This is a genomic window from Nocardia sp. bgisy134 (genome assembly GCF_965341865.1).
Classification (GTDB): domain Bacteria; phylum Actinomycetota; class Actinomycetes; order Mycobacteriales; family Mycobacteriaceae; genus Nocardia.
Window position 1 is genome coordinate 1 of sequence record NZ_CBDQZP010000022.1, and the last position, 113,594, is coordinate 113,594.

General features: G+C 69.7%; 107 protein-coding genes and 4 pseudogenes (1 of these 111 running past the window's edge). 46 read left to right on the forward strand and 65 right to left on the reverse strand.

Annotation, left to right across the window (positions count from 1 at the left end; all coding sequences use genetic code 11):
- The first annotated feature begins 222 nt into the window (after positions 1–222).
- The 3 genes from ACRWNM_RS30515 to ACRWNM_RS30525 are packed head-to-tail and all read left to right on the forward strand — an operon-like array spanning position 223 to position 2,755.
- Entirely contained in the window at positions 223–1,095 is an 873-nt protein-coding gene (locus tag ACRWNM_RS30515) for a MetQ/NlpA family ABC transporter substrate-binding protein (RefSeq protein ID WP_431971596.1), read from the forward strand.
- A complete protein-coding gene (locus ACRWNM_RS30520; RefSeq protein WP_431971597.1) occupies positions 1,092–2,087 on the forward strand; it encodes a methionine ABC transporter ATP-binding protein in 996 nt (331 codons plus the stop codon). Before ACRWNM_RS30515 ends, ACRWNM_RS30520 begins: the two co-directional genes overlap by 4 nt.
- A 5-nt stretch (positions 2,088–2,092) precedes the next feature.
- Positions 2,093–2,755, forward strand: coding sequence for a methionine ABC transporter permease (locus ACRWNM_RS30525; protein WP_431971598.1), 663 nt, complete (start codon positions 2,093–2,095; stop codon positions 2,753–2,755).
- 7 nt (positions 2,756–2,762) lie between these two features.
- On the opposite strand, the gene ACRWNM_RS30530 is transcribed toward ACRWNM_RS30525, so the two are convergent.
- Positions 2,763–3,263 carry a GNAT family N-acetyltransferase gene (locus ACRWNM_RS30530; protein WP_431971599.1) on the reverse strand — a complete coding sequence of 167 codons (501 nt, stop codon included), beginning with the start codon at positions 3,261–3,263 and terminating at the stop codon, positions 2,763–2,765.
- An 80-nt stretch (positions 3,264–3,343) separates the two neighbouring features.
- On the reverse strand, positions 3,344–3,787 hold the full coding sequence (locus ACRWNM_RS30535) for a DUF4189 domain-containing protein (protein ID WP_431971600.1): 444 nt from the start codon (positions 3,785–3,787) through the stop codon (positions 3,344–3,346).
- A gap of 167 nt (positions 3,788–3,954) precedes the next feature.
- Between ACRWNM_RS30535 and ACRWNM_RS30540 the strand changes: the two genes are divergently transcribed.
- The gene (locus tag ACRWNM_RS30540; protein WP_431971601.1) at positions 3,955–8,187 is read left to right on the forward strand and encodes a TIR domain-containing protein; all 4,233 of its coding nucleotides are present in this window, start codon (positions 3,955–3,957) and stop codon (positions 8,185–8,187) included.
- A gap of 187 nt (positions 8,188–8,374) precedes the next feature.
- Here the strand turns inward: ACRWNM_RS30540 and ACRWNM_RS30545 are convergent, their stop codons facing one another.
- Positions 8,375–8,992: a TetR/AcrR family transcriptional regulator gene (locus ACRWNM_RS30545; RefSeq protein ID WP_431971602.1), complete on the reverse strand. Its 618-nt coding sequence runs from the start codon at positions 8,990–8,992 to the stop codon at positions 8,375–8,377.
- On the opposite strand from ACRWNM_RS30545, the gene ACRWNM_RS30550 reads away from it, so the two are divergent.
- Positions 8,976–9,851, forward strand: a complete 876-nt coding sequence (locus ACRWNM_RS30550) for an SDR family oxidoreductase (protein ID WP_431971603.1) — start codon at positions 8,976–8,978, stop codon at positions 9,849–9,851. The two genes, ACRWNM_RS30545 and ACRWNM_RS30550, sit on opposite strands and share 17 nt — an antisense overlap.
- 40 nt (positions 9,852–9,891) lie before the next feature.
- Here ACRWNM_RS30550 and ACRWNM_RS30555 read toward each other — a convergent pair whose 3' ends face one another.
- From ACRWNM_RS30555 to ACRWNM_RS30595, 9 genes are all read right to left on the reverse strand, one after another.
- Positions 9,892–10,311 (reverse strand): DUF4189 domain-containing protein, encoded by a 420-nt coding sequence (locus tag ACRWNM_RS30555; protein ID WP_431971604.1) that lies wholly within the window; start codon positions 10,309–10,311, stop codon positions 9,892–9,894.
- A gap of 236 nt (positions 10,312–10,547) precedes the next feature.
- Entirely contained in the window at positions 10,548–10,973 is a 426-nt protein-coding gene (locus ACRWNM_RS30560; protein ID WP_431971605.1) for a DUF4189 domain-containing protein, read from the reverse strand.
- A 176-nt stretch (positions 10,974–11,149) separates the two neighbouring features.
- Positions 11,150–11,521, reverse strand: a complete 372-nt coding sequence (locus ACRWNM_RS30565; protein WP_431971606.1) for a metal-sulfur cluster assembly factor — start codon at positions 11,519–11,521, stop codon at positions 11,150–11,152.
- Positions 11,514–12,011 carry a Fe-S cluster assembly sulfur transfer protein SufU gene (gene sufU / locus ACRWNM_RS30570; protein WP_431971607.1) on the reverse strand — a complete coding sequence of 166 codons (498 nt, stop codon included), beginning with the start codon at positions 12,009–12,011 and terminating at the stop codon, positions 11,514–11,516. Before sufU ends, ACRWNM_RS30565 begins: the two co-directional genes overlap by 8 nt.
- Before the next feature lie 3 nt (positions 12,012–12,014).
- Positions 12,015–13,268, reverse strand: coding sequence for a cysteine desulfurase (locus ACRWNM_RS30575; RefSeq protein WP_431971608.1), 1,254 nt, complete (start codon positions 13,266–13,268; stop codon positions 12,015–12,017).
- A gap of 1 nt (position 13,269) precedes the next feature.
- On the reverse strand, positions 13,270–14,046 hold the full coding sequence (gene sufC, locus ACRWNM_RS30580) for a Fe-S cluster assembly ATPase SufC (RefSeq protein ID WP_431971609.1): 777 nt from the start codon (positions 14,044–14,046) through the stop codon (positions 13,270–13,272).
- 36 nt (positions 14,047–14,082) lie between these two features.
- The gene (gene sufD, locus ACRWNM_RS30585) at positions 14,083–15,261 is read right to left on the reverse strand and encodes a Fe-S cluster assembly protein SufD (protein ID WP_431971610.1); all 1,179 of its coding nucleotides are present in this window, start codon (positions 15,259–15,261) and stop codon (positions 14,083–14,085) included.
- Positions 15,261–16,697 carry a Fe-S cluster assembly protein SufB gene (gene sufB / locus ACRWNM_RS30590; protein ID WP_431971611.1) on the reverse strand — a complete coding sequence of 479 codons (1,437 nt, stop codon included), beginning with the start codon at positions 16,695–16,697 and terminating at the stop codon, positions 15,261–15,263. Before sufB ends, sufD begins: the two co-directional genes overlap by 1 nt.
- On the reverse strand, positions 16,694–17,506 hold the full coding sequence (locus tag ACRWNM_RS30595) for a helix-turn-helix transcriptional regulator (RefSeq protein WP_431971612.1): 813 nt from the start codon (positions 17,504–17,506) through the stop codon (positions 16,694–16,696). The genes sufB and ACRWNM_RS30595 overlap by 4 nt, the downstream gene beginning before the upstream one ends.
- A gap of 472 nt (positions 17,507–17,978) precedes the next feature.
- On the opposite strand from ACRWNM_RS30595, the gene mptB reads away from it, so the two are divergent.
- The 4 genes from mptB (at position 17,979) to ACRWNM_RS30615 (ending at position 22,424) form a co-directional block, all read left to right on the forward strand.
- The gene (mptB, locus tag ACRWNM_RS30600; RefSeq protein WP_431971613.1) at positions 17,979–19,661 is read left to right on the forward strand and encodes a polyprenol phosphomannose-dependent alpha 1,6 mannosyltransferase MptB; all 1,683 of its coding nucleotides are present in this window, start codon (positions 17,979–17,981) and stop codon (positions 19,659–19,661) included.
- Positions 19,658–20,590, forward strand: a complete 933-nt coding sequence (locus tag ACRWNM_RS30605) for an ABC transporter ATP-binding protein (RefSeq protein WP_431971614.1) — start codon at positions 19,658–19,660, stop codon at positions 20,588–20,590. The genes mptB and ACRWNM_RS30605 overlap by 4 nt, the downstream gene beginning before the upstream one ends.
- On the forward strand, positions 20,587–21,378 hold the full coding sequence (locus ACRWNM_RS30610) for an ABC transporter permease (RefSeq protein WP_431971615.1): 792 nt from the start codon (positions 20,587–20,589) through the stop codon (positions 21,376–21,378). Before ACRWNM_RS30605 ends, ACRWNM_RS30610 begins: the two co-directional genes overlap by 4 nt.
- Positions 21,379–21,449: 71 nt before the next feature.
- Positions 21,450–22,424, forward strand: coding sequence for a COX15/CtaA family protein (locus ACRWNM_RS30615; protein WP_431971616.1), 975 nt, complete (start codon positions 21,450–21,452; stop codon positions 22,422–22,424).
- A 25-nt stretch (positions 22,425–22,449) separates the two neighbouring features.
- Here the strand turns inward: ACRWNM_RS30615 and ACRWNM_RS30620 are convergent, their stop codons facing one another.
- Positions 22,450–23,199 carry a hypothetical protein gene (locus tag ACRWNM_RS30620; RefSeq protein WP_431971617.1) on the reverse strand — a complete coding sequence of 250 codons (750 nt, stop codon included), beginning with the start codon at positions 23,197–23,199 and terminating at the stop codon, positions 22,450–22,452.
- A gap of 199 nt (positions 23,200–23,398) precedes the next feature.
- On the opposite strand from ACRWNM_RS30620, the gene ACRWNM_RS30625 reads away from it, so the two are divergent.
- The gene (locus ACRWNM_RS30625) at positions 23,399–24,286 is read left to right on the forward strand and encodes a universal stress protein (RefSeq protein WP_431971618.1); all 888 of its coding nucleotides are present in this window, start codon (positions 23,399–23,401) and stop codon (positions 24,284–24,286) included.
- Between the two features lie 19 nt (positions 24,287–24,305).
- On the opposite strand, the gene ACRWNM_RS30630 is transcribed toward ACRWNM_RS30625, so the two are convergent.
- Positions 24,306–24,659 carry a hypothetical protein gene (locus ACRWNM_RS30630; protein WP_431971619.1) on the reverse strand — a complete coding sequence of 118 codons (354 nt, stop codon included), beginning with the start codon at positions 24,657–24,659 and terminating at the stop codon, positions 24,306–24,308.
- Positions 24,660–24,721: 62 nt separating this feature from the next.
- Here ACRWNM_RS30630 and ACRWNM_RS30635 point away from each other — a divergent pair, with 62 nt between their 5' ends.
- Positions 24,722–25,687 (forward strand): quinone oxidoreductase family protein, encoded by a 966-nt coding sequence (locus ACRWNM_RS30635; RefSeq protein ID WP_431971620.1) that lies wholly within the window; start codon positions 24,722–24,724, stop codon positions 25,685–25,687.
- Between the two features lie 120 nt (positions 25,688–25,807).
- On the opposite strand, the gene ACRWNM_RS30640 is transcribed toward ACRWNM_RS30635, so the two are convergent.
- Complete coding sequence (locus ACRWNM_RS30640) at positions 25,808–26,410, reverse strand: TetR/AcrR family transcriptional regulator (RefSeq protein WP_431971621.1); 603 nt, start codon at positions 26,408–26,410, stop codon at positions 25,808–25,810.
- An 83-nt stretch (positions 26,411–26,493) separates the two neighbouring features.
- On the opposite strand from ACRWNM_RS30640, the gene ACRWNM_RS30645 reads away from it, so the two are divergent.
- Complete coding sequence (locus ACRWNM_RS30645; RefSeq protein WP_431971622.1) at positions 26,494–27,918, forward strand: FAD-dependent monooxygenase; 1,425 nt, start codon at positions 26,494–26,496, stop codon at positions 27,916–27,918.
- A 66-nt stretch (positions 27,919–27,984) separates the two neighbouring features.
- Here the strand turns inward: ACRWNM_RS30645 and ACRWNM_RS30650 are convergent, their stop codons facing one another.
- Entirely contained in the window at positions 27,985–28,977 is a 993-nt protein-coding gene (locus ACRWNM_RS30650; RefSeq protein WP_067835303.1) for a heme o synthase, read from the reverse strand.
- A 398-nt stretch (positions 28,978–29,375) separates the two neighbouring features.
- Between ACRWNM_RS30650 and tkt the strand changes: the two genes are divergently transcribed.
- The 7 genes from tkt to ACRWNM_RS30685 all read left to right on the forward strand — a co-directional run bounded on the left by tkt (position 29,376) and on the right by ACRWNM_RS30685 (position 39,006).
- A complete protein-coding gene (gene tkt, locus ACRWNM_RS30655; RefSeq protein WP_431971623.1) occupies positions 29,376–31,517 on the forward strand; it encodes a transketolase in 2,142 nt (713 codons plus the stop codon).
- Between the two features lie 6 nt (positions 31,518–31,523).
- Positions 31,524–32,660: a transaldolase gene (tal, locus tag ACRWNM_RS30660; RefSeq protein ID WP_431971624.1), complete on the forward strand. Its 1,137-nt coding sequence runs from the start codon at positions 31,524–31,526 to the stop codon at positions 32,658–32,660.
- 4 nt (positions 32,661–32,664) lie between these two features.
- On the forward strand, positions 32,665–34,233 hold the full coding sequence (gene zwf / locus ACRWNM_RS30665) for a glucose-6-phosphate dehydrogenase (protein WP_431971625.1): 1,569 nt from the start codon (positions 32,665–32,667) through the stop codon (positions 34,231–34,233).
- Entirely contained in the window at positions 34,230–35,138 is a 909-nt protein-coding gene (opcA, locus tag ACRWNM_RS30670; protein ID WP_431971626.1) for a glucose-6-phosphate dehydrogenase assembly protein OpcA, read from the forward strand. The genes zwf and opcA overlap by 4 nt, the downstream gene beginning before the upstream one ends.
- Complete coding sequence (gene pgl, locus ACRWNM_RS30675; protein WP_431971627.1) at positions 35,131–35,916, forward strand: 6-phosphogluconolactonase; 786 nt, start codon at positions 35,131–35,133, stop codon at positions 35,914–35,916. Before opcA ends, pgl begins: the two co-directional genes overlap by 8 nt.
- A 271-nt stretch (positions 35,917–36,187) precedes the next feature.
- Positions 36,188–38,437, forward strand: a complete 2,250-nt coding sequence (locus ACRWNM_RS30680; protein ID WP_431971628.1) for a thiamine pyrophosphate-dependent enzyme — start codon at positions 36,188–36,190, stop codon at positions 38,435–38,437.
- Positions 38,438–38,526: 89 nt separating this feature from the next.
- Positions 38,527–39,006 (forward strand): SRPBCC domain-containing protein, encoded by a 480-nt coding sequence (locus ACRWNM_RS30685; protein ID WP_431971629.1) that lies wholly within the window; start codon positions 38,527–38,529, stop codon positions 39,004–39,006.
- A gap of 44 nt (positions 39,007–39,050) precedes the next feature.
- Here the strand turns inward: ACRWNM_RS30685 and ACRWNM_RS30690 are convergent, their stop codons facing one another.
- Positions 39,051–39,605, reverse strand: a complete 555-nt coding sequence (locus tag ACRWNM_RS30690; RefSeq protein ID WP_431971630.1) for a hypothetical protein — start codon at positions 39,603–39,605, stop codon at positions 39,051–39,053.
- A gap of 202 nt (positions 39,606–39,807) precedes the next feature.
- On the opposite strand from ACRWNM_RS30690, the gene ACRWNM_RS30695 reads away from it, so the two are divergent.
- On the forward strand, positions 39,808–40,614 hold the full coding sequence (locus ACRWNM_RS30695) for a DUF4239 domain-containing protein (protein ID WP_431971631.1): 807 nt from the start codon (positions 39,808–39,810) through the stop codon (positions 40,612–40,614).
- 97 nt (positions 40,615–40,711) lie between these two features.
- Positions 40,712–41,530, forward strand: a complete 819-nt coding sequence (locus ACRWNM_RS30700; protein WP_431971632.1) for a hypothetical protein — start codon at positions 40,712–40,714, stop codon at positions 41,528–41,530.
- Positions 41,531–41,540: 10 nt separating this feature from the next.
- On the opposite strand, the gene ACRWNM_RS30705 is transcribed toward ACRWNM_RS30700, so the two are convergent.
- Positions 41,541–42,488 carry an alpha/beta fold hydrolase gene (locus tag ACRWNM_RS30705; protein ID WP_431971717.1) on the reverse strand — a complete coding sequence of 316 codons (948 nt, stop codon included), beginning with the start codon at positions 42,486–42,488 and terminating at the stop codon, positions 41,541–41,543.
- Between the two features lie 96 nt (positions 42,489–42,584).
- On the opposite strand from ACRWNM_RS30705, the gene ACRWNM_RS30710 reads away from it, so the two are divergent.
- Positions 42,585–43,433: an SDR family NAD(P)-dependent oxidoreductase gene (locus tag ACRWNM_RS30710; protein ID WP_431971633.1), complete on the forward strand. Its 849-nt coding sequence runs from the start codon at positions 42,585–42,587 to the stop codon at positions 43,431–43,433.
- A 26-nt stretch (positions 43,434–43,459) separates the two neighbouring features.
- A complete protein-coding gene (locus tag ACRWNM_RS30715) occupies positions 43,460–44,629 on the forward strand; it encodes a YbfB/YjiJ family MFS transporter (RefSeq protein WP_431971634.1) in 1,170 nt (389 codons plus the stop codon).
- Here ACRWNM_RS30715 and ACRWNM_RS30720 read toward each other — a convergent pair.
- Positions 44,604–45,292: pseudogene (locus ACRWNM_RS30720) on the reverse strand (hypothetical protein). The gene ACRWNM_RS30715 and the pseudogene ACRWNM_RS30720 overlap by 26 nt on opposite strands.
- A gap of 191 nt (positions 45,293–45,483) precedes the next feature.
- Here ACRWNM_RS30720 and ACRWNM_RS30725 point away from each other — a divergent pair.
- A pseudogene (locus ACRWNM_RS30725) lies at positions 45,484–46,354 on the forward strand (ABC transporter ATP-binding protein); the annotation flags it as partial.
- Here the strand turns inward: ACRWNM_RS30725 and ACRWNM_RS30730 are convergent.
- The 6 genes and pseudogenes from ACRWNM_RS30730 to ACRWNM_RS30755 all read right to left on the reverse strand — a co-directional run.
- A pseudogene (locus tag ACRWNM_RS30730) lies at positions 46,351–46,605 on the reverse strand (LysR family transcriptional regulator); the annotation flags it as partial. The pseudogenes ACRWNM_RS30725 and ACRWNM_RS30730 overlap by 4 nt on opposite strands.
- A gap of 102 nt (positions 46,606–46,707) precedes the next feature.
- Positions 46,708–46,941 (reverse strand): preprotein translocase subunit SecG, encoded by a 234-nt coding sequence (gene secG, locus ACRWNM_RS30735; protein ID WP_067835097.1) that lies wholly within the window; start codon positions 46,939–46,941, stop codon positions 46,708–46,710.
- Between the two features lie 87 nt (positions 46,942–47,028).
- Positions 47,029–48,639, reverse strand: coding sequence for an MFS transporter (locus ACRWNM_RS30740; protein WP_431971635.1), 1,611 nt, complete (start codon positions 48,637–48,639; stop codon positions 47,029–47,031).
- 278 nt (positions 48,640–48,917) lie between these two features.
- Positions 48,918–49,121: an EF-hand domain-containing protein gene (locus ACRWNM_RS30745; RefSeq protein WP_431971636.1), complete on the reverse strand. Its 204-nt coding sequence runs from the start codon at positions 49,119–49,121 to the stop codon at positions 48,918–48,920.
- 170 nt (positions 49,122–49,291) lie between these two features.
- The gene (locus tag ACRWNM_RS30750) at positions 49,292–49,684 is read right to left on the reverse strand and encodes a GlcG/HbpS family heme-binding protein (RefSeq protein WP_431971637.1); all 393 of its coding nucleotides are present in this window, start codon (positions 49,682–49,684) and stop codon (positions 49,292–49,294) included.
- The gene (locus ACRWNM_RS30755; RefSeq protein WP_431971638.1) at positions 49,681–50,268 is read right to left on the reverse strand and encodes a hypothetical protein; all 588 of its coding nucleotides are present in this window, start codon (positions 50,266–50,268) and stop codon (positions 49,681–49,683) included. Before ACRWNM_RS30755 ends, ACRWNM_RS30750 begins: the two co-directional genes overlap by 4 nt.
- A 200-nt stretch (positions 50,269–50,468) precedes the next feature.
- Between ACRWNM_RS30755 and ACRWNM_RS30760 the strand changes: the two genes are divergently transcribed.
- Complete coding sequence (locus tag ACRWNM_RS30760; protein WP_431971639.1) at positions 50,469–51,263, forward strand: META domain-containing protein; 795 nt, start codon at positions 50,469–50,471, stop codon at positions 51,261–51,263.
- Positions 51,264–51,645: 382 nt separating this feature from the next.
- Here the strand turns inward: ACRWNM_RS30760 and tpiA are convergent, their stop codons facing one another.
- Genes tpiA through gap form a run of 3 tightly spaced genes read right to left on the reverse strand, consistent with a single transcriptional unit; the run spans position 51,646 to position 54,674 of the window.
- On the reverse strand, positions 51,646–52,431 hold the full coding sequence (gene tpiA, locus ACRWNM_RS30765) for a triose-phosphate isomerase (protein ID WP_431971640.1): 786 nt from the start codon (positions 52,429–52,431) through the stop codon (positions 51,646–51,648).
- 3 nt (positions 52,432–52,434) lie between these two features.
- Entirely contained in the window at positions 52,435–53,649 is a 1,215-nt protein-coding gene (locus tag ACRWNM_RS30770) for a phosphoglycerate kinase (RefSeq protein ID WP_431971641.1), read from the reverse strand.
- Positions 53,650–53,654: 5 nt separating this feature from the next.
- On the reverse strand, positions 53,655–54,674 hold the full coding sequence (gap, locus tag ACRWNM_RS30775; protein WP_431971642.1) for a type I glyceraldehyde-3-phosphate dehydrogenase: 1,020 nt from the start codon (positions 54,672–54,674) through the stop codon (positions 53,655–53,657).
- A 411-nt stretch (positions 54,675–55,085) separates the two neighbouring features.
- On the opposite strand from gap, the gene ACRWNM_RS30780 reads away from it, so the two are divergent.
- Positions 55,086–55,670, forward strand: a complete 585-nt coding sequence (locus ACRWNM_RS30780; protein ID WP_431971643.1) for a GNAT family N-acetyltransferase — start codon at positions 55,086–55,088, stop codon at positions 55,668–55,670.
- 114 nt (positions 55,671–55,784) lie between these two features.
- Here ACRWNM_RS30780 and whiA read toward each other — a convergent pair whose 3' ends face one another.
- The 5 genes from whiA to ACRWNM_RS30805 form a co-directional block, all read right to left on the reverse strand.
- A complete protein-coding gene (gene whiA, locus ACRWNM_RS30785) occupies positions 55,785–56,762 on the reverse strand; it encodes a DNA-binding protein WhiA (protein WP_357459559.1) in 978 nt (325 codons plus the stop codon).
- Entirely contained in the window at positions 56,759–57,805 is a 1,047-nt protein-coding gene (locus tag ACRWNM_RS30790) for a gluconeogenesis factor YvcK family protein (protein WP_067780407.1), read from the reverse strand. The genes whiA and ACRWNM_RS30790 overlap by 4 nt, the downstream gene beginning before the upstream one ends.
- Positions 57,802–58,743 carry an RNase adapter RapZ gene (rapZ, locus tag ACRWNM_RS30795; protein ID WP_431971644.1) on the reverse strand — a complete coding sequence of 314 codons (942 nt, stop codon included), beginning with the start codon at positions 58,741–58,743 and terminating at the stop codon, positions 57,802–57,804. The genes ACRWNM_RS30790 and rapZ overlap by 4 nt, the downstream gene beginning before the upstream one ends.
- Positions 58,744–58,901: 158 nt before the next feature.
- Positions 58,902–60,953, reverse strand: coding sequence for an excinuclease ABC subunit UvrC (uvrC, locus tag ACRWNM_RS30800; protein ID WP_431971645.1), 2,052 nt, complete (start codon positions 60,951–60,953; stop codon positions 58,902–58,904).
- A 71-nt stretch (positions 60,954–61,024) separates the two neighbouring features.
- Entirely contained in the window at positions 61,025–61,720 is a 696-nt protein-coding gene (locus ACRWNM_RS30805; RefSeq protein WP_431971646.1) for an HAD family hydrolase, read from the reverse strand.
- A gap of 192 nt (positions 61,721–61,912) precedes the next feature.
- Here ACRWNM_RS30805 and ACRWNM_RS30810 point away from each other — a divergent pair, with 192 nt between their 5' ends.
- Positions 61,913–62,593 carry a hypothetical protein gene (locus ACRWNM_RS30810; RefSeq protein WP_431971647.1) on the forward strand — a complete coding sequence of 227 codons (681 nt, stop codon included), beginning with the start codon at positions 61,913–61,915 and terminating at the stop codon, positions 62,591–62,593.
- 54 nt (positions 62,594–62,647) lie between these two features.
- A complete protein-coding gene (gene ggt, locus ACRWNM_RS30815; RefSeq protein WP_431971648.1) occupies positions 62,648–64,597 on the forward strand; it encodes a gamma-glutamyltransferase in 1,950 nt (649 codons plus the stop codon).
- Between the two features lie 131 nt (positions 64,598–64,728).
- On the opposite strand, the gene ACRWNM_RS30820 is transcribed toward ggt, so the two are convergent.
- From ACRWNM_RS30820 to ACRWNM_RS30835, 4 genes are all read right to left on the reverse strand, one after another.
- The gene (locus tag ACRWNM_RS30820) at positions 64,729–65,247 is read right to left on the reverse strand and encodes a PH domain-containing protein (protein WP_431971649.1); all 519 of its coding nucleotides are present in this window, start codon (positions 65,245–65,247) and stop codon (positions 64,729–64,731) included.
- 3 nt (positions 65,248–65,250) lie between these two features.
- Entirely contained in the window at positions 65,251–65,730 is a 480-nt protein-coding gene (ribH, locus tag ACRWNM_RS30825) for a 6,7-dimethyl-8-ribityllumazine synthase (protein WP_431971650.1), read from the reverse strand.
- Between the two features lie 31 nt (positions 65,731–65,761).
- Entirely contained in the window at positions 65,762–67,006 is a 1,245-nt protein-coding gene (locus ACRWNM_RS30830) for a bifunctional 3,4-dihydroxy-2-butanone-4-phosphate synthase/GTP cyclohydrolase II (RefSeq protein ID WP_431971651.1), read from the reverse strand.
- Positions 67,007–67,091: 85 nt separating this feature from the next.
- The gene (locus ACRWNM_RS30835) at positions 67,092–67,715 is read right to left on the reverse strand and encodes a riboflavin synthase (protein ID WP_431971652.1); all 624 of its coding nucleotides are present in this window, start codon (positions 67,713–67,715) and stop codon (positions 67,092–67,094) included.
- A 610-nt stretch (positions 67,716–68,325) separates the two neighbouring features.
- On the opposite strand from ACRWNM_RS30835, the gene ACRWNM_RS30840 reads away from it, so the two are divergent.
- Complete coding sequence (locus tag ACRWNM_RS30840) at positions 68,326–68,796, forward strand: hypothetical protein (protein ID WP_431971653.1); 471 nt, start codon at positions 68,326–68,328, stop codon at positions 68,794–68,796.
- A gap of 43 nt (positions 68,797–68,839) precedes the next feature.
- On the opposite strand, the gene rpe is transcribed toward ACRWNM_RS30840, so the two are convergent.
- Entirely contained in the window at positions 68,840–69,493 is a 654-nt protein-coding gene (gene rpe, locus ACRWNM_RS30845) for a ribulose-phosphate 3-epimerase (RefSeq protein WP_431971718.1), read from the reverse strand.
- A gap of 124 nt (positions 69,494–69,617) precedes the next feature.
- Here rpe and ACRWNM_RS30850 point away from each other — a divergent pair, with 124 nt between their 5' ends.
- Complete coding sequence (locus ACRWNM_RS30850; protein ID WP_431971654.1) at positions 69,618–70,040, forward strand: ATP-binding protein; 423 nt, start codon at positions 69,618–69,620, stop codon at positions 70,038–70,040.
- On the forward strand, positions 70,040–70,900 hold the full coding sequence (locus tag ACRWNM_RS30855; protein ID WP_431971655.1) for an RNA polymerase sigma factor SigF: 861 nt from the start codon (positions 70,040–70,042) through the stop codon (positions 70,898–70,900). The genes ACRWNM_RS30850 and ACRWNM_RS30855 overlap by 1 nt, the downstream gene beginning before the upstream one ends.
- A 4-nt stretch (positions 70,901–70,904) precedes the next feature.
- Here the strand turns inward: ACRWNM_RS30855 and ACRWNM_RS30860 are convergent, their stop codons facing one another.
- The 6 genes from ACRWNM_RS30860 to ACRWNM_RS30885 form a co-directional block, all read right to left on the reverse strand.
- Positions 70,905–71,249 carry an MmcQ/YjbR family DNA-binding protein gene (locus ACRWNM_RS30860; protein WP_431971656.1) on the reverse strand — a complete coding sequence of 115 codons (345 nt, stop codon included), beginning with the start codon at positions 71,247–71,249 and terminating at the stop codon, positions 70,905–70,907.
- A gap of 104 nt (positions 71,250–71,353) precedes the next feature.
- Positions 71,354–72,688, reverse strand: coding sequence for an RsmB/NOP family class I SAM-dependent RNA methyltransferase (locus ACRWNM_RS30865; RefSeq protein WP_431971719.1), 1,335 nt, complete (start codon positions 72,686–72,688; stop codon positions 71,354–71,356).
- 644 nt (positions 72,689–73,332) lie between these two features.
- Positions 73,333–74,256: a methionyl-tRNA formyltransferase gene (fmt, locus tag ACRWNM_RS30870; RefSeq protein ID WP_431971657.1), complete on the reverse strand. Its 924-nt coding sequence runs from the start codon at positions 74,254–74,256 to the stop codon at positions 73,333–73,335.
- Positions 74,256–74,813 (reverse strand): peptide deformylase, encoded by a 558-nt coding sequence (gene def, locus ACRWNM_RS30875; RefSeq protein ID WP_431971658.1) that lies wholly within the window; start codon positions 74,811–74,813, stop codon positions 74,256–74,258. Before def ends, fmt begins: the two co-directional genes overlap by 1 nt.
- Positions 74,814–75,064: 251 nt before the next feature.
- Positions 75,065–75,502 carry an RICIN domain-containing protein gene (locus ACRWNM_RS30880; RefSeq protein WP_431971659.1) on the reverse strand — a complete coding sequence of 146 codons (438 nt, stop codon included), beginning with the start codon at positions 75,500–75,502 and terminating at the stop codon, positions 75,065–75,067.
- Positions 75,503–75,684: 182 nt separating this feature from the next.
- Positions 75,685–76,677 (reverse strand): helix-turn-helix transcriptional regulator, encoded by a 993-nt coding sequence (locus tag ACRWNM_RS30885; RefSeq protein ID WP_431971660.1) that lies wholly within the window; start codon positions 76,675–76,677, stop codon positions 75,685–75,687.
- A 300-nt stretch (positions 76,678–76,977) separates the two neighbouring features.
- Between ACRWNM_RS30885 and ACRWNM_RS30890 the strand changes: the two genes are divergently transcribed.
- Together ACRWNM_RS30890 and ACRWNM_RS30895 are read left to right on the forward strand one after the other, a co-directional pair.
- Positions 76,978–77,943, forward strand: a complete 966-nt coding sequence (locus tag ACRWNM_RS30890; RefSeq protein WP_431971661.1) for a hypothetical protein — start codon at positions 76,978–76,980, stop codon at positions 77,941–77,943.
- 145 nt (positions 77,944–78,088) lie between these two features.
- Positions 78,089–79,468 carry an MFS transporter gene (locus ACRWNM_RS30895; protein WP_431971720.1) on the forward strand — a complete coding sequence of 460 codons (1,380 nt, stop codon included), beginning with the start codon at positions 78,089–78,091 and terminating at the stop codon, positions 79,466–79,468.
- A gap of 108 nt (positions 79,469–79,576) precedes the next feature.
- On the opposite strand, the gene ACRWNM_RS30900 is transcribed toward ACRWNM_RS30895, so the two are convergent.
- Positions 79,577–79,996: a DUF6223 family protein gene (locus ACRWNM_RS30900; protein WP_431971662.1), complete on the reverse strand. Its 420-nt coding sequence runs from the start codon at positions 79,994–79,996 to the stop codon at positions 79,577–79,579.
- 216 nt (positions 79,997–80,212) lie between these two features.
- On the opposite strand from ACRWNM_RS30900, the gene ACRWNM_RS30905 reads away from it, so the two are divergent.
- The 5 genes from ACRWNM_RS30905 to ACRWNM_RS30925 all read left to right on the forward strand — a co-directional run bounded on the left by ACRWNM_RS30905 (position 80,213) and on the right by ACRWNM_RS30925 (position 85,512).
- Positions 80,213–81,319 carry a sensor histidine kinase gene (locus ACRWNM_RS30905; protein WP_431971663.1) on the forward strand — a complete coding sequence of 369 codons (1,107 nt, stop codon included), beginning with the start codon at positions 80,213–80,215 and terminating at the stop codon, positions 81,317–81,319.
- Positions 81,316–81,978, forward strand: a complete 663-nt coding sequence (locus ACRWNM_RS30910) for a response regulator (protein WP_431971664.1) — start codon at positions 81,316–81,318, stop codon at positions 81,976–81,978. Before ACRWNM_RS30905 ends, ACRWNM_RS30910 begins: the two co-directional genes overlap by 4 nt.
- 106 nt (positions 81,979–82,084) lie before the next feature.
- Positions 82,085–82,291 carry a hypothetical protein gene (locus ACRWNM_RS30915; RefSeq protein WP_431971665.1) on the forward strand — a complete coding sequence of 69 codons (207 nt, stop codon included), beginning with the start codon at positions 82,085–82,087 and terminating at the stop codon, positions 82,289–82,291.
- A 268-nt stretch (positions 82,292–82,559) separates the two neighbouring features.
- Entirely contained in the window at positions 82,560–84,062 is a 1,503-nt protein-coding gene (locus ACRWNM_RS30920) for a sulfatase-like hydrolase/transferase (RefSeq protein WP_431971666.1), read from the forward strand.
- A gap of 226 nt (positions 84,063–84,288) precedes the next feature.
- Positions 84,289–85,512, forward strand: a complete 1,224-nt coding sequence (locus ACRWNM_RS30925; RefSeq protein WP_431971667.1) for an oxygenase MpaB family protein — start codon at positions 84,289–84,291, stop codon at positions 85,510–85,512.
- Positions 85,513–85,790: 278 nt separating this feature from the next.
- Here ACRWNM_RS30925 and ACRWNM_RS30930 read toward each other — a convergent pair whose 3' ends face one another.
- From ACRWNM_RS30930 to ACRWNM_RS30940, 3 genes are all read right to left on the reverse strand, one after another.
- A complete protein-coding gene (locus tag ACRWNM_RS30930; protein ID WP_431971721.1) occupies positions 85,791–86,777 on the reverse strand; it encodes an esterase/lipase family protein in 987 nt (328 codons plus the stop codon).
- A gap of 120 nt (positions 86,778–86,897) precedes the next feature.
- Complete coding sequence (locus ACRWNM_RS30935) at positions 86,898–87,560, reverse strand: PadR family transcriptional regulator (RefSeq protein ID WP_431971722.1); 663 nt, start codon at positions 87,558–87,560, stop codon at positions 86,898–86,900.
- Between the two features lie 156 nt (positions 87,561–87,716).
- A complete protein-coding gene (locus ACRWNM_RS30940; protein WP_431971668.1) occupies positions 87,717–88,283 on the reverse strand; it encodes a TetR/AcrR family transcriptional regulator in 567 nt (188 codons plus the stop codon).
- A 72-nt stretch (positions 88,284–88,355) separates the two neighbouring features.
- On the opposite strand from ACRWNM_RS30940, the gene ACRWNM_RS30945 reads away from it, so the two are divergent.
- A complete protein-coding gene (locus ACRWNM_RS30945; protein WP_431971669.1) occupies positions 88,356–89,201 on the forward strand; it encodes an NAD(P)H-binding protein in 846 nt (281 codons plus the stop codon).
- A 92-nt stretch (positions 89,202–89,293) separates the two neighbouring features.
- Here the strand turns inward: ACRWNM_RS30945 and ACRWNM_RS30950 are convergent, their stop codons facing one another.
- From ACRWNM_RS30950 to pyrR, 13 genes and pseudogenes are all read right to left on the reverse strand, one after another.
- On the reverse strand, positions 89,294–91,975 hold the full coding sequence (locus ACRWNM_RS30950) for a primosomal protein N' (protein WP_431971670.1): 2,682 nt from the start codon (positions 91,973–91,975) through the stop codon (positions 89,294–89,296).
- A gap of 66 nt (positions 91,976–92,041) precedes the next feature.
- On the reverse strand, positions 92,042–93,253 hold the full coding sequence (metK, locus tag ACRWNM_RS30955; protein WP_431971671.1) for a methionine adenosyltransferase: 1,212 nt from the start codon (positions 93,251–93,253) through the stop codon (positions 92,042–92,044).
- A 278-nt stretch (positions 93,254–93,531) separates the two neighbouring features.
- On the reverse strand, positions 93,532–94,761 hold the full coding sequence (coaBC, locus tag ACRWNM_RS30960; protein ID WP_431971672.1) for a bifunctional phosphopantothenoylcysteine decarboxylase/phosphopantothenate--cysteine ligase CoaBC: 1,230 nt from the start codon (positions 94,759–94,761) through the stop codon (positions 93,532–93,534).
- Positions 94,762–94,835: 74 nt separating this feature from the next.
- On the reverse strand, positions 94,836–95,111 hold the full coding sequence (rpoZ, locus tag ACRWNM_RS30965) for a DNA-directed RNA polymerase subunit omega (RefSeq protein WP_068066473.1): 276 nt from the start codon (positions 95,109–95,111) through the stop codon (positions 94,836–94,838).
- 103 nt (positions 95,112–95,214) lie between these two features.
- Positions 95,215–95,796, reverse strand: coding sequence for a guanylate kinase (gene gmk / locus ACRWNM_RS30970; RefSeq protein ID WP_431971673.1), 582 nt, complete (start codon positions 95,794–95,796; stop codon positions 95,215–95,217).
- Positions 95,797–95,804: 8 nt separating this feature from the next.
- Complete coding sequence (gene mihF, locus ACRWNM_RS30975; protein WP_040708330.1) at positions 95,805–96,125, reverse strand: integration host factor, actinobacterial type; 321 nt, start codon at positions 96,123–96,125, stop codon at positions 95,805–95,807.
- A gap of 626 nt (positions 96,126–96,751) precedes the next feature.
- Positions 96,752–97,576 carry an orotidine-5'-phosphate decarboxylase gene (gene pyrF, locus ACRWNM_RS30980; protein ID WP_431971674.1) on the reverse strand — a complete coding sequence of 275 codons (825 nt, stop codon included), beginning with the start codon at positions 97,574–97,576 and terminating at the stop codon, positions 96,752–96,754.
- Positions 97,577–97,587: 11 nt separating this feature from the next.
- Positions 97,588–100,920: a carbamoyl-phosphate synthase large subunit gene (carB, locus tag ACRWNM_RS30985; protein ID WP_431971675.1), complete on the reverse strand. Its 3,333-nt coding sequence runs from the start codon at positions 100,918–100,920 to the stop codon at positions 97,588–97,590.
- On the reverse strand, positions 100,920–102,032 hold the full coding sequence (gene carA, locus ACRWNM_RS30990) for a glutamine-hydrolyzing carbamoyl-phosphate synthase small subunit (protein ID WP_431971676.1): 1,113 nt from the start codon (positions 102,030–102,032) through the stop codon (positions 100,920–100,922). The genes carB and carA overlap by 1 nt, the downstream gene beginning before the upstream one ends.
- Positions 102,029–102,526 carry a transporter gene (locus tag ACRWNM_RS30995; protein WP_431971677.1) on the reverse strand — a complete coding sequence of 166 codons (498 nt, stop codon included), beginning with the start codon at positions 102,524–102,526 and terminating at the stop codon, positions 102,029–102,031. The genes carA and ACRWNM_RS30995 overlap by 4 nt, the downstream gene beginning before the upstream one ends.
- Positions 102,527–102,630: 104 nt before the next feature.
- A pseudogene (locus ACRWNM_RS31000) lies at positions 102,631–103,914 on the reverse strand (dihydroorotase); the annotation flags it as partial.
- A 106-nt stretch (positions 103,915–104,020) separates the two neighbouring features.
- Positions 104,021–104,980 carry an aspartate carbamoyltransferase catalytic subunit gene (locus tag ACRWNM_RS31005; protein WP_431971678.1) on the reverse strand — a complete coding sequence of 320 codons (960 nt, stop codon included), beginning with the start codon at positions 104,978–104,980 and terminating at the stop codon, positions 104,021–104,023.
- A 77-nt stretch (positions 104,981–105,057) separates the two neighbouring features.
- A complete protein-coding gene (gene pyrR, locus ACRWNM_RS31010) occupies positions 105,058–105,696 on the reverse strand; it encodes a bifunctional pyr operon transcriptional regulator/uracil phosphoribosyltransferase PyrR (protein ID WP_431971679.1) in 639 nt (212 codons plus the stop codon).
- Between the two features lie 320 nt (positions 105,697–106,016).
- Between pyrR and ACRWNM_RS31015 the strand changes: the two genes are divergently transcribed.
- A complete protein-coding gene (locus ACRWNM_RS31015) occupies positions 106,017–106,484 on the forward strand; it encodes an NUDIX hydrolase (protein WP_431971680.1) in 468 nt (155 codons plus the stop codon).
- Between the two features lie 38 nt (positions 106,485–106,522).
- On the opposite strand, the gene ACRWNM_RS31020 is transcribed toward ACRWNM_RS31015, so the two are convergent.
- A complete protein-coding gene (locus ACRWNM_RS31020; protein WP_431971681.1) occupies positions 106,523–106,657 on the reverse strand; it encodes a hypothetical protein in 135 nt (44 codons plus the stop codon).
- A gap of 62 nt (positions 106,658–106,719) precedes the next feature.
- Here ACRWNM_RS31020 and ACRWNM_RS31025 point away from each other — a divergent pair, with 62 nt between their 5' ends.
- The gene (locus ACRWNM_RS31025; protein WP_431971682.1) at positions 106,720–107,346 is read left to right on the forward strand and encodes an alpha-ketoglutarate-dependent dioxygenase AlkB; all 627 of its coding nucleotides are present in this window, start codon (positions 106,720–106,722) and stop codon (positions 107,344–107,346) included.
- 166 nt (positions 107,347–107,512) lie between these two features.
- On the forward strand, positions 107,513–108,226 hold the full coding sequence (locus tag ACRWNM_RS31030) for an HD domain-containing protein (RefSeq protein ID WP_431971683.1): 714 nt from the start codon (positions 107,513–107,515) through the stop codon (positions 108,224–108,226).
- Between the two features lie 12 nt (positions 108,227–108,238).
- Here the strand turns inward: ACRWNM_RS31030 and ACRWNM_RS31035 are convergent, their stop codons facing one another.
- Entirely contained in the window at positions 108,239–108,823 is a 585-nt protein-coding gene (locus ACRWNM_RS31035) for a TetR/AcrR family transcriptional regulator (RefSeq protein ID WP_431971684.1), read from the reverse strand.
- Positions 108,824–108,916: 93 nt separating this feature from the next.
- Between ACRWNM_RS31035 and ACRWNM_RS31040 the strand changes: the two genes are divergently transcribed.
- The 4 genes from ACRWNM_RS31040 (at position 108,917) to ACRWNM_RS31055 (ending at position 111,829) form a co-directional block, all read left to right on the forward strand.
- Entirely contained in the window at positions 108,917–109,891 is a 975-nt protein-coding gene (locus tag ACRWNM_RS31040) for a quinone oxidoreductase family protein (RefSeq protein ID WP_431971685.1), read from the forward strand.
- A 136-nt stretch (positions 109,892–110,027) separates the two neighbouring features.
- Complete coding sequence (locus tag ACRWNM_RS31045) at positions 110,028–110,312, forward strand: hypothetical protein (RefSeq protein WP_431971686.1); 285 nt, start codon at positions 110,028–110,030, stop codon at positions 110,310–110,312.
- Positions 110,309–110,617, forward strand: a complete 309-nt coding sequence (locus ACRWNM_RS31050) for a CopG family transcriptional regulator (RefSeq protein ID WP_431971687.1) — start codon at positions 110,309–110,311, stop codon at positions 110,615–110,617. The genes ACRWNM_RS31045 and ACRWNM_RS31050 overlap by 4 nt, the downstream gene beginning before the upstream one ends.
- Before the next feature lie 30 nt (positions 110,618–110,647).
- Positions 110,648–111,829 (forward strand): serpin family protein, encoded by a 1,182-nt coding sequence (locus ACRWNM_RS31055; RefSeq protein ID WP_431971688.1) that lies wholly within the window; start codon positions 110,648–110,650, stop codon positions 111,827–111,829.
- Between the two features lie 3 nt (positions 111,830–111,832).
- On the opposite strand, the gene ACRWNM_RS31060 is transcribed toward ACRWNM_RS31055, so the two are convergent.
- Together ACRWNM_RS31060 and ACRWNM_RS31065 are read right to left on the reverse strand one after the other, a co-directional pair.
- A complete protein-coding gene (locus ACRWNM_RS31060; protein ID WP_431971689.1) occupies positions 111,833–113,065 on the reverse strand; it encodes an FAD-dependent oxidoreductase in 1,233 nt (410 codons plus the stop codon).
- Positions 113,066–113,162: 97 nt separating this feature from the next.
- Positions 113,163–113,594, reverse strand: the 3' end of a protein-coding gene (locus tag ACRWNM_RS31065; protein ID WP_431971690.1) for a TIR domain-containing protein. The gene runs 5,298 nt beyond the window's last position; 432 of the gene's 5,730 nt are visible here — the last part of the coding sequence; its start codon lies beyond the right edge, outside the window; the stop codon is at positions 113,163–113,165.

Here is a 113,594-nt window from a genome sequence, read left to right on the forward strand (position 1 = left end):
CCCCCCCTTCCTTCCCCCACCGCACGAGACCGCACACGGCGCAGCATTCACCTTGCAGGCAAACTAGACGATCGTCCAATTCTCCGCGAGGGTTCCGCTCACCACTATCGAAATTCTTGTCGCCGCGCCGGGCGCACCGCTTGGATTGCCGGGTTCAGAAAAAGGCGGGACGGTGCGAACGCGCGGTCCCGCCCCCTCGCGACGAGCATTTCGGGAGCACGAGTGAAATTCCATCGGGTACTGGCGATCCCGGTCCTGGTAGCAACCGCGGCCCTCACCCTGACGGCGTGCGGCACCGACGAGGCGTCCTCCGGCAAGGTGGTCCGCATCGGCACCACCGACCGGGACCAGGTCTGGGACGTCTTCGAGCGCAAGGCGAAGGACCAGGGCATCACCCTGCGGATCACCAACTTCTCCGATTACCAGCAGCCGAATCTCGCGCTCGCGCAACGCCAGATCGATGTCAACCTGTTCCAGCACCTGCAGTTCCTCGGCCAGTACAACGTGTCCAACAACGACACGCTGACCCCGATCGGCTCCACCTACATCGTGCCGCTCGGCCTGTACTCGAAGAAGCACAGATCACTGGCCGACATCCCGCAGGGCGGCCAGATCGCCATTCCGAACGACCCGACCAATCAGGCGCGGGCGCTGTTCGTGCTCCAGGCGGCCGGGCTGCTGAAACTGTCCGGCGACAGCCGCCAGCCCTCCCCCGCCGACATCGACAAGGCCGCCTCGAAGGTCACCGTGACACCGGTCGATGCGGCACAGACGGCGCTGTCGCTGGCCTCGACGGACGGCTCGATCATCAACAACACCTTCCTGGAGCGCTCCGGCATCGACCCGAATTCGGCGCTGTACAAGGACGATCCGAAGAATCCGGCGGCCGAGCCGTACATCAACGTGATCGTCACCAGGGCCGAGGACAAGGACAACCCGCTCTACAAGCAGATCGTCGACGTCTGGAAGGATCCGGAAGTGCAGGCGGCGCACGCGGCGTCGACCAAGAACACCGCGGTGGCGGTGACGCGCGGCGCGCCCGAGTTGGAGCAGATCCTGCAGCGGGTGCAGCAGACCATCCGCGACGGCAAGTGAGCGCGGTCGAATTCCGCGGGGTCACCAAGGTTTTCGGCAAGGGCGCCGACAGCCAGGTCGCGCTCGACGGTATCGACCTGCGCATCGAGCGCGGCGAGATCTTCGGTGTGATCGGCTATTCCGGCGCGGGCAAGAGCACGCTGGTGCGCCTGATCAACGCGCTGGAGAAGCCGACAAGCGGCACCATTCTGGTCTCGGGTACGCCGATCACCGGCGTGCCCGAGTCCCGGGTGCGGCAGATCAGGCGCGATATCGGCATGGTGTTCCAGCAGTTCAACCTGTTCCGGTCGCGGACCGTCGCGGGCAATGTGGAGTACCCGTTGAAGGTCGCGGGCAGGCCGCGCGCCGAGCGCAAGGCGCGGGTGGCCGAACTGCTCGAGTTCGTCGGCCTGTCGGAGAAGGCGCGCAGCTACCCCGATCAGCTCTCCGGCGGCCAGAAGCAGCGGGTCGGCATCGCGCGGGCGCTGGCGACCTCGCCCGCGCTGCTGCTCGCCGACGAGGCCACTTCGGCGCTTGACCCGGAGACCACCGGCGAGGTGCTGCGGCTGTTGCGGAAGATCAATCGTGAACTCGGCGTCACCATCGTGGTGATCACGCACGAGATGGACGTCATCCGCGCGGTGGCCGACCGGGTCGCCGTGCTCGCGGACGGCCGGATCGTCGAGCTGGCCGAGACCTTCGACGTCTTCGCGACGCCGCAGGCGGCGCCGACCAAGTCGTTCGTCGGCACCGTGCTGCACAACCGGCCCGATCCCGGCGAATTGGCCACGCTGCGGGAACGCCACGGCGGCACCCTGGTGACCGTCGACGTCGACGACGACCGCGGCCTCGGCGACGCGCTGGCGCTCGCCGCGCACGCCGACGTGCGATTCGAGGTGGTGTACGGCGGGGTCGGCACCTTGCAGGACAAGACCTTCGGCAGCGTCACGCTGGCCCTGCACGGGCCGGACGACGCGGTGGCGAAGGTGATCGACGAACTGGAGCGGCGGTAACGACGGTGCACACGGATTGGGAGAAACTGCGTCCGGTGCTGTCCGAGGCGATCGGCACCACCATCTATCTCGTGTCGATCACCTTCCTGATCGGCGGGCTGATCGGGCTGTTCCTCGGCACCGCCCTGTACACCACACGCAAGGGCGGCCTGCTCGCCAACGCGCCGGTCAACGTGCTGCTCAACGTGCTGGTGAACGTGGTGCGGCCGATCCCGTTCATCATCCTGCTCGCGGCACTGGGACCGGTGACGCTGGAGGTGGTCGGCACGACGATCGGCACCGAGGCGGCCGCCTTCGTGATGATCGTGGCGGCCTCGTTCGGCATCGCCCGCATCGTGGAACAGAACCTCGTCACCGTCGATCCCGGCGTGATCGAGGCGGCGCGAGCGGTGGGCGCGGGACCGCTGCGCATCATTCTGACGCTGCTCATCCCCGAGGCGCTTGGCCCGCTGGTGCTCGGCTACACCTTCGTGGTGATCGCCATCGTCGACATGTCCGCGATGGCCGGCATCGTCGGCGGCGGCGGGCTCGGCGATTTCGCCCTGGTGTACGGGTACCAGCGCTTCGACTGGCAGGTCACCCTGGTCGCCACGCTGATCATCATCGCGGGGGTGCAGGGCATCCAGTTCCTCGGCAACTGGCTGGCGCGCAAGGCGTTGCGTCGATAGCCGCCGCTCAGAGGGCCTGGATGTACCAGTCGAGCGGGCCCTCGCCGGGTTCGTCGCTGCTGCGCAGGTAGTGGAACCTGGCCCGGCGGGCGACGCCCACCGCATCGGCGTTCACAGGATCGATCCGGAGCACCACTTCCTCGGCCAGACCCGTACGGGCCAGGTACCGGCACCCGAGGACGACCGCCTTGGTGGCGAAGCCATGGCCGCGCCACATCGGATAGATGCCGTAGGTCAGGTCGGCCCGCCCCGCGGCCAGAAAGGGCCGACCGATCTGGATATCCAGGGTGCCGACGAGGGTGTCGTTCCTGGTTATCGCGAACGTGCGCTGCGGCCCCTGCGCCGCCCAGTTCGCCGCGCACTCCTCGAAGTACGCGGTCACGCTCTCCAGCGAGCCGCGGCCTCCGTCGAGCCAGCGCACCAGCTCACGGTCCTCACCGGCCAGATGCGCCTCCGCATCGGACACCTCGATCGGCCGCAGCGTGATCACACCGTCGGAAAGCTGCACGCCTCCATGATTGTCAACAAGATCACGATCCGGCAACCGACATCCCGAGGATTCGCACAACAAACCGGGTCGGGCCGACCTCAGCCGACGTTCGAGGTGCAGGCCGAGAGCACGGTGCTCGCCGGGCGCGGCGAGGCGCTGCCGAGATCGGGGAACGGCGGGGCGCTGAGGCCGAGCACCTGGATCGCGGCCCGCTCCGCCCCGCCCTTGGTGGTGTCCCACGCCCAGCCGACGCGTCCGTCGGCGCCCTGCGCCACGGCGCCGCATGCGTTGCGGAAGTGGACGACGACCTGGCAGTCCCGCGCGCCGCACTCGTCGATCGCTTCGGCGTCGGCCGCCCCGAGGCTTGCGTAGTTCACCGCGTAGGACACCGCGCCGGTGCTGCGCGAAATGGCCATGGCGCCGTAGAGATCCCCGAGCCGGGTCTCCCACGGCTCCGCCTGCTCGGCCAGCGCCGGGCCCGCACCGGCCACCACCGCGCCCGCGGCGATCGCGCCCACGAAAAGACTGCGCGACAAAGACATTGGAATTCCTCCCCGCAAAAAGACTATCGACGATAGATCATCGTCCACGGCATCGGAAATGTCCAAACCCTCTGCGCAGACGCCGTCCTCCTGTGAAACCCGACCGCGCAAGAATCGAGTAGTCCAATACTCGCGACCCTGTCGCCACGCGGCAGCAGTATCGGCGCATGTACCGCGTGTTCCTGAGCCACTCCAGGCGGGACAACGCAGCCGCGCAGGCCCTCCTCCGGTGGCTGACCGACAATGAGCCCAGCCTGAAAGGCCAGATCTTCCTGGACATCGACCCCGACACCGGGTTTGCGCCGGGAGTGCGCTGGAAGTCCGAACTGACTCGCGCGGTGGATCGTTGCGAGGCGGTCCTGTGCCTCGTCTCCCGGCACTGGGAGAATTCGCACGAGTGCCTGGCCGAAGCCCGGCTCGCGGAATCTCTCAACAAGCGCGTCTTCTGCGCCCGCATCGATCCGGCGGCGCAGGGCGAGCGAGTGCGCGAGTGGCAGATCTGCGATCTGTTCCCCGACGGTGACGGCGAGGTCACCACGGTCTTGTCCGATGCGGGTGAACCGGTGCACTTCGCCACCGACGGGTTGGCGCGGCTCCTGCGCGGGTTGCACGACGCGGGAATCGGCGCCGAGTACTTTCCCTGGCCGCCGGACGACGACACCCAACGCGCGCCGTACCGCGGATGGCAATCGATGGAAGATGTCGACGCCGCGGTGTTCTTCGGACGAGACCCCCAGATCCTGCGCGGCCTGGACACGTTGCGCGGGATGCGCGCCGCGGGTGTGGAAGGGCTGTTCGTGATCCTCGGCCCCTCCGGTGTCGGCAAGTCGTCGTTCTTACGCGCAGGTCTGCTGCCCCGGCTACGCCGGGACCCCACGAACTTCCTGGTGTGTGAGATCGTGCGCCCCGAGCGCGCCGCGTTGACCGGTGATCAGGGCCTGGCCGAAGCCATTTACCGGCTGCGGGCGCAAGCAGGCCCGGGCGGCCCGGCGCTCGGCGATGTCAAGGCCGCCTGCCACGACACCGACACCGCCCGGCTCGCCACGTGGTTACGCGAGGCCCAGCTGGCGGCGGCAGGCGACGCGGGCGTGCCGACCGTGGTGTTGCCGATCGACCAGGGTGAGGAGTTGTTCTCCGCCGACGCAGGCCCCGAGGCCGCCACATTCCTGGCGCTGCTGGGCGCTCTGCTGCAGACCGGAGCGCTCGATGATCTGCCGCTGATCGCGGCGATGAGCATCCGGGCCGACCGCTACGAGTCGCTGCAGAACGCACCGGAGCTGCTCGCGGTGCACACCCGGGAGTTCGGCGACCTGAAGCCGATGCCGGTCACCGAATACAAGGACGTGATCACTGGACCCGCCGCCCGCGCCACCGCGGCGGGGTTGCGGCTGAGCCTGGACGCCGCGCTGGTGGCCCGGCTGCTGGACGACACCACCGGGGGTGCGGACAGCCTGCCGCTGCTGGCATTGATGCTGTCGCGGCTGTACCTCGACTACGGCAGCGCCGGGCGGCTCACCCTGGCCAACTATGAGGCCATAGGCGGCATGCGACGCATCGTCGAAGCCGAGATCGACACGTTGCTGGCCGCGAATCCCGACCGGCGCGCCCAGCAGCTCGATACGCTGCGCGGTGCGTTCATCCCCTGGCTCGCCACGATCGATCAGGACACCGACGCACCCTCACGCCGCGTCGCGCGCTGGGACGAGCTGCCACCGGACAGCCACGAGCTGATCGATGCGATGGTCACCCGCCGGCTGCTCGTCAAGGACGAGCGCGGGGGTGAGACGGTGGTCGAAGTTGCGTTGGAAAGCCTGCTGCGGCAATGGGACTCGCTGGCGTCGTGGCTGTCCGAGCATGCCCAGGATCTGAAGGCCGCCGACAGCCTCGACCGCGCGGCCGCCGATTGGGAACTCAATCGACGCAGCCAGGAATGGCTGTTCGAAGGCGTGCGCCTGGCTACGGCCGAGCAACTGGCCGGCTCCACCATGTTCCGCGACCGAGTACGACACGCCGCCGACTTCCTCGCGGCATCACGCGAGCATGAGGACGCCCGCGCCGACGCCGAGCGACAACGCCGTGAGGCCGAGCTGCGGAACGCGCAGCAGCGCCGTGAAGAGGCGGAAGCCTATGCGGCGGCCCTGCGCCACCGCGCGAGGGTCCTCGTCGCCGTGCTCGCCGGGACGCTGGCGGTGGCGCTCGTGGCGGTGATCGCGCTCGTGGTGGCAGTGCACGCCAGCAAGGAGGCCGACGCCAAACGCCACGAAGCAGAAGCCCGCAGCCGCGACGCGTTGAGTGGGCGGCTGACCTCACAGGTGCAGGCCATGCTCAGCGGTGGCCGACCGGGAACCGAACTGGAAGTTGTCGTCAAAGCTCTTGCGGCGCATCGCTTGTCGGAAAGGGAGGGGATCGGGGCGCTGCTGAGCGTGCTGGACGAGAAACCGCGAGTCGACATGGTAATGGACGTGGCCGGCGCACAGGTCAGCGCTGATGGTCGGCGGATTGCCGCCCGCACCGCGTCTAGCATTCAGTTGTGGGACACCGAGACCGGCGAACCGATCGGGGACCCGTTCACAGACCCGCAGTTCTTCGCCATATTCGCCATGAGTCCTGATGGACGGTATCTCGCAATGGGAAGCGAAGATTTCGCGATCCGTATCTGGGACTCGGACAGCCGTCAGTTCGTCGGCCAGCCGATGATAGGCAGCGAAAAATACGTCGACGAGGCCGCCGTCAGCGCCGACGGACGACGGGTCGCCGCCATCGACGGCAATGACAATCTGCGGCTGTGGGATGTGCAGACCAGCCAGCAGATCGCGAGCCCACTGAGAGGACACACTGGGGACGTGAACGCGCTGGCATTCAGCCGGGACGGGCGCCGCCTGGCCTCCGCCGGAGATGACCAGACCGTCCGACTGTGGGACGCCGACAATGCAGCGCCACAGGGTGAACCGCTGCGCGGCGAAGATGTGGGCCTTTTGAGCAGTGTGGCGTTCAGCCCGGACGGCCACATCGTCGCCGCCGGCGGATATGGCGCCTTGTCGTACGACAAGGCGCCGCTATTGATCTGGAATGCCGACACCGGCGCCCCCATCGGAAGACCTGCCACCGGAACCTTCAAGGCTATTTGGTCGGTGGCATTCAGCTCTGACGGAACACGAATTGCCACCGGAGGCACGGAACACTCGGTCCGCCTATGGGATGCGCGCACCGGTGATTCGATCGGTGATCCGATCACCCTTCAGATGTCGGTCTGGGACATTGCGTTCACCCCTGGAGACGACCGCATTGTTTCCGGTTCCCCCGACACCGTCCAGGTATTGCGGACCGCCCCCGGTTCCGGACTGAGTGCCGAGATGGCGGGCAGCAAGGCGGCGGAAGGCCACGGGACCTACTGGCTCGTGAACACGAAGGGCGGACCGCGACTCGTCGTGTTCAACGACAACACGATGCGATGGCTGGACATCGACACCGGTCGACAGATCGGTGCGGCCATGGTCTCCGAGGCGCTTCGAGACGTGAGCAAGATCGACTTCAGCGCCGATGACCGCTGGCTGGCAGTGCTGTCACGCGACAACGAACTCCGCGTCCTCGACGCCTCGAACGGGCAGCCTTACGGCGAAGTGATCAAGACATACGACGAGGTGGACAGTGTGGCATTGAGCCCCGACGGACAGACACTCGCGATAGGGAGCGACGACAACACCGCTCGACTCTGGGACTGGAGACACAGCAGGCCAATCGGCGAGCCGATGGGAGGTCACAAGTACTTCGTTGGGAGGGTTGCCTTCAGCGAGGACGGCCGACGCCTCTATTCCCAAAGTTTCGATTCGGTCAGGATCTGGGACACCGCGACACAGCAGTTGCTCGGCGAGGTGCGCTCCCCCGCAGCCGTCACCAGCATGGCGATCAGTCCCGATGGCCGGCGCCTCGCGATCGCCGACTACAACTACATCCAGGAGTTCGATGCCCGAGACGCCAAACCTGTCGGGTCGCAGATCCCAGGCCGCGGTCTTGCCCCTGAAGCTCTCAGTTACAACAGCGACGGTCGTTACCTCGTCTCGATCGCACCGGACAAGACCGTGCGGTTCTGGGATGTCGCCTCGCGGACTCAGATCGGCGACGCGGTCGACGCCACGGCGACCGGCGAGGGCACCGAGATCGAATTCAGTCCCGATCAGCGCCGCGTCTTCGTCACGGCGAACGCCGACTACTTGCCCGTTCCCGGCGGGTTGTCCTGGGTCGGCGGCGGGGTCTGGGAGCTGCCCGCTCCCGCCGTCTGGAAGGAAGAGCTGTGCAAGAAGCTCGTAGCGAATCCGACCCAGAGGCAGTGGGAGGAGTGGGTCTCCCCCAATCCCGACGTTGCCTACACGGAGCTGTGTCCAGGCAAGCCCGGGGGCTGACGTCACGATCCTGCTCGACAGCCGCGGCGTCGTGCTCGGGCCGGTTCATGGCGTCGCCTCGTCGCCCATGAGGCGGGCCGAATCGGACACAGTCCCGTGCCACGGCACGCGCTGATAGCGTTCCGGTTCGGCAACGACTTCCTGACAGCAGGGTTGCCAGGAGAACCATGGCGCCGGAAATCCACGCTCATGCGTCGTGCCCGGCTCCGCCCCGCCACGGCAAAGCGTTCACGACCAGATCGGCGACGGTACGCAAACTTTCCCGGTCGGTACCGTCACGAGCCTGTTGGGCCATGCCCTGGATCACCACACCGATCATCTCGGCCAGCACTCGCGCGTCCGCGTTCTCGGCGAGTTCGCCACGCGCGATACCGGATTCGATTCTCGCCCGTAGCGCTTCCAGGCTGGTGACGCGTTCCTCGCGGAGCCCATTGCTGACCGTCACCGAACCGCAATTGACCGCACCGCTGATGATCAGACAACCCGCCGGATAGCCCGGGACGGTGTACGCGTCGGCGGCTTCACGCAGCATGCGGGCGAGCCCGGCGCGCAAGGTCGGCTCCTCACGTAAGGCTTGTGCCAGGAATCCGCGGTGCTCCCGCGAATAGAACCGCACCGCTTCGCCGAAGAGTTGCTCTTTGCTCCCGAAGGCCGCGTACAGGCTGGCCGCGCCAATGCCCATGGCTTCGGTCAGATCGGCGAGGGTGGTCGGTTCGTAGCCGTGTTCCCAGAACAACTCCATCGCGCGCCGCAGAGCGAGGTCGCGATCGAACTCGCGTGGTCGCCCGGTGCGCTTCGAAGCCATCGCCCAATTATATAGCAAACATTCCAGAAGTCGCGTAGCGTCACTTCTGGAATGTCCGATACAGAAGATTGGGTGGGAAACGATGAAACCTCTGGACACCAAGATCGCACTCGTCACCGGCGCCAGCCGAGGCATCGGCAAGGCCGTCGCACAACGACTCGCCCGTGACGGCGCCACCGTCGCTGTGCACTACGGAACCAACGAAGCCGCCGCCCTCGAGACCGTCGCGACGATCGAGGCCGAGGGCGGCATCGCCTTTCCGCTCGGTGTCGAACTCGGCGTTCCCGGTGACGCCGAGGCGCTCTGGGATGCCTTCGACGCCACCGGACTCGGCGCGGTGGACATCATCGTCAACAACGCGGGAACGGTCGTCTACAGCACCATCGAAGGCGTCAGTGAGAAGGATTTCGACGCCGTCTTCGCGGTCAACGCCAAAGCGCCGTTCTTCGTCATCCAGCAGGGACTGCGCCGACTTCGCGACGGCGGACGGATCATCAACATCTCGTCGGCCGCGGCGCGGGTGGCCACACCGCTGACGATCGCCTACTCCATGACCAAGGCCGCCCTCAACGGCCTGAGCCGCACGCTGGCGCTCGAACTCGGAAACCGGGGAATCACAGTCAATTCCGTCGAGCCCGGCATCGTCGAAACCGACATCGCCGCCTGGTTGGCCGACGATCGGATGCACGCACAGGCCGCCGCCTGGTCGGCGTTCCACCGTGTCGGCCAACCACATGACATCGCCGACGTCGTCGCCTTCCTCGCCTCGCACGACGCCCGATGGGTGACCGGACAGTACATCGATGCCACCGGCGGCCTGGCGCTCGGACCGACCGTCGACGTCGGATCCCTGCGGTAGGGGACGGCTCGAGCCCGCGGCGGACGCGCCAGAAGTCAGGTCAGGCGATGTTCTTCGTGCACGCCGACACGGCGACCTGCGCCGCGCGCGGCGACGCGCTGCCGAGATCCGGGAAGGGCGGAGCGCTCTCGCCGAGGGAGGCGATCGCGATCCGTTCGGCTTCCTCGCGGGAGCCCGCGGCAGCCCAGCCGAAGCGCCCGTCGGCGCCGCGCGCGATGGCGCCGCAGCCGTCGACGATGTTCAGCACCAGATCGCAGTCGTAGACACCGCACTCGCGGATGGCGGCCGCGTCGGCCTGCACGCGGCTGGTGTGGTCCATCGCGGCCACCACTTTGCCGGTGCTCGGCGAGAGCGCGAGGGTGCCGTAGAGCTTGGGCGCCGCGTCGGCCGCACCGGCGGCGACGATCCCGAGGGCGGCAGTGGAGGACACGGCGACGGCCAGGGCCGACTTGCGCAGCACGGACAACAGAATCTCTCCGTTTCAGAAGCGTTGACGGAGAGATCCTTGCCGAGCGTCCCTGAATTGTCCAGATATTCCGCGGTTTTCGGTCGGCGGGACCGCGCAGTTCAGAAATGCGTCGGCTCCGCGCACGATATTCGCGAAGCGAAATCCCCGATCTGCGAACGCACACCGATCGAAAAACGCGAGCGGGCCCGGCCCCCATGGGGATCCGGGCCCGCAATCTCACCGACGAATCAGCGTGCGTTCGACGTGCAGACGACCTCGACGATCCGCGCACCGCTCAGGTTGGCGGAGCCGACGTTGGCGAGCTGCGCCGTCGGGGTGATCTCCGCGAGCCGCTGGTAGGCGGCACGCTCGGCCTCCGCCCGGTTGGGACCGGACGCCGCGGCAACCCCTTCGTTGCTCTCCACCAGCGCGCCGCAGCCGTTCGCCCACGAGGCGAGCACCTCGCAGTCGGCTGCGCCGCAGTTGGCGATCGCCGCGGCCTTTGCTTCGTCGAAGCCCGCCTCATTGGCGCTCACCCCGTACGTCCACGAGCCACCGCTCACCGCGATCGCCCCGTACAAGCCCGACGCGTTCGCCGACCCGGCACCCAGAACCGACCCCACCGCAAGGCCGGTCAACGCGACGGCGAAGCCGACCCTACCCATGAATTTCATAGAAGATCTTTCTCTTGAAACGGCTCCGTTATCGGAGTCGCACAATCATCGCCGATGCCGTCGAATTCGTCCAAAACGCAAGTCGGACAATGGACGGGCGGGCATACGGGTCGGGCCCGGATCACGCGGATCCGGGCCCGATATCGAACGGCAGCCAGCGAAAGGCGCAGGTATTCCTACACCGTGAAGCCGAGGGCGCGCAGCTGCTCGCGGCCGTCCTCGGTGATCTTGTCCGGACCCCACGGCGGCATCCAGACCCAGGTGATCTCGAGGTCGTCGACCAAGCCGCTGCGGACGAGGGCGTTGCGGGACTGGTCCTCGATGACGTCGGTGAGCGGGCAGGCCGCGGAGGTCAGCGTCATGTCCAGCTTGGCGATCTCGTTCTCGACCTTGATGCCGTAGACCAGGCCGAGGTCGACGACGTTGATGCCGAGTTCGGGGTCGACGACGTCGCGCATCGCCTCCTCGATGTCCTCGAGATGCTTGATCTGCTCGGCCGAGAGCTCGACCTGCTCGACTGTTTCCGTCGCAGGTGTCGACTCACTCATGACGTTCCCCATTCTTCGGCAGGGCGCTGCCCATCGCGCGCTTGGTCTCTTCCGCGGAGGTTATCCGGACCACGGCGTCCTTGAACGCCATCCAGCCCAGCAGTGCGCATTTGACCCGCGCCGGGTACTTCGACACGCCGGCCAGCGCGATGCCGTCGCCGATCATGTCCTCGTCGCCCTCGACGGTGCCGCGGCTGGAGATCATCTCGTTGTAGGCGTCGACGACCTTCAGCGCCTGCTGCACGGGCAACCCGATCACCTGGTCGGTGAGGATCGACGTGGCGGCCTGGCTGATCGAACAGCCCTGACCGTCGTAGGAGACGTCGGCGACGTCGCCGTTGCCGTTCAGCTGGACGCGCAAGGTCACCTCGTCACCGCAGGTCGGGTTCACGTGGTGCACTTCGGCGCCGTACGGCTCCCGCAGCCCGCGGTGATGCGGGTGCTTGTAGTGGTCCAGGATCACTTCCTGGTACATCTGCTCCATGCGCATGATCTATGCAACCCCGAAGAAGCTCTGAGCCTTCCGCACCGCGGCGATCAGCGCGTCCACCTCGTCGAGGGTGTTGTAGACCGCGAACGAGGCCCGCGCGGTGGCGGGAACGCCCATCCGCCGCATCAGCGGCCAGGCGCAGTGGTGCCCGACGCGAATCGCGACGCCTTCGTCGTCCAGGATCTGTCCGACATCGTGGGCGTGGATGCCGTCGACCACGAAGGACACCGCGCCACCGCGTTCCACGTTCTCGGTCGGGCCGACGATACGCACGCCGTCGATCGCGCCGAGGCCCTCCAACGTGGCGCCGACCAGCATGTGCTCGTGGGCGGCGACGGCGTCCATGCCGATCTCTTCGAGATACCGCACCGCGGCGCCCAATCCGACCACCTGCGAGGTCATCGGTACGCCCGCTTCGAACCGCTGCGGCGGCGGGGCGTAGGTGGTCACCTCCATGGTGACCGTCTCGATCATCGAGCCGCCGGTGATGAACGGCGGGGTCTCCTCGAGCAGCGCGCGACGGCCGTAGAGCACTCCGACGCCGGACGGTCCGAGCATCTTGTGCCCGGAGAACGCGGCGAAATCGACACCGAGCTCGCGGAAGTTCACCGGCATGTGCGGCACCGACTGGCAGGCGTCGAGCACCACGAGCGCGCCGACTTCCTTGGCGCGGCGGACCATTTCGGCCACGTTCGCGACCGCGCCCGTGACGTTCGACTGGTGCGTGAACGCGACGACCTTGGTGGCGGGCGACAATTCGAGCGAATCGAGATCGATCCGGCCGTCGTCGGTGATGCCATACCACTTCAGCGTCGCACCGGTGCGCCGCGCGAGTTCCTGCCACGGAACGAGATTCGCGTGGTGCTCCAGTTCGGTGATGACGATCTCGTCGCCGGGTCCGACGTGGTACGGGAACCGGTCGTCGCCGAACGCGTAGGTCACCAGGTTCAGCGACTCGGTCGCGTTCTTGGTGAACACGATCTCGTCGGCGTCGACACCGACGAACCGGCCGATGTCGGCCCTGGCGCCCTCGTAGGCGTCGGTCGCTTCCTCGGCCAGCTGGTGCGCGCCGCGGTGCACCGCCGAATTGCTCTCGGTCAGGAACCGCCGTTCCGCATCGAGCACCGCGAGCGGCCGCTGCGAGGTCGCGCCGGAGTCCAGGTACACCAACGGTTTCCCGTCCCGAACCGTGCGGCTCAGGATCGGGAAGTCGGCCCGGATGCGGGCGACGTCGAGGGTGCGGACCGTAGCGGTCATGTCAGGCTCCAGCGGTCGCGGTCTGAGTAAAACGAACGTAGCCGTTGGCGTCGAGTTCCTCGGCCAGCTCGGGGCCGCCCTCGGCGACGATGCGGCCGCCGACGAAGACGTGCACGAACTGCGGCTGGATGTAGCGCAGGATGCGGGTGTAGTGCGTGATCAGCAGCACGCCGCCGTCCTCGCGCTCCCTGTAGCGGTTGACGCCCTCGGAGACGATGCGCAGCGCGTCGACGTCCAGGCCGGAGTCGGTCTCGTCCAGGATGGCGATCTTCGGCTTGAGCAGGCCCAGCTGCAGGATCTCGTGGCGCTTCTTCTCACCGCCGGAGAAGCCCTCGTTCACGCTGCGGTCGGCGAAGGCGGCGTCGATCTCGAGCTCGTTCATCGACTCCTTCACCTCCTTGACCCAGGTGCGCAGCTTGGGGGCCTCGCCGCGGACCGCGGTGGCGGCGGTGCGCAGGAAGTTCGACATCGAGACGCCGGGCACCTCGACCGGGTACTGCATGGCCAGGAACAGGCCGGCACGCGCGCGCTCGTCGACCGACATCTCGAGCACGTCCTCGCCGTCGAGGGTGATCGAGCCGGAGGTCACCGTGTACTTCGGGTGGCCCGCGATCGCGTAGGACAGGGTCGACTTGCCGGAGCCGTTGGGGCCCATGATCGCGTGCGTCTCGCCCGACTTCACGGTCAGGTTCACGCCCTTGAGGATCTTGATGGGCTCGCCGGTCTCGTCCGGGTTGGCGACCTCGACGTGCAGGTCCTTGATTTCCAGGGTGGTCATGGAGTTCCTTTGCGGGGTAAGTAAGTGTTTCGGTGATCAGGCGCCGATCGCGGCGAGCTCGGCCTCGATGGCCGTCTCGAGCCGCTCCCGGACCTCGGGGACCGCGATCTTCTGGATGATCTCGTGGAAGAAGCCGCGCACCACCAGACGGCGGGCGGCGTCCTCGGGGATGCCGCGGGCGCGCAGGTAGAACAGCTGCTCGTCGTCGAAACGGCCGGTGGCCGAGGCGTGCCCGGCGCCGAGGATCTCGCCGGTCTCGATCTCGAGGTTCGGCACCGAGTCGGCGCGGGCGCCGTCGGTGAGCACCAGGTTGCGGTTCACCTCGAAGGTGTCGGTGCCCTCGGCGGCCGCGCGGATCAGCACGTCGCCGATCCAGACCGTGCGGGCATCGCCCTTCGGCGAATGCGGGTCGCCTTGCAGGGCGCCCTTGTACAGCACGTTCGACTTGCAGTGCGGCACAGCGTGATCGACGAGCAGGCGCTGCTCGAAGTGCTGGCCCGCGTCGGCGAAGTAGAGGCCGAGCAGTTCGGCGTCGCCGCCGGGGCCTGCGTACTTCACGGTGCCGGTGAGCCGCACCAGGTCGCCGCCGAGGGTGACCGAGGTGTGCCGCAGGGTGGCGTCGCGACCCAGCTTCGCGTGGTGCGCCGTGGCGTGCACGGCGTCGTCGGCCCAGTCCTGAATCGCGACTACGATCAGCTTGGCGCTGTCGCCGAGCACGAATTCCACATTCTCCGCGTAGGTTCCGCTGCCGCGCTGGTCGATGACGACGGTGGCGACGGCGAAGTTCCCGAGCCGGATCTGCAGGTGGCCGTAGGCGGTCTTGCCCTCACCCGGACCGGTGATGGTGACGGTGATCGGCTCGGCCACTTCGGTTTCCGCGCCGACCGACACGACGGTGGCCTGGTCGAAACCGGAGTACGCCTGCGCCGCGACGCGATCCGAAGGGATGCCCGCCTCGCCGAGGCGGGCGTCGGCACGCTCGACGGTTTCCACGGTGACGCCTTCGACCGGCGCGACCTCGACCTGCGTCCGGCCGTCACGCGTGGCGGTTCCGTCGTGCAGGCCGCGCAGGCGGCGCAGCGGGGTGAACCGCCACGCCTCGTCCTTGGCGTGCGGAACTTCGAACGCGTTCACGTCGAACGAAGTGAAGACCTCGCCCTTGTTGATCGCGGGAGTACGAGCCTCAGCGGCTACGGCAACGTTCTCGACGGCCATCAGCCGACGGCTCCTTCCATCTGCAGTTCGATCAGGCGATTGAGCTCGAGGGCGTACTCCATCGGGAGTTCCTTGGCGATCGGCTCGACGAAGCCGCGCACCACCATCGCCATCGCCTCGTCCTCGGTGAGGCCGCGGCTCATCAGGTAGAACAACTGGTCCTCGGAGACCTTGGAGACGGTCGCCTCGTGGCCCATGGTGACGTCGTCCTCGCGGATGTCGACGTACGGGTAGGTGTCCGAGCGGCTGATCGTGTCGACCAGCAGCGCATCGCACTTCACCGTCGACTTCGAGCCGTGCGCGCCCTTGTTGACCTGCACGAGGCCGCGGTAGGACGCGCGACCACCGCCGCGCGCCACCGACTTCGACACGATGGTCGAGGAGGTGTGCGGCGCCAGGTGCAGCATCTTCGCGCCGGTGTCCTGGTGCTGGCCCTCGCCCGCGAAGGCAACCGAGAGGACCTCGCCCTTGGCGTACTCGCCGGTCATCCAGACCGCCGGGTACTTCATGGTGACCTTGGAACCGATGTTGCCGTCGATCCACTCCATGGTCGCGCCCGCCTCGGCCTTGGCCCGCTTGGTGACCAGGTTGTAGACGTTGTTCGACCAGTTCTGGATGGTGGTGTAGCGGCAGCGGCCGCCCTTCTTCACGATGATCTCGACCACCGCGGAGTGCAGCGAGTCGGACTTGTAGATCGGCGCGGTGCAGCCTTCGACGTAGTGCACGTAGGCGCCCTCGTCGACGATGATCAGGGTCCGCTCGAATTGGCCCATGTTCTCGGTGTTGATGCGGAAGTAGGCCTGCAGCGGGATGTCGACGTGCACGCCCGGCGGCACGTAGATGAACGAGCCGCCCGACCACACCGCGGTGTTCAGCGCGGAGAACTTGTTGTCGCCCGCGGGGATCACCGAGCCGAAGTACTCCTGGAAGATCTCCGGGTGCTCGCGCAGGCCGGTGTCGGTGTCCAGGAAGATCACGCCCTGGGCCTCCAGGTCCTCGCGGATCTGGTGGTAGACGACCTCGGACTCGTACTGCGCGGCGACGCCGGCGACCAGCCGCTGCTTCTCCGCCTCGGGGATGCCCAGCTTGTCGTAGGTGTTCTTGATGTCCTCGGGCAGGTCTTCCCAGCTCTCGGCCTGCTTCTCGGTCGAGCGCACGAAGTACTTGATGTTGTCGAAATCAATACCGTCGAGGTTGGAGCCCCAGTTCGGCATCGGCTTGCGGTCGAAGATGCGCAGCGCCTTCAGCCGCTGCTCGAGCATCCACGGCTCCTCGTTCTTCTTGGCCGAGATGTCGCGGACGACAGCCTCGGACAGACCTCGTTGCGCGCTGGCGCCGGCCTCATCCGAATCGGCCCAGCCGTAACCGTAATTGCCCAGCGAGGCGATGGTCTCTTCCTGGGTGAGCGGTTGCACCTGGTCGGTGGTCGTCGTCATTCGGCACTCCTTCCGGAGTCGTTCGTTCGTACCGTCGCGGGCTGTGCGGCGGCTTGGGGTGCGGCTTTCGAAGTGGTAATCGGCAGTGCGAGCAGCGGCACGTGCGTGGTGCACGCGCAATCGCCGTTGGCGATCGTCGCGAGCCGCTGGACATGGGTGCCCAGCAGATCGCGGAACGCCTCGAGTTCGGCCGCGCACAGCTGGGGGAATTCCTCGGCGACGTGCGCGACCGGGCAGTGATGCTGGCAGATCTGCACGCCCGTGCCCACCTTGCGGGTGGTCGCGGCGAACCCGGCGTCGTTGAACGCCTCGGCGATCTCCTCGGCCTTGGCCTCGGTGGTCTCCGGGGTGTGCTCCCCGACGGGTTCGATCCCGGCCACGATAGTGCGTGCCCGTTTGCGCGCGAAGTCGGTGATCGCCTGGTCGCCGCCGATCTCACCGAGCTGGCGGATCGCCGCGCCCGCGAGGTCGTCGTATGCGTGCCCGAGCTTGCCGCGACCGGTCGCGGTCAGCTGATATTGCTTGGCCGGACGGCCGCGCCCCTTCTGCTGCCACGGCGCGGATCGGCTGGCTCTCGCCTGCCCGGAATCGATGAGCGCGTCCAAGTGGCGGCGCACCCCGGCCGGGGCGAGCCCCAGCTTGTTGCCGATCGCCGTCGCGGTGATCGGCCCCTCCTCCAGCAGCAGCTGGACGATCGCGGCGCGGGTGTGATGTCCCTCGGCGCCGACCGTGACGACGGCAGCGGACGACGCGGCGCCGGCCTTGCGACCGGTCCTCTCGTCTTTCTTCCGCAAACCCACGGTTTTCACAACATCAGTGTGGCGGAATTCGTTCCCGAAATCTAATAAGGGTGCCCTGAGTAGAACGGGGGTTGACCTGCGCCAGCGGGGCGACGGGCAGCCCTCCTTCCCGTGAGCGACAAGGCCCGCGATTCAGCAAACCGGACACCGTCTCTCCGCCTTCACAGGGCTTGCGCGGCCCCAACCTGGCGCTTTCCGCTTCGACCCGCGTCTGCGTCCGTCCCGTCCGGTGGCGGCTACATCGCGCTCTCGCGCCCCCGCCACAACCCTTCGATGCGAGGTCCGGTTCCGTTGCGACATTGGCCACACCCACTCCGGACGCCCGGGAAATACGCACAGGCATCTTTCGTAAATGCCCGCGGACGGGTCGCGCGCGATGCTCGATCCCACGGTCGCTCGGTGCGGCGCGAGACCGACGCCCGGTCCTGCGCGCGGACTGTTGACGGACTTGCGCCCGGCAACGCCCATTAGGCTGCGTCTCGTGGTGGTACTGGAGGGCGCGCGGCGCAAGGCAGTGGCATTCGGGCGCCGGGCACTCGGACTCGACGTGCCCGCGGCCGATCACACCATCGCGGTGTTGCACCGGGACGAGTCCGAGGTGCCCGAACTCGACCGCAGAGAACTGGTTCAGCTCGACCGGATCCGGCTCATGGGCGCGACCGGCACGGTGCTGATGGCGATCAGCGCGCTCGGCATCGGCGCGCAGCCGGTGCAGCAGAACCCGACATCCGGCATGCGCGTGCTCGGCATCTTCGCCAGGGCGCACACCGGGTCGCTGGCCATGTGCATGATCGGCGCCGTAGTGGTGGTGCTCGCGTGGCTGCTGCTCGGCCGTTTCGCGGTGGGCGGCATCGGCGGCTCCCCCCTCCACCGGCTGACTCGCTCGCAGCTCGACCGCACCCTGTTGCTGTGGATCATCCCGCTCAGCGTCGCACCGCCGCTGTTCAGCAACGACGTGTACTCCTATCTGGCGCAGAGCGAGATCGCCGCGCGCGGCATCGACCCGTACGAGGAGGGCCCGGTCGCGGGCCTCGGGATCGACAACGTCCTGACCAACAACGTCCCGACCATCTGGCGTGACACCCCGGCCCCCTACGGCCCTCTGTTCCTGTGGATCGGCCGCGGCATCGCCGAATTGACCGGGGACAACATCATTCTCGGCGTCTGGGTGCACCGGGTGCTCGCGCTGGCGGGCGTGGCCTTGATCGTCTGGGCGCTGCCGCGCCTTTCCGTCCGCTGCGGCGTCGCCGGGGTGAGCGCGCTGTGGCTCGGCGCGGCGAATCCGCTGGTGCTGTTCCACCTGGTGGGCGGCGTGCACAACGACGCGCTGATGATCGGTCTGATGCTGGCGGGACTCGAGTTCGCGTTGCGCGCGATCGAGGACACCCACCCGTTCGACGGACGGGCCTACGCGCTGCTGATCGCGGGCGCCTTGATCATCGCGCTGTCCTCCACGATCAAGATCACCTCGATCATCGCGATGGGTTTTGTGTGGATGGCGCTCGCACGGCGCTGGGGTGGCGGCTGGCGGGCCGTGGTGACCGCGGCGGCGATGCTCGGCGCGATAGCGCTCGGCACGACGTTGGTGATCAGCTCGGCCAGCGGGCTCGGCTTCGGGTGGATACACACGCTCAACACCGCCAGCGCCGTGCGCAGCTGGATGTCCCTGCCCACCGCGCTCGGCATCATCACCGGTTTCGGCGGCGTATTACTCGGACTGGGCGACCACACCACCGCCCTGCTCAGTATCACCCGCCCGATCGCCGCCACGGTCGCCGCGTTCGTCACGGTGCGCATGCTCGTCGCGACCGGCACCGGACGCCTGCATCCGGTCGGCGCGCTCGGCGTCGCACTCGGCGCCATCGTGCTGCTGTTCCCGGTGGTGCAGCCGTGGTATCTGCTGTGGGCCATCGTGCCGCTCGCGGCGTGGGCGACCCGGCCTGTGTTCCGCGTGCCCGCGGTGGCGTTCTCCGCCGTCGTGAGCGTGCTGCAGATGCCGCGCGGCGCCGATCTCGAAGTGTTCCAGATCGTCGGCGCCGCTATCGCCACCGTCATCGTCGGCGTGCTGTTCATCGTCATCACTCGCAACGCCCTGCCGTGGCGCGCTCAGGCGGGGGTGTCGGCTCCGTCACAGCAGCCGACGTCTTACGGTGTCTCTTCGTGACCGCTGCCTCCGGACCCGCCGTTAGTGTCGACGGCGTCGTCAAGCGTTATGGCGAGACCACCGCGGTCGACGGCCTCACCTTCGATGTCGAACGGGCCCAGGTGCTCGCGCTGCTCGGGCCCAACGGCGCGGGGAAGACGACGACCGTCGAGATGTGCGAGGGCTTCGTGCGCCCGGACGCGGGCGGCGTGCGCGTGCTCGGACTCGATCCGATCGCCGATTCCGACCGGCTGCGCCCCCGCATCGGCGTCATGTTGCAGGGCGGCGGCTCCTATCCCGGCGCGCGAGCGGGCGAAATGCTCGATCTGGTCGCGGCGTATTCGGCCGATCCGCTCGACCCGCAGTGGCTGCTGCGGACGCTCGGGCTGCAGGACAATCGCCGCACCCCGTATCGGCGGCTCTCCGGCGGCCAGCAGCAGCGCTTGGCGCTGGCCTGCGCGCTGGTCGGGCGGCCGGAGATCGTCTTCCTCGACGAACCCACCGCGGGTCTGGACGCGCAGGCCCGGCTGATCGTGTGGGAGCTGATCGACGCGCTGCGCCGCGACGGCGTCACCGTCGTGCTCACCACGCACATGATGGACGAGGCCGAGCAGCTGGCCGATCAGCTCGTCATCATCGATCACGGACGGATCGTCGCCTCCGGCACGCCCGCCGAGGTCACCGCGCACGGCGCCGCCGGGCAGCTGCGCTTCACCGCGCCGCCCAAGCTGGACCTGAAGCTGTTGAAATCCGCGCTCCCCGAGGGTTTCTCGCCGCGGGAGACGGCACCGGGCTCGTATCTGGTGGAGGGCGAGATCGACCCGCAGGTGCTGGCCACCGTGACCGCGTGGTGCGCGCGGCTGAACGTGCTGGCCACCGACATCCGGATCGACCAGCGCCGCCTCGAGGACGTCTTCCTGGAACTGACCGGACGGGATCTACGCGGATGAACCAGCCCGACCTGACCGCCAACCGCTTCGCGCCGGGCACCTTCGCTCCCGATCCGCGCCCGACCACCCGCGCGGCCATGCTCGCCGCGCAGACCAGGCTCGAGCTGATCCTGCTGCTGCGCAACGGCGAACAGCTGCTGCTCACCATGTTCATCCCGATCACGCTGCTGGTCGGGCTGACGCTGCTGCCGTTCGGCGGTCTCGGCGAGGACCGGGTGGACAAGATCGTGCCCGGCGTGATGATGGTGGCGGTCATGTCCACCGCCTTCACCGGGCAGGCCATCGCCGTCGGTTTCGACCGGCGCTACGGCGCGCTCAAACGCCTCGGTGCCACCCCGCTGCCGCGCTGGGGCATCATCGCGGGCAAGAGCGCGGCGGTGCTGATCGTCGTGGTGCTCCAGGCGATCCTGTTGGGCGCCATCGGTTTCGCGCTCGGCTGGCGGCCGGAGGTCGCCGGTCTGCTGCTCGGCGCGGTGGTGATCGCGCTCGGCACCGCGACGTTCGCCGCGATGGGCCTGCTGCTCGGCGGCACGCTGAAAGCGGAGATCGTGCTGGCGCTGGCGAACATCCTCTGGTTCGTCATGCTCGGCATCGCGAGCGTCGTGTTCGCCGCCGACGACCTGCACGTCGCGGTGAACGTGCTCGCCCGCCTCGTGCCCTCCGGCGCGCTCGCGGTCACCCTGGAGCACGCGCTGCGCAGCAGCGTCGACTGGTTCGGCCTTGCGGTGCTCGCGGTGTGGGGCGTGGTGTCGGGGTGCCTGGCGGCGCGCTGGTTCCGTTTCGAGTGAGCATCGGTACAAACGACGGTATGTAGTAGACCGGGTGCGGCGCCCCGATCGCCGGTCGCTACCATCGTTGCGTGCTGTATCGCGCATTCTTGCGACTCGTCGACAAGCTCCCGCTCCCCTCGCTGCGGGTGCAGCGGCTGATCGCTCTCGCGGTCGTGCTCACCCAGGCGGGTATCGCGGTGACCGGATCGATCGTCCGGGTCACCGCCTCCGGTCTCGGCTGCCCGACCTGGCCGCAGTGCTTCCCCGGCAGCTTCACCCCGATCGGCGTGTCCGAGGTGGCGGTGCTGCACCAGGCCGTCGAGTTCGGCAACCGGATGCTGACCTTCGTGGTCTCCCTGTTCGCCGGACTGATCGTGCTCGCGGTGACGCGGGCGCGACGCAGGAACGACGTGCTGCTCTACGCCTGGTTGATGCCGGGCGGCACCGTGCTCCAGGCGGTCATCGGCGGCATCACCGTCCGCACCGGGCTGCTCTGGTGGACCGTGGCGGTGCACCTGCTCGCCTCGATGCTGATGGTGTGGCTGGCCACCGTGCTCTACGCCAAGATCTGCGAGCCGGACGACGGCGTCGAGACCGTCCAAGCGCCCGCGCCGCTGCGCTGGCTGACGGCGTTGAGCGGCGTCGCGCTGGCCGGCGTCCTGGTCGCGGGCACCCTGGTCACCGCCGCGGGACCGCACGCGGGCGACAAGAGCATCGAACGACCGGTCGCGCGGTTGCAGGTCGAGATCGTCACGCTGGTGCACCTGCATTCCCAGCTGCTGGTGGGTTACCTGGCGCTGCTGATCGGCCTCGGCTTCGGGCTCTACGCCGTCGGCATCTCCCGCGCGGTGCGCACCCGCCTGTTCGTCTTGCTCGGCGTCGTGGGCGCGCAGGCGCTGGTGGGCGTCGTCCAGTACTTCACCGACGTGCCCGGCGCGCTGGTCGCCACCCACGTGGGCGGCGCCGCCGCGTGCACCGCGGCGACGGCCGCCCTGTGGGCCGGGTTGCGCACCCGCGAACCGATCCCCGCCGTCGCGCCCGATCCGGCGGTGCAGTCCGCCTGAGCACCCGCGCGGGAGCCGGGGCGGGTCAGACCACGGACGGCCGCGTCAGGCTCGACCAGAGCGGATCTCCCTGGGCGGCAAGCCGATTCGCGATCTCGGCGCGCGCGTCGGTGACGCCGCCGGTGCCGGAGACGCAGAACGCGGTCTCGGCGACGGTGAGCACCTTGATGTTGACCATGCGGATCTCCGACAGCGGACCGGCGACGACGTTCGGGAAGCCTTCGCCGGTCAGGCCGAGCAGCACGGTGACCAGCCCGTCGCCGTCGACGTAGGTACCTGCGGCCTCCGGGGGAAAGTCCAATCCGGGGAGCGAGATCGACAGCGTCCCATAATGTTCCAGATTCCGGGTGAAACGGAATCCGTGCTGTGATGCCGTCCGCGCGACGGCCGCCACCACCTGCCCGAGCCACGAACCCATGACATCGGCGAACGACGCGTCCGCCGAGATCCCGGTGGCGGCCGCGTAGACCTCGACCTCGATGCCGTTGGTCGGCTCCGCATCGGACCAGGTGGTGGGGAACGACAGGCCGAGGCTGGTCACCACCAGCCCGTACTGTCTGCGCACCACCCGGTAGCTGGGGTGATCGATGCTGGGCGGCTCGGGCTCGTTGATGCCCATGTTCGCCCAGATCTCGGTCGGAAGGAATCTCGATTGATAGCGCGGGGCCGACACTTCCTGATCGAGTCGCCCCCACGCGCTCCAGACATCGTCGTGCAGCGCCCACATCTGGGCCTCGTACCGCTCACTGATGTCCAGTTCGTCCATTTCACTCACGACGCGACGCTACCCACGCCGCGGGATCAGGGGCAAAACCGCGCCGCGTGGCTCGGCGGGCGATCCGGCGGCGGCTGCCACGATAAAAGGGAAGAGTGGAGACACAGGGTTGAGCCAACGACCACCGAGGAAAGACACAGCGTCCGAGAAAGACCGTCCGAGAAAAGACACAGCGCCGAGACCACCGGAGGGCAGCGAGATGACCAGGTTCGCCAATCAGCAGTCCATTGTCGTCGGCGTGGACGGCAGCCCCGCCGCGCTGGCCGCCGCGCGCTGGGCGGGCGCGGTCGCCGCGCGCGAGGGCGTGCGGCTGGTCGTCCTCAGCATCGTGCCGACCATCGACTATCGGATCACGGCCGCGATCGTCGCCGACGCGGACATCCTGCCGACGCTGCGGTTCGTGGCGAAGAAGCACGCGGGCGAGGCGGTCGACGCGGTGCGTGCCGACCAGCCCGAGCTGGAGATCACCCAGACGGTGGTGGAGGGCGTGCCGGGCGACGAACTCGTCGAGGCGAGCGAGACCGCGCTGCGGCTGGTGGTGGCCGCCACCGCCGACGACCGGATCACCACCCTGCTGATCGGTTCCACGGCGCTGCGGGTCGCGAACAAAGCGCACTGCCCCGTGGTGGTATGGCGTGGTGACGTCGGTAACCCGCTGCCCGACGAACGCCCGGTCCTGGTCGGCGTCGACGGCAGTCCCGGCAGCGATGCCGCGGTCGGCCGGGCCTTCGAATTGGCCGCGCTGCTCGACGTCGGCGTCATCGCCCTGCACGCGTGGAACGATCCCGACCTGCTGCAGTGGACGCCGGTGCCCGATGCCTGGGAGACCTTGGCCCAGGAGGAGCACGAGTTGTTGAGCGAGCGGCTCGCGGGATGGTCGAGCCAATACCCGGATATTCGAGTCGAGAAGATGGTGCTGCAGAGCCCGGCGGCCCGCGCGCTACTCGAACACGGGGCGGACGCCCAGGTGATCGTCACGGGAAGCCAGGGCCGCAACCGGCTCACCGGCCTGCTCCTCGGTTCGACGAGTCAGAACCTGCTGCACCACGCGCCGTGCCCGGTGCTGGTGGTCCGCGCCAAGTCCTGAGACCGGCCGGGCCTCCGCATCACTTCTCGTTGCGCGCCTTCGGGAAACGGGTCTGCTTCGCCACCCAGCCCGCCATCTGCGCCCAGTGGCCCTTGCGCGGAGTGACGACGGAGGTGAGCTCACGATCCCACTCGTCGGCCTCGGTCAGGCCGTCGATCACCTCGACGAGGCGCTTGGCCGTGGGCAGGTCGTCGACCACGCGGTCGCCGAGGATGCCGTCCTCGCCGACCAGGGTGACGCGCACGCCGATGCGGCCGATCGGCTGCAGGACGGCCGTGGCCGAACCGCCGTGATCGGCGAGGAATCCCTTCACCGAGTCCACGAGGGAGCTCGACAGCTTCACGGGGGCCGGGGCGGCGGTCTCAACGGTCATGCACGCGAGTTTACCGACCGGTAGGACGTGGTCCAGACCCGGCGGGTGTAGAACTGAATGCCATGCGCGCCATTCAGGTTTCCGAACACGGTGGTCCCGAGGTACTGCGGTACACGGAGGTCGAGGAGCCGAGCATCGGGCCGGGTCAGTTGCTGGTGACGACCGAGGCGATCGGCGTCAATTACATCGACACCTACATCCGCACCGGGACGTACCCGCAGCCGGTGCCGTACGTGCCGGGCGCGGAGGGCACCGGCGTGGTCTCCGCGGTCGGCGCGGACGTCACCGAGTTCACGGTGGGCGACCGGGTCGCGTGGGCGGCCGCGCCGGGCAGCTACGCCGAGAAAGTCGCGGTCCCCGCGGCGGTCGCGATTCCGGTGCCCGCGGGCGTCGAACCGCCGGTCGCCGCCTCGGCGCTGCTCCAGGGCATGACGGCGCACTACCTGCTCGAGTCGATCTACCGGCCGGAACCGGGCGAGACGGTGCTGGTGCACGCGGGCGCGGGCGGTGTCGGCCTGATCCTGACCCAGCTCGCCGCCGCGCGCGGCGTGCGCGTCATCACGACGGTGTCCTCCGACGAGAAGGAGGCGCTCTCCCGCGAGGCGGGCGCGGCCGAGGTGCTTCGCTACGGCGACGACCTCGCCGACCACGTCCGCAAGCTGACCGACGGCGTCGGCGTCGCGGCGGTCTACGACGGCGTCGGCAAGTCCACCTTCGACGCGAGCCTCGCCTCGTTGCGCGTGCGCGGCACGCTGGCCCTGTTCGGCGCGGCGAGCGGCCCGGTCCCGCCCTTCGACCCGCAGCGCCTCAACGCGGGCGGTTCGCTGTTCCTGACCCGCCCTTCGCTGGTCCACTACACCCGCGACCGCGCCGAATTGCTCTGGCGCGCGGGCGATATCCTCGCCGCGCTCGCGAACGGGACGCTGCGCATCCGCGTCGGGGCCACCTACCCGCTCGCGGAAGCCGAACGGGCGCACCGTGATCTGGAGGGGCGCAAGACCACCGGTTCGATCGTTCTGCTGCCCTGAGTCGTCCCGGGGCGGGGTGTCCCTCCGGAGCCGCGTCGTTCGTTCGCGGCAGCACCCCGCTTCCGGACCACGTTGTGTCCGGGATGTTTTCGGTCCGCGGCGCGCCCGGAGGCGCACCGTTCAGTAGTCGCGGCCGGTGAGCCCGCGGTAGACGAAGCGGGTCAGCCCGTCCACGGCCTGACCGTCGTCCAAGTCGACGGTGCCGTCCTCGACGGCGGCGAGCAGCGCCTGGGTGAGCAGGAACATCATCGCGAGACTGGCGTCGGGCGTGCTCGGCAACCGCAGGCCCGCCGCGGCGAAACCCTCCACGTGGTCGGCGATGTCGGCGCGCTGCTCCCGCGCGAATTGCCCCATGCGACGGGCGAATTCGGCGTTGACCAGGGCTGCTTGATCGACCGATCGCAGCACCGCGACGTGCTCGCGCGCGAATTGCCAGTAGCCCGCGATGTGGTACCTGACCGCGTCGGGATCGCTGAAATCCGGCTCGTGGCCTTCCCCTTCGGCGCGCACGTCACCCGCGTCGGCCATATCGCGCAACAGCGCCGTGAGCAGGTCTTCTTTGCTCGCGAAGTGGTTGTAGAAGGAGCCGGCCGCGCGTCCGGCCGCCGCGGTGATGTCGGTGATCTTGGTGTTCAGATAGCCGCGTTCGGCGAAGACACGCAGTGCGGCCTCCTTCAGCGCCTGCTCCGTCTCGACCGACTTCTCCTTGCGGTTCGTCGCCACCCGCGCCACCTCCTTGACAGCACAACGTATCAACCCCATACTGAATCCGAATTCAGTGAATATCGATTCAGTATGGAGACATCGTGCAGGTACTCATCGCAGGCGCCGGACCCACCGGCCTCACCCTCGCCATCGATCTGGCCCGGCGGGGCGTGCGGGTGCGCCTCGTGGACCAGGCCCCCGAGTTCTTCGCCGGGTCACGCGGCGACGGAATCCAGCCGCGCGCGCTCGAGGTGTTCGACGACCTCGGCGTGCTCGACGCGGTGCTGGCGGCGGGCGCGCCCACACCGGTGATGCGCGCCTACCTGGGTGGCGAGTTCGTCGGCGAGCGCCGGATGGCCGAGCCGGTCGCGCCGACGCCCGCGGTCCCCTACCCCAACCTGTGGACGCTCGGGCAGTCGCGGACCGAGGCGATCCTGCGCGACCGATTGGCCGAATTCGGGGTGCGGGTGGAGACCGGCACCGCACTGGTGTCGTTCGAGCAGGACGACTCCGGCGTCACCGTGGTCCTCGACCGCGACGGCGTACGGGAGACCGTCCTGGCCGCGTACCTGGTCGGCGCCGACGGCGGGCGCAGCACCGTGCGCAAGACGCTGGGCATCCCATTCGAGGGCAGCACCGACGAGTCGCTGCGCATGCTGCTCGGCGACGTGCGCGCCGACGCGCTGGACCACACGTACGGCTATTGGTTCGCCGCCGCGGCCGACCGTCCGATGGAGGGCATCGCCCTCTCGCCGCTGCCGGGCGGCAAGCACTTCCAGGTCGCCGCGCCGCTGACCGAGGACGCGGAGGCGGGCCTCGACCTGTTGCAGGACTACGTCGACCGGCACAGCGGCCGGACCGACGTCGTCCTCACCGACCTGGCCTGGGTCACCGTCTGGCGGCCGAACATCCGGCTGGCCCGCACCTTCCGCGCGGGCCGGGTGTTCCTCGCAGGCGACGCCGCGCACGCGCACCCGCCCACCGGCGGCCAGGGCATGAACACCGGCATCCAGGACGCCTACAACCTCGGCTGGAAGCTGGCGAAGGCACTGGATGGCGACGAATCCCTGCTCGACAGCTACGAATCCGAACGGCGGGCGGTGGCGGCCCGCGTGCTCGGTCTCAGCACCGAACTGCTGGACAAGCTGGTGGAGGGCGACGAGGACGCCATGGCGCGCGGCGAGGACACCCGCCAGCTGGACATCAGCTACCGCGCGCCCGGCGATCACCGGACCATGGCGGTCGGCGACCGCGCGCCCGACGCGCCGGTGAAGGACGCCGACGGACACGCGGTCCGGCTGTTCGACCTGTTCCGCGGACCGCACGCGACACTGCTCTGCTTCGGCGAGACCGGTCAGCTGCCCAGCGAACCGGGCGCGCGCAGCATCGCCGTGCTCCGGCCGGGCGCGACGACCACCGAACCGCACGTGGTGGACATCGACGGGCACGCCTTCACCGCCTACGCCGCCGCCGAGGGCGAGCGCGTCCTCGTTCGCCCGGACGGATACCTCGGCCGCCGCTCTTGATCACCGCCCGAACGACGAAGGCCGACGCACACGCGGTGCGTCGGCCTTCGCGAATCCGGGGGCGGGTCAGCCGAAGAAGCTCCCGACGGTGTCCCAGCCGAGGACCGAGTCGACCGCCAGACCGCAGAACACCACGGCCAGGTAGTTGTTCGACTGCAGGAACAGCCGCAGCGGCTTCACCGATTCGCCGCGGCGCACGCCCGCGTACAGCTGGTGGGCCATCAGCAGGAACCAGGCGCCCGCCACGAGGGCCACCGCGGCGTAGAGCACGCCGGTGGCGGGTACCAGGGCCAGCGTCGTGAGCACGGTGAGCCAGGTGTAGACGACGATCTGCTTGGTCACCGTGCGCTCGGTGGCGACGACCGGCAGCATCGGCACACCCGCCGCGCGGTAGTCCTCCTTGTAGCGCATGGCCAGCGCCCAGGTGTGCGGCGGCGTCCAGAAGAAGATGACGCCGAACAGCGCGACCGCGGGCCAGCCGATGCCGCCGGTCACCGCCGACCAGCCCACCAGCGCGGGCATGCAGCCCGCCGCGCCGCCCCACACCACGTTCTGCGAGGTGCGCCGCTTGAGGCCGAGGGTGTAGACGAAGACGTAGAACAGGATGGTCGCGACGACGAGCACGCCGCTGAGCAGGTTCGCCTGCCACCACAGCCACGCGAAGGACCCGATGCCGAGCGCGACGCCGAACACGAACGCGTTGCGGGTCGGCACCGCCTCCCGCGCCAGCGGGCGCTTGGCGGTGCGCTTCATGACCTTGTCGATATCCGCGTCGGCCACGCAGTTGAGCGTGTTGGCGCTCGCCGCGCCCATCCAGCCACCGAACAGGGTGGCCAGGATCAGCGGCATGTCCACGTCGCTGCCGCGATCGGCGAGCAGCATGGTCGGGATGGTGGCGACGAGCAGCAGCTCGATGACGCGCGGCTTGGTCAGCGCGATATAGGCGAGCACCCGTCGCATCAGCCGGGACGGCAGGCCGGGACCAGTGAAACGGTCGGCAAGCACCGTCGCGGAGGAGCCGTGTGCGCCATTGCCACCCGGCTGTTGCCCAATCCGCACTGTCTCTCCTCGCACGCTGTGCATCGCATCCGGCAATGAAACGAGCAGCTCGCTCATTCCGCTGTCACGGAGGCGCGAGAGCCGGATGTCCGTCCGCCTCGACGCCCTGACAGCCGAATGCGGCGCGGCTACTACTACAGAGGATGGTAGACCCCCGCCGACATCGGCCCGCCGCGAGCCCCGCCCAGCGCGAGCCCGCCGGGCGCCGTTCGGGGGCTCGCGCCACGCCGCGGACTTCATCCGGTAGGACGCATTGGGCGGGTTCCCGGCATGCCGCTCAGCGGGCACATCTAGGGTGGTTGGGTACACACCCGGTATGCATGCCGCCGCTGCCGTGCGTTCACACCACCGCCAGCAACACCGCCGTCGACGAGACCAATGTCAGGAGAACCTCGGTCGTGTCAGTCACAGACGACATCCGCGCCCTCACTCAGCCGAACTACCCGGACGACTGGACGGATCTGGACACCAAGGCCGTCGACACCGTCCGTGTCCTAGCCGCCGACGCGGTGCAGAACGCGGGCAACGGTCATCCGGGCACCGCCATGAGCTTGGCGCCCCTTGCCTACACCCTCTACCAGCGCGTGCTGCGCCACGACCCGAGCGACCCCAGCTGGGTCGGCCGGGACCGTTTCGTGCTGTCGTGCGGTCACTCCAGCCTCACCCAGTACATCCAGCTCTATCTGACCGGGTTCGGTCTGGAACTGGACGACCTGAAGCACCTGCGCAAGTGGGGTTCGCTCACCCCGGGCCACCCGGAGTTCCGGCACACCGACGGCGTCGAGATCACCACCGGCCCGCTGGGCCAGGGTCTGGCCTCCGCGGTCGGCATGGCGATGGCGGCGCGCCGCGAGCGCGGCCTGTTCGACCCGGCCGCCGCACCGGGCGCGAGCCCCTTCGACCACTTCGTCTACGTGGTGGCGTCCGACGGTGACCTCGAGGAAGGCGTCACCTCCGAGGCGTCCTCGCTCGCGGGCACCCAGCAGCTGGGCAACCTGGTCGTGTTCTACGACGACAACCAGATCTCGATCGAGGACGACACCACCATCGCCTTCACCGAGGACGTCGCGGCACGCTACGAGGCCTACGGCTGGCACGTGCAGACCGTGCAGGGCGGCGAGGACGTCGTCGCGATCGAGGCCGCCGTCGAGGCCGCCAAGGCCGAGACCGGCAAGCCCTCGATCATCGTGCTGCGCACCGTGATCGGCTACCCGGCCCCGAACAAGATGAACACCGGTGCCTCGCACGGCGCGGCGCTCGGCGCCGACGAGGTGGCCGCCACCAAGAAGATCCTCGGCTTCGACCCCGAGCAGAGCTTCCAGGTCGACGACGCCGTCATCGCGCACACCCGCAAGGCCGTCGAGCGCGGCAAGGCGGCGCACGCGGCCTGGCAGCAGGAGTTCGACGCGTGGGCCGCGGCCAACCCGGAGAACAAGGCGCTGTTCGACCGGCTCGCCGAGCGCAGGCTGCCGGAGGGCTGGACCGCCGCCCTGCCGGTGCACGAGCCCGACCCCAAGGGCATGGCCACCCGCAAGGCGTCCGGCAAGGTGCTCGCCGCGCTGACCGACGTGCTGCCCGAGCTGTGGGGCGGTTCGGCCGACCTCGCCGAATCCAACAACACCACGATGCCCGGCCAGCCCAGCTTCGGCCCCGAGTCGATCTCGACCGGCATGTGGAAGGCCGACCCGTACGGCCGCACCCTGCACTTCGGTGTGCGCGAGCACGCCATGGGCTCGATCCTCAACGGCATCGCGCTGCACGGCCCGACCCGCCCGTACGGCGGCACCTTCCTGGTGTTCAGCGATTACATGCGCCCCGCGGTCCGCCTGGCCGCGCTGATGCGGGTGCCCGCGATCTACGTGTGGACGCACGACTCCATCGGTCTCGGCGAGGACGGCCCGACCCACCAGCCGATCGAGCACCTGGCCGCGCTGCGCGCGATCCCGGGCCTGAACGTGGTCCGTCCTGGTGACGCCAACGAGACCACCTACGCCTGGCGCACCATCCTGGAGCGTGAATCGGCCGAGAACGCCTCGCACTTCTCGGTCTCCGAGATGCCGCACCAGGACGGCCCGTCCGCGCTGGCCCTGACCCGCCAGGACCTGCCGATCCAGGAGGGCACCAGCTACGAGGGCGTCGCCAAGGGCGGCTACGTCCTGGCCGAGGCGTCCACCGGCACCCCGCAGGTGATCCTGATCGCCACGGGTTCGGAGCTGCAGCTCGCCGTGGCCGCGCGCACTACGCTGGAGGCGCAGGGCGTCGGCACCCGCGTGGTGTCGATGCCGTGTGTGGAGTGGTTCGACGCGCAGGACAAGGCATATCGGGACGAGGTGCTTCCGCCCGCGATCCGCGCGCGCGTCGTCGTCGAGGCCGGTATCGCGATGCCGTGGCACCGGTTCGCCGGTGACGCGGGCGAGATCGTGTCCATCGAGCACTTCGGCGCCTCGGCCGATTACAAGACCCTGTTCCGCGAGTTCGGCATCACCGAAGACGCGGTCGTTGCCGCCGCGCAGCGCACGCTGGACAACGTGAAGGGATAACACCTCATGACACAGAACGAAAACCTCGCCGCGCTCTCCGCGGCGGGCGTCTCGGTGTGGCTCGACGATCTGTCGCGGGACCGGATCCAGTCCGGCAACCTGGCCGAGCTGGTCGCCACCCGCAGCGTCGTCGGCGTCACCACCAACCCGACCATCTTCCAGGGCGCGCTCAGCCAGGGGCACTCCTACGACGCGCAGGTGAAAGCGCTTGCCGCGCAAGGCGCCGACGCCGACGCGGCCATCCGCACCATCACCACCGACGACGTGCGCTCGGCCTGCGACGTGCTGGCCGGGGTGTACGAGTCCTCCGGCGGCGTGGACGGCCGGGTCTCCATCGAGGTCGACCCGCGCCTGGCCTTCGACGCCGAGAAGACCGTCGCGCAGGCCATCGACCTGTGGAAGACGGTGGACCGCCCCAACCTGTTCATCAAGATCCCCGCGACCGAGGCGGGCCTGCCCGCCATCACCGCGGTGATCGCCGAGGGCATCAGCGTGAACGTCACCCTGATCTTCTCGGTGGCGCGCTACCGCTCGGTGATGGGCGCCTACCTGGACGGTCTGCGCAAGGCCAAGGGCGCGGGCTACGACCTGGCCAAGATCCATTCCGTCGCTTCGTTCTTCGTATCCCGGGTGGACACCGAGATCGACAAGCGGCTGGAGGCGATCGGCTCCGAAGCGGCGCTCGCGCTGCGCGGCAAGGCCGGTGTGGCCAACGCCCGCCTGGCGTACGCGGAGTACCAGGACGTGTTCGACGGTGGCAAGCACACCTCCACCTATGCGCACCTGGGCTCGAGCGGCGCGAACCGGCAGCGGCCGCTGTGGGCGTCGACCGGCGTGAAGAACCCGGACTACTCCGACACCCTCTACGTCACCGAGCTGGTCGCCCCGAACACCGTGAACACGCTGCCGGAGAAGACGCTCGAGGCGGTCGCCGACCACGGCGAGATCCGCGGCGACACCATCCGCGGCACCGCGGCGGAGGCCAAGGAGGTCTTCGACCAGCTCGCCGCCGTGGGCATCGATCTGGCCGACGTGTTCGACGTGCTGGAGCGCGAGGGCGTCGACAAGTTCGAGAAGTCCTGGGAGGAGCTGCTTTCCGCCACCGCCGAGGAGTTGGGCGCAGCGTCGACCGGAAGCAACTGATTCCATGGCAGGCTCGGCTTCGAAAACGTCGACTGTCTGGAAGAACCCACTCCGCGACGAGCGGGACAAGCGGGTGCCGCGGATCGCGGGACCCTGCAGCATGGTGATCTTCGGCGTCACCGGAGATCTGTCTCGCAAGAAACTGATGCCCGCCATCTACGACCTGGCGAACCGGGGGCTGCTGCCCCCGGGTTTCGCGCTGGTCGGTTTCGCGCGGCGCGATTACGCGGACGAGGACTTCGCGCAGGTCGTGCTCGACGCGGTGAAGGCGCACGCCCGCACGCCCTTCCGCCAGGAGGTCTGGGACCACCTGGCCGAGGGGATCCGGTTCGTGAAGGGCACCTTCGACGACGACACCGCCTTCGCCAGGCTCGCCGACACGCTCGGCAGGCTGGACAAGGAGCGCGGCACCGGCGGCAATCACGCCTTCTACCTGTCGATTCCGCCGAACATGTTCCCGGTGGTGCTCGACCAGCTGTCCGAGCACAAGCTGGCCCAGCCGTCCGGCCCCGACATCGCCGGGCGCAAGCCGTGGCGGCGGGTGGTGATCGAGAAGCCGTTCGGGCACGACCTGGACAGCGCGGTCGAGCTCAACGCGCTGGTCAACCGGGTGTTCCCGGAAGAGACGGTGTTCCGCATCGATCACTATCTCGGCAAGGAGACGGTGCAGAACATCCTGGCGCTGCGCTTCGCCAACCAGCTGTTCGATCCGATCTGGAACGCCAACTACGTCGACCACGTCCAGATCACCATGGCCGAGGACATCGGCCTCGGCGGGCGCGCGGGCTACTACGACGGTATCGGCGCGGCCCGCGACGTCATCCAGAACCACCTGCTGCAACTGCTCGCGCTCACCGCCATGGAGGAGCCGATCAGCTTCGAGCCCAAGCAATTGCAGGCCGAGAAGATCAAGGTGCTCTCGGCCACCAAGCTGGTGGAACCGCTGGACGAGACCACCGCGCGCGGGCAGTACGCGGAGGGCTGGCAGGGCGGCGAGCACGTCGTCGGCCTGCTCGACGAGGAGGGCTTCGACCCGCAGTCGAAGACCGAGACCTACGCGGCCATCACCCTCGAGGTCGACACCCGGCGCTGGGCGGGCGTGCCGTTCTACCTGCGCACCGGAAAACGCTTGGGCCGCAGGGTGACCGAGATCGCGGTGGTCTTCAAACGGGCGCCGCACCTTCCCTTCGACCAGACCATGACCGAGGAGCTCGGTCAGAACGCGCTGGTGATCCGGGTGCAGCCGGACGAGGGCATCACCATGCGCTTCGGCTCGAAGGTGCCGGGGTCGGGCATGGAAGTGCGCGACGTCAATATGGATTTCAGTTACGGCGAAGCGTTCACCGAGTCCTCCCCCGAGGCCTACGAACGTCTGATCCTCGACGTGCTGCTCGGGGTGCCGTCGCTGTTCCCGGTGAACGCGGAGGTCGAATTGTCCTGGCGCATCCTGGATCCCGTGCTCGAACACTGGGCGGCGGACGGCAGACCCGATCCGTATCCCGCGGGCACGTGGGGGCCGGCCTCGGCCGACGAGATGCTGGAGCGCACCGGCCGGGAATGGCGGCGCCCATGATCATCGACATGCCCGACACCACCACCGGCGCGGTCACCAAGCGCCTGGTCCAGCTGCGCGAGAGCAACGGCGTCATCACCATGGGGCGGGTGCTCACCCTCGTGGTGTGCACGCTGGACAGCTCCGAGGCCGAGGACGCGATCGACGCGGCCAACGACGCCAGCCGCGAACATCCCTGCCGCGTGGTGGTTCTCGCGCGCGGCGACCGCGAGGCCGAGACCAAGCTCGACGCCCAGATCCGGGTCGGCGGCGACGCGGGCGCGGCCGAGGTGATCGTGTTGCGCCTGCAGGGCGAGCTGGTGAGCCACGAGAGCAGCGTGGTCATTCCGTTCCTGCTGCCCGACACCCCGGTGGTGGCGTGGTGGCCGCGCGGCGCGCCGGAATTCCCCTCCAAGGATTCGGTGGGACGGCTGGCGACCCGGCGCATCACCGACGCCACCTTCGCGGCGGACCCGCAGGCGACGATCAAGAAGCGCCATGCCTCCTACGCGTCCGGCGACACCGACCTGGCATGGAGCCGGATCACCTACTGGCGGGCGCTGCTGGCCGCCTCGCTGGACGAGCCGCCCTTCGAACCGGTCGACTCGGTGACCGTGTCGGGCCTGCGCGACGAGCCCGCGCTGGACATGCTCGCCGGGTGGCTGGCCGCCCGGCTGGGCTGCCCGGTGCGCAGGCGCTCGGGCGCGCTGCGGGTGGAGGTGCACCGGCCGTCGGTGACCATGGCCATCGAACGCCCGCAGACCGGGCGCACCGCGACGCTCACCAGCACCGGCGATCCCGATCAGCGAATCGCATTGGCGCGGAGGGAAACTCGCGACTGCCTCGCCGAGGAACTGCGTCGGCTCGACGCCGACGAGATCTATCACGAAGCCCTCGCCGGAATCGAGAAGGTGACCTATGAGTGAGCCCACCGCTCAGCAGTACGCCGGTCGGGAGCGCGCCGACAGCGATCTCCCCGCCGACACCGTCGAGGTGCACCCCGACGCGGGCGTGCTCGTCGCCGCGGCGGCCGCCCGCTTCGTGCAGGTGGTGGTGGCGGCGCAGGCCGAGCGCGGCACCGCCTCGGTGGTGCTGACCGGCGGCGGCACCGGCATCGCGCTGCTCGAGGAGGTGCGCAAGGCGCCCGGCGACATCGACTGGTCGCGGCTCGACATCTTCTGGGGCGACGAGCGTTTCGTCCCGGCGGGCGATCCCGAGCGCAACGAGCTGCAGGCCAGGCAGGCGCTGCTCGACCACGTGCCGGTCGACCACGCCAGGGTGCACCCGGTGGCGACCTCCGACGGCGAATATCCCGACCCGGTCGAGGCCGCGGCCGAGTATTCGACGGCGGTGCACGCCCACCTCGCCGAGCACGGCGCGTTCGACCTGCACCTGCTCGGCATGGGCGGCGAGGGCCACGTCAACTCGCTGTTCCCGGACACCGACGCGGTGCGCGAGGAGCACGAACTCGTTGTCACCGTGACGAATTCCCCCAAGCCGCCGCCGGTCCGCGTCACGCTGACGCTGCCCGCGGTGCGTCGCTCGCGCCACGTCATGCTGATCGTCGCCGGAGCGGGCAAGGCGGAGGCCGTCGCCGCGGCCATCGGCGGGGCCGAACCGGTCGACATCCCCGCGGCGGGCGCGGCGGGATCGGAGTCCACCACGTGGTTGCTGGATCGCGAAGCCGCCAGCGCTTTGCGCTGAACGCGTTCCGGCGCACAACGCTGCGTAGTTTCCAGCGCACGACGCTGCGTAGTTTCCAGCGCACGACGCTGCGTAGTTTCCAGCACACGGCGCTGAGTAGGCTCGAGTGCACAACGCCGGGCACTACCTAGCGCACGGCGTTGAGCGCTCTCGATACGGGAGGTCGCATGCCGCACCTGGTCGTCGATAGTTTCGCCGGTGGCTCGTCGGGTCACCGGCGGGATGACGCGGCCCGTGCCGGTCGGCCGAGTTCCTGTCGCGCGGACCGGCGATGAGCGGCATGTCGCCGGAATCCGGCGCGAATCCGGGACAGGCGCTGGACGAGCGTTTTCGCGCCGAGATCGGCACACTGGCGACGCGACCGGCCCGCGACGATGACGTCGCCCCCGGCATCTCCCGCGCCACCCTGCTCGAGGTGTTCGACGCGCAGGCCACCAGCAGGCAGCTCGATCTGGCGGCGCGCGGGCTCGGCGTGGCCAAGCGCGGGTACTACAGCATCGGGTCGTCCGGTCACGAGGGGAATGTTGCGCTCTCGATCGCGATGCGGGCCACCGATCCCGCACTGCTGCACTATCGTTCGGGGGCCTTCTTCGTGCACCGGGCGCGGCGGGTGCGGGGGCTCGATCCGATCCGTGACATCCTGCTCGGCGTGGTCGCCGCGGCGGTCGACCCGATCTCCGGCGGCAGGCACAAGGTCTTCGGCAGCAAACCGGCGCACGTCATCCCGCAGACCTCCACCATCGCCTCGCATCTACCGCGAGCGGTCGGCCTGGCGTTCGCGATCGAGCGCGCGGCGCGGCTCGGCATCACACCGGCGTGGCCGCGGGATTCGGTGGTGCTGTGTACTTTCGGCGACGCCTCGGCCAACCACTCGACGGCGGCGGGCGCCGTCAATGCCGCCGTGCACACCGCGCACCAGGGCATTTCGGTGCCGATCCTGTTCGTCTGCGAGGACAACGGCATCGGCATCAGCGTGCCCACCCCGCCGGACTGGATCGAACACGCCTACGGAACCCGGCCCGGGCTGGCGTATTTCACCGCCGACGGCTGCGATCCGATCGACGCGCTGACCGTCTCCGAACGCGCCGTGCGCTGGGTGCGCGAGCACCGCGCGCCCGCGTTCCTGCGGTTGCGCACGGTGCGGCTGCTCGGGCACGCGGGGTCGGACATGGAAACCGCGTACCGCAGGCCCGCCGATATCGCGGCCGATCTGGAGCGTGACCCGGTCGTCGCGACGGCCCGGCTGCTCGTCGAGCATGGGCTGGCGAGTCCCGACGAGGTCGTCGGGCTCTACGACGAGATCGGCCACCGGGTCTCGGCCATGGCCGAATTGGTCTGGCGGGAACCGAAATTGACGTCCGTCGCGGCCGTCACGGCGCCGCTGGCGCCCGCGCGTCCCGACGCCGTGCGCGCCGACGTGCTGCGGGACACGACGCCCGCACCGGCCGCGACGCACCGGCTGGGGGTGCGGCTCACCGGTTCGGACCGTCGACGGCCGGCGCAGGCGGGCGAGCCCGGGATGACCATCGCGCAGGCGATCAACCACACCTTGGCGGCCCTGCTCGAACGCGACCCCGACGTGCTGGTGTTCGGCGAAGACGTGGGACGCAAGGGCGGCGTGTACGGCGTCACCAAGGGATTGCAGAAGCGCTTCGGCGCGCGCCGCGTCTTCGACACGCTGCTCGACGAACAGAGCGTGCTCGGCACCGCGCTCGGTGCGGGGCTCGCCGGTTTCGTCCCGATTCCGGAGATCCAGTACCTCGCCTACCTGCACAACGCCGCCGACCAGGTGCGTGGCGAGGCCGCCACCCTCCAGTTCTTCTCGCACGGCCGCTACCGCAATCCGATGGTGGTGCGGATCGCGGGCCTGGCCTATCAGAAGGGGTTCGGCGGGCACTTCCACAACGACAATTCCGTTGCGGCGCTGCGTGATATCCCCGGGCTGGTGATCGCGGTCCCGGCCCGCGCCGACGACGCGGCCGCGCTGCTGCGCACCTGCGTCTCGGCGGCGCGGGTGGACGGACGGGTCTGCGTCTTCCTCGAGCCGATCGCGCTGTATCACACCAAGGACCTGCACCCGGGCGACAGCGCCTGGCTCGCGCCAGGTGCCGCAGGGGAGCACGTGGAGATCGGCCGGGCCCGCGTCTACGGCGACGGCGACGACCTCACGATCGTCAGCTTCGCCAACGGCGTCCCCATGAGCCTGCGGGTGGCGGAGCGGCTCGCGGCTCGCGGCGTCCGCACCCGGGTGCTCGACCTGCGCTGGCTGAGCCCGCTGCCGGTCGATGATCTGCTGACGCATGCCCGCGCCACCGGGCGGGTGCTGATCGCCGACGAAACCCGGCACAGCGGCGGCGTTTCCGAATCGGTGTGCGCGGCGCTGGTCGACGCCGGTTTCACGGGCCGGGTCGCGCGGATCACCAGCGCGGACAGCTTCGTTCCGCTCGGGCCCGCCGCGGATTCGGTGCTGCTGGACGAGACCGGCATCGAGAAGGCCGCCGCGGAACTGCTCACCGATTAGCGTGCGATCCGCGTGTTCGCGGTTCGACGGGCGGTCCCGGGAAATACCCTGGAGAAAGCAATGGTGACCAGCGGCGAAAGGGCAGGGCGATGACCACGATGTCCATCCTGGGCGAGGTGCGACCCGAGCACGATGCGAAGACGGGCGACGATCGCGTGCTGCTGCACTATCTGCGGTCCTACCGTCAGCCGGTGCTGGACGTCTGGTCGGCGTGCACGTCCCGCAGCCAGCTGGAACGCTGGCTCGGCGCCGTGTCGGGCGGCAGCGGCAACTTCACGATCGAGCCGGCGGACGGCCCGGTGCCCGGCCCGATCGCGGTCCGCGTCGATCACTGCGTCGCGCCGCACGAACTCGTCGTCCACGTCGACGGCTGCCTCCTCGAGCTGCGGCTCACCCAGGTCGGCGTCGTCACCAACCTCGAGCTCGTCCGCCGCCACCTCTCTCACACCGACGCGAGCGCCGTCGGCCCGCGCTGGCAGTACCTGCTGGACCGGCTCACCGCCTACCTCGAATTCCGCCAGCTGCCGCGCTGGGCGGACTACCCGGAGCTGGCGGCGGAGTACCGCTGAGCCACGGACGACGGCCGCGCGGGGGTGCGTCGGCGCGCGGCCTGCTAGAAGACCCAGTACCGGAACCAGACGCCGTCGTAAGGACGGAACTTGTACTCGTACTCACCCTGCGATTCCGGCGCGCCGTTGGGCATGTACGCGTAGCCGCTCAGGCTGAGCAGACCTCGCGTCTCGAACAGACAACCGCCTCGGTACTGCTCGACTTTGGTGATCGTGTACACGCCGTAGCGGGCATCGGCATCGGACACCACGCAGTCGGCGGCAGCCCGTTCGAGGCTGCCCTTCGACAACCGCCACCCCAGATCTTCGGGCAGACCCGTCCAGACCAGCCCCACCGCGCAGACCACCAGCAGCGGCGCAACCAAGCTCAACCTGCCGTTGCCATAGGCGATCAACCCGACCAGTCCGCAGATCAGCCAGGACACTCCGGCCGAGAACAACGCCAGGAGCAAGATCAGGGTGAGGTCTTCGTAGCCTTCCACAGCGTTCTGAAAGATCAATCCGAGGCAACAGAGACCCGAGAGTCCCGCTGTGCCCAGCACCCAGGCGATCCACCACCGCGGCGCCCCACGCCGCCAGTCGACTCCCCCGATTCTCATGCGGTCACACTACCGGTCGCCTGGCGCGGCGGCGTCCAGCGAGCACGCCGATACCGCGCGACTCACCGAATGCGCGACACGCCAAGGGATCTCATCCACCCCTGACGCCGCCTCGAATACCTGACGATCGCTGCTGTCCGCGATCACGTGTCGCGCCGAGGTGTCACCTCGGCGGCTCAGTCGTGTGGAAGGCGGTGCCGATATGGCCTTGGAGTTCCTCGTTCCGGTCGCCGCGGCGGTCTCGGCGCTGACGGTCTTCGTGGTGGGTGATCGCCTACGCCCCCAGTCGTGGCGGCAGACGAGCGACGAGGCGTCGGGCACCCTGGTTCTCGACCTCATCAAGACGTTCTTCACGGCGGTCGTCGCCTTCGTGGTGGTGATCTGCTGGCAGCAGTACCAGAGCGCGCACAATCACACGGTCGCGGAATCGAAAGCGCTGGTGGACACTTACGCCGCCGCGCAGGAGTTGCCCGACCCCGATCGACAGCTCGTCCAGAGTTCGGTGCGCGGGTACACCGACCAGGTCGTCACCGGGGAGTGGGCGGTGATGGACACCGAGCACAGGCTCAGTCCGCTCACCCAGGACACCTTCGACACGCTGCGCGCCGACGTCGCAGCCTTGCCCTCGGGCGACGCGGCCGCCGACACGCTGGCCGGACTCGACCGGGTCGCGCAGGCCAGGCACGACCGGGCCATGGACACCGGCGGCGGGGTGCCCGGATTCCTCTATCTTGCACTGTGTTTCGGCACCATCCTGCTGCTGCTCAGTCCCGTGCTCTCCGGCCTGCGGGTGACCAGGCGCAGCGTCGCGATGACCGTGCTGCTCGGCGTGGTGGTGGGCGCGGCGGTGCTCGCCATCCACAACCTGGACCGTCCGTTCTCCGGCGGGAACCGCGTCCCGAGGGACGCCTACGAGTACGCGCTGTCACGTTTCGAGCAGATCGGCGAACGCACGCCGAATCCCGCACCCGCCACCGCGATCGGCGTCGGCGATGTTCCGCACCGGTAGACACGGCCGCAGCGGGGACGGATCGGGCGAACTCCGATCGGGCGCATGGGGCACGAAAACCCTGTGTGCGACAGTCGGTCTCGCCGCACTCCCCCTGATGGCAGCCTCGCTGGCCTATTCGCCACTCGCCGCCGCCCAACCGGCTCCGCCCCTCCTTCCGCCGAGCCTCGTCAGCGGAAGCGCGGGTGCACAGCCGATCGACACCGGAAGTGTCTCCGCGGCAATCCCTTTGGACCTCACGCCGCGTTACGCACCGATTCTCCCTGCCTCGACCGGCAGCTACACCCCGGTGCACGAGCCCGAGACCGTCCCGGTCGCTCCCGCCGACACCGAACTCGCCCTCGCACCGGCCACACCGGCCGAAGCCCTCGGCCTCGATGTCGGCAGCGTCCGCGCCGCCTGCACCGGAAGCGCCGCGGCGGGCAGCGCCGCGCTCGCTCTCGGCTCCGCGCTCGGTAGCGGCGGCGGCAGCGGCCCCGTGAGTCCCGGCCTCGTCGGCTTCGGCTCCAGCGGGTCCGCGCTCGGCAGCTCGACCGGCAGCGGCCTGGTCGGCCCCGGTTCCAGCGGTTCGGCGCTCGGTAGCGCCGCGGGAAGCGCTTTCGGCAGCGGCGCACTGTTCACGTGTCTCTTGCTGTTGCCGATGACCCCGCCGACGCCGGGTATTCCGCTCCGCCTCGATCCGCCGACTCCCGTTCCGATCCCGCAGGCCGCGCCCGAACCTGTTCCGGCGCAAGCACCGGAACCCCAAGCTCTGCCCGCGCGCCCACCGCAAGCGGCCGACCCGCAGCCCGTCGAACCCACCGCCGACGCTCTCCCCTGGAACCTCCTGGAGATCGTCACGGTCCTGGTGATCACGGTGCTCACGGCCGTCCGCACCAGGGTCGTCGCCGGTCGTGTCCCGCCGATGCCGCGATGACCGGGCGCTGTCAGGCCGGGAGGTCGGCCGTCGCGGGCGCCAGGTCGGCGAGATGCGCCGTGATCAGCGCGTTCACCTCGTCGCTTCGTTCGAGCTGGACGAGGTGCCCGGCGTCCGAAACCTTCGTCACCGCACGAAGATCCGACACGTACGCGCGCAGCGTCCCCAACGGATCGCGGCCGCTGAAACCCTCCATATCCGGGTCGCGCTCGCCGTAGAGGAAGTAGGTGGGCACGGTCACCCGCGCGTCGGCGTAGTCGGCCGTGAGGCTCCAGTTCCGGTCCAGATTGCGGTACCAATTGAGGCCGCCGGTGAAACCCGTGCGCTCGAAATCGGCTGCCAGGGTGTCGAATTCGTCCTCGGAGAGCCATCGCCACGGCAGCGCGGGCGCCTCGGGGAGCACGTCGAGATAGCCGGTGCCCTCGGCGGGGAACCGCCACGTGTCGAGGTAGTGGTAGTCGGCGCTGAGCGAGTAGTAGACGCGGGCGAGGAATTCGCGCGGACGGGCCCCGAGTTCGGCGTCGGCGACGCCGGGCCGCTGAAAATAGTCCAGGTGCAGGAAATGGCGCGCGGCCGCTTTCGCCCACAGCTCCGAGGGCGCCCGCGGCGGGCGCGGCGCGTACGGATTGTTCAGCACGATCAGGCCCGCGACGCGCTCGGGCGCGCGCAGCGCCAGTTCCCACACCAGGGCGGCGCCGAAATCCAGCCCGACGAACACCGCGCGCTCGGCGCCGATGTCGTCGAGCAGGCCGAGCAGATCACCGGCCACCGCCTCGTTCGTGTAGTGCGCCGGGTCGTCGGGAGCCTCGGTCCGGCCGTACCCGCGCAGGTCGGGCGCGAGGGCGCGATATCCGGCGGCGGCGACCGCGGCCAGCTGTCGATGCCAGACGAACCCGGTGTGCGGGAAACCGTGACAGAACACCACGGGATGGCCGCTACCCTGTTCGGTGACGTGCATCCGGGTACCGTTGGTGGTCACGAACCGATGCGTCGGCTCCACTCTCGCCTCCAAACTTAGAACCTGTTCTATGTTTCACGGTAATGTCCGGGAGTCGTGAGCGGAATACCTCGAGAACTCCACGGCCGGGTCGCGGTCGTCACCGGCGCGAGCCGCGGCATCGGCAAGGGCATCGCGTTGGAACTGGGCGCGGCGGGCGCGACGGTGTACATCACCGGCCGGTCGGCGACGCCGGGCCGACTACCCGGCACGGTCCACGACACCGCGGCCGAGATCGACGCGCTCGGCGGGCGCGGCATCCCCTTTGTCTGCGATCACCGCGACGACGACGCCGTGCAGCGGCTGTTCGAGCGGGTGCGCGCCGAGCAGGGTCGTCTCGACGTGCTGGTGAACAACGTCTACAACTCCCCCGCCGCCGCGCGCTGGCTCGGCAAACCGTTCTGGGAGGTGCCGCCGACCGCCTGGGACGAGACCTTCGACGTGGGCGTCCGATCCCACTACGCGGCAAGCTTCTTCGCGGCGCCGCTGCTCATCGGCTCCGGCGGGCTCGTCGTCAACATCTCGTCGCCGGGGTCGCGACGGTACATGCACAACGCGGTCTACGGCGTCGCCAAGACGGCGCTGGACCGGCTCACCGCGGACATGGCGCACGACCTGGCCGACACCGAGGTCACCGTGGTCTCGCTCTGGCCGGGCATCGTGGATACCGAACTGCTGCAACTGGTCCCCGCCGACGCCGACGGACGGCGCCTGGTCACGCTGCCCGGCGAGGGCACCTTCGACCTCGCCGTCGCCGAGACGCCGCGTTTCCCCGGGCGCGCCGTCGTGGCGCTGGCCGCCGATCCCCGCCGACGCGCCCGCACCGGACGGGCCTGGCGGGTGGCCGACCTCGCCGACGAGTACGGCTTCACCGATGTCGACGGCCGGGTGCCGCGCAACGACTGATTCGCGGCGCGGTACCGTCGGGTCACGTGATCAGTACCGCCGTCGCCGCCCCGTCCGCCACCCTGCGCCCCGCGCTGGCCGCCGCATCGGGTTTGGCCGCCGCGATGGGCGTGGGGCGCTTCGTCTACACGCCGCTGCTGCCGGTCATGGTCGACGCCCACCGCATCACCGCGAGCGACGGAGCGGTCATCGCGACCGCCAACTACGCGGGTTATCTGCTCGGCGCGGTGCTGCTGGCGCGCAAGCCGAAAGGCAACAATCCGCGATCCTTCCGGGTCGCCGCCGTGGCCCTGGTCGCGAGCGAGGCGTTGATGGCGCTGCCCGCGCCGACGGCGCTCGCCGCCGCGTTGCGGCTGATCGCGGGAATCGCCAGCGCCGTGGTGTTCGTCGGCTGCGCGAGCGCGATGGCCAGGCACGACGGCTCCGGCCGGGCCGCCGGAATCGCTTTCGGCGGTGTGGGTTTCGGTATCGCGCTGACCGGCATGCTGGTGCTCGCGGTGCGGCCGGTGCTGTCCTGGCAGGGCATGTGGCTCGGGGCAGCCGCGCTCACCGCGATCCTGCTCGCGCCCGCACTGCGCCTCGACATCCATCCCGGCGGGTCCGCCGGACACGCCGCCTCCCCGCCGAGCCGCGCCTGGCGGGCGCTGCTCGCGGCGTATTTCCTGGAGGGCCTCGGTTACATCGTCATCGGCACCTTCCTCGTGGCGGCGGTGAGCGATCAGCGCGGCGCGGCGCTCGGGTCCTCGGCCTGGATCGTCGTCGGTGCGGCCGCGGCGCCGGCCACGGTGCTGTGGGCGGCGGCCGCGCGCCGCGTGACGCCCGCCGTCGCGCTGCCGATCGCGCTACTCGCTCAAAGCGTTTCGGCGTTGCTGCCCGCGGTGACGGGCGCGAGCTGGGCGATGGTGGTGTCGGCGGCGCTGTTCGGCGCCACCTTCATGGGCATCGTCATGCTCGCCATGCGTGTGGGCGGTGAGCTGTCCGGGGCCGACGCCGCCGCACCGCTCACCGCCGTCTACGGGGCGGGCCAGATGCTCGGCCCGCTCGTCGTCGCGCCGGTGCTCGGCGACGGCTATCCCGCGGCGTTCGGCATCGCCACCGCCGTCCTCGGCCTGGCGGTCGTCACGGCGCTGGTCGTGACGCGCGAGCGAGCGCGCGACACGGCCGCCGAGGTCACTTCTTCGGGAACGGAGTGTTGATCGTCGTGAAGTACTGGGCCGCGGCCAAGACGGCGACGGGCGCGGTCACCAGCAGCTGACCCGCGACGGTGCCGAGGGCGCCGATGGCGACGATGCCGCCGAGACAGCCCACCCCCGCGGCGGGAATGAACGGACCGAACAGCCCGACGATGGTCGCCGACGCCACGGTCGCGCCGACGACGCCGCCGAGGACACAGCCGACCGCCGCGCCGCCCAATCCGCCGACCAGCGTCCCGATGGTGGCCCCCATCGAGATGGTGGACGTCATCCGGCTCCAGGCCGCCTGCTCCCGCTCGTATTCCGACTTCCACGGCGCCTGCTCCTCGAAGGGCAGGGCGACCGGCCGGTAGGCGGCGTGCGCGAGATCGAATCGCGGCGTCAGCGTGGCCGAGCGCCCGGCGATCTCCGCGGCGATGGGGAACACGAAATCGTCGACGCGGAAAGCCAATCGGTGCCCGCGAGCACCGTGCCGTCCGTGGCGCGGATCTCGAACACGCCGTCGTCGACCACCATCGAGCCCGCGTCGACGGTGACCACGGCCGATGTCTCGGTGGCGGTAGCGGAGAATCCGACCGCATCGGATTCCGGTGCGGCCCCGGCGGGCGCGGCGCCGAAGGCGAGCGCGGCCGCCAGTAGCGCGCAAGTCACGAGTGTGCTTCTCATGGGTGTCTCCTCTGGTCGTCGGGTCGGCGCCCGGCGCGCCGACGTCGGCGAGAAGACCGTGCCGTCACGGCGCGTCCGAGCGGCGGTCGACAGCGGGACGTGATTCGCGCGATCGGCTTCTCCTATCGCCCGCTGCCATGCCCCCGCTCCGCCCGACACTCGACAGGTCTCGGTGCGAGAGGAGGACCCGGATGGCCCGGCTACAGATCGACGCGGTGTCGAAACGTTTCGGCGCGACCGACGCGGTGCGCGAGGTGTCGCTGGACATCGCCGATGGCGAGTTCATGGTGCTGCTCGGGCCGAGCGGCTGCGGCAAGTCGACGCTGCTACGCCTGATCGCCGGTCTGGAGACGCCGACCTCCGGACGCGTCCTGCTCGACGGCCGCGACATCACCGGCGCGGCCCCGCAGCAGCGGGACCTTGCCATGGTCTTCCAGAGTTACGCGCTGTATCCGCATCTCACGGTCGAACGCAATATCGCGTTCCCGCTCCGGGCCAGGCGGCTGTCCCGCGCCCTGATCGCCGAGCAGGTGGCGGAGGTGGCCGCGGCGCTCGAGCTGACTCCGCTGCTGCGCCGCCGCCCGGCCGCGCTGTCGGGCGGCCAGCGGCAGCGAGTCGCCTTGGCGCGCGCCATGGTTCGCGATCCGGGGGCCGTTCCTCATGGACGAGCCGCTGTCGAATCTGGACGCGAAACTGCGCAGCGCCACCAGGGCGGAGCTCATCGCCCTGCACCGCAGGCTCGGTGCGACGTTCCTGTACGTCACGCACGACCAGGTAGAGGCGATGACGATGGCCACCCGCATCGCGCTGTTCGAGGACGGCGCACTGGCGCAGGTCGGGCCGCCCGAGGAGCTCTACGACCGGCCACGGTCGACCTTCGTCGCGGGCTTCCTCGGCGCACCGCCCATGAACCTGCTGTCCGCCACCGTCACCGAGCGCGACGGTCGACTGCGTGTGGTCGCGGAGGGACTCGACGCCGCGCTCGGCATCGCGGGCGCCCACGGTGATCTGGCGGTCACCGTGGGCGTCCGTCCCGAGCGGTTGCGCGTGGTCACCCGCGCCGGGGCGCTGACCTCGGCGGCGCGATCCACCTGCGCCACGATCAGCCGGGCCTGTCCCTCGAACTCGCGGCCCGCCGACGTCAGCTTCACCTCGTGCGAATTCCGCGCGACGAGCCGCACGCCGAGGGACTTCTCCAGCTTCTGCAGCTGCGCGCTGAGGCTCGGCTGGGTCAGGTGCAGCCGCTGCGCGGCGCGACCGAAGTGCAGTTCCTCGGCTAGCACCAGGAACGACACCAGATGCCGGAGTTCCATACCGACTCCTTCCCGTGCTCGTCACGCTAACCGTGTCGAGTAACGGGAAGTGAATCGCGCGCCAACGTTCGCGGCAGGCCCGGTGTCCGGGCCGTTGCCCGCTCAGGCGAACTTGATCTCCAGGCCGATGCCGAGGATGGCGATGACCCAGATGAGGCCGGTGAAGATGGTGACGCGGTCGAGGTTCTTCTCGACGACCGTGGAGCCGGACAGGCTCGATTGCACGCCGCCGCCGAACAGGCTGGACAGGCCTCCACCCTTGGCGCGGTGCAGCAGCACCAGCAGCACCAGCAGCACGCTGGTGATGATCAGGAGGATATCCAGGAACATCCGCATGGCGATCAGTCTATGGGGTGGGTTCATCCCGCGCCTAATGGGGCTCGGCGGCGCTGCCCCGGCTCTGGCTCGGCCGGGGGCCGCGCGCTACCTGCGGTCGACTCCGACCAAGTGGGTGATCTGTTCCTCGCCCGCGCCGAACTCCGCCACCGCGTGCTCGCGGAGTTGGTCCTGCGCGGTCAGACGGACCTGGTGCTGATGCATGTGCTCGGCCCAGGAGCGCACCACGAACGCCTCGACATAGCGGTCGACCACGCCGACGTCGCGGTACAACCGCCATTCCATCGCGCCGGTGCGCTGGCGCGAGCGCCCAACGAACGCCATCGCCTCGAGGAATTCCTCGACCCGGTCCTCCGGCACGTCGTAGGACCGCAGCACCAGCACGGGGCCGTCGGCGGGCTGCGGTTCCACCACCAGCTGCGGCTCCGGCCAGAACGCCGAGGGCGTGTGATCGAGTTCCTCGGCGTTGTGCCGGATGGGCAACCACACGCTGCTCACCGCACTGCCCGCCAACAGCGCCGCGGCGATGAGCAGCGCGGCGACCGAGTCGAGCGCACCGGCCACCAGACCCCAGAACAGCGAGCCGATCGCCTGCCCGCCCATGAAGACCAGCATGTAGACCGAGAGCCCGCGGGCACGCACCCAGGCGGGCAGCAGCAGCTGCATGGTGGAGTTCATCGTGGACATGGCCAGCAGCCAGGCCAGACCCGCGGCCACCAGCAGCACCAGCACCACCGCCACGGTGTGCAGCAGCGCCGCGCCCGCCGACGCCACGCCGAACAGCACCGCGGCCGTGGTCAGCCGCTGCGTCGGCGTCAACAGCGCGCGGATCCGCGATAGACCCGCCGCGCCGAGCACGGCGCCGAGGCCGAGCGCGCCGAGCATCAGGCCGTAGCCGGAGGACGACAGGCCGAGTGAGTCCCGCGCGATCACCGGAAGCAGCGCCCACAGCGCGCTCGCGGGCGCGATGAACAGGATCGATCGCAGCAGCACCCGGCGGATCGCGGGCGCGGCCCGGATGAACCGGGTGCCCGCCTGTAACGCGGCCAGCGGTCGCTCGGTGGGCAGCTGCCGATCGGTGACCGGCCTGCGCCAGACGGCCAGCACCGCGACGATCCCGGCGAAGGACAGCGCGTTGAGCGCGAAGACCAGCGTCGGCCCCGACAGCGAGACCAGCACGCCCGCCACCGCGGGCCCCACCGCGCGGCCGATGTTGATGTTCATGCTGCCCAGCGCCGCCACGGACGGAATCTGTTCGCGCGGAACCAGTTCCGGCTGGATCGCCTGCCACGCGGGCGCGGTGAGCGCCTGTCCGCAGCCCAAGAGGAACAGCAGGGTGAGCAGGACCTCGGGGGTGGTCTGCCCGGTCGCGGTGGAGATCGCGAGCAGCGTCGCGAGCAACGCCATCGCGGACTGGGCGCCGAGCAGCAGGCGACGACGGTCCACCAGGTCGGCGATCACCCCGGACGGAATGGCCAACAGCATGACCGGCAGCGTGATCGCCGTCTGCACCAACGACACCAGCGTCGCCGCGTTCGGCTCGTCGACGAGGATCCACTGCGCGCCGACCGTCTGCATCCAGGTGCCGAGGTTGGACACCAATTGCGCGATCCACAGCGCCCGATAGATCGGCGACCGCAGCGGCGCCCAGGTGGAGAGCGGGGTCGTCGCGTCGGCGGTGGTCACTCCGCCGAGCATATCGCCGCGAGCACCGGCACCGTTCCGCACATCCGTCGGGCTGCCATTCAAGGCTGCTCCTGCGTGACCGGACAGCACCGCCCAGTCACCGCCGCCAGCGCGGTCAGGTTTCGCCGACACCACCATCCGCGTCGAGAACCTGTAGCCCTACCGCACAGCGCAGCCCCGGACTGTGCGGGTCCGGGGCTGCGGGGCCTCGAGCTGGTGCGCGATCGACAGCGGCACGGCCAGCACCGCCTCGTGATGATTGCCGAGACGGCTGGCGGTGCGACGCGGAACTAGCGGCCTGCCAGGTAGGACTGCTCGAATTCCTCGAAGCTGATCTGGTCGTCCTTGTTCTTGTCGAGCAACCCGAAGTACCTGGAGCCTGCGGCGTCGCTGACCGGACGAGTGCGATCGAGGTATTCCTTCAGTTCGGCGACGGAAATGTAGCCGTCATCATCGAGATCGATCTCGGCGAATACCTGGGTGGCGTCGGCCATGGCAACTCTCCCTTCGTAGCTGTCCGAATCGGTATCCCATCTTCTGGTCGAACTACGAGCGTCGAGCCCGTCGAATATACCGCCGCGCCCGACGTCCGCGGACCGCTTCCAGCGGCGCCCGCGACAGCGAGGTCTACGCCGATTCGGGGTGCCGTGAAGCGGAAGTGCACTCAGCCTGCGGCCGTCGACGCGATCTTGTGATCGACGATCGGGGTCGTTGCGCCGGATACTCCGAGCGCACCGATCACGACCCCGCCCGCTCGTATCAGCACACCTCCACCGTGCGGCACGATCGGATCGCCAGAGGAGACGGCGCCGGGCAACAGATGACCCGGGTCGCTCAGCGAGGCCATCTGAATGGTGTCGAAGCCGAGCACGATCGCGGCGGCAGCCTTGTGTTGGGCGGAGTCGATGGTCGGCAGCGCGGCGCCAGGCATGCGTGCGAACGCGATCAACCTGCCGTCGCCGTCGACCACCGCGATCGTGACGGTTTCCCCGCGGTCGGTCGCGGCGCGGCGGGCGGCGGCAACCACGGAGTCGGCCTGGTCGAGCGAGATCGTCATGGTGTCCAGCATGACGTACTTCGGAGTGCGGGGTCGGCGGCGATCCGGGCAGCGGCATCGGCTCCGGGCGGGTAGTGGCGGACGCCGACCAGCCATTCGCGGCGCAGCTCCGGCAGCACGATCTGGGTGGCGTCCCATTCGTCGACCGGGACGCCGCGCCAATCCATCGCCGCCTCCTCGGGCCCGAACGCCGGACCTTCGGATCGTCCCGCCGCCGCGAGCATGGCCATCGTCTCCCCCAGGTAGTCGTTCCAGCGGGCGTAGGACGTCGCGAGCGCGGCCGAGGGCGGCACGGTCAACCGCAGCAGGCACACGCCGTGCGCCCATTGATCGTCGCCGAGCAACAGGTCCGCGGTCATCCGCACCCGCCTGCGGCGCAGCGCCCGCCCCGGCCAGCACCACACCGGCGGATCGTCGCCGCAGGCGATGCCGCTGCGCTCCATCTGCGCCACCATGGCGCGGTAGGCGGGCCGCCAGTTCACGACCACCCGATCCCACGACGCCCGGTAGCGGCCCCGGCTCCGCAGCGCCGCAACCACTTCCGGCGCTTGCAACGTCCACACTCGCACCCGCGCCCTCCCCACGATTCACGATGATCATCCGAGCTCGATTCGTCCCCGACATCTTGCCTGGTCCGCCGCAAAGGTCGAAGCCGATGTCGGCAGTGGCCGAGTGGCGTGCGCGCTCGTCGTCGGCACTGTCCCCGAACGTTTCTCGTCCCGGGTCCGACCGGCGCAGGCTGGGATCCCGCGGCGCGAGCCCCGATCTCGGTAGCATCGCGCCCATGGCGTCCTCACTCCTGCGATTCGTCCCGGTGCTGTTGCTCGCCTTCGGCGTCGCCGCCTGCTCCGGCGGAGACGACACCGAGCCGAGCGAGCCCGTGGCGACGCCGATGGGACGCACGTTCTTGTCGACGCAGGTGCGGGGAGAGCCGATTCCCGGTGGCGGCCCGCTCTCGTTGCGGTTCGCGGACGGCAAGGTCACCGCGTCCGCGGGATGCAACACGATCTCGGGGGCGGTGACGCTCGACGACCACGTGCTGCGAGCCGAGGAACTGGCGAGCACGCTGATCGGTTGTCCCGGCGAGCTGGCCGACGCGGATCGCTGGGTGGACACGCTGCTGAATTCCGCGCCCACCTGGAAGCTCGACGGCGACACCCTGACCTTGCAGAACAACGAGCAGACCGTCACGCTGCTGGACAAGAAGGTCGCGCGACCGGACAAGCCGTTGCGCGGCACCACGTGGGTGGTGAACGGGCTGATCACCCCGGACGCGCAGATCCGGTCCCAGGCCATCGACGACGCGAAGCCGACGCTGGTGATCGCCGAGGACGGCGCCGTCTCCGGATCGGCGGGCTGCAACCGGCTGACCGGCACGGCCACCATCGAGCCGGGGCAGGGCGGCCAGAAGGTCACCTTCCGGCTGGGCGCCACCAAGATGATGTGCCCGCCGGAGGTGATGGAGGTCGAGACCGTGGTGCTGCGCGCACTCGACGGGACGACCACCGCCACCATCGACGCCGACATCCTGACCCTGCGCAACCAGAACGGGCACGGTCTCACCCTGACGGCGCAGTAGCGATCACGTCCGCCTGAGGGGCGCCCGGCTCGCGTCGTCCACTCGTGGCGGTTGCCGGTCGGTGGACAGCCGAGGGTTCCTGGAGCGCACGGAAATCCTTGTCAGCCTTGAAGATCGAGCCTGCCCAGCATCACGCACGAAACGCGCCACCGGCCGCCGCACGGTTGTCGCCGAGAACGAAGCAGCGCCACGCAAAGCACAGCGCAACACCGCGCTGTCGAAACACAGCGCCGCCCGAACGAAAAGCCCCGGTATCGCACACGCGATACCGGGCCCTTCGATCGAGCGTCAGGGCGACACCCTCACTATCCGAAGGCAGCGCCCTCGATATCTCAGGGCGAAGCCCTCTGGATCACCTCGAGGGCGAAGCCGTCTGGATCACTCAGGGCAGCGGGCCGCCCGCGGCGATCGCGGAGAGGGTGGCGAACTCGTCGCCCTTCAGCGACGCGCCGCCGACCAACGCACCGTCGATGTCCGGCTGAGCGACCAGCTCGCCGACATTCTTGGCGTTGACCGAACCGCCGTAGAGCACCCGCACGTCCATGGCGACCTCGGGCGAGGCCAGCTCGCCCAGCTCGGCGCGGATGGCGCCGCACACCTCCTGCGCGTCGGCGGGGGTGGCGACCTTGCCGGTGCCGATGGCCCACACCGGTTCGTAGGCGATGACGACCTTCGAGATCTCCTCGGTGGTCAGGCCCTTCAGCGAACCACGCAGCTGCTCGAGGTTGTACTCGACGTGCGTGCCCGCCTCGCGGACGTTCAGCCCCTCGCCGATGCAGACGATCGGCGTGATGCCGTGCTCGAGCGCCTGCTTGGCCTTGGCCAGCACGGTGGCGTCGTCCTCGTTGTGGTACTGCCTGCGCTCCGAGTGCCCGACCACCGCGAAGGTGCAGCCGAGCTTGGCCAGCATGCTGCCGCTGATCTCACCGGTGTAGGCGCCCGCGTCGTACACGGAGACGTCCTGCGCACCGTAGGTGATCAGCAGCTTGTCGCCCTCCACGAGAGTCTGCACGCTGCGGAGGTCGGTGAACGGCGGGATGACCGCGACGTCGACCTTGGCGAAGTACTTCTCCGGCAGCGCGAAGGCGATCTTCTGCACCAGGGCGATGGCCTCGAGGTGATTGAGGTTCATCTTCCAGTTGCCCGCGATGAGCGGTTTGCGTGCCATGGATCAGCCCTCCAGAACGCTGATGCCGGGGAGTTCCTTGCCCTCCAAGTACTCCAGCGACGCGCCGCCGCCGGTGGAGATGTGCGAGAAACCGTCCTCGGGCAGTCCGAGCGCGCGCACGGCCGCGGCCGAGTCGCCGCCGCCGACCACGGTGAACGCGCCCTTACCGGTGGCGGTGACGATGGCCTCGGCGACCCCGCGGGTGCCCGCGGCGAAGTTGTCGAACTCGAACACGCCCATCGGGCCGTTCCAGAACACCGTCTTCGCCTCGGTGAGCAGCGCCGCGAACCGGGCGACCGACTCCGGGCCCACGTCCAGACCCATCCAGCCTTCGGGAATCTCGTTGGCGGGCACGACCTTCGAATCGGCGTCGGCCGCGAACTTGTCCGCCACCACGATGTCGCGCGGCAGGTGGATGACGTCGCCGAAGCGCTCGAGCAGGCCCTTGCAGGTCTCGATCATCTCTTCCTGCAGCAGCGAGGAGCCCACCGGAAGGCCTTGTGCGGCAAGGAAGGTGAAGCACATGCCGCCGCCGATCACCAGGGTGTCGACCTTGGGAGCCAGCGCCTCGATGACCGCCAGCTTGTCGGAGACCTTCGAGCCGCCGAGCACGACCGCGTACGGCCGCGCGGGGTTCTGGGTCAGCTTGGCCAGCACGTCGACCTCGGCCGCGACCAGCGTGCCCGCGTAGTGCGGGAGCAGCTCGGCCACGTCGTAGACCGAGGCCTGCTTGCGGTGCACGACGCCGAAGCCGTCGGAGACGAACGCGCCGTCCTCGCCGACCAGCTCGACGAGGGCGGCAGCGAGCTTGCCGCGCTCGGCCTCGTCCTTGCTGGTCTCGCGGGGGTCGAAGCGCACGTTCTCCAGCAGCAGCACGTCGCCGTCGGTGAGGCCCTCCGAGCGCGAGAGCGCGTCGTAGCCCACCACGTCACCGGCCAGCTGGACGTTGCGGCCGAGCAGCTCGGCCAGCTTCGCGGCGACCGGAGCCAGCGAGAACTTCGCGTCCGGCTCGCCCTTCGGACGACCGAGGTGCGCGGTGACGACCACCTTGGCGCCGGCCTGGACCAGCGCCTCGATCGTCGGGACCGAGGCGATGATGCGGCCGGGGTCGGTGATCTGACCGTTGTCGTCGAGGGGGACGTTCAGGTCGGAGCGCACCAGCACGCCCCGACCCTCGACACCCTCGTTCAGGAGATCCTGGAGCGTCTTGACAGTCATGCGGCTCAGAGGCTCTTGCCGACGAGGCCGATGAGGTCGGCGAGGCGGTTGGAGTAGCCCCACTCGTTGTCGTACCAGGACACGACCTTCACCTGATCGTCGATGACCTTGGTCAGCGGCGCGTCGTAGATCGACGAGTGCGGGTCGGTGACGATGTCGCTGGACACGATCGGGTCGGTGTTGTACTTGAGGATGCCCTTCAGCGGGCCCTCGGCGGCGGCCTGGTACGCGGCGTTGATCTCGTCGATGGTGGCCGACTTGCTCAGGGTCGCGGTCAGGTCGGTGACCGAGCCGGTCGGGACCGGCACGCGCAGCGCGTAGCCGTCCAGCTTGCCCTGCAGCTCGGGCAGCACCAGGCCGATGGCCTTGGCGGCGCCGGTGCCGGTGGGCACGATGTTCAGCGCGGCGGCGCGGGCGCGGCGCAGGTCGGAGTGCGGGCCGTCCTGCAGGTTCTGGTCCTGGGTGTAGGCGTGGATCGTGGTCATCAGGCCACGCTCGATGCCGAACTCGTCGTTGAGGACCTTGGCCAGCGGACCGAGGCAGTTGGTGGTGCAGGACGCGTTGGAGATGATGTTCTGGCTGCCGTCGTACTGGCTGTCGTTGACACCCATGACCACCGTCAGGTCCTCGCCCTTGGCCGGGGCGGAGATGATGACCTTCTTGGCGCCCGCCGCCAGGTGGCCCTTGGCCTTGGTGGCGTCGGTGAAGATGCCGGTGGACTCGACGACGACGTCGACGCCCAGGTCGCCCCAGGGCAGGGCCGCCGGGCCTTCCTTGATGGCCAGGGCCTTGATCCGCTGGTCGCCGACCACGATGGTGTCTTCGCCGTCCAGCGAGACATCCTGCGGCAGACGGCCGAGGATCGAGTCGTACTTCAGCAGCGTGGCCAGGGTCGCGTTGTCGGTGAGGTCGTTGACCGCGACGATCTCGATATCGGTGGTGCCGAGCGCCTTCTGCGCCTCCACCGCCCGGAAGAAGTTACGTCCGATACGGCCGAAGCCGTTGATGCCTACCCGGACAGTCACGTTATCGCTCCTCAGCTTTCAAGCGGATTCATTCCGATGCCTCACTCACACTAATGCCCGGCCGTCACCTCTCCGACACGCACCTCGCATGGTGAGCACCGCCGGAGAGCCGTGACCGGTCGCGATCCGGCGGCGGCGCGCCACGTCGCGGCCAGTGCGGACGCCCGTCCGTGCCGCCCGCGTGGCGACCGGGACGGTGACAATCCCCCTCGACAGAATTCCGCGTGTCGCGGAAGCCTAGCGCCCCAACGCCTTTCGCTGTCACGTCGCCCGAACACGCGCCTACGACGCCCGCACGGGGACGCGGCGCGGCGCAGCCCGGCTGAGACGGCCGAATATTCGACGGCGAATATCGCGCGGCACGGCAGTATGGACACAGTGCGTACCGAACAGTCGTCCCAGCCCGCTTCCGTGACCGTGCGACCAGCGGCTCTCTCCGACATTCCCCGCGCCGCCCTGACCCTGAGCCGGGCCTTCACCGACTATGCGTGGACTCGCCACACCATCGACGCCCACGACCACGACCAGCGGATTCGCGGCATGCAGGAACTTTTCCTGACCCACGTCGGTCTGCCGCACGGTCATGTCTGGGTCGCCGACGAGGGCGCGGCCATCGCCGTCTGGACCACCCCCGACACCGACGCGGGCCCGGTCTTCGCCGAACTCGCGCCGCGGTTCGCCGAGCTGGCCGGTGACCGCGCCGCGGCGTACGCGGCGGCGGAGGCCGCGCTCGCACCGCACCGCCCGGTCGAACCCGTCTGGTTCCTCGGCACCGTCGGCGTCGACCCGGACAGTCAGGGACGCGGGCTCGGCAGCGCCGTGATCCGGCCGGGGCTGGCGGCCGCCGAGCGCGCGGGTGTGCCCGCCTTCCTGGAGACCTCCGAGAAACGCAACGTCGGCTTCTACGAGCGGCTCGGCTTTCGCGTCACCGCGACGGTGGAGATCCCGGACGGCGGTCCCGTCACGTGGGCCATGCTTCGCGATCCCGGCGCGTGAACTCCGTGCAGACGAGACGCCCCCTCGGATAGCGGCGAACCTCGAGGCCCCGTACGCGACACACCCCGAGCGCCGGATATCGGCCCTCGGGGCGTGCGGGTGACTCGAGCGCTGTCAGGCCTCGTCGAGAAGCTCAGCGGTCACAGCGGATTCGGTGTCGGGCACGCCGAGTTCCTTGGCGCGCCGGTCCGCCATCGAGAGCAGGCGCCGAATCCGGCCCGCCACAGCGTCTTTCGTCATCGGCGGGTCGGCGAGCTGACCGAGCTCCTCCAGGGACGCCTGGCGGTGCTGGACGCGCAGCTTGCCCGCCGCGGCCAAGTGATCGGGCACCTCGTCGCCGAGGATGTCCAGCGCACGCTCGACCCTGGCGGCCGCGGCGACCGCGGCGCGCGCCGAGCGGCGCAGGTTCGCGTCGTCGAAGTTGGCCAGCCGGTTGGCGGTGGCGCGCACCTCGCGGCGCATCCGGCGCTCCTCCCAGGTGAGCCGGGTGTCCTGGGCGCCCATCCTGGTCAGCAGCGCGCCGATGGCCTCGCCGTCGCGCACCACGACGCGGTCGGTGCCGCGCACCTCGCGCGCCTTGGCCGTGATGCCCAGCCTGCGGGCCGCGCCGACCAGCGCGAGCGCCGCCTCCGGGCCGGGGCAGCTGACCTCGAGCGCCGAAGAGCGACCCGGTTCGGTGAGCGAGCCGTGCGCGAGAAACGCTCCGCGCCAAGCGGCTTCGGCGTCGGCGATGCTGCCGCCGACCACCTGGGCAGGCAGTCCGCGCACCGGGCGGCCGCGCACGTCGAGCAGACCGGTCTGCCTGGCCAGCGCCTCGCCCTCCTTCGACACTCGCACGACGTAGCGGGAGGTCTTGCGCAGACCGCCCGCACCGAGCACGTGCACATCGGAGCCGTAGCCGTACAGTTCGAAGATCTCCCGGCGTAGCCGTCGAGCGATGGAACCCATGTCCACCTCGGCCTCGACGATCACCCGACCCCCGACGATGTGCAGGCCACCCGCGAAACGCAACAGGGCGGAGAGCTCCGCCTTGCGGGAACTGACCTGCGACACCGTGAGCCTGCTCAGCTCGTCTTTCACTTCGGCTGTCATCGCCACGAGACGCGCTCCTTTCCACCCAACCCGGACCGCACATCCGCGCCCATGTGCCGTCCTTCGACTCGAAGTCCTGCCATTTGCGGCCGAGGTTGCCGGATCAGCTGATCCAGTGCGGCGGCAAGCTTTCCGGGGTGATGCCGGTCCGTTCCCGCTTCGGCGACATCGGAGAAGGTTACTCGCGCCCGCAACTGTTCGGCAGCCCTGGCCACATGTTCGCGTTCCCGGCCCTCCGGGACCGAGCCGGAATCGACCAAGACCTCGTCGACCACGAATTCCGGTGCGTGCTGGGACAATACATGCAGATGACGCTCGGCGGAGAAACCGGCCGTCTCCCCTGGCTCCGCGGCGAGGTTGAGCACCAGCACCTTTCTGGCTCTGGTGTAGACCAGCGCGTCGCGCAGCTCGGGAACGAGGACGTGCGGAATCACGCTGGTGAACCACGAGCCGGGCCCGAGCACCACCACGTCGGCGTGTTCGATGGCCGAGGTCGCCTCCGGGCTCGCGGGCGGATCGGACGGGATCAGCCGCACGCGCCGCACCTTGCCCGGCGTCGTGGCGACCGCCACCTGGCCGCGGATACAGCGGCTGACCCGAGGGTCCGCTTCCAGCCCCGAGACATCGGCCTCGATGTCGAGCGCGATCGGCGACATCGGGAGCACCCGGCCGCTGGCGCGCAACATCTTGGCCACCTCGTCCAGCGCGGCCACGGGATCGCCGAGCACCTCGGTGAGCCCCGCCAGAATGAGATTGCCGACCGAATGACCCGCGAGCGCGCCGGTGCCGCCGAAACGATGCTGGACGGTTTGCGTCCACACTCCTTCGGGGTCCGCGGCCAATGCGGCCAGGGCCATGCGCAGATCCCCCGGCGGCAGCACCCCCAGCTCCGCGCGCAGCCTGCCGGAGGACCCGCCGTCGTCTGCGACGGTAACCACCGCGCAGATCTTCCTGGTCAGCCGCCGCACCGCCGTCAGGGTGGCGTACAGGCCGTGGCCGCCACCGAGCGCGACGATGGCGGGATTCGATTCCCACCCGGTCATTCGCGCCCCAGATCCCGGTGCACGACCCGCACGACGTCGGCCGAGCCGTCCGACTCCGATCCGATGAGTTCGCACAGCGCCTCGGCGATCGCCACGCTGCGGTGCTTGCCCCCCGTGCAGCCCACTGCCACCGTCATGTATCGCTTCCCCTCTTGGCGGTAACCGTTCGTCGTCAGGTCGACGAGGTGGCGGCAGGTGTGCAGGTAGTCGGTCGCCCCGGGGCGCGACAGCACGTACTCGCTGACCACCGTCTCCTGTCCCGTGTGTTCCCGCAGTTCCGGTATCCAATGTGGATTGGGTAGAAAACGCACATCCAACACCATGTCGGCGTCCAACGGAACCCCGTACTTGAAGCCGAAGGACTGCACGGTCAGCTGCAAGGCGGCGGGCGCGCCGCCGCCGTAGGCCTCCTCCAGCTTGCGGTGTAACTGGTGAATGGACAACTCGGTGGTGTCGATCACGAGGTCGGCGGCCGTCTTCACGGCGGAGAGCCGCACCCGTTCGGCGGCGATGCCGGCGGACAGCGTGCCGTCGGCGCTCTCGCTCTGCAGCGGGTGCCGCCTGCGGGCGAATCCGAAGCGGCGGATCAGCACGTCGTCGGAGGCCTCGAGGAACAACACCCTGGTCCGCACGCCGAGCGCGCGCAGCTGTTCGGTGACCACCGAGAGGTCACCGGTGAAGAATCTGCTGCGCACGTCCATGACCAGCGCGAGCCGCCGGATCGGCGGTTCCGCGGAGGCGCCGAGCTCGACGAGCCTGCCGATCAGCTCGGGCGGCAGGTTGTCGGCGACGTACCAGCCCAGATCCTCCAGCACGCGCGCGGCCGTGCCGCGGCCCGCGCCGGACAGGCCGGTCACGATGACCACTTCGACCTGCTGCCGCAGCTGATTGCCCGCACGCGGACTGCCCGCACTGTTGTTCGATTCGACGCGTGTCATGTCCTACCGGAATCCGTGTCTAGGTGCCTCTCGATCATCCCGCACCGGATTCGGTACCGGGCATGCGCGCTCACCCTCCGTGATGAGGACGGCTTACGAACATGAACGGTACCGAGGATATATGCAGGTCGGACCGGAGCTGGAGATTTTGCGGTCCCTCACTCGTCCCGCAGCGCCGCGAGCACGGCTTTCGCCGTCGCCACGCCGATGCCGGGTACCTCGGTGATCTGCTCGACTGTCGCCTCCTTCAACTTGGCCACCGAACCGAAATGCGTGACCAGCGCGGTCCGGCGCGTCGCGCCGAGTCCGCGCACCGAATCCAGCGCGGAGGCGGTCATTCGCCGCGAGCGTTTGCTGCGGTGGAAGGTGATGGCGAAGCGGTGCGCCTCGTCGCGGACCCGTTGCAGCAAGAACAGCGCCTCGCTGTTGCGCGGCATGATCACCGGGTCGGGCTCGCCGGGCACCCAGACCTCCTCCAGGCGCTTGGCCAGGCCGATCACGGCGACGTCGGTGATGCCGAGTTCGTCCAGCACCTCGGCGGCGGCCGCGACCTGGGGTGCGCCACCGTCGACCACGTACAGGTTCGGCGGGTAGGCGAACTTGCGCGGACGGCCGGTGCGCGGGTCGATGCCGGGGCGCGAGGTGAGCTCGAGTTCGGCGGCGTCGTCGTCCGGCTCGGCGGCCGGGCCCGCGTCGACGAGCGGCGAGGCGACGCCGTCGTCGAGTTCCTCGCGCTCGATCTCGTCGCGTTCCTTGCGCAGCCGGTAGAACCGCCGCCTGGTCACCTCGGCGATGCTTCCGACGTCGTCGGAGCGCCCGTCGCCCGCGGCCTCCTTGATCGCGTAGTGCCGGTACTCGGACTTGCGCGGCAGGCCGTCCTCGAACACCACCAGCGAGGCCACCACGTCGGTGCCCTGCACGTGGCTGATGTCCACGCACTCGATGCGCAACGGCGCGCTGTCCAGCTCGAGCGCGTCCTGGATGTCCTGCAGGGCCGCGGACCGGGAGGTGAGGTCGCCCGCGCGCTTGAGCTTGTGCTGGGCGAGCGCCTCCGCGGCGTTGCGCTGCACGGTCTCGGCGAGTGCCTTCTTGTCGCCGCGCTGCGGGACGCGCAGCTGCACCGCCGAACCACGCAGCCTGCTCAGCCACTCCTGGATCTGCTCGTGGTCGGCGGGCAGCTCGGGCACGAGCACTTCGCGCGGGACGACGGTGGCGGGCTGCTCGTCCGGGCTCTCGTCGGCGTTGGCGACCTGCTCGCCGTAGAACTGGGTGAGGAACTGTTCGACCAACGCGGCCAGCTCACCGCCGGACGCCGCGGTGTCCACGGCGTCGCCGGACTTGTCGACCACCCAGCCGCGCTGACCGCGCACCCGGCCGTCGCGGACATGGAAGATCTGCACCGCCGCCTCCAATTCGTCGGTAGCGAAGGCGATCACGTCGGCGTCGGTGCCGGTGCCGAGCACCACGGCCTGCTTCTCCAGCGCGCGGCGCAGCGCCTGCACGTCGTCGCGCAGCCGGGCCGCGGTCTCGAAGTCCAGGTCCTCGGCGGCGGCGTGCATGCGCCGCTCCAGATCGCGCACCATCCGGTCGGTGCGCCCGGCGAGGAAGTCGCAGAAATCGTCCACGATCCGGCGGTGCTCGTCGGCGGTGACCCTGCCGACGCACGGCGCGGAACACTTGTCGATATAGCCGAGCAGGCAGGGACGCCCGATCTGGTTGTGCCGCTTGAAGACTCCGTTCGAGCAGGTGCGCGCGGGGAACACCCGCAGCAGCAGGTCGAGCGTCTCGCGAATGGCCCAGGCGTGCGCGTACGGGCCGAAATACCGCACGCCCTTCTTGCGCGCGCCGCGGTAGACGAACAGGCGCGGGTATTCCTCGTTCAAGGTCACGGCCAGCACCGGGTAGGACTTGTCGTCCCGGTAGCGCACGTTGAACCGCGGATCGAATTCCTTGATCCAGTTGTATTCCAGCTGCAGCGCCTCCACCTCGGTGGAGACGACCGTCCACTCCACGCCGGCGGCGGTGGTGACCATCTGCTTGGTGCGCGGGTGCAGCGAGGCCACGTCGGCGAAATAGGAATTCAGCCTGCTGCGCAGGCTCTTGGCCTTGCCGACGTAGATGACCCGCTGCTGTGCGTCCCGGAATTTGTAGACGCCGGGTTCGACGGGGATCGTACCGGGGGCCGGCCGGTACCTCGCTGGATCTGCCACTCGACCAGCCTATAGGCGGGGTCGGACACGGTTTCCGGGCAACCCGCGCCGTCCTGGCTCGGCGCGGCGACCTACCTCGGGACGGCCAGCCCGTGCGCGCGCAATGCGTCGACGAGCGCGTCGGGTCGCTGCGCGGTGGGCAGCGGGTCGACGAGGGCGAAGCGCGAGCCGAGCGCCGTCGCGCCGCCGTCGGCGTGGGCGCTGTCGCCGACCATCAGCGCCCGCGCCGGATCGACGCCGAGCTCGTTCAACGCCGCGAGGAAGATCCCCGGCTCGGGCTTGATCACGCCCACCTCGAAGGAGAGCGCCGTCGCGCCGACGAACCGGTCCCAGCCCCGCGCACGGAACGCGGGCCGCACGTCGAATGCGATATTGCTCACCACACCGACCGGAACGCCCTGTGCGGCAAGGAACTCCAGCACGGCACCGGTGTCGGGATACGGCGTCCACGCCAGCGGATCGATCAGCCTGCCGTAGAGCCGTTCGGCCTGGTCCTCGGTCGGCACGCCGGAGGAGCGCAGCACCTCCAGGTACGCGTGCCGGTGCATCGCCGGATCCAGATCCCGGTTGTCCCAGGCCCGCTGGCCCTCGGCGTCGAAGGTCATGAACTGCTCGACCGGCGCCGTCATCCGCCGCAGAATCTCGGCCTTGGCCTCGACGTCGAAATCCGCGCCGTCGGCGCCGATCAGATCGTCACCCCATGACTCGTCCTCCTCCAGCCGAAAGATCGTCCCGGAGAAGTCGAAAAGCACGGCCTCGATATCCATTCGACCAGGGTACCGACGCCGCGGCGGACGTCCATCGATCCCGGCGGCGCGCGAGAGCGCAAGGGGCACCGGCGATTCGAGCGCTACCTTTGGCGCGAAACGGGTGCGCGCGGTAAATTCACGCGGCGCCGGTCAGTTCCCCGAACCGGGCCTGCCGGGCCGCTTCGTTCGATCTTCCGGGGGAAATACCGCGTGACAACTCCATCGCCCGTGCCCGGCCCTGCGCTCGATCCCGCGGGGCCCGCTCCGACGCCGCCGAAACGCGGCCGCGCGGTCGCACTCGGGTTTCTGCTCGGCATGGTCTTGTGCCTGGTCGTTGTCGGCGCGTTCTTCCTCGGCGCGCGGACGAGCGACGAGCCGGCGGGCGCGGCAGGCACGACCACCTCCACCGCGCGCACCACCACCGCACCGCCGACCACGACGACACCGGATCCGCTCGCGGGCATGGCAATCGGCGAATGCGCGGCGCTGCAATCACCGGGTGCGCCGGGCACCCCGGCCCGGCCGATCGCCCGTCCCGAGAAAGTGCCGTGCGAGTCGCTCGGGTCGGTCTACCGGCTGGTGCAGTACGGTCCCTGCACCGAACCTCGGGTGAGTGTGCAACAGACGCAACGGGATTCGACCGGCCGGTTGGTGTACCACTACTGCTTTGCCTACGACTGGCAGGCAGGCACGTGCTACGACGCCTCCGATTGGTCCGAGCCGCTCAGGGTGGACTGCGGTACGCCGGGATCGATCATGGTGACAGCGGTGTTCCACGAGATCACGCCGGTGCAGAACTGTCCGTTGGACGAGAACGGCGCGAGCGCGCGGACCTGGGACAAGCGGAATCTCACCCTCTGCATGCGCGGTTCGGACGGCGCGGGTAACTGACGCCCTCGCCCGAAAGCCGTACCGCTGTCGGTCCGGAGGGCTACAGTCCAGGCCATGACGCGCGCGCGACACAGCTGGACCGGAGCCGCCGCGGCAACGCTGCTCACGGTCGGGCTTCTCACCGGATGTTCCTCGACCGAGGAGACGACAACCGCCGAATGCACCAGCGCACCCAACGGGACGCCCGTGCTCGCGGCGCCGCCGACCGCGGCGGGCACGACCACCAAGAACCTGAGCACCAACCCCGAGATCGCCTCCGGATATCGCAGCGGGATGACGGCGGTGCGCACCGGGTCGTACGCGGTCTCCACCGCGAATCCCCTTGCGACCGAGGCGGCCTGCCGGGTGCTGCACGACGGCGGCACCGCGGCCGACGCGCTGGTCACCGCGCAGCTGGTGCTCGGCCTGGTGGAGCCGCAGGCCTCCGGCATCGGCGGCGGCGCGTTCCTGCTGTACTACGACGGGACGACCAAGACCGTCGAGGCGTACGACGGCCGCGAGGTGGCGCCCGCCGCGGCCACCGAGAACTATCTGCGCTGGATCAGCGACGCCGACCGCACCGAGCCGCAGCCGAACACGCGCGCCAGCGGCCGCTCGATCGGCGTGCCAGGGGTGCTGCGGATGCTGGAGCTCGCGCACCGCGAGCACGGTAAGACCGGGTGGCGCGAGCTGTTCGATCCGGCCATCGCGCTGGCCGACGACGGCTTCGCCATCAGTCCCCGGCTCGCGGGCCAGATCGCGGAATCGGCGCGGGATCTGGCCAGGGACGAAGCCGCCGAACAGTACTTCCTCGAGCCCGACGGTTCGCCGAAGCCCGCGGGCACGAAGCTGACCAACCCGGCGATGTCGAAAACGTTGAGCGCCATCGCCTCCGACGGCGCGGACGCCTTCTACACCGGCGCCATCGCCGCGGACATCGTCGAGGCGGCGACCACGGGGGCCGGCGGGCGCACGCCCAGCCTGCTCACCGCCCAGGATCTCGCCGGCTATCAGGTGAAGAAGCGCACGGCGCTGTGCGGCGGCTACCGCGGGCACGAGATCTGCGGCATGCCGGCGCCCTCCTCGGGCGGCAGCACGGTCGCGGCCACCCTGGGCATCCTGGAGAATTTCGATCTGGCCGCGCTGAAACCCGAGACCGTCGATCGCAACGGCGGCAAGCCGAGGGCCGAAGCCGTGCACCTGATCTCGGAAGCCGAGCGGCTGGCCTACGCGGACCGCAACAAATACGTGGCCGACACCGACTTCGTTCCGCTGCCGGGAAATTCGGCCCAGACTCTCATCGACAAGAACTATCTGAAGCAGCGGGCGTCGCTGATCGACCCCGGCCGCAGCATGGGGACCGCCAAACCCGGCGACTTCGGACCGGTCCCGGTGGGCGTCGGTCCGCAGCCGCCCGAACACGGCACCAGCCACATCTCGGTGATCGACAAGTACGGAAACGCGGCCGCCCTGACCACCACGGTCGAGTCCGCGTTCGGGTCCTTCCACGTCGTCGACGGTTTCGTGCTGAACAACCAGCTCACCGACTTCGCCGCGGAACCCGTCGACCCGGACGGCACACCGGTCGCGAACCGGCTGCAACCCGGCAAGCGCCCGCGCAGTTCGATGGCGCCCACCCTGGTCTTCGATCGCGCGCCGGACGGCGCCCGCGGCGAGCTCACCCACGTCACGGGATCGCCGGGCGGTTCGGTGATCATCCAGTTCGTGGTGAAAACGCTGATCGGGATGCTGGATTGGGGGCTCGACCCGCAACAGGCGGTCTCGGCTGTCTCGTTCGGCGCGGGCAATACCCCCACCACCGGCGTCGGCGGCGAACACCCGGCCATCGACGCGACCGACAACGGCGACCACGATCCGCTCGTACGGCGCCTGCGCGAACTCGGCCACCAGGTATCCGTCGCACCCCAGTCCAGCGGGCTGAGCGCGCTGGTCCGCGAGGGCGCCGGGCTGATCGGCGGCGCTGATCCACGGCGCGAGGGCGCGGTCCTCGGCGACACGCGCTGAGCCGCGCGCGGACGATCGTTCAGCGCGACAGCGACATCGGATCCATGAGCGGATCGTCGGCGAAGACGAGCGAACCCGGCGTCATGTCGCGAGACTACCGGCGCGCCGCGGGCGCCGCCGGATCGTGTGCGTCAGTCCTGCTTCGGCTCGTCCGACTGCGTATATCTCGCACCGAGTTCGCGCAGCCGGTCCATCGCTCGCGCGGCGTGCGCCTTGTCGTTGGAGCGGATCGCGAGCAGGGGGACGTAGTCGTCGTCGACCAATTCCAATCGCGCCCAGGACTTCCGGTCCGGAAACGAGACGCCGCGGATGTGTTCCCAGCCGAACAGGGTGTCGCCGAGGATGTTGCGCACCGACACTCCGCGCGAGCCGACGCGCACCCGGGGGCGGGTCAGCATCAGCACCGCGGCCGCGCCGAGCACGCCGATGCCGATCATCGCGATCTGGTCGGCGAGCCGGAAGTTGACGCCGGTCGAACCGCTGCGCAGCCAGATGCCGCCCACCGCGAACACGGCCACGATCAGCACGGCGACGATCCGCGCCGTCAGCACCGCGCGGCGCGGGCGCACCTCGAGGTCCCACTCGGCGTCGGCCGCACCGCCGACAGGCCGCGTGCCGTCGTTCCTCCTCCAGATGCGGACGACCGGCATGACTTACGCGGACTGCCGCAGCGCGCGCAGGGTGAGCGCGGCGTCCAGCGCCGCAGCGCAGGCCTGCTCGCCCTTGTTCTCGGCCGAACCGGGCAGCCCGGCGCGATCCAGCGCCTGCTCCTCGGTGTCGGTGGTCAGCACGCCGTTGGCGACCGGCGTGGCGGCATCCAGCGAGACCCGGGTGAGGCCCGCGGTCACGGCATCGCAGACGTATTCGAAATGCGGTGTGCCGCCGCGGATCACGACGCCGAGCGCGACGACCGCGTCATGCGTGCGGGCCAGTTCCTGAGCGACCACCGGCAGCTCCATGGCGCCGGCGCAGCGCACCACCGTCACGTGCCGGACACCCGCCTCCTTCGCCACCCGCTCGGCATTCGCCACGAGCGTGTCGCAGATCTCGGTGTGCCAGCGTGAGGCGACGATGCCGAGCTCGAGGTCCTTGGCATCCGACAGCTCGAAGCTGGGTACGCCGGTGCCGCTCATCGTGTTCCGCCTTTCCGAAGGTCGTGGAAGCTCACTGCGCCGTTTCGCCGAGGTCGAGTTCGTCGAGACCGATCAGGTCGTGACCCATCCGGTCGCGCTTGGTGCGCAGGTAACGCAGGTTCTCGGCGTTGGCGCGCAACGGCATCGGGACGCGCTCGGTGATGCGCAGGCCGTAGCCGTCGAGGCCGACCCGCTTGGCCGGGTTGTTGGTGAGCAGGCGCATCGACCGGATACCGAGGTCGACCAGGATCTGCGCGCCGGTGCCGTAGTCGCGGGCGTCGGCGGGCAGGCCGAGCTCCAGGTTCGCGTCGACGGTGTCGTGGCCCGAGTCCTGCAGCTGGTAGGCCTGCAGCTTGTGCATCAGCCCGATGCCGCGGCCCTCGTGACCGCGCATGTACAGCACGACGCCGCGGCCTTCGCTGTCCACCATCTCCAGCGCGGCGTCCAGTTGCGGGCCGCAGTCGCAGCGCAGCGAACCGAACACGTCACCGGTCAGGCATTCGGAGTGCACCCGGACCAGCACGTCCTCGCCGTCGCTGATGTCGCCGCGCACCAGCGCGACGTGCTCGACCTCGTCGTAGATGCTCTGGTACCCGACGGCCGTGAAATCGCCGTGCGCGGTGGGGATGCGCGCCTCGGCGACCCGCACCACCTGCTTCTCGTGCTTGCGCCGCCAGGCGATCATGTCCGCGATGGAGATCAGCGCCAGCTCGTGCTCGTCGGCGAAGACGCGCAGTTCCTCGGTCCGGGCCATGTGGCCCTCGTCCTTCTGGCTGACGATCTCGCAGATCACGCCCGCCGGATGCAGGCCCGCCATGCGGGCCAGGTCGACGGCGGCCTCGGTGTGGCCGGGACGGCGCAGCACGCCGCCCTCCTTGGCACGCAACGGCACCACGTGGCCGGGTCGGGTCAGGTCGTCGGCCTTGGCGGCGGCGTCGGCGAGCAGGCGCATGGTGGTGGCGCGGTCGGCGGCCGAGATACCGGTGGTGATGCCCTCGCGGGCGTCGACCGACACGGTGTAGGCGGTGCCGTGCTTGTCCTGGTTCGTGGCGTACATCGGCGGCAGGCCGAGGCGATCGCAATCGTCACCGGTCAGCGGCACACAGATGTAACCGGACGTGTAGCGGATCATGAAGGCGACCAACTCGGGGGTGGCCTTTTCCGCGGCGAAGATGAGGTCGCCCTCGTTCTCGCGATCCTCGTCGTCGACGACTACGACGGCCTTACCCGCGGCGATGTCGGCGACTGCGCGCTCGATGGTGTCGAACCTGGTCACGTCTGCTGTGCTCCATCTCGAATTAGGTGCCTCACTACAGTAAGGCCTGTCCCGTGCGCCCGCGGCGGCGCACCCGCCCGCGCGCTCAGCCGCGCTGCTGCAGGCGTTCGACGTACTTGGCGATGACGTCGACCTCGAGGTTCACGGTCGTCCCCGCGACCGCGAAGCCCAGATTCGTCAGGGAGAGCGTGGTGGGGATCAGCGAGACCTCGAACCAGTCGCGGTTGCCGTCGGCGGCGGGCTCGTCGGCGATGCCGAGGCCCGAGACGGTGAGCGAGATGCCGTCGACGGTGATCGAGCCCTTCTCCACCACGTAGCGGGCGATCGCGTCCGGCAGGGAGATGCGCACGACCTCCCAGTTCTCCGAGGGGGTGCGCGACAGCACCGTGCCGGTGCCGTCGACGTGACCCTGCACCAGGTGTCCGCCGAGGCGGCTGTTCAGCGCGGCGGCGCGTTCCAGGTTGACCCGCGAGCCCTCGCCGAGCCCGCCGATGGAGGAGCGGTTCAGCGTCTCCTGCATGACGTCGACGGTGAAGGAGTCGCCGCCGACGACCTCGACCACGGTCAGGCACACGCCGTTGACCGCGATCGAATCACCGTGTCCGGCATCGGAGGTGACGAGCTTGCCCTTGATGGTCAGGCGCGCGGCGTCGGCCAGCTGCTCGGTGGCGACGATCTCGCCCAGCTCCTCGACGATGCCTGTGAACATGCGTGACTCCCTGTCGCGTGTGTACGTACGGTTGCGGAACAGCCGGGACCCCGGCGCTATTCCCGGCGTTCGGTGCACTCCCAGCGTAACGACGCGGGGTCGTACCGGCCCCCGCACGGTGGGCCCGCCGACCCGCATCAGAAACCGTAATTCTGCGACACGCCACCGAAACAGCCGGGCAGACTTTTATCCACCACCGGAAGAGCATTATTCGAGTTCTTTCGAAACAATTCCGTACAGTCATACCGGAATTTCCACGTTCACCTGTCGACGACAATTGTTCAGCGGAACTTTCGACGCGTTCGCCGGTCGATTTCACCCGGCCCGCGTAACGTCCAACCTGTGCTGATACCCAGCCGAAACACAGATACACCAACTTCTTGCGCCGCGGCGAAAACGGACGCAATATTGTTATGTAGCTGACAACTACCGTTCAACTTCCGATCCGCGCAGTTCGCCGTCGAATGATTCGACGAGGTCGACGCCGCTTCGCCAGGGCAGTGCCCGCGTTCGAACGCAGTGCCCGAGTTCGACCCAAGGAAATCCACCACTCGAGGAAGCCGGAAAGCGCAGTCGGCCGACACGAGTTCGACACCGATGGGGGTGCCGCGTGACCACGTTTGTCGATTCGACACTGGAAGTCCGCTGCCTGCAGTACCGGCGCGAGTTCCATATGCCCGCATCGATCGATCCCACGTCGCGCCGCATCCTGCTGCACATCGGCACCCACTACGGCGCCGTCACGATGCCCGCCGAGCTCGGCGACCAAGTGCAAGGGAAACTCACGCAGGCACGGATCGCCGCACCGGTCGTCCATCATCCGCGCGCGCGGCGGTGGACGTTCATCACCGGGCCCGCTCGACCCGATGCGCTCACCGCCCACATCTCCGCCGAACTCTTCCGTCTGTACGCGACGGTCGCCTGCACCGGAAGCCAGGTGGTGCTGCCCTCGCCCGACGACGAGCGCACCGGCTACCGCGTCTGGGTGCGGCCGCCCGAGAGCGCGACGACACTGCCGCCGTCGAACGTGGTCATCGAGGCGACGCTCGCCCTCGGGACACCGAAAAACCGCGCGCTGTAACCGAATTCGGCCGCGTCGCCGCGGCCTCTTCCGGCGCCGCCGCTCAGTGCCAGACGGCGGCCGCCTGCCGCCGCAGCGCCGCCACGGTGGCGCCGGGATCGGCGGTGTTGTAGACCGCCGAGCCTGCCACGAAGCAGTCGATCCCCGCCTCGGCTGCCTGCTCGATGGTGTCGGCGTTGATGCCGCCGTCGATCTCGACGATCAGTCGCAGCTCGCCCGCATCGACCAGCCTGCGCACGGTGCGCGCCTTGTCCAGCACGTGCGCGATGAACGACTGCCCGCCGAAGCCCGGCTCCACGCTCATCACCAGCAGGGTGTCGAACTCGCGCAGAATCTCCAGGTACGGCTCGATCGGCGTGTTCGGCTTCACCGACAGACCGGCCTTCGCGCCCGCCGCGCGGATGTCGCGCGCCACGGCGATCGGGTCGTCGGTCGCCTCGGCGTGGAAGGTGACGTTGTGCGCGCCCGCCTCCGCGTACGGCGGGGCCCAGCGGCCCGGGTCCTCGATCATCAGGTGGCAGTCCAGCGGTATGTCCGTTACCTTGAGCAGACTCTCGACCACCGGAAGGCCCAGCGTGAGATTCGGCACAAAATGGGCGTCCATCACGTCGACGTGCAGCCAGTCCGAGCCTTCCACCCGGCGGGCCTCGTCCGCGAGATGGGCGAAATCGGCGGACAGGATGGACGGCGCGATCATCGGCTGGCCAGGGCGGGAAAACGTCGGAGAGGACACAGCCCGGGAGTGTACCGAGCCGGGATCACATGTCCTACCGCAGGGAATCGGTGATTGTCGGCGGCCTCCAGTGGGTAGCCTGTGCAGAGTGATCAACATTTCGGCGGAACAGGGGCTCTACAGCACCCCGGTGGAGATTCGGGTGGCCGCATCGGTCACGCAGCTGCCCATCGTGCGCGGGCTCGCCGAAACTCTCGTCCTGCTCAGCGATTTCACCCTGGACGAAGTAGCCGACATCCGGCTGGCCGTCGACGAGGTGTGCTCGACCCTCATCGCGCTAGCCGCGGCGGGCACCAGCCTGGACTGCCGATTCACCATCGGGGAGGCCCAGCTGCTGGTCGAGGTCACCGGTGTGGCCGAGACCGAGGGGCTACCTGACCAGCGCAGCTTCGGCTGGCATGTGCTGCGGACGCTCACCGACTCGGTCGAGGCGACGCAGAATTCGTACGATGCGGCGCTCTCCGGATATCCGACGACGGTGGAGTTCCGTCGGGTCCGGGGGAAGGCGTAGTGGCGGACGAGGACACCGTGTTCGACCAGGACCGCGATGAGGAAGCCGAATCCGAGCCCACCGACGCCGCCGAGGACGCGGAAGCCGTCGCGGAGGCCGGTTCGGTCACCGGCTACGACGATCTGAACGCGTTGTTCGAGCGGCTGAGCTCGGCCGAACAGGGCACCGCCGAGCATGCCGCGGTGCGCGCCGAGCTGATCGGCCGCTGCATCCCGCTCGCCGACCACATCGCGCGCAAGTTCAGCGGCCGCGGCGAACCGTTCGACGACCTCACCCAGGTCGCCAGGGTGGGGCTGGTGCACGCGGTGGACCGTTTCGACATCTCGCGCGGATCGAACTTCCTCTCGTTCGCTGTGCCGACCATCATGGGCGAGGTCCGGCGCTACTTCCGCGACAACACCTGGGCCATGCGGGTGCCGCGGCGGGTCAAGGAGACCCACCTGCGCATCGGGTCGGCCATCGACACGCTCTCGCAGACCCTCGGCCGCTCCCCGACCGCCAAGGAGATCGCGGCGGAACTCGACGTCGATCCCGACGAGGTGACCCAGGCCGTCATCGCGGGCAACGCCTATCAGCCCAGTTCCATCGACGCCGCGGCGCTCGGCCGCGACACCGAGGCCTCGCTGCTGGACACGCTGGGCGAGGAGGAATCCCAGTTCGACCGGGTGGAGGAGTACGTCGCCATCCGGCCGCTGCTGGCCGGACTGCCGGAGCGCGAACGCCGGATCCTCACCATGCGTTTCTTCGAATCCATGACCCAGACCCAGATCGCCAAGCAGATGGGCATCTCGCAGATGCACGTCTCGCGCATCCTGGCGAAAACCCTTGCCCGGCTGCGGGAGCTGTCGAGCCGGGACTGACGGTTCATCCCGCCGCGCGCTGCTTGCGGATCTTCGCGGGCGCCGAAAGCCACCAGGCGGCGTCGATCAGTTCGCGTAGCTGATCCGGTGCGATCCGGTCGAGATCGATGAGGATGTACGGGTATCCGTCGTAGTGCGGTGTCGTGTAGAAGGCCGGATCGCCCGCGGCGAGCAACGCCTCCTTCTCCACCGTCTCGCACAGCAGCACGAGCCCGCCCTCGGCCTCCGACCGCAGCCGCGCGATCCCCTTGCCGCCCACCTTCAGCGCGGGGCTGCGCCACCACGTCGACTCCTCGACCGCAGGGAGCTCGGTCGCGATCGCCACCACGTCTTGCCACGTCAGAGTCATGCGACCAGTGTGCGTCGCGCGGGCTCCGAGGGATTGGACGGATGGAACCGGCGCGTTCGCACGGACCGGTTCCATCGGGCCGGTTTACCTCAGAGCGGTTTACCTCAGATCGGTTTACGCAGCGCCGCCATGAACATGGCGTCGGTGCCGTGGCGATGCGGCCAGAGCTGCGCGGCGGGGCCGTCGCCGACGTCGGTGACGCCGGGGAGCAACTCGCCGGTGTCGAGTTCGACGGCGCCCGTGCGGCGGACATGGTCGGCGACGATCGACACGGTCTCGGCCAGGTGGGGCGAGCAGGTCGAGTACACCACCACGCCACCGGGACGGACCAGATCCCATGCCGCGGTGAGCAATTCGCGTTGCAGCACGACCAGGTCGCGCACGTCGGCGGGGGTGCGCCGCCAGCGCGCCTCCGGCCTGCGCCGCAGCGCGCCGAGGCCGGTGCACGGCGCGTCGACCAGGATGCGGTCGTAGCCGGGCGCCAGACCGCTGTCGCGGCCGTCGACGACGTGCACCCGCACCGGAAGGTCGTGGGTGGCCTTGCGCACCAGTTCGGCGCGGTGTTCGGCGGGCTCCACGGCGTCCACTTGGAAGCGATCGATCGCCGCGAGCGCGCCGAGCAGGGCCGCCTTGCCGCCAGGTCCGGCGCACATGTCGAGCCAGCGCCCGCCGTCCGGACCCTCCAGCGGCGCCCGGGTCAGGCTCAAGGCCACCAGCTGGCTGCCCTCGTCCTGTACCGCGGCCATGCCTTCGCGCACCGGCTCCAGCCGCCCCGGATCACCGCCCTCGAGGTACACGGCGTACGGCGACCAGCGGCCCTCTTCGCCGCCGGTGACCAGCGCCAGTTCCTCGGCGGTGATCTCACCGGGCCGGGCGACCAGGTGCACGACCGGCCGCTCGTCGTCGGCGGCGAGCAGGTCACGCAGTTCGCCCGCGCGGGCGCCGAGCGCGTCGGCGAACGCCTGAGCGATCCAGGCCGGATGCGCGTACTCGAAGGCCAGCCGTCCCACCGGATCGGCAGGGGCCAGCGTCTCGACCCACTCCTCGGCGGACTTCTCCCCCACGCGCCGCAGCACCGCGTTCACGAAACCCGATTTGCCCGCGCCGAATTCGGCCCTGGCCAATGCCACCGAGGTGTCGACCGCGGCGTGCGCGCCGATGCGGGTGCGCAGCAGCTGGTAGGCGCCGAGCCGCAAGATGTCGAGCAGCGGTCCGTCGATCTCCTCGACCGAACGGCCCGCGCCGTGCGCGATCACCGCGTCCAGCAGGCCCGTTGTCCGGCAGGTCCCGTAGGCCAGCTCGGTGGCCAGCGCCGCGTCCCGGCCGGACAGGTGCCGGTCGCGAAGCAGGCCGGGCAGGACGAGATTCGCGTAGGCGTCGCGCTCCCGTACCGCCCGCAGCACCTCGAGCGCGACCTCGCGCACGGGGTCCACGCTCACGGTGCGCCGGGACCGCTTTCCTGCCGAGCCCCGATCCTTCTCCGTGCCAGTGGTTTTCGCCTCACCGCGCCCGGCTCGCTTGGCGCCCGACGACCGCTCCGCCGGGCGTCCGCCGCGCTCGGACCGTCCGCCGACGGCGTCGTCCGCACGCCGCTTCCCGTGCGCTCCCGCGCCGGAATCCGAGCGGCGCCCGGAGGCATCCCCGCCGCGTGCCTCTGGCCTGCCTTCCGACCTGTCGTCCCAGAATCGTTCGCGACCGCTCTTGCCGCTGGGCGCCTGCGCCGATCGGTCGGCGCGGCCGTAGCCCGGTCGTCCCGCCTCGGAACGTCCTGCGCCGTAACCGGACTCGCGTCCCGCCCGGCCACCCGCCGGCTTGCCGCCGCCCGGCTTCTCGAAGCCCCGAGTCGATTTCCCCTCGAATCGACGGTCGTCTCGACCCCGGTAGTCCGCCGCGTCCCGATCGGAACGGAACGGTTTGCGCGGCGAATCCGATTTCCGTTGCGCGCCACGGCTTCCGGTGTACGACTCCGACTCGCGAGCCAGCTTGCCCGACGCGGCGTCCCGGCGGGTCTCCTGCTTGCGGGCGGCGCGTTTGGCCCATCCGCCGTCGACGTCGTCGGACTTGCGTGGGCGATCCGCGGGGCTCATTCGACCACCGCGCCGGGCTGCAGGCGCGCGCCGCGCGCCCAATCGAGGGCGGCCATCATCCGTTTACCCTGCGGCTGTACCTGATCCAGGCGCACGGCGGTGGTCGCGGTGCCGACGAAGACGCCGGTCTTGCGCACCTCGATGACGCGTTCGGGCAGCGCCTCCTGCACCATCTCGACCGGTCCGAGCTTCAGCCGGGTGCCGTTCACCTCGGTCCAGGCGCCGGGCGCGGGGGTGACGGCGCGAATGCGCCTGCTGATGGCGAGCGCGGGCAGATCCCAGCGGATGTGGCCGTCCTCCGCGGCCACCTTCGGCGCATAGGAGACGCCGTCCGTGGACTGCGGCACCGCATGCAGGGTGCCGTCCTCGACGCCGTCCAAGGTGGTTTCGAGCAGATGCGCGCCGGTTTCGGCGAGCTTGCCGAGCAGGGTGCCCGCGGTGTCGGTCACCGCGACCTTCTCGGTGACCACGCCGAAGACCGGTCCGGTGTCCAGACCAGCCTCGATGAGGAAGGTGGACGCGCCGGTGATCTCGTCACCGGCGTCGATGGCGGCCTGCACCGGCGCCGCGCCACGCCACGCGGGCAACAGCGAGAAGTGCAGGTTGATCCAGCCGAAGCGCGGGATGTCGAGCACCCGCTGCGGCAGCAGCGCGCCGTAGGCCACCACCGGACAGCAGTCCGGGGCCAATTCGGTGAGCTGCCCGATGAATTCGGGTTCGCTGGGGCGGCGCGGGGTGAGCACGGGGATGCCGTGCTCGTCGGCCAGCGCGCCGATCGGCGACCGCGTCACCTTGCGACCGCGGCCTGCGACGGCGTCGGGCCGGGTGACGACGGCGACCACTTCGTGGCGCTCGGACTCGATGAGCCTGCGCAGCGAGGGCACGGCGGGTTCGGGGGTGCCTGCGAAGACGACGCGCATCAGCGGCTCCGTCCGAACGGTCCGGCCTGACCCGCACCGCGCGAGTCGCGCACCGTGATGCCCGAGACGAACCAGTCGGATTCCCGGATGGTGCGCATCGCCTCCTTGCGGGAGGCCGGATCGAGGCGGTCGATGAACAGCATGCCGTCGAGGTGATCGGTCTCGTGCTGCACGCAACGCGCCAACAGCTCCTCCGCGGCGAATTCCACGGGCTTGCCGTGCATGTCGACACCGGACGCGCGCACTCGCAGCGCGCGGCGCGTGTCGTACCGCAGGCCGGGAATGGACAGGCAGCCCTCCGGACCGACCTGCTCCTCGTCACCCACCACCGTGTAGGTCGGATTCACCAGATGTCCCGCCGCGTCGCCGGTGTCGTAGACGAACACCCGCAGGCCGACGCCGATCTGCGGCGCGGCCATGCCGACGCCGCCGTCGTCGTGCATGGTGTCGGTCAGGTCGGCGACCAACTGGCGCAGCTCACGATCGAATTCGGTGACCTCCGCCGCACGGGCGCGCAGAATCGGATCGCCGAACAGGCGAACGGGCTGAATGGTCACGGCGGCTCCTGGAAGCGACGAACACGGTCGTCTCATTCTAGAGAGCGACGTCGATCACCCCGATCTCCCCAACGCGAGCCCCCCGACCTGGTAGAACTCCATTGCGGACCGGGCGGGGTGTGCACACCCCCGCCCGGCCGCCTGGAAACAGCAGTCATGGCCGCATCCGACCCCGTATTTCTGGACGCGATCAGCGATTCCTCACGGAGACTCCGGAGATCGGCGGCTGTTCGCGTGTGCGGCAGGCTCGATCACGGCCACTGGAATTGCCACTGCTGGGTATCGCTGTCGGGCGCGTACTGCGTCAACGCGATCTGCTCCGCACGACCGCATTCGTGGCCGGGTACGGCGAGGACGAATCCGCCTGCGGCCCAGACGGCGATGCGATAGCGGTCGGTGTGGGCTTCGTCGGACGCGATCTGCCATCCCAGCGGCGTCCCGCTGCACTCGACATGGGCTCCTTCGGTCACCAGACCGTCGCCGAGGCCGAGCCGGCTGCCGGTGCGGCCGCTGGCGATGAACCATATCCCTTCGCCGAATTCCGGCGCACTCGACAACAGCCAGTGCTGCCAGCCGTCCTCGACACTCGGCTCGCCCACCACTCTGACCTGATCGTCGCTGTCGAGCGCCAGTACACAACCGGTGCCGACATTGACGATTCGATAGACGCCTTCGGTCAATTCAGCCATGGCCCGTCGTCCTCACCGTCCGCGAACTCCGACGCCCCGGTCGTCGCACCGGAGCGTCCCGAATCTTCGAGATTCCGACACCGCCGAACTACCCGCCCGCTCGCCGATCAATCATCTCGCCCCGGATCCTGGTTCGCACGGGTGGTCGACGACGGTGAACGACCGGCGGACTTCCGCGGTCCTCACTGCGGCGCATCCTCGCGAACGGCGTCGCCGTAGCGGCGGGCCAGCCGCGCGCAGGCCTCTCGGAGTTCTCGCGGGCCGACGATGTCGATGTCCGCGTCGAATGCGCCGAGGGCGGCCGCCAGGCTCGGCCAGGACCAGGAACCGAGAACGAGCCGGCAACGGTCGGGGCCGAGTTCCTCGACGACTCCGTCGGCGGCGAAGGGAGCGACCGCCGCGGCGGGGAGGTCGAGGATCGCCTCCCCGCGGCACGGCCAATCGCCGGAGGTATGCGAGCCGCGGAACCGGCCTGCCACGAATTGGGCGACATCCTGTCCGGGCAGTTCACGCGGAGAGAAGCGCGGCCCGGTCGGGATGCGCGGGGTGATGCGGTCGACGCGGAAGATTCGCCAGTCGTCGCGGTCGAGATCCCACGCGATGAGGTACCAGTGGCCGCTCCTGGCAACCAGGTGGTGCGGTTGCGTCCGGCGCGGTGGAGCGCAGGTGTCGGCCGACGTCGCCGCCCGGCTTGTCGTCGTGTAATCGAAGCGCAGCACTTCGCGGGCGTGGATGGCGGCGCTGAGCGCCGTGAGCACGCGAGTGTCGACGGGCGGTGCGGGCGGGCTCGCGCCGACGGCGGTGATCCGCAGGGCGTCGATGCGGCGCCGCAGCCGCGCAGGCATGACCTGCCGGACCGTGGTCAGCGCGCGCATCGCGGCTTCCGCGACGCCCGCACCCGACGCGACGGCGAGCTGGAGCGCGACGGCGAGCGCGACGGCCTGCTCGTCGTCGAACAGCAAGGGCGGCAACTCGGAACCGGGATCGAGGCGGTACCCGCCCTCGGGGCCTTTGACGGCGGCGATCGAGTAACCGAGCTCGCGCAGTCGATCGATATCGCGCCGCACGGTCCGCGGGCTGACGTCCAATCGTTCGGCCAGCAGCACCCCTGGCCAATCCCGACGCGCCTGCAAGAGCGACAGCAGCGCCAGCAATCGCGCTGAGGTTTTCGGCATGAATCCACTATCCCCGGAGAAGCGGACACATCCTGGCCTCTTCCCCTGCGACTGTGATCGGCGGGCCCACCAATTGCATGGGCGCCCTTGTACGGGATGCTGCGGGATCGGTTCGGCGTCACCTGGGTGCTGGACGTCGCCATCTCATACGACGCGTCCTGACCATCGAAATCCGATAGCGGGCAGAGAGACATCGGCAGGGCCGTGTGCGAAGTGCGTCACACGTGGGTTGCAACATACCCCCAGGGGGTATTACATTTTCGATCGCGACGAAACGACAAGATCGGAAAGGCCGGAGCGATGACCACGCAGACTCACACCAATCACGAGGGCGCGCACGGGGCTCACACCGGGCACACGGCCCATGCCGGACATGGCGACCACACCGCGGCTCACGCCGGGCACGGAGACCACACTCAGCACACAGCGCACGCCGGGCACGGCGACCACGCCCAGCACGCGGCTCACGCCGCACATGCCGGTCACGCCGGGCATGCCGCTGCTCAGCACGGAGCCCACGCCGGGCATGACGACCACGCCGCGGGCGGCGGATTGCCGGGCGGTCTCCAGATCACCCAGGACGGCTACACGCTGGCGCTCGCGGAGCCGATCATCGGAACGGGCGAGGTCGACTTCCGTTTCCGGATCCTCGGCCCCGACGGCGCGCCGGTCACCCGCTACGACGCCATCCACGACCGCGATCTGCATCTGATCGTGGCGCGGCGCGAGCTGACCGGGTTCTGGCACGTCCATCCCGAACTCGACGTGGACGGCACCTGGGCCGTGACGCTGAATCTCCCGGAAGCGGGCGCGTACCGCGTCTTCACCGATATCGCCCCGCACGCCCTCGGCAAGACGATCACCCTCGGTGCGGATCTCGCCGTGGCGGGCGCCTACGAACCGCGGCCGACGCCTGCCGCCGCGCGCACCGCGACCGTGGACGGATACGAGGTGACCCTCGACGGCGATCTGGTGCCGGGCACGGGACAACTGCTCACGCTGACCGTTCGCAAAGACGGGCAGCCGGTCACCGACCTGCAGCCCTATCTGGCCGCCTACGGGCATCTGGTGATCCTGCGGGCGGGCGATCTGGCCTATGTCCACGTCCACCCGAACGGCGAGCCCGGCGACGGCGTGACCGCACCCGGCCCGGACATCACCTTCCACACCGCCGTGCCCGGCCCCGGAACCTACCGCCTCTTCCTGGATTTCCAGCACGGCGACGTCGTCCGCACCGCCGCCTTCACCCTGCACACCACCAACTAGCGCCGAAAGCCGTTGGGCGAGCGTGGATTCCGCCCGCTCACCAGCTGTCGGAGAGGGACCGAGATGTGCGAGTGCTGCTGTCGAAGCACGCGTGATCCACCCCGACTCATCCCAGAGGAAGTGTTTTCCGATGCGTTCCACGCCCATGATCACCGCACTGTTCGGCAACCACGATTACCTGCGACTGTTCACCGCCCAGGTGTCGGCGCTGTTCGGCACCGGACTGACCACCGTCGCTCTCGGACTGCTCGCCTACGAGCTCGCCGGGGCCGACGCGGCCGCCGTTCTCGGCACCGCGCTGACGATCAAGATGGTGGTCTACGTGACGGTCGCGCCCATCGTGGCCGCCTACGCCGATCGATTCCCGCGCCGATCGTTCCTGGTCGGGCTCAACGTCGTTCGCGCGGCGGTGGTGCTGGCACTGCCGTTCATCGACCAGATCTGGCAGATCTACGTACTGATCGCCCTGCTGCAAACCGCCTCGGCCGCCTTCACCCCGACCTATCAGGCGATCATCCCCGACATCCTGCCCGACGAACGCGAATACACCAGGGCGCTGTCGGCCGCACAGCTGGCCGCCACCATGGAAACCTTGCTCAGCCCGATGCTGGCCGCGGCGGCGCTGGCCGTGATCAGCTTCCACTTGCTGTTCGTCGGTACCGCCATCGGGTTCGCCGTCTCGGCGGCCCTGGTGATCGCGACCCGCATCCCGAACGCGACCGCCGCCACCGAGGGCTCCTTCCGGGAGCGGATCACGGTGGGCATGCGGATCTTCGCCGCGACGCCGCGGCTGCGCGGCCTGCTCGGGATGAACCTCGTGGTCGCCGCCGCCGGATCGGTGATCATGGTCAACACGGTCAACTACGTGCGCGACACCCTCGGCGGCACCCAGTCCGGAGTGGCGCTGCTGTTGGCGGCCAACGGGTTCGGCACCATGCTCGTCGCACTCTCGCTGCCCCGGGTCCTCGATCGCGTCGGCGCGCGGCCGGTGATGCTGACGGGCGCGGCCGCGCTGATCACCGGACTCGGCTCGGCCATCGCCCTGTCGCTGGCGAACGCGGGCGACTGGCGGTGGGGCGCCGCGATCGCGGTGTGGGCCACCGTGGGCGCGGGCACCGCGGCGGTGCTCACCCCGACCGGTCAGGTGCTGCGGCGCTCGTCGCGACCCGCCGATCGGCCCGCGCTCTTCGCGGCCCAGTTCTCGCTGTCGCACCTGGCCTGGTTGGTCACCTACCCGATCGCCGGGTGGCTGACGACCGCCGCCGGTTTCACCACCACCTGGCTGACGCTGGCCGTCCTCGCCGCGACGGGAATCACCGTGGCGGTGCGGATGTGGCCGCGCCACGACCCGGAGGAGCTGACCCACCTGCACGAGGTCGGCACCATCGACCCGGCCCTGCTGGCCGATGCCGTGCGCGTGGACGACCGTTTCTACCGGCACACCCACGCCTACGTCATCGACGCCGAACACCGCCACTGGCCGGCCCGGGCGGAGCGGCAGCTCGCAACCGCCGCGGCCGCCTAGCGAAACCGATCGCGGAATCACGAGGCGGGCACCCGATTTCGGGTGCCCGCCTCGTTGGCATCGAAGAACTCGGCGAGTCTTGCGCAGACCACACTGTTTTCACTCGTGTCAGTCCGCGCGGCGGGCACGGGCCAGACCCACCCCACCGAGGACGGTCGCGATCAGACCCACCACCAGCGCCACGATGGCGCCGCCCAAACCGTTGCCGGTGCCGATCCCCCCGTCGGACGTGGCCACCACCACCCCGCCGAGGCCCACGCCGATCAGTCCCGCCACCAGCGCGACGCCTGCCCCGAGCCTCCCGTTGCTCGCGCCGAGACGGCCCGCCCGGCGAGCCAGGACCATCCCACCGACGACCACGCCGGTCAATCCCGCCAGCGCGGCCACGATGGCGCCGAGTCGCCCAGCGCTCAGGTCGCCGAAACCGGCGGCCGACTGAACCGAGAGGTGCGAGGTCGCCGGTGTGGCCAGCGCGAAGCCTTCGCGCAGGGCGACCGCCGCGGCGGCGGGCAAGTGAGGGAGGGACACGAGGTTCTCCTTGGTCGTTCGGCTGAATGTCGTTCGATCATCTCCGGCCGAGCCGTCGCCGATCATCGTGCGGGCGTGGGCAATTCGCGCTGTCACAGCGGCGGTAGCCGACTGCCGCGGACGCGGTAGCAGCCGCGAAAGTACTGCGTACGCAGCAGACGATTGATCCTCCGTGTGCCGGAGTCGCCCGCGCGAATATCCGGCTAGGGTGCACGCATGAGCAGCCGATGGATCGGAGACTGGGCGATCGCCGTCGGCGTGGCGGCGATCCTGTTGGTCACCGGGCTGTCCAAACAGCACTCCCCCACGGATCTCGACCCGCTGGGCTACACCTTGTTGACGAGCGGCGGACTGGCGCTGGCCGCCCGCCGCCGGGCTCCGGTCGCCGTGCTCATCGTGACCGGGTTGTGCGCGCTGGGTTACCAAGCCGTCGGTTTCGACGTGCCCGCCGTCGCGTTCTTGTTCGCGGTGTACGCCGCGGTGCGGGCGGGGTACCGGACGATCACGGTGGCGGCGTCGGTGACCCTGCTGGCCGCTCTCCCGCTCGCCGCGCTGGCCTCGCTGCACGATACAGGTGAGGCGTTCGCGCGAGCCAGGGATGCCCTCGAGCTGGCCTGGTTGATCGCGGCGGGCGCCGCGGGCGAAGCGCTGCGGCAAGCGGAGCGGCGGGCGGACGAAGCCGAGCGCACCAGGGAGGAGACCGCGCGGCGCCGCGCCGACGAGGAGCGCCTGCACATCGCCAGGGAGCTGCACGATTCGCTCACCCACCAGATCTCGGTCATCAAGGTGCAGTCCGAGGCCGCCGTCCACGTCGCTCGCAAACGGGGCGAAGAGGTACCCGAGGCCCTGCTCGCGATCCGGGAGGCAGGCCGGGAAGCGGCCAGGGAACTGCGAGCGACGCTCGAGGCGCTGCGAGACGACGGCAAGAGCCCGCCGCAGGGGCTCGATCACCTCCCGGATCTGGTGGAACGGGCCCGGACGACCGGCCTCGACGCGACGCTGACGATCGAAGGGGAACGCCAGGATCTCCCGGCCGCGGTGGACCGGACCGTGTATCGGATCGTTCAGGAGTCGCTGACCAACATCACCCGGCACGCCGCCGCCTCCAACGCGTCGGTCCGAATCGATTACCGCCCCGACACTGTGGTCGTGCGAGTCGACGACGACGGCACGGCGACATCGGACACCGCGCCGCCGCACGGCGTCGGATTGCTGGGGATGCACGAACGCGTCACCGCGCTGGGCGGTCGGCTGCGGGCGGCTCCGCGCGGCGCGGGCGGCTTCTCGGTCCGAGCCGAACTTCCTGTGGAGCGGACGCTGTGATCCGCGTGCTGCTGGTCGACGATCAGCCGCTCATCCGCAGCGGATTCCGCGCGTTGCTCGACCTCGAGGACGACATCGAGGTGGTGGCCGAGGCCGCCGACGGCGCCGAGGGTTTGGCGCTGGCCAGGGAACACCTTCCCGACATCGCGCTCATCGACATCCAAATGCCCGGCCTCGACGGCATCGAGACGACCCGCCGCATCGCCGCGGACCCGCGCCTGGCCTGCGTGCACGTCGTCATCCTGACGAACTACGGCTTGGACGAGTACGTCTTCCACGCATTGCGCGCGGGCGCGGCCGGATTCCTCGTCAAGGACATCGAGCCGGAAGACTTCCTGCACTCCGTCCGCGTCGCCGCCCGCGGCGACGCGCTGCTCGCACCGTCGATCACTCGCAGGCTGATCGACCGGTACGTCACCCAGCCGTTCGCCGGCGCCGTCGGCAAAGCGTTGGAAGAACTGACCAACCGCGAACGCGAGGCCGTGACGCTGGTCGCGCAGGGCTTGTCCAACGAGGAGATCGCCGACCGCATGGTGATCAGCCCACTGACCGCGAAAACCCATGTCAACCGGGCCATGACCAAGCTCGCCGCCCGCGACCGGGCCCAACTCGTCGTTCTCGCCTACGAATCCGGCCTGGTAGCCCCGCGACGCTCGTGACCTCCCGCGCCACATGGTTCTCGCCGAACTCCGGCGGCTTTCCTCGCAGGTGCGGGTAGATGCGCATCGCCGGGAAAGAGCGCAGAATGGACACAGAAAGGTCGTCATGCGAGCGCTAACTGGCCTGCTCAACTTCGTGGTGGGACTCGTGACGGCCGTGCTCGGCACGGTAGTCGGATTGCTCGCGGCCGTGGTGTGGCTCCTCGGCGCGGTGTTGTGCGCGACGATCCTCCTGATTCCGCTGGGGCTTCCCGTCATCAGGCTCGGCAGCCGCCTGTTCGGCCTGGCCCGGCAGCTGATGCATCTCCCCTGACGCACCTCCCAGACGTCCTCAGCGCGGCCCGCAAGTACAGCTCGACCGGGCGGCGGGCTACGCCGCGGTAGAGCTTCCCCACCCTGTATCGAATGACGATGCTGGCCGACCGATGAGCTGCGCCAACAGATTCGAGCGATTCCCCTCACGTTCGTCTCGGCTGTCGGCGCGCACATTCGGGATTTCGACGCGCGCTCTTGACTGACACTTCGTTCGTATATGACGATACCGTCAGTCACATGGCCGATGAGGAGAGGTTTCGTCACACATGCCCGAAGAACCGAAACTCGGCCGTCGCGAGGTGCTGGCCATGATGGCGGCCGTTCCGGCGCTGCCCGTCCTGGCCTCCGCAGCCCCGAGCGCGGGCGCGGCACCCAGGTCCCGGCGGCCGAACATTCTGGTCGTCATGACCGACCAGGAACGCGCGGATGTCACTCTGCCATCGGGGTTCACGCTGCCCGCCCGCGCCCGGATCGCAGCGGCGGGAGTGCGTTTCACCATGCACCACACACCGACCGCTCCGTGCTCGCCCGCCCGGTCGACGTTCTTCACCGGGCGACAGGCGCCGGTCACCGGCATGCTCGACAACGTGCGCGGCAGTGAGCCGATGGGGGCGCTGCTCGGCGCGATGCAGGCATTCAGCCCCGATCTCGACACCACCGTCCCTACGCTCGGTACGGTCCTGCGCCAGGCCGGGTATCGCACCGCCTACATCGGCAAGTGGCATCTGTCCGACCCGGTCGGCCCAGGGATCACGGCGCTGTCGCCGTACGGGTTCGACGAGGCGCTCGACATCCTGTCCGGCGGCGGACCGAACGAGGGTCTCCACGAGGACCCCGGCGTCATCGATCACGCGACGGAATGGCTGCGTCGCCGCGGCGCCGACTCCGAGCCGTGGCTGTGCGTGGTCAGCATGGTCAATCCGCACGACATGATGTTCTGCCCCCGCTTCTACCGGCTCGAAGACGTCCCCGACCACGGCGCCGACGTCCCGCCGAACTTCGAATCCGACCTGTCGTCCAAACCACGGGTGCAAACCGCTTGGCGCACCGCCAATTCCGTGGTCGGCGGCGCGATGCCCGACACCGTGACCTCCCCGCTGGGCGAGCGGCAGTGGCGACAGTGGGGCAACTGGTACCTCGAACTGCTGCACCGCACCGACGATCTCATCGACAGGGTACTGACCGCCCTCGACGACAGTGGCGCCGCTGCCGACACCGTCGTGGTCCGGGTCGCCGATCACGGCGAACTCGGTGGCGCACACGGACTCCGGCAGAAGGGCGCCATGATCTACCGAGAGAACAATCGCGTCCCGCTGGTGATCGCCGACCCGCGCAACCCCGGCACACATGGGACGACCGCCAACGGCTTGACCTCCCATATCGATCTGGTGCCCACCCTCGCCGCGCTCGCCGGAGCGAACCCCGCGACACTCGGCCCCGTCGCGGGCCGCGACCTCACACCACTACTGACCGATCCCACCCGAACGGTTCGCGACGCGATCCTGCTGACCTCCGACGCCAAATCCAGCGGCGGCCTCCCGCCGGGCGTGAACTACTGCCTGCGCGGCGCGATCACCTCGCGATACAGCTTCGCCCGATACTCCACGCCGGAGACCATCTCCAGCCCGCACGCGGACTTCGAATACGAACTCTACGACCGCCAGGACGACCCCCTGGAACTGCACAACCTCGCCAACGAGGGCGGCGCGCGGAATCTCGTCTCGGAGCTCGACGACCTCGTGGATTCCCTTGCCGCCCAGGAGCTGTGACGCCTGATCCTGCTTTCCGAACCGGAGCCTCAGCCGTTGGTCAGGGTGCGGGCGGAGGAGAAGCATGCGGTCCCAGTGGCGCTGTAGTGCGGACTCGCTACGCCACTCTTTGGCAAGGACTATTGCCAAAAACTTAGTTCTGGTAGAGGATCTTGCCAGAAGCGGCGGGTGCGGCGCACCGCCCCGATCGCGAAGTGCTGGCATCACCTCGAAGGAGAGAGTGACCATGGAATCGACGATCCCGAGTCGACACCCGGCCGCACCGCAGGCTGTCCCCGGCCCGGGTTTGGGGCTGGTCACGCGGGTGCTGGGCCTGCGGAAGCCGACCCCGGTCCAGTTCCGCGAGCTGGGGGAAGCGCTGAATGTCGGTGACCGGCCGATGGACGAGCTGGTGGACTGGATGTATCGCGAAGGGATGACGACTACTCGGCCGCTGTTCGAGCGCGCACTCCGCGAAGGGATCGCGGCGGTTTCCGAGGCGCCCGGCCCGCTACGCGAGTTCTTCGACTACCTCGAGGCCGTGCCGGACTGGGTGGACTGGGACAAGATCCGCCGCGCAGAACGTGTGTTCAGTATCGGCGGCCGCGACGGGCTCTACGTCGCGCGCGACATGTCTTTCCTCGGCGGATACCTGGCCTCGGGATTCAACAAAACCCTCCTTCGCACAGGGGCTTTGGAGAAGGGGCCTGCCAAGCGTTTCGCCGAGACGACGCAATGGGCGATGGATGTCACCTCCGCCGACGGCATGTTGCCGCTGGGACTCGGTTATCGCTCCACGGTGCACGTGCGGATGATCCACTCGATGGTCCGCCGCCACGTCGCGGCACTGCCGGACTGGCGCGGCGAAGAATGGGGACTGCCGATCAACCAGACCGACATGGCAGCCACCCTGGTCGGCGCCTTGATCGCGCCCATGGTGGGAGCCATGGGCATGGGGTGGCTGGTCACGCCACGCGACGCCGACGCCGCGGCGCACTTCACCCGCTATGTCGGATGGGTGATGGGGGTGGAAGAACGCTTCCTGCCCAAGGACTTCCGGGACAGCGTCCGCATCCTGTATCACACGATGACCGCGATCACGAACCCCGACGAGACCTCGCCCCAGCTGGCGCTGCCGATGCGCGACGAACCACTGGGCTGGCACTACCGCCACCTCGCCGGACTACGCCGGCGCATCGCACGCTCCCAGCACCTGTCGATCGCGACCATGTTCCTGGGTCCGCCCGCGATGAGAAAACTGGGTCTGCCCGCCTACACCCCGCCGTGGTATCCCTTGCTGCGCCTGCCGTTCAATCTCGCCCGGTCGATATCGACGTGGATCGCGCCCGGACGATTCGAACGGGCCGCCGCACGAGGTCGCGCAGAGCAGCTGGCGTTCATCCGCACCCTGACCGGCGCGGACACCGCGGTCATCGGTGACTCCGCCCAGCACATCGGACACGCCGCTTAGACCACCCCGCGCCCGCGCGCCGGGATCCTCGCCGCCCTGCGGCACACGCACCCGATTTCAGCGATCGATCGAAACTGCAACGGCCGCAGGAAGTTCGGCGATGCGGTCGCCCGCTCACCGAGCCGAGCAGCACAGCCACGACGACACGAAAATCCCAGCACCGACCGAAGGCGCAAGGCCGCCAGTCGTCACTGCGCGGTGGTCGACCGAGCGGCGGGGCGGCGGGTCCGAACCCATCCGCCCCGCGTCATCCACCGGCGCGTGGCCGCGGCCGACGATCAGGAATTGCCCGCGATGATCACCTGCGGGATGCCGGTGCCGAGCGCGACAGGCTCGCAGGTCGGCGCGGGAGCGTGCGCGGGGTCGAGCGCCCGCAGCACCAACTCCTGCACGAACGGGTCGTAGACCATGTGGAAGTGGCCGGTGAGGTTGTCCGGACACAGGTCCTGCACGACGATGTTCTCCGCGCCCGCCCCGCGCAGCGCGATATTGCTGAACGGCTGGATCATCTCGTCGACCCGGCTGCCGATGGTCACGTAGCGCATACCGGGGACGGTGTCACCGCCCGCGTTGAGCTCGAGCATGATCGGCGAGCCTTGCGCCTGCTGCACCGCCGCGGTCGAGGTGACTTTGGCGAACACCTCCAGCGCACCCGGAATCACCTGCGCCACCGGCACCAGCCCGTACATCACCCCGCCGTAGGTCGGCGAGGCCACGCCGACCCAGTTGCCCACCTTCGCCGCCCCGCCCAGCTTGTTGGTGTAGTACCGCGTCACGTTGGCGCCCTGGGAGAATCCGACGAGATCCACCTCCGCCGCGCCGGTCGAGTCGAGCACGAGGTCGACGAATTGGCCGACTTGATAGGCGCTGGCGCGCAGGTCCTCGGTGCCGTAGGTGTCCGCACCCGGCGCGCCGCCGTAGTTGAGCGCGAAGACGCAGAATCCCGCCGCCACCAGCTGGGGTCCGATGGCCGACCAATCGGAATAGGCGGTGGAGTCGGTGCCGTGCGCGAGCACCACCGGACGGGGGTGGGCGGCCGTGGGACGGCAGCCGAAATCGTTGGTGCCCATCGGCGTAGCGTTCTTGTGGCCCTTCAGATACCGGGCCGCGGCGAGGTGGTCGGGCTGCGGCGGCGCGCCCTCGGTCGGCACGTCCGGCGGCCGGACGACGAGCGGTTCGGCGATGGCGGCCGGATCGGCCGCGGCGGTTGTCAGACCGCCCGCGCCCGAACCGACCAACGCCCCCGCGGCCAGCGCACACGCCATGACGACGCGACCCCACTGTGATCTACCCCAACCCCACAAACCAATTGGCTGTTCCATATCACAATGATCTACCCCATTTGCTCGAAAATCGCACGCCCACGGGCTGTTTCGTGATCATTACTATTCGGTAGCGTCATCCTCGGCGAGAACGCGGTAGAGCGAACGACGAGTTTCCTTGAGGATCTCCGCCGCCTTCGCCGCCTGCTCGGGGGTGCCCGCCGCGGCCACCTGGGCGACCGCGCCCATCACCTGACCGACCAGACCGCGCAGGTCGATGGCCTGTGCGCCGACGTCCGCCTTGACCTCGGCCCAGGGATCGCCGAGTTCCTCGCGGTGCTCGGTGACGTATTCGGTGCCCGTGTCGGTCAGCTTGGCGGTCTTGCGCCCGGCAACCTTCTCGATGAGCACCAGGCCCTCGTCCTCCAACTGCGCCAGCGCGGGGTAGATCGATCCGGGGCTGGGCCGCCAGATGTCGTCGCTGCGCTCGCGGATCTGCTGGATCAGTTCGTAGCCGTGCATCGGCCGCTCGGTGAGCAGCAGCAGCACGGCGGCGCGCACGTCGCCGCGCCGACCACGGCCACCGCGGCCGCGCCCGCGTCCGAAGTGCGGACCGTAGCCGGGCCCGAAGCCAGGGCCGAAGCCAGGCCCGAACTCGGGACCGAAGCCGTGCCTGCCGCCGCGACGATGCTGCCGACGGTCGGGGCCGAACTCCCCCCGACCCGGCTTGCGCCAGCGGCCGCCGCGTCCGAAATCTCCGTTGTGCATGTTCTCGATGTTCTCCATGAAAGCCTCCTCGGGCTCTTGTGTTCGTTTCACAGTATCGACGATATATCGACAATGCATCGAACGCAAGGGTGCTCTCCGGCATTCCCACCCCGAGAAACGACTCGGGCGCGCCCGGCACCACGCGGTGCACGGACGCGCCCGGCGCGCGCGTCGCTACAGCGAATCGATCCAGCCCTGGAGCCGCTTCCCTTCTGCCGTCATCAGCTCCGGATCGCGAAAGGCATTGGTCAGCAGGGAGATTCCCTGATAGGAGGCGATGAGCGCCACCGCGAGCTCGCGCGCGTCGGAGCGACCGATTTCCGCGAACTGCCGCTCGGCCCAGTCCAGCAGCGTCCGCATCACCTCGGCCGCCCGCCCGTCCAGCGGGTCGGGACGCTTGTGCAACTCGGCGGTCAGGGAGCCGAAAGGACAGCCGTATCGGACGGCCATCTCCCGCTCGTCGACCCAGCCCTGAATCAGCACCTTCAGCCGCTCCCGAGGCGTCGGCAGCTCATCCAAGCCTGCGATCAGCTCGTCGAGCCCGCGCGCGTGCGCGCCGATGGCGGCTTCGAGCAGCTGATCCTTGGTCTTGAAGTAGTAGTACACATTGCCCACCGGCACCTCGGCGGTGTGCGCGATGTCGGCGATGGTGGTCTTCTCGATGCCCCGCTCGTAGAACTCGCGCACCGCCGCCTCGACCAGCCGCTCGCGCTTGCCCGCCTTCTCGACTGAGTTAGTCACACAACTGACTATAGACAGCCGGGGAATCCTCGGCTACGTTCGTTTTAGTCAGCCAACTAACTAGGAGTGCACATGATCGTGGTGACCGGGGCGACCGGCAATATCGGACGCTCGCTCGTACCGCTGCTCGCGGCGGCGGGCGCCCAGGTGACGGCCGTCTCGCGCGGCATCGGCGACGTCGCGCTGCCCGAAGGAGTCCGCCGTGTCGCGGGCGATCTCGGCGATCCCGCGAGCCTCTCCCCCGCCCTCGCGGGCGCCGAGGCGCTGTTCCTGCTGATCACCGGCGAGCAACTGATCGCGGGACCGGAACCGGAGGAAGTCCTCGGCGTCGTCGCGGCCGCAGAAGTGCGGCGGGTGGTCTTCGTGTCCTCGCTCGGCACGCAGACCCGGCCGGAAGCCGCAGGCTACGACCGAATTCGCGCCTACGAGAACGCGATTCGCGCCTCGGACGTGGAATGGACCATCCTGCGGCCGGGCGGCTTCTTCAGCAACACCTACGCGTGGGCCGAATCGGTGCGGGCCGAGAGTGTCGTCGCCGCGCCGTTCGGATCGGTCGGACTGCCATCGGTGGACCCGGCCGATATCGCGGCCGTCGCCGCCGCGGCGCTGCGCGATGACGGGCACGCCGGCCGGATCTACACCCTGACCGGACCCGCGCTCAGCACCCCGCGCGAGCAGGCCACGGCACTCGGCGCGGCGCTCGGAACCGAGGTTCGCTTCGTCGAGCTCACCCCCGCGCAAGCCCGCGAGGGCATGCTGCGCTTCATGCCGGAAGCGGTGGCCGACCACACGCTGGAGATTCTGGGCGCGCCCACGCCCGGCGAGCTGCTGATCAGCCCGGACATCGAGGAAGTGCTCGGCCGACCGGCGGGCACGTACGCCGAATGGGCCGAACGGAATCGGGCCGTCTTCGTCTGAGGGCATCCTGCGGGAGTCGAGTGGTGGCCGGACGACGATGTTCGGCCGCCTTCGACCGCATCTGTTCGAGGTTTCGGACGCGGCCCGTGCGATCAGCCTATGTCGATCGGGTCGATCTGGACGCGGAGCGGGGCGTCGGAGCGGTGGGTGCTGCGGACGGCCTGCGCGGCGGTGAGCGCGCGGGAGAGGGCGGCGCCGGAACGGCGGGGCACGCGCAGGAGCATGCGTTCGACCTCGGCCGGGGAGTCGCCGGAGAAGGGTTTGCGGGCGATGGCGGGCAGCGGGACCGGACCGAGCACTTCCACGTCGGCGGGGAGGTCGGCGGCGGAGAGCAGTTCGTCGATGGCATCGGAGGCGCCGTCCACCGCGGCGAGGCGGACCGCGGGCGGGAAACCGACCTCGGCGCGGGCGTCGACTTCGGCGCGGGCGTGGCCGAGCGGGTCCCAGCGCACCAGCGCCTGCACCGTCGGCAGGGACGGTTCGGCCATCACCACGACCTGCCCGTGCGGGCGCACCAACGCGGCGGCCGACATCCAGCGCCGTAGCGCGTCCTCGGCGGCGCGCAGATCGGCGCGACTCAGCAGCGCCCAGCCGTCCAGCAGCAGGGCGACGCCGTATCCGCCGCGCACCACCGGTTCCGCGCCGACGGTGGAGACGATCACCTGCGGTCCCGGTTCGACGGTGTCCAGCACCGCGCCGCCGCCGGAACCGCGGATCGGCACCCCGGGGAAGGCGCGGCCCAGTTCCTCGGCGGTGCGGACGGCGCCGATCACCACGGCACGAAGGGCGCGAGAGGCGCAGGCCGGGCAGCGGAAGGCGGTCTCGGTGATTCCGCACCAGCGACAGCTCGGGCTGTGGGCTTCGTCGCGGCCGCGGGTGTTCTCCGGGAGCGCGAGCGGGCCGTTGCAATGCCTGCACCGCGCGGGCGTGCGGCACTTCGCGCAGGCCAGCGCGGGGACATAGCCGCGGCGCGGCACCTGCACCAGCACCGCGGCGCCCTCCTTCAGCGCCGCGCGCGCGGCCGCGAACGCGACGCCGGGGATGCGGACGGCCCGCGCCACCGGATCGCGCTCCATCGCCAGATCGCTGTCGCCGGGAGCGCTGATCCGCGGCGCGGCCTTGCGCAGTACCGAGCGATCGGCGACGAGGTCGTGCGCCCACCCGGAATCGACCACCGCCTGGATCTCGGCGGTGCGGGCGAAACCGGCCGCGACGAACGCCGCCCCGGTCTCGTGCACCCGCAACATCGAGATCTCCCTGGCATGCGGGTAAGGGGCGCGGGGTTCGGCGTAGGTGTCGTCGCCGTCGTCCCAGATCGCGACGAGACCCAGATCCGCGGCGGGCGCGAACACGGCGCTGCGCGTGCCGACCACGATCCGCGCGCTCCCCCGCAACACCGCGAGCCAGCGCCGGTACCGCGCGGCGGGCCCCAGCCCTGATGTCAATCCGACGGCCGAATCCCCCACCAGCCGAACGCATTCCGCCAGCACTCGAGCCAGATCTCGCTGGTCGGGCACCATCAGGATCGCGCTGCGCCCCGCCGCGACCACGGTCGCGGCCAGCTCGGCGAGCCGCCGCGCCCAGTCTTCCCCCGGCATCGCCTGCCACGCGGCCCGCACGCCTTTGCCTTGGCCCAGCGCCGCGAGGAACGCGCCACCGTGGACGTAACGCTCCCAGGGCGCGGTGTCGAAGGACTGTTCCGAGCGCCCCGCCGCCTCGGATGTCTTCTCGGGCAGAGCATTCGGGACGGAGTCGCCACCCTCGGTAGCCAGGCTCGCGGCGGCGACGTCCTCGGTCGCACCAACCTTCGCGGCGGCGACGTCCTCGGCCGCACCAACCTTCGCGGCGGCGACGTCCTCGGCCGCACCAACCTTCGCGGCGGCGACGTCCTCGGCCGCACCAACCTTCGCGGCGGCGACGTCCTCGGCCGCACCGGCTTTCGCGGCGCCGTACTCGGCCGTGCCTTTCATCGCGGCACGGACCGCAGCCACGCCGACTACACCGGCATCCCTCGGTGTCAGGTCGCCGTCCAAGAGTTCGGTCGACATCAGCGCCGGTTCGGTCGATGCGCTGCGCTCGCTACCGATCCCGGGCGCAACGCCGGGGGGTGTCCGAGACTCGTTCTCGCCGAGGGCATCCGGCAGCTCTCCCGCGGCGGCACCGAGTGCGGTCGCCTGCTCCGAGTCGGTGGTATCAACGACCGCGTCCGGATGGTAGATCGAATCGTCTGGTACGGATCCGTTTTCGGCGATGCGTACCGGTGTGCCGTCCGCGTCGAATCCAGGCATGTTCTGCCGCACGGGTTTTGGATCGGAGGCGGGATCCGCGGGCGAATCGTTCGTCGCCTCGGCTGTGGACGACTCGTCCGGTGAGGGATCGGCGGCAGCCGTCTTCTTGGTCCCCCCATTCTCCGTCCGCGCATGCCGCGGAGGGATGGCCAGGCGCAGGACGTCAGCGCGGGTGCCCGCGTAGCGGGCGGCGATGGCGGTCGCCAGGTGCAGGATCTCGGGGGTGAGGACGCGTTCCGCGGAGACGACGCGCTCGAGTTTGACGAGTTTGCCGCCGTGCTCGCTGTGGGTGAGGCGAGCGAGGAGGTAGCCGTCGACGAGACGGCCCGCGAAGCGCACGCGCACCCGCACGCCGGGCTGGGCGATCTCGTCGAGTTCGGGGGGCACCAGGTAGTCGAAATCGCGGTCCAGGTGCGCGGGCGTCAACAGCGGAAGCACCCGCGCGATAGGTCGCGCGGGTGCTTCCGCTGTTGTCGACGGTCCCACGGACACATCATCCGCGGGGAGGGCGGATGCGTCCGCCGGGGGTCGGTTCACTCCAGCCCGGTCGGCCTACAGACCGGCGGCCGCGCGCAGCTTGTCCGCGCGGTCGGTGTGCTCCCAGGGCAGGTCGACGTCGGTGCGGCCGAAGTGACCGTAGGCCGCGGTCGGCGCGTAGATCGGGCGCAGCAGGTCCAGGTCGCGGATGATGGCGCCGGGGCGCAGGTCGAACACCTCGGTGATGGCGCTCGAGATGCGCTGCGGGTCGACCTTCTCGGTGCCGAAGGTCTCGACGAACAGACCGACCGGCGCCGCCTTACCGATGGCGTAGGCGACCTGCACCTCGACCCGGTCGGCGAGGCCCGCGGCCACCACGTTCTTGGCGACCCAGCGCATGGCGTACGCGGCCGAGCGGTCGACCTTCGACGGGTCCTTGCCGGAGAACGCGCCGCCGCCGTGCCGCGCCATGCCGCCGTAGGTGTCGACGATGATCTTGCGGCCGGTCAGGCCCGCGTCGCCCATCGGGCCGCCGAGCACGAACTTGCCGGTCGGGTTGACCAGCAGCCGGACGTCGGCGATGTCCAGGGTGGGCAGGTTCAGGTCGGCGAGCACCGAGTCGAGGACCTTCTCGCGGATATCGGGCGCGAGCAGGTTGTCCAGGTCGATGTCGGCGGCGTGCTGGGTCGAGATGACCACGGTGTCGAGCCGGACCGGCCGGTGGCCGTCGTATTCGATGGTGACCTGGGTCTTGCCGTCGGGACGCAGGTAGGGCAGCACGCCCGTCTTGCGGACCTCGGTCAGGCGGCGCGAGAGCCGGTGCGCGAGCGCGATCGGCAGCGGCATCAGCTCGGGGGTGTCGGTGTTGGCGTAGCCGAACATCAGGCCCTGGTCGCCCGCGCCCTGCTTGGCGATCTCGTCGTCTTCACCGCCGATACGCGCCTCGTGCGAGGTGTCGACGCCCTGCGCGATGTCCGGCGACTGGGCGCCGATGGCGATGTTGACGCCGCACGAGTTGCCGTCGAAACCCTTTGCGGACGAGTCGTATCCGATCTCGAGGACCTTCTCGCGGACGATGCGCGGGATATCGGCGTAGGCGGAGGTGGTGACCTCACCCGCGACGTGCACCTGACCGGTGGTGACGAGCGTCTCCACGGCGACCCGGCTGCGCGGGTCTTCCGCCAGCAACGCGTCGAGGATGGAATCGCTGATGGCGTCACAGATCTTGTCCGGATGACCCTCGGTCACGGACTCACTGGTGAATAGGCGGCTGCCAGACGTGCGCACAGTTGTTCCCTCTCCCTCAACGGGTTTCTCGTATCGGATGGCCACAGCGACAGTAATGCGATACCGCCGCCGCGCAACCCTTCATCTCAGACTATTCCAAACCTCGACGCGCCGAATCCGCCGCTTATCGCCGTCTCAGACTATCCGGAACCGCGGCGGACGCGGCACACATTCGCGCACCGCGCCGACCGCCGAGGTCCGATCCGATCGATCGGCGCGGCAACGTAATTCGATCGCGTCCAACTTACCTGGTGTGCAACAGCGGACCCAGCGCGTCCTTACCTGGTGTGCAACAGCGGACCCAGCGCGTCCAGCACCCGGCTGGCGAGCAGCGCCTTCGACCCGTGGTCGAGGGCCTGTTCGGTGCCGTCGGCGCCGAGCAGCCAGCCGTCGTTGGTGTCGACCTCGAAGGCCTTGCCCTCGCCGACCGCGTTGACCACGAGCAGGTCGCACCCCTTGCGGGCCAGCTTGGCGCGCGCGTGGGTGAGCACGTCACCGTGTTCGTCGCCGGTCTCGGCCGCGAAACCGACGATGGCGGTATCCGGCAGCTGACCGTCGCGCCGCGACTGCACCAGCCCGGCGAGGATGTCGTCGGTCTTGGTCAACGGGATGACGTCCGGTTCGCCCGCGCCCTTCTTGATCTTGGCCGCGGCCACGTTGGTCGGCCGGAAATCGGCCACCGCCGCCGCCATGATCACCGCGTCCGCGCCGACCGCGTGCTTCTCCACGGCGGTCTTGAGCTGTTCGGCGGTGGTGATGTGCACCAGGTCGACGGCCGCGGGCGCGGCCATCTCGATCGTGTTGCCCGCGATGAGCGTGACGTGCGCGCCGCGCTGCGCGGCGACCCTGGCCAGCGCGTAGCCCTGCTTGCCCGAGCTGCGGTTGCCGAGGAAACGCACCGGATCCAGCGGTTCCCTGGTTCCGCCCGCGGTGATCACCACGCGGCGGCCGACCAGATCGCGCGGGATGGCGTCGGCGCGCTCCAGGAGCAGCGAGGCCAGCCCGAAGATCTCCTCGGGCTCGGGCAGCCTGCCCGGACCGGTGTCGGTGCCGGTGAGGCGGCCCGACGCGGGCTCCATGACCGTCGCGCCGTGCCTGCGCAGCGTCTCCACATTGGCCACGGTGGCCGGATGCTCCCACATCTCGGTGTGCATCGCGGGCGCGAAGAGCACCGGACATCGCGCCGTCAGCAGCGTGGCGGTGAGCAGATCGTCGGCGCGGCCGTGCGCGGCGCGCGCGATCAGGTCGGCAGTGGCGGGGGCGATGACCACGAGGTCGGCCTCCTGCCCCAGCCGAACGTGCGGGACCTCGGGCACGTCCGTGAACACGTCGGTGTGCACCGGGTTCCCGGACAGGGCCTCGAAGGTCGCCTTGCCGACGAACTGCAGCGCCGACTCGGTGGGGATCACCCTGACCTCGTGCCCGGTCTCGGTGAAACGCCGGACGAGCGCGCAGGCCTTGTAGGCGGCGATGCCTCCGCTGACACCGACGACGATGCGTGTGGTCACTGCGCCTCCGTGGGCTCGTCCCCGGCGACGCGGGGGGTTCGATACTGCGGCATCACGCGCGGACGCGGGAGGGGTTACTCGCCCTCGGAGTGCTCGAGCAGGTCGGAGTGGATCTCGCGCATGGCCACCGACAGCGGCTTCTCCTGCAGGCCCGGCTCCACCAGCGGGCCGACGTACTCGAGGATGCCGTCGCCGAGCTGGTTGTAGTAGTCGTTGATCTGGCGGGCCCGCTTGGCGGCGTAGATGACCAGCGCGTACTTGGACGACGTGCGCTCGAGCAGTTCGTCGATCGGCGGGTTGGTCAGGCCGATCGGGGTGTCGTACGCGGGCGCGGTCTTGGTGTCGCTCACTGGTGAGGCTCCTGCGGGTTGTCGTGGGAAAAATCAGCGGGTAATCGAGCGTGCCATGTCAGCGCCCTTGCCCCGGCCGAGGCGGGACACGGGTGTTCGGCAACTACCTCGAATTTGTGCTAACGAACAACGATACCAACTGCTCACAGGCGCTGGTCACCTCGTCGTTCACGATGACGATGTCGAACTCGTCACAGGCCGCCAATTCGGTCCTCGCGGTCTGCAGCCTGCGCTCGATCACTTCCGGCGATTCGGTGCCGCGCGAGGTGAGCCGGGAGACCAGTTCGTCCCAGCTCGGCGGGGCGAGGAAGACCAGAAGAGCGTCCGGCATCGCACGGCGCACCGAGCGCGCGCCTTCGAGATCCACCTCGACGAGCACGGGTATGCCCGCGTCGAGCGCTTCGCGCACCGGCCCGGCCGGGGTACCCGACCGCTGCAGGCCGCCGTGGATGTCCGCCCATTCCAGGAGTTCGCCCGCCTCGATCATGGCGTCGAACCGCTCACGGGAGACGAACTGGTAGTCGAGGCCGTCGACCTCCCCGGGCCGCGGGGCCCGGGTCGTCGCCGACACACTGAAGACCAGTTCGGGCAGGCGTTCCCGCACGCACCGCACGACCGTGGACTTGCCTACGGCCGAGGGGCCGACCAGTACTACCAGCCGACCCTTCCGCGTGTGTTCGACCACCCTCGTCGTCAGGCGTCGAAGTCGAAGCGGGCGAGCAGCGCCTTGCGCTGCCGATCGCCGAGTCCGCGCAGACGGCGGGTGGGGGCGATCTCCAGCTCGGTCATGATCTCTGCCGCCTTGACCTTGCCGACCTTGGGCAGGGCCTCCAGCAGCGCCGACACCTTCATCTTGCCGAGGATCTCGTCGGTCTCGGCATCCTTGAGGACGCTCTTCAGGTCGGTGCCGCCACGCTTCAAGCGCTCCTTGAGCTCCGCCCGAGCGCGGCGAGCGGCAGCCGCCTTCTCCAAAGCAGCGGCGCGCTGCTCGTCAGTCAGCTGGGGAAGGGCCACGGTTCCTCCGTCTCATCGTTCATTGCTTGATCTACCGCCGGTAACCCGCGCGGTCTCAGCGACCGTACCCACGACGTCCGCCGATTGCGAACCCACCCCCCAGGTCAGCGCATGATTCTGCATGCCCTAGGGGCGAGCCGCACCGGATGCGCGTCGCGCTCCGGGCGCTGCGGTGATCGTACCGCCGAATCCCGGAAACGCCCTGCTACCAGCGTTTTTTCGAAGCATTCCAGAGTTAGCGGAGCGGTTGCGGTGACACGTCACAAGGTGTCAGCAACTGTGCAGGCTTCCGACCAGGAAGTTTCTGGAAATTTCCCGCGTGTCGCGCTGTTCGTCCGCGTGTCGGATCGAACATTTGTCTCATCGGATGGGATCGATCGCACCCGCGGACGACGAAAAGCCCCGGCGCATAGCGTCCGGGGCCGGCGATGAGAGCAGGCGGGCACGGCGTGCCGCTGAATCGCCGCCTGCGCGATTCACCACACGCCACCCAGGTTTCCCCGCGCGGAACACGTGTAAACCCCGCAGAATGGCGGCCAGACACCGCAAAGCGGCCCGCGGGTTCGGTCGGTACCGAGCCCGCGGGCCGCGAACGTGATCGATCGAAGAATCCGCCGTCGCGGGATTCAGCGCCCCAGGAAGGCGAAATCCTCCTGAAGTGCGGCGACCCTGGCACGCAGTGCCGACACCGAGGGACCTTCGCGCAACACCTCGCGTGACACATTCGGCACCACCGCGCCGAGCATCGACTCGGGCACCAGATCGCGCACCGACTCGGGGCCACCGCCCTGTGCTCCGACGCCCGGCATCAGGATCGGGCCGTTCAGCGCGGACAGGTCGGGCGCCTCGGTGAGGGTGGCGCCCACGACGACGCCGATCGACCCGAAGCCTGCGCCCGCGTTGCGCGCGGCGGCCTCGTCCACCATCGTCTGCGCGATGCTGCGCCCGTCCCCGGCGCGCGCCAGCTGCACCTGCGCCCCTTCGGGATTCGAGGTGGCGGCGAGCACGAAGACGCCGCGGTGGTTGGCCTCGGCCAGCGACAACGCGGGCGCGAGCGAACCGAAACCCAGGTACGGCGAGACGGTTACCGCGTCCGAACCGAGCGGCCCGTCGCCGAGCCAGGTACGGGCGTAGGCGTCCATGGTGGAGCCGATGTCGCCGCGTTTGGCGTCGGCGAGCACCAGCGTCCCCGACGCGCGCAGCACCTCGACGGTCCTTTCCAGCACCGCGATCCCGGCCGAACCGTGGGCCTCGAAGAACGCCACCTGCGGTTTGACGAGCGCGACGGTGCCGTCGAACGCCTCCACGCAGATCTCGGCGAACTTCTCCAGGCCCTCGGCACTCTCGGGCAGGCCCCAGGCCGACAGCAGCTGCGGGTGCGGATCGATGCCGACGCACAGCGGGCCGAAGTGATGCATCGCGTGCCGCAGCCGCGCACCGAACGTTTTCATCGACCGCCGCCTCAGCCGCGCAGCGACGAGTGCAGTTCCTGGAGGGACCGCACGCCGATGCCGCCGTTGATGCAGGCCTCGATGCCCTGCACGGCCGCGGCCGCGCCCTGCACCGTGGTGATGCACGGAATGTTCACGCCCACCGCGGCGGTGCGGATCTCGTAGCCGTCCACGCGCGGGCCCGAGTTGCCGTAGGGGGTGTTGAACACCATGTCGACTTCGCCGTCGCGGATCTGCTCCACGATGGTCGGCTCGTCGGCCGGGCCCTCCTCGGAGTGCTTGCGCACCTGCTCGCACGGAATACCGTTGCGGCGCAACATTTCCGCGGTGCCCTCGGTGGCCAGGATGCGGAAGCCCAGATCGTGCAGCCGCTTCACCGGGAACACCATGGCCCGCTTGTCGCGGTTGGCGATCGAGACGAAGACCGTGCCCTCGGTGGGCAGCGAGCCGTAGGCCGCGGACTGGCTCTTGGCGAAGGCGGTGCCGAAATCGGCGTCGATGCCCATCACCTCGCCGGTCGACTTCATCTCCGGGGAGAGCAGCGAATCCACACCGCTGCCGTCGGCGCGACGGAACCGGTGGAACGGCAGCACCGCTTCCTTCACCGCGACCGGGGCGTCCAGTGCGACATGGCCGCCGTCGCCCTCGCTGGGCAGCATGCCCTCCTTGCGGAGCTCGGCGATGGTGGCGCCCAGCATGACTCGCGCGCAGGCCTTGGCCAGCGGCACCGCGGTGGCCTTGGAGACGAACGGAACCGTGCGGCTGGCCCTCGGGTTGGCCTCGAGCACGTAGAGCACGTCGTCCTTGAGCGCGTACTGCACGTTGAGCAGGCCCTTGACGCCGATGCCCTTGGCCAGCGCGATCGTCGAGCGGCGCACCGCCTCGATGTCGCTGCGGCCCAAGGTGATCGGGGGCAGCGCGCAAGCCGAGTCGCCGGAGTGGATGCCCGCTTCCTCGATGTGCTCCATCACGCCGCCGAGGTAGACCTCCTCGCCGTCGCAGAGCGCGTCGACGTCGATCTCGATGGCGTCCTCGAGGAAACGGTCGACCAGCACCGGGTGCTCGGGGTTCAGTTCGGTGGCGCGGGAAATGTAGCCCTCGAGGGACTTCTCGTCGTAGACGATCTCCATGCCGCGCCCGCCGAGCACGTAGGACGGGCGAACCAGCACCGGGTAGCCGATGCCCGCGGCGATCTTCTTGGCCTGCTCGACCGTGGTGGCGGTGCCGTACTTCGGCGCGGGCAGCCCGGCCGCGACCAGCACTTCACCGAACTCGCCGCGATCCTCGGCCAGGTCGATGGCCGCCGCGCTGGTGCCGACCACCGGGACACCGGCGTCGGTGAGCCGCTGCGCCAGACTCAGCGGGGTCTGTCCGCCCAGCTGCACGATGACGCCCGCGACGGTGCCGGACTCGCTTTCGGCGTGGTAGACCTCGAGCACGTCCTCGAAGGTGAGCGGCTCGAAGTAGAGCCGGTCGGCGGTGTCGTAGTCGGTGGAGACGGTCTCCGGGTTGCAGTTGACCATCACCGTTTCGTAGCCGGCCTGCGACAGCGTCTGCGCCGCGTGCACGCACGAGTAGTCGAACTCGATGCCCTGGCCGATGCGGTTCGGGCCGGAGCCGAGGATGATCACCTTCTCGCGCTCGCGCTGCGGCGCCACCTCGGACTCCGCGGCGGGATCGAGCTCGTAGGCCGAGTAGTGGTACGGGGTCTTGGCCTCGAACTCGGCGGCGCAGGTGTCGACGGTCTTGAACACCGGGCGCACACCGAGCCGGTGGCGCAGCGCGCGCACGCCCGTCTCCCCCGCCAGTTCCGGTCGCAGTGCGGCGAGCTGACGGTCGGACAGGCCGTAGTGCTTGGCGCGGCGCAGCAGCGGCTCGTCGAGCACGGGGGCGTCGATGATCTCCTGGCGCAGCTCGACCAGACCGGCGACCTCGGCGACGAACCACGGGTCGATACCGGAGGCCGCGGCCACGTCCTCGATGCTCGCGCCGTAGCGCAGCGCCCGCTCGACCTGGTAGATGCGGCCCTCGATAGGCGTGCGCAGGTCGTCCAGGATCTTGTCGACAGCGGCCTGCACGTCATCGCCTGACGGGGCCCACGGGCCGTCGTCCAGGGTCCAGAAGCCGGTGGCCTTGGTCTCCAGCGAGCGCAGCACCTTGCCGAGCGCCTCGGAGAAGTTGCGGCCCAGCGACATCGCCTCGCCCACCGACTTCATGGTGGTGGTCAGCGTCGGGTCGGCGCCGGGGAACTTCTCGAACGCGAACCGCGGCGCCTTGACGACGACATAGTCCAGGGTCGGCTCGAAGCAGGCCGGGGTTTCCTTGGTGATGTCGTTGACGATCTCGTCCAGCGTGTAACCGATGGCCAGCTTGGCGGCGATCTTGGCGATCGGGAAGCCGGTGGCCTTGGAAGCCAGCGCCGAGGAGCGCGAGACGCGCGGGTTCATCTCGATGACGATCAGACGGCCGTCGCGCGGGTTCACCGCGAACTGGATGTTGCAACCGCCGGTATCGACGCCGACCTCGCGCAAGATGGCGATGCCCAGGTCGCGCAGCTTCTGGTACTCGCGATCGGTGAGCGTCATGGCCGGTGCGACGGTCATCGAGTCGCCGGTGTGCACGCCCATCGGGTCCACGTTCTCGATCGAACAGACCACCACGACGTTGTCGCGGCCGTCGCGCATGAGCTCGAGCTCGTATTCCTTCCAGCCGAGGATGGACTCCTCGATCAGGACGTTGGCGGTCGGCGACGCGGCCAGACCGCCGCCCGCGATGCGGTCGAGGTCCTGGTCGTTGTAGGCCATGCCGGAGCCGAGGCCGCCCATGGTGAACGAGGGCCGCACGACGACGGGGAAGCCCAGCTCGGCGACCGTCTCGCGCACCTCGTCCATGGTGAAGCAGACCCGCGACCGTGCGCTCTCGCCGCCGACCTTGGCGACGATGTCCTTGAACTTCTGCCGGTCCTCGCCGCGCTGGATGGCCTCGAAGTCGGCGCCGATCAGCTCGACGTTGTACTTCTCCAGCACGCCGCGCTCGTGCAGCGCGACGGCGGTGTTCAGCGCGGTCTGCCCGCCGAGGGTGGCGAGGATGGCGTCGGGACGCTCCTTCGCGATGACCTTCTCGACGAACTCCGGCGTGATCGGCTCGACGTAGGTCGAGTCGGCGAACTCGGGGTCGGTCATGATCGTCGCCGGGTTGGAGTTCACCAGCGATACGCGCAGGCCCTCGGACCTGAGCACCCGGCACGCCTGGGTGCCGGAATAGTCGAACTCACAGGCCTGGCCGATGACGATCGGGCCCGAGCCGATCACCAGGATGTGGTGGAGATCCTCGCGGCGAGGCATCAGGCTCCTTCCATGAGACCGGCGAAACGGTCGAACAGATATGCGGCGTCGTGGGGACCGGCGGCGGCCTCCGGGTGGTACTGCACGGAGAACGCGCGGCCGTCGAGCAGGCGCACGCCCTCGACGGTGCCGTCGTTCGCGCAGACGTGGCTGACCTCGGCGCGGCCGAACGGGGTGTCGAACTGCTCGCCCTGCTCGCCCTCCAGGGCGAAGCCGTGGTTCTGCGCGGTGATCGAGATCCGCCCGGTCTCGTGCTCGACGACCGGGACGTTGATGCCGCGGTGGCCGAACTTCATCTTGTAGGTCTTGCGGCCGAGCGCCCGGCCCAGGATCTGGTTGCCGAAGCAGATGCCGAACAGCGGCAGCCCTTGCTCCAGCACGCCCTGGGTGATCGCGACCGCGCCGTCCTGGGTGGCCGGGTCGCCCGGGCCGTTGGACAGGAAGACGCCGTCGGGCTTCAGCTCGCGGATCTGGTCCAGGGTGACGGTCGAGGGCACCACGTGCACGCGCATGCCGCGCTGGGCGAACATGCGCGGGGTGTTGGTCTTGATGCCCAGGTCGACGGCGACGACGGTGAAGCGGCGCTCGCCGGTCGGCTCGATGGTGTAGACCGAGTCGGTGCTGACCTCACCGGCCAGGTCCGCGCCGAGCATGGACGGCTGGCCGTTGACCCTGGCCAGCAGCGCGTCGGCGTCGGCGAGGGCGGGACCGGAGAAGATGCCCGCCTTCATCGAGCCGCGGGTGCGCAGGTGGCGCACCAGCGCGCGGGTGTCGACGCCCGCGATGCCGACGATGTCCTGGCGCTGCATCGCGTCGGGCAGCGTGGTGGTCGCGCGCCAATTCGACGCCCGCCGCGCGGGGTCACGCACCACGTAGCCGGCCACCCAGATCTTCGAGGACTCGTCGTCCTCGTCGTTCCATCCGGTGTTGCCGATCTGCGGTGCCGCCGCCACCACGATCTGGCGGTGGTAGCTGGGGTCGGTCAGGGTCTCCTGATACCCGGTCATCGCGGTGCAGAACACCGCCTCGCCGAGCGTCTCGCCCATGGCGCCGTAGGCGGTGCCGCGGAACACCCGGCCGTCCTCGAGCACCAGCGCAGCCGCTTCGTTCACGTTCTGTCATCTCCCGTCATCGTCGTGGCCCACGCCGGGTACACCGTCTTGTCGTCACCTCGGAAACCGGTGTCTATCTCGGTTCCGGTCGGCAGCTTCCAGCGAATTACCAGCACACCATCTTCCGTCATCACTTTGCCCGCGTGTCCGCGCTCGGTGCGCACCGCCGTGATGGATTCCTGCGGAATCCAGATCACCGTCGCGCCGTCACGCTCGAGCAGAATTCCCCCTTCGAACCGCGTGAGCTCCGCCGTAGCGCGGAAGCCCAGATCACCCACCGCGATCCGGTCCTGCCAGCTGGGCGCGATGGTGCTGCCGAGATACATCCCGGTGGTCGGTTCCAGCACCTGCGCGCCGAGTTCGGCGGGCACCGGCGGCAGTTCGCCGATCCGCTCCCGCTGACGTGCCTCGCGATTGGTCCAGCCTCGATACATCAGCCAGAGAGCGAGGACGAACAGCGCGAACAGCCCGACCACCCACAGCGTTCTTTCCACTACGGACCTCCTGTATCGGATCGGCGGCGCTCCCGGTGCCCTGCGTGGTCACGCTCCGCTACCGCCTCCGGGCCCGTCGCTCGCGCCGCGGAACCCAAGCCGACCGCCTTACCCTCCCGGGCGGTCACCCGGCCGCGCAGCACCGTCGCCGTCACTTTGGCCGGGAAGGTCATCGCCTCGAACGGCGTGTTGTTCGAGATGCTGGCCAGCTCGGCGGCGCGCACCGTCCAGGTGGCGTCCGGGTCGACCAGGGTGAGGTTCGCGGGCTCGCCCACCTCGAGGGGGCGGCCGTGGTCGTCGAGTCCGACGATCTGCGCGGGACGCTCGCTCATCACGCGGGCCACGCCGCGCCAGTCCAGCAGCCCCGGTCGCACCATCGTCTGCACGATGATCGACAGCGCGGTCTCCAGCCCGAGCATGCCCGGACGTGCTACGGCGAATTCGCAGCATTTGTCCTGTTCGGCGTGCGGGGCGTGGTCGGTGGCCACGCAGTCGATGATGCCCTCGGCCAGCGCCCGGCGCAGCGCCGCGGCGTCGGAGGCCTCGCGTAGCGGCGGGTTGACCTTGTTGACCGCGTCGTAGGTCTCCAGCCGCGAGTCGTCGAGCAGCAGGTGGTGCGGCGTCACCTCGGCGGTGATCGAAATGCCCTGGGACTTGGCCCATTTCACCAGTTCCACGGTGCCCGCGGTGGAGGCGTGGCAGATGTGCACGCGCGCGGCCGCGTCCCTGGCGAGCAGCGCGTCGCGGGCCACGATCGACTCCTCGGCGGCGCGCGGCCAACCTGCCAGGCCGAGCCTGGCGGCGGTCGGGCCTTCGTGCGCGACCGCGCCCTTGGTGAGCCGCGGCTCCTCCGCGTGCTGGGCGATGAGCACGCCGAGGGAGTTCGAGTACTCCAGCGCACGGCGCATGATCAGCGGGTCGTAGACGCAGTGGCCGTCGTCGGAGAACATGCGCACCGCGCCGACTCCGGCGGCCATGGTGCCCATCTCGGCGAGCTGCTTGCCCTCCAAGCCGACCGTCACCGCGCCCACCGGGAACACGTCGACGAGGCCGACCTCCTGACCGCGCCGCCAGACGTGATCGGTGACGACCACCGAGTCGGCGACCGGGTTGGTGTTGGCCATGGCGAACACGGCGGTGTAGCCGCCCAGCGCGGCGGCGGCGGAGCCGGTCTCGATGGTCTCGGTGTCCTCGCGGCCCGGTTCGCGCAGGTGGGTGTGCAGATCGACGAAGCCGGGCAACAAGATCTGGCCCTGCGCGTCGATGATCTCGGCGTCCACGATGCCGAGATCGGTGCCGATCTGCCGGATCTCGCCGTCGGCGACGAACACGTCGACCGGCTCGCCCTCGCCGTAGATCAAGGCCCCCTTGATCAACAGCCCACTCATGCTGTCTCCTTTCGGCCCGAGCGGGGGCTCTCCGTGGTTACGCGAGCTGCCTCCTCCGAGCCCTGACCGCTCATGCCGGGCGTCACCTTCCGCTCGTCGTTGCCGTTCATGCCACCGCCTCCTGCGCGCCGACCAGCAGGCGGAACAGCACCGCCATCCGCAGGTGCACGCCGTTGGTGACCTGCTGCAGGATCGCAGCCTTCGGCGAGTCCGCCACGGCGGAGGCGATTTCCATGCCGCGCAGCATCGGGCCGGGGTGCATGACCACCGCGTGCTCCGCGAGCAGCGCGAGCCTGCGCTCGGACAGCCCGTAGCGCACCGAGTACTCGCGCGCCGACGGGAAGAAACCGCCGTTCATGCGCTCGGCCTGCACGCGGAGCATGAGGACCGCGTCGGCGCCGGGCAGTTCGGCGTCCAGGTGGTGCGCGACCCTGGCGGGCCAGGCTTCGACGCCGATCGGCAGCAGCGTACGCGGCGCGACCAGCACCACCTCGGCGCCGAGGGTGTGCAGCAGGAAGACGTTCGAGCGCGCCACCCGGCTGTGCAGGATGTCGCCGACGATCACGACCCGCTTGCCCTCGATGTCGCCGAGCCGCTGACGCAGCGTCAGCGCGTCGAGCAGTGCCTGGGTCGGGTGTTCGTGCATGCCGTCGCCCGCGTTGATGATCGCCGGACCGGAGGCCCGGCCCTCGGCGCGCGCCCATCCGTCCATCCAGTGCGCGATCTGGTGCGCGGCGCCGGAGGCGGGGTGGCGCACGATCAGCGCGTCCGCGCCCGCGGCGTGCAGGGTCAGCGCGGTGTCCCGCAGCGATTCGCCCTTGGACACCGACGAGCTGCTCGCGCTGACGTTGATCACGTCGGCGCTCATCCACTTCCCGGCGACCTCGAAGGACACCCGGGTGCGGGTGGAGTTCTCGTAGAACACGGTCATGACGGTGCGGCCGCGCAGGGTCGGCAGCTTGTGCACTTCGCGGCCGAGCAGCGCCTGCTCGAAGCGCTCGGCCTCGTCGAGCAGCTCGGTCGCGGCGGCGCGGTCCAGATCTGTGACGCTCAGCAGATGTCTCACGCCTCGGCCTCCTGGGTCATGCGGGACACCCGCACCCGGTCGGCTCCGATGAGCAGGGCTGCGCAAATGTGGCTCATCTACGCCTCCTCCTGGTGCAAATAAACCCCGTCTCGGCCGTCGTGTTCGGTCAGCAGCACGGAGATGTCCTCCGACCGCGAGGTGGGCACGTTCTTGCCGACGAAGTCGGCGCGGATCGGTAGTTCACGGTGGCCGCGGTCGATCAGCACGGCCAGCTGCACGGCGCGCGGCCTGCCGAGGTCGCGCAGCCCGTCCAGGGCCGAGCGCACGGTGCGGCCGGAGAACAGCACGTCGTCGACGAGCACCACGAGCGCGTCCTCGATGCCGCCGTCGGGCACCGACGTGCGCTCCAGCGGGCGGTGCGGACGGCTGCGCAGGTCGTCGCGGTAGAGGGTGATGTCGAGCGAGCCGAGGGCCGGGCGGACGCCGGAGAATTCCTCGATCTTGTCGGTCAGCCGCGCGGCCAGGGTGGTGCCGCGAGTCGGGATGCCGATCAGCACCACGCGCGGCGACACGGCCTCGTCGGAATCCAGCGCGGTCTTCTCGATGATCTGGTGCGCGATGCGCGCGATGGTCCGGCCGACGTCGGAAGCCGACAACAGCTCCCGCCCCGCCGACACCCATTCGGGTGTGTGCCGCTGAGAGTGCGTCGTCTCGGCAGCGCCGGACTTGGCGGCCCGATCTCCGGGCACGGCCATGCCGACCTCCTTCCCCGCCTCACCGGACGGTCCGTTAAAGGATGTCTTTACGGCTAGCAGCGTAACAGCGCCTCCGACCGGGCTTTCACCAGGCATATCGGCCTGTGAGCTGCCCCACGAACCGGCTGTGAGCGGTGCCACCTGCCGCGGGTTGTGAGGCGACGGCGCGCGTTCATGTCGCGCCCGCCGAAGGGTGCTTGCCGTTTCGGAGTACTGCGGACACCGGTTGTTTCGTCGGTCGAAGACGGGAAGTGAACGGCGGCAATAAGAGATCGCGGGTGTCGCCGAGGCGGGATAGGGTCCGGCGGGAGGTTGCGGGGATGAGTTTCAGGCTGGCGGCGTATGCCGTATGCGTCGAGGACGGGCGGGTGTTGCTCGCCCATCACGTCGCACCGAGCGGCGAAACCACCTGGACTCTTCCAGGCGGTGGAGTCGAGCACGCGGAGGATCCATTCGACACGGTGATCCGTGAGCTCGCCGAGGAGACCGGCTGCCACGGGGTCGTCGAACGCCTGCTCGGCGTGGACTCGCGGGTGATCCCCGCGGCCGCCGCGCGCGCCGGAGCCGAGCACCAGAACGTCGGTGTCTTCTACGGCGTCCGGATCACCGGCGGCAGGCTCCGGCCGGAACCCAACGGAGCGACCGCCGAGTCGGTCTGGACTCCGATCCCCGACGTCGCCCGCCTACGCCGGTCATCACTCGTCGACATCGGCCTCGCGCTGGCTCGATCCCTTCCGGCGACCGGCCACGTCGCTCCCGTCCCGGTCAGCGGCTTGATCCAGCACTGACGCGCCACCTGTGGTCCACGGTCGCCGCGGGGCGAGCGCTACCGGCGAATCGCCGTGACGATCCCGGTGGTCGGGTCGCCTGTATCGGCGGGGCGGCCCAGCGCGGCGGTGGCGATCTGGAGATCGACGACGCGGAGTCGCGCGCCCGCCGCGACGGCGATCGCGCGGGACATCCTCGGCCGCATGTGAGCGCGGGTATGTGCACATATGTTCGAATGGAGGTAGGGTCGGGCGGGTGACGGCATGGCTGCAGGGTTCGCTGTTCGACGGGTTCGGGGACGCGCGCCTCGGCTCGCTCGACGGCACGCAGCGCACGGCACTGTCCGACGGCGCATGGGTCGACGTGCGCCCCGGATGGCTCAGCGGAGCCGACGCGCTGTTCGACCGGCTGGCGCGGGAGGTCCCGTGGCAAGCCGAGCGCAGGCCGATGTACGACCGGGTGGTCGACGTCCCCCGGCTCCTGCATTTCTATGACGAACAGGCGGATCTGCCGGACCCGATCCTCGGCGAGGCGCGCGACGCGCTCGGCCGCTACTACGCCGCCGAACTCGGCGAACCGTTCCGCACGGCGGGCCTGTGTTACTACCGCGACGGGCGCGACAGCGTGGCCTGGCACGGTGACACCTCGGGTCGCGGGGCGACGCACGACACCATGGTCGCGATCCTGTCCCTCGGCGCACCGCGCGCCCTGCTGTTGCGGCCGCGCCGGGGCGGCGCGAGCATCCGCTACCAGGTGGGACACGGCGATCTGCTCGTGATGGGCGGCTCCTGCCAGCGCACCTGGGAGCACGCGGTGCCCAAGACGCGCAAACCGGTCGGCCCTCGGATCAGCATTCAGTTCCGTCCGCGCGACGTGCGCTGAGCCCAGCCCTGCCGCACCTCGCGGAATCCGAACCGAAAATGGTTGGCGGCGAAGCGCATTCGCCGCCAGCCGAGTACATCCACGCGCGAGAATCACTCCGGTCCATCAGGTGAACAAAGTGTCGCAGGGCACTGCGCGCGGCCGGTCGGCCCGATAGATTGGCGGTATGAGCAATCCTGGGGCGGGAGTCTTGGCCGTGATGCCGCTGCACACGATCAGCGAGGTCTATGGCGAGGCGGGACTGCGCGAACGACTGCTGCTCGAGATCGCGGAACTGCCGGACGAGGATCGCCTCACCGAGGCGCTCGACCTGGCCTCCGAGTTGCACCGCGACGATCGCTACGGCCGCGAACCCTATCTGAATCACCTACTGCGCGTGGCGATCCGGATCGTCAGCCACTACGAGGTGCGCGACGCCGACGTGGTGGCGGCGGGATTGCTGCACGATTCCGTGGAAGACCACCCGGCCGAGCTGGCGGGAACGCGCGCGGGCTCCCCTACCGACGCCGCGCTCACCGAACTGTCCGAGCGCTTCGGCGGCCGGGTCGCCGAGCTCGTCGCCGCCGTCACCGTCCCCGAGCCCGACCCCGAGCGCGACAGCCACGAGCAGTACCGCGATCACGTCGCGTCGACCCTGGATCGCGCACCGTGGGCGCGCGTCGTCAAGCTCTCCGATTTCACCGACAACGGCGTGGGCATCCTCTACGCCGACGGGCCGATCATGCGCAAGCTGGCCGTTAAGTACCGCCCGCTCACCGACGTCTACCGCGATCTGGTGAGCAGGCCGGACACACCCCTGGCCGACCACGTCAAGCAGCACATCCTCGGCCAGCTCGATCGCGCCGACGAACGCTTCGAAGCCATCCTCGCGCGCGACTGACCGGCCGGCGTCTCAAGCGGACTCGGGGGCGCGCAGCACCGACGCCACGAGTTCGCGCATCGCGGCGCGCAAGCGATCCGCCTCCCCCGCGCGCACCATCCCGGAAGCGAGCTCACCACCCAACGGCGCGAGCAGCAGTGCGCCGACCGCTTCGGCGTCCAGATCCGGGCGCGCCTCGCCGAGCATCGCGGTGATGTGCGCGGCCCAGAACGCGTGGAACTCCTCGCGCCTCGGGTGCGGCGGCACCGCGTTGTAGGCCACGACGAGTTCGACGTTGTCGATCACGAGGTCGGTCATCGCCGCGAAGTAGGCCGACAGGCGTTCGGCGGCGGGTGCGCCGGGCCCGAGCGGCGGCGGGCCGCTGGAGACGGCCTCCATCAGGGCCACCGCGGGTTCGGCGACCAACTCGTGCAGCAGGCCCGCCCTGCTGCCGAAGCGGTGGAAGATGGTGCCTTTGCCCACCCCCGCCATGGCCGCGACCCGGTCCATGGTGACGCCCTCGGCCCCGCGCTCGGCGAGCAGCGTCCTGGTCGCGTCCAGGATCGCGCGCCGGTTGCGGGCGGCGTCGGCCCGTTCCCGGGTCCGCCCCTCGGACATGTCATCCGCCTTCGTCGTTGACAAAGTTGACCGACGGTCCATATCGTCGTGCGAGAAATATCTGGACCGTCAGTCAACTTATGGGAGTTCTCGATGCGAGCAATCGTAATGACAGGGGTGGGCGGGCCCGAGGTGCTGGTTCCGCGCGAAGTGCCACAGCCGCGGCCGGGCGCGGGCGAACTGGTCGTCCGGGCGGAGGCGATCCCGGTGCTGTACCCGGAAGTCGCGATCCGCGCGGGCAGTTTCCCGACGCCCGCCGAGCCGCCGCTGGTGTTCGGCTTCCAGGCCGCCGGTGTCGTCACCGAGACCGGGGCGGGCGTCGATCCCGGCCTGATCGGGCGTCGAGTGGCGGTGGCCACCAACGGTTCCGGCGCCTATGCCGACTTCGTCGTCGCGGCTGCCGCGCAGGCGACGTCCATCCCGGACGGCATGGACGCCGCCGTCGCCGCCGCGGTGCTGATGGGCGGTTCGGTCGCGACCGCCCTGATCGACACGGCCGCGCCCACCGCGGGCGAGACCGTGCTGATCGAAGCGGCCGCGACCGGCGTCGGCGCGTACCTCACCCAGTACGCGGTCCGCCGGGGTGCGCGCGTCATCGCGACGGCGGGCGGACCCGACAAGGCCGCGCGAGCGCGTGAACTCGGGGCCGCCGACGTCGTCGACCACAACGATCCGGAGTGGACCGACCGCCTCCGCAGCGTGCTCGGCGGCACGACACTGGACGTCGTGTTCGACGCGATCGGCGGACCGGCGACACCGGCGTTGCTCGACCTCATGACGCCGTTGCGCGGGCGCATGCTCGGCTACGGCTTCCTCTCCGGCGGTCCCGCGCCGATCACCGCGATCGACCTCGTCACCCGCGGGCTGACCTTGATCGGTTGCGCGGGCCCCGCATGGCTCGGCAAGGTGGCGGGCTACCGCGCGGCGGTCCTCGCCGAGGTCGGAGCCGGAACGCTCCAGCCGCTCCTCGACGCGACGCTGCCCCTCGACCAAGCGGCCCGCGCCCACGAACTGCTCGAACAGCGCGCCGCGTTCGGCACGATCATCCTGCGCCCGGACCAGGCCTAGCGACCGACCGTGCCCGCGCGCCGAGAAGCGCGCAGGCACGATCATCCGGCCGTCCCCCGCCCTTCGACGCAGCTGGGCACCTGAGTATCCGAAGTCAGGTACCACGCGGGTGGTACCCGGCCGGTACGATCGGGATGTGGCCTACGAATGGTGGTACGGCATCTCGACGGTTCTGGCCCTGGCCGGGATCGAGCGCCACGAGGTGATCGAGGTGCTCTATGCCGACCGTCGGTGGCCGCGCCGTGGCGTCGACCCGGTGACCGGGGTTACGGCGCTGACGATCTGGGGTCGCACCGATGACGGGCGACCGTTGATCGTCACCCTGCGAATGCTGGACGGCTCCGATCATCAGGTCGTGGCAGCCCAGCCGATGACGACGGATCAACTCCAGGAATTCAGCACGTGGGAGAAGATGCGATGAGCAACACCGAATGGCCCGACACTCCCGAAGAGGTGGCCGCTCTCGCCGCCCGTCTGGAATACAGCGACGAACCGGTCGAGCTGCCCCCGACCCCCGGCCCCGAAGGCATCATGGTGTCGCGGTCGCTGAAGATGCCGATCGAGCTGGACGCGCGGATCAAGACCGCGGCCGCCGATCGCGGTATCACCCAGTCCATGCTGATGCGCCAGCTGCTCGAGACCGGGCTCGCCGCGATCGAGCACGACCACCCGATCTCGCTGACCGATGCCATCCGCGCGCTCTCCGGTCTGGCCAAGCCCGCCTGACCCCCTGCCTGTCGCGACTATCGTGACGGCGTGGGGAGCACAGTGGACACACGGGTAGCCGCCGTCAACGACCTGACCGCGCGGTGGGTCGCCGCGGCGGGAGAGGACGATTTCGTCGTCTCGGGCGCCGGGCTCTGGCCGCTGCTCGCCCTGCTCGCCGGGGCCGCGTCGGGACCCGCCCGCACCGAGTTGGAAGCCGCCATCGGGCTGCCCGCCGAGGCGGCGCACGATGCCGCGCTGGAGCTGACGCGGATCATGACCGAGTCCGATGACGTGTCCGCGGTGCTCGGCGCGTGGTTCGCCGAGACGCTTCCGCTGCGCCGCGAGTGGACCGACACCATGCCGCCGGACACCATCGGGCGGCTGACCGGGCAGGACGCGCTCGACGCCTGGGCCGCGCGCGGGACCGGCGGGTTGATCGAACGGTTCCCGCTGTGCCTCACACCCGACACTCTCGTGGTCTTGGCGACCGCGCTGGTAGCCAAGACCCAATGGCGCGAGTCGTTCGACGAGACCGTGCTGTGCCCCGAATCCGGGCCGTGGCGCGGGATCAGGGGTCGCGGCCTCGCGCGATCCACCGGCGACCTCACCGCGGTCGCCCTCCTGGACGGCCAGGACCCGGTGACGCGCGTGGTGGTCACCGGGACCGCCGACCTGGACGTGCACCTGCTGCTCGGCTCGTCCGCACCGGACGCCGTGCTCGCCACCGGCCTCGCGGCCCTCACCGGACCGACGCCCGGCCACGCCGAGCTGTCGCCGGGAACCCCCGGACCCGGGCTGCGGGTCTCGCACTATCGTTCGCCGCTGCCCGGCGACCGGCTCGATATCCGGATGCCGCCCTTCGAGATCCGCTCCTCGCACGATCTGTGCGCCACACCCGAACTGTTCGGCCTGTCCGCTGCCATGACGACCGACCACGGCCACTTTCCGGCGATCTCGCCGCAGGAACTCGCGATCGCCCAGGGCGCGCAGGACGTGCTGGCGCGCTTCACCCGCGACGGTTTCGAAGCCGCGGCCGTCACCGCCGTGGCCGCCAGGGCGGTGAGCATGCCGCTGCCGGGCGACCATCTCGTCACCCGCGTCGACGTCGTCTTCGATCGGCCGTTCGGCTTCCTCGCCGTGCATCGCGAAACCGGGCTCGCCGTGGTCGCGGGCTGGGTCTCGCGGCTACCGAGGCACCCTGACGACGGGGCGGAGCCCTTGTTCGTCTAGTCCTCAGTGCGCCCGGCGTGCGAAATCCGGTGCGTGCTCGGGCAATATCCCGCGGGCGATCAGCAAGGCCGGAACGCCGCGCAACACCGGGACGCGCCGCAGGATCCGCAGCGGCAACGGCGCGTTGCCCGCGCGCGAGAGGTCCACTCGACCCGACAGGGCGGGCCCGATGGCCCAGGTGTGCAGCGACCGCTGCATGCCCTGCGTGACGACGGTCGGCAACCAGCGGCGGCGCTGCACCCTGGCCAGCTCCCGGACCCGCACCCGTCCGGAAAGGAGGGGCGCGGCAAGGATTCTCGCCGCCGCGACCGCGTCCTGTACCGCGAGGTTGATGCCGACGCCGCCCGCCGGGGACATGGCGTGCGCGGCGTCGCCGAGGCACAGCAGGCCGTCGATGTACCAGCGTTCCAGGCGGTCGAGCTGGACGTTGAGGAGCTTGACCTCGTCCCAGCTGTGCAGCGCGTCGACTCGGTCGGTCAGCCACGGTACGGCCTCGGCCATTTCGCGCAGAATCGCCCCGACGGGCCCGCGCCGCGCCTCTGCGTCGCTGCCTTTGGCGATGAGGGTGGCGCACTGCCAGTAGTCGCCACGATCGAGCATGACGGCGGCGCGGCGCGGGGTGACGAGCGGAATCGCGCCCGCGGGATCGATCCCGGTGCGCGGCAGGCGAAACCACCACACGTCCATCGGCGTGGGCCAGCGGCGTGGACGCAGCCCGGCGGCGGCCCTGAGCACCGAATCGCGTCCATCGCAGGCCACCGTGAGCACGGCCTCGATCGAACCGGTGCCGCCCTCGGTAGTCCGGTACCGCACACCCGTGACCCGGCCGTCGGCGTGGATCAGGCCGGTGGCCTCGGTGTTCCTCCGCAGCCGGAAGCCGGGTTCGCGATCGGCGGCGCGGGCGAGCAGGTCGAGCAGATCCCACTGCGGCACCATGGCGATGTATTTGTGTTTGCCGGGCAGGGTGTTCAGCGTCGCCAGGGTCTGCAACGAGCCGCCGACCGGCAGCTGCACCGATTCCAGCCGCCGCGCGGGCAGTTTCGCGAACTCCTCGCCGAGGCCGAGTTCGTCGAGCAGGTCGAGGGTGGTGGGGTGCACGGTGTCACCGCGGAAGTCGCGCAGGAAGTCGCCGTGTTTCTCCAGCACGGTGACCTCGACGCCGGCGCGGGCGAGCAGCAGGCCGAGCACCATGCCCGCGGGCCCGCCACCGACCACCAAACAGGTCGTTCGTTCCATCGACGATCTCCCCTCGCACGGCGATCAACCTCTCGGGCGAGTCCGATGGTATGTCGTGCGCGCGGTCTCTCGGCGCAGGACGACGAAGTACGACCCCCTACAGCGGCGCGTCCACCGGAACCTGCTCGACCTCCGGCAGGTAGGAGTCCAGCTCGCCGGACTCGAAGCGGGTCATGCCGATGACGTGCCAGAACTGTCCGGCGATATCGCCCTCGAACTTGTAGCGCCCGTCGGGGGTGAGCGCGGCCCAGCCCTCGGGCAGGCCGAGCAGCACCGCGCGCACGGCGGGCGCGACGTCGCGGCCGTTCGGGAGGGTCCACAGGATCGCGCTGCCGTCGTCTCCGCCGCTGGCCAGCCGCCTGCCCGCCGGGTCGAAAGCCAGCGACCAGACTCGCCGCTTGTGGCCCTCCATGGTGTGCAGATGTCGTCCGGTCGCCATGTCCCACAGGCGAATCACCAGGTCGTCGCCCGCCGTGGCCAGCGTGCCGGTGTGCGGGTCGATGGCCGAGGTCCACAGCCTGCCGGTGTG

Excerpts from the sequence above, each read along its gene's own strand:
- whiA (WP_357459559.1), bottom strand. The coding sequence starts at position 56,762 with ATGACAGCCGAAGTGAAAGACGAGCTGAGCAGGCTCACGGTGTCGCAG.
- ACRWNM_RS30575 (WP_431971608.1), bottom strand. The coding sequence starts at position 13,268 with ATGACCGCTACGGTCCGCACCCTCGACGTCGCCCGCATCCGGGCCGAC.
- ACRWNM_RS30750 (WP_431971637.1), bottom strand. The coding sequence starts at position 49,684 with ATGACGATCTCGCTCGACCAGGCCGACTCCGTGGTTGCCGCCGCCCGC.
- ACRWNM_RS30860 (WP_431971656.1), bottom strand. The coding sequence starts at position 71,249 with ATGACTCTGACGTGGCAAGACGTGGTGGCGATCGCGACCGAGCTCCCT.
- opcA (WP_431971626.1), top strand. The coding sequence starts at position 34,230 with ATGATCATCGACATGCCCGACACCACCACCGGCGCGGTCACCAAGCGC.
- ggt (WP_431971648.1), top strand. The coding sequence starts at position 62,648 with ATGACGCGCGCGCGACACAGCTGGACCGGAGCCGCCGCGGCAACGCTG.
- rpe (WP_431971718.1), bottom strand. The coding sequence starts at position 69,493 with ATGATCGCGCCGTCCATCCTGTCCGCCGATTTCGCCCATCTCGCGGAC.
- rapZ (WP_431971644.1), bottom strand. The coding sequence starts at position 58,743 with ATGACACGCGTCGAATCGAACAACAGTGCGGGCAGTCCGCGTGCGGGC.
- ACRWNM_RS31060 (WP_431971689.1), bottom strand. The coding sequence starts at position 113,065 with ATGGAACGAACGACCTGTTTGGTGGTCGGTGGCGGGCCCGCGGGCATG.
- ACRWNM_RS30690 (WP_431971630.1), bottom strand. The coding sequence starts at position 39,605 with ATGAGAATCGGGGGAGTCGACTGGCGGCGTGGGGCGCCGCGGTGGTGG.
- ACRWNM_RS30680 (WP_431971628.1), top strand. The coding sequence starts at position 36,188 with ATGAGCGGCATGTCGCCGGAATCCGGCGCGAATCCGGGACAGGCGCTG.
- sufD (WP_431971610.1), bottom strand. The coding sequence starts at position 15,261 with ATGGCCGTCGAGAACGTTGCCGTAGCCGCTGAGGCTCGTACTCCCGCG.
- ACRWNM_RS31035 (WP_431971684.1), bottom strand. The coding sequence starts at position 108,823 with ATGTCCGAGGGGCGGACCCGGGAACGGGCCGACGCCGCCCGCAACCGG.
- ACRWNM_RS30835 (WP_431971652.1), bottom strand. The coding sequence starts at position 67,715 with ATGTTCACAGGCATCGTCGAGGAGCTGGGCGAGATCGTCGCCACCGAG.
- ACRWNM_RS30930 (WP_431971721.1), bottom strand. The coding sequence starts at position 86,777 with ATGGCGTGTGCGCTGGCCGCGGGGGCGTTGGTCGGTTCGGGCGCGGGC.
- ACRWNM_RS30740 (WP_431971635.1), bottom strand. The coding sequence starts at position 48,639 with ATGCTCGGCGGAGTGACCACCGCCGACGCGACGACCCCGCTCTCCACC.
- ACRWNM_RS31040 (WP_431971685.1), top strand. The coding sequence starts at position 108,917 with ATGCGAGCAATCGTAATGACAGGGGTGGGCGGGCCCGAGGTGCTGGTT.
- ACRWNM_RS30885 (WP_431971660.1), bottom strand. The coding sequence starts at position 76,677 with ATGCCGAAAACCTCAGCGCGATTGCTGGCGCTGCTGTCGCTCTTGCAG.
- carB (WP_431971675.1), bottom strand. The coding sequence starts at position 100,920 with ATGCCTCGCCGCGAGGATCTCCACCACATCCTGGTGATCGGCTCGGGC.
- pyrR (WP_431971679.1), bottom strand. The coding sequence starts at position 105,696 with ATGGCCGTGCCCGGAGATCGGGCCGCCAAGTCCGGCGCTGCCGAGACG.
- zwf (WP_431971625.1), top strand. The coding sequence starts at position 32,665 with ATGGCAGGCTCGGCTTCGAAAACGTCGACTGTCTGGAAGAACCCACTC.
- fmt (WP_431971657.1), bottom strand. The coding sequence starts at position 74,256 with ATGCGCGTCGTCTTCGCAGGCACCCCCGAACCCGCCGTGCCCTCGCTG.
- pyrF (WP_431971674.1), bottom strand. The coding sequence starts at position 97,576 with ATGAAAACGTTCGGTGCGCGGCTGCGGCACGCGATGCATCACTTCGGC.
- tpiA (WP_431971640.1), bottom strand. The coding sequence starts at position 52,431 with ATGGCACGCAAACCGCTCATCGCGGGCAACTGGAAGATGAACCTCAAT.
- ACRWNM_RS30935 (WP_431971722.1), bottom strand. The coding sequence starts at position 87,560 with ATGGAGAACATCGAGAACATGCACAACGGAGATTTCGGACGCGGCGGC.
- ACRWNM_RS30805 (WP_431971646.1), bottom strand. The coding sequence starts at position 61,720 with ATGGATATCGAGGCCGTGCTTTTCGACTTCTCCGGGACGATCTTTCGG.
- ACRWNM_RS30895 (WP_431971720.1), top strand. The coding sequence starts at position 78,089 with ATGATCACCGCACTGTTCGGCAACCACGATTACCTGCGACTGTTCACC.
- ACRWNM_RS30695 (WP_431971631.1), top strand. The coding sequence starts at position 39,808 with ATGGCCTTGGAGTTCCTCGTTCCGGTCGCCGCGGCGGTCTCGGCGCTG.
- ACRWNM_RS30565 (WP_431971606.1), bottom strand. The coding sequence starts at position 11,521 with ATGAGTGAGTCGACACCTGCGACGGAAACAGTCGAGCAGGTCGAGCTC.
- ACRWNM_RS30535 (WP_431971600.1), bottom strand. The coding sequence starts at position 3,787 with ATGTCTTTGTCGCGCAGTCTTTTCGTGGGCGCGATCGCCGCGGGCGCG.
- ACRWNM_RS30920 (WP_431971666.1), top strand. The coding sequence starts at position 82,560 with ATGCCCGAAGAACCGAAACTCGGCCGTCGCGAGGTGCTGGCCATGATG.
- ribH (WP_431971650.1), bottom strand. The coding sequence starts at position 65,730 with ATGAGCGGCACCGGCGTACCCAGCTTCGAGCTGTCGGATGCCAAGGAC.
- ACRWNM_RS30820 (WP_431971649.1), bottom strand. The coding sequence starts at position 65,247 with ATGCCGGTCGTCCGCATCTGGAGGAGGAACGACGGCACGCGGCCTGTC.
- tal (WP_431971624.1), top strand. The coding sequence starts at position 31,524 with ATGACACAGAACGAAAACCTCGCCGCGCTCTCCGCGGCGGGCGTCTCG.
- ACRWNM_RS30545 (WP_431971602.1), bottom strand. The coding sequence starts at position 8,992 with ATGGCTTCGAAGCGCACCGGGCGACCACGCGAGTTCGATCGCGACCTC.
- ACRWNM_RS31020 (WP_431971681.1), bottom strand. The coding sequence starts at position 106,657 with ATGTCCCGCGCGATCGCCGTCGCGGCGGGCGCGCGACTCCGCGTCGTC.
- ACRWNM_RS30915 (WP_431971665.1), top strand. The coding sequence starts at position 82,085 with ATGCGAGCGCTAACTGGCCTGCTCAACTTCGTGGTGGGACTCGTGACG.
- pgl (WP_431971627.1), top strand. The coding sequence starts at position 35,131 with ATGAGTGAGCCCACCGCTCAGCAGTACGCCGGTCGGGAGCGCGCCGAC.
- ACRWNM_RS30770 (WP_431971641.1), bottom strand. The coding sequence starts at position 53,649 with ATGACTGTCAAGACGCTCCAGGATCTCCTGAACGAGGGTGTCGAGGGT.
- ACRWNM_RS30790 (WP_067780407.1), bottom strand. The coding sequence starts at position 57,805 with ATGACCGGGTGGGAATCGAATCCCGCCATCGTCGCGCTCGGTGGCGGC.
- ACRWNM_RS30630 (WP_431971619.1), bottom strand. The coding sequence starts at position 24,659 with ATGACCGTTGAGACCGCCGCCCCGGCCCCCGTGAAGCTGTCGAGCTCC.
- ACRWNM_RS30610 (WP_431971615.1), top strand. The coding sequence starts at position 20,587 with ATGAACCAGCCCGACCTGACCGCCAACCGCTTCGCGCCGGGCACCTTC.
- sufU (WP_431971607.1), bottom strand. The coding sequence starts at position 12,011 with ATGCGCATGGAGCAGATGTACCAGGAAGTGATCCTGGACCACTACAAG.
- ACRWNM_RS30890 (WP_431971661.1), top strand. The coding sequence starts at position 76,978 with ATGACCACGCAGACTCACACCAATCACGAGGGCGCGCACGGGGCTCAC.
- ACRWNM_RS30905 (WP_431971663.1), top strand. The coding sequence starts at position 80,213 with ATGAGCAGCCGATGGATCGGAGACTGGGCGATCGCCGTCGGCGTGGCG.
- ACRWNM_RS31030 (WP_431971683.1), top strand. The coding sequence starts at position 107,513 with ATGAGCAATCCTGGGGCGGGAGTCTTGGCCGTGATGCCGCTGCACACG.
- ACRWNM_RS30945 (WP_431971669.1), top strand. The coding sequence starts at position 88,356 with ATGATCGTGGTGACCGGGGCGACCGGCAATATCGGACGCTCGCTCGTA.
- ACRWNM_RS30745 (WP_431971636.1), bottom strand. The coding sequence starts at position 49,121 with ATGGCCGACGCCACCCAGGTATTCGCCGAGATCGATCTCGATGATGAC.
- sufB (WP_431971611.1), bottom strand. The coding sequence starts at position 16,697 with ATGACGACGACCACCGACCAGGTGCAACCGCTCACCCAGGAAGAGACC.
- ACRWNM_RS30635 (WP_431971620.1), top strand. The coding sequence starts at position 24,722 with ATGCGCGCCATTCAGGTTTCCGAACACGGTGGTCCCGAGGTACTGCGG.
- ACRWNM_RS30705 (WP_431971717.1), bottom strand. The coding sequence starts at position 42,488 with ATGCACGTCACCGAACAGGGTAGCGGCCATCCCGTGGTGTTCTGTCAC.
- ACRWNM_RS31050 (WP_431971687.1), top strand. The coding sequence starts at position 110,309 with ATGAGCAACACCGAATGGCCCGACACTCCCGAAGAGGTGGCCGCTCTC.
- ACRWNM_RS30540 (WP_431971601.1), top strand. The coding sequence starts at position 3,955 with ATGTACCGCGTGTTCCTGAGCCACTCCAGGCGGGACAACGCAGCCGCG.
- ACRWNM_RS30880 (WP_431971659.1), bottom strand. The coding sequence starts at position 75,502 with ATGGCTGAATTGACCGAAGGCGTCTATCGAATCGTCAATGTCGGCACC.
- ACRWNM_RS30625 (WP_431971618.1), top strand. The coding sequence starts at position 23,399 with ATGACCAGGTTCGCCAATCAGCAGTCCATTGTCGTCGGCGTGGACGGC.
- ACRWNM_RS30685 (WP_431971629.1), top strand. The coding sequence starts at position 38,527 with ATGACCACGATGTCCATCCTGGGCGAGGTGCGACCCGAGCACGATGCG.
- ACRWNM_RS30700 (WP_431971632.1), top strand. The coding sequence starts at position 40,712 with ATGGCAGCCTCGCTGGCCTATTCGCCACTCGCCGCCGCCCAACCGGCT.
- ACRWNM_RS31015 (WP_431971680.1), top strand. The coding sequence starts at position 106,017 with ATGAGTTTCAGGCTGGCGGCGTATGCCGTATGCGTCGAGGACGGGCGG.
- ACRWNM_RS30560 (WP_431971605.1), bottom strand. The coding sequence starts at position 10,973 with ATGAAATTCATGGGTAGGGTCGGCTTCGCCGTCGCGTTGACCGGCCTT.
- secG (WP_067835097.1), bottom strand. The coding sequence starts at position 46,941 with ATGCGGATGTTCCTGGATATCCTCCTGATCATCACCAGCGTGCTGCTG.
- ACRWNM_RS30925 (WP_431971667.1), top strand. The coding sequence starts at position 84,289 with ATGGAATCGACGATCCCGAGTCGACACCCGGCCGCACCGCAGGCTGTC.
- ACRWNM_RS30760 (WP_431971639.1), top strand. The coding sequence starts at position 50,469 with ATGGCGTCCTCACTCCTGCGATTCGTCCCGGTGCTGTTGCTCGCCTTC.
- sufC (WP_431971609.1), bottom strand. The coding sequence starts at position 14,046 with ATGACCACCCTGGAAATCAAGGACCTGCACGTCGAGGTCGCCAACCCG.